Raw genomic sequence first — 82,870 nt, 5'->3', positions numbered from 1 at the left:
AGTAGGTAGTCGCCGTTTTAGTAGAAGCCCCTTCGGAGAATTCCGGAGGGGCTTTTTTATTTTCTATCCACATACACACAGGAACTTTTCTTTTCCTCAGGCACGGATGCCACGGAAAGACACGGGAAAGCCGCGCCTGAAAAACGATAATCCCGCATGTTATTCTTTTGAATTGTGCTTCCCAAATACGCTAACTGTGCCGTTTCAATGCACTGCCTGCTGCACTGTTAGTGCACCAACTGTTGCACTGCGAGTGCACTGACTACTGCACTGCGAGTGCAATAATTGGTGCACTCGCTGGGGATAACTGGGGAGTTTTAGAAGGATAGTAGGCATTCATTTCTTTCTTTTCAGATCTCTTTCTCCCTTCAGAAAGCAGGTTGTCAAAAGGATAACTGATGCCTTGTCGTTCCTTTAGTTAACGGCTACTCTTATCCGATAAATTGTGGCTTGGAAAATGAAGGACTCATAGTTGTTTGTTTAGGGGATTGAGATAAGAGCTGACTGCGTAATAAAAGAACGGGAGAAAATAGAGCTTTTAACTATATTTTCTCCCGTTCTTTTGATGAATTCTTGTGATGTCGTTATTTCTTCTGGCTCTTCTTTTTCAGTCCTTTGTAAGCAATGAAGGCTATTGCCAGAATAGCCAATGCCAGAATGCAATATCCTATTTCATGGCTGTATTTGGTTGCCATGACATAAACATCGTTGGTGGTTTTCAGATCTGTGAAGCGGTATATCAGGTATCCTAATGTCGCCAATATTGCGTTCCAGATTCCGGCTCCCAAGGTAGTGTAGAGCAGGAATGGTCCCATTTTCATTCCGGCCAGTCCGGCGGGGATACTGATAAGCTGGCGTACAGCCGGTATCAATCGTCCGAAGAAAGTAGAGGCTGCACCGTGCTTGCGGAAATATTCTTCGGCATGGCGTACTTTTTCTTCATCGATCAGGCACATGTGACCGAAACGGCTGTTGGCAAATTTATAGACGATGGGACGTCCAAGCCATTTTGCCAGGTAGTAATTGAGCAATGCTCCCAAGTCTGCTCCTATGGTTGCAAAGACTACGACCAGGATTATGTTCATACTATCGTCTGCCATGGCTTTCCATGCAGCCGGTGGCACTACTGCTTCAGAGGGGAAAGGTATAAACGAACTCTCGATAGCCATAAAAATAGTGACTACCCAATAATTCAGGTTTTCCAATACCCATTTGAGAAGTTCTGCTACTGATTCCATTTTTTTTTCTTCTACTTGGTTTTAACGGTTTATTTTAGTGATTCAAAAATATCTTTCATGATTTTAGCCATTTCCTCCCGCTCATCTCCGTTCATCATCTGCTGTAATTCTTTCAACTCATCTTGGCTGATGGGTTTCTTACAAAGCTGGTTGTACTTCATAAAATTCTCTTTATCATGCAATATCAGATAAATGGAGGTTAGTCTTTCGTTGATACCTTCGTAATCGGGAGCATCTTTTTTGACGTGCTCGAAGGCTACTCGTGCATATTCTATCTGATTGATTTCCATACAGATGAGTCCTATTTCGTTCCAAGTCTCCGGATAGGGGGCGATTTTCAGCGCCCTGGCCCATTGCTTGATTCCCTGTTCGGGATTTCCATCTTCCATATAAATTCGGCCGGATATCAGATAGTTCTCCACATCATTCGGATCGGTTCCTATGGCTTTGCGGCTATATTGGTAAGCTTTCTCTTTTTCTCCCATTTTGAAGAGGCAGAGGGCAGCATTGGAATACAGCATGGCTAGTGGAATAGTCTTTTCCTCGTAACTGTCTATGGCAGCTTTAAGATAGTGATAGGCTTGCTCCCATTCATTTTGGCTGATATGTCCCATGGCAATGAAGGTATAGACAAAGTCATGAGTCAGCACTTGCAGTTCTTCGGCTTTCCGGTAGCTTTCCAAGGCTTTCTTGTCGTTTCCAAGCTGGTAGAACGAATGTCCTTTGACTACGTATGCTTCGGCAAATTCGTCGTCGGATATGATGGCATAGTCGCAGGCATCGATAGCCTTGTCGTACTGTTGTTGCTCGAAATAACATCGTGCCAAGCCAAACCAATAAGGGGCAGAATAGGGATTTTTGTCTATCAGTTTATTGTAGTATACGGCTGCTTCGTCGAACTTGCGCTCTCCATACAGGCAGTCGGCCACTACAGCCAAATAGGCTTCATCTTCATCATAAAGTCCCTTTCCTATCTCTAGCCATTGTGAGGCCTTCTGCGAATACCCCATGTCATTGTAGAGGTAAGCTACCTCAATAATGTTGGCCAGTTCCTCTTTGTCTTTAATGGTGTTGATCAGCTTTTCAGCTTCTTCCAGTTTACCTTCGCCCATCAGTATGTTGGCCTTCAGTATTTTTACCTCGGAAGAAAAATCGTCGGTGATTCTTTCGACTATTTCTTTGGCCTTTCCACGACGTTGAGTATCCAGGAACAGGTAAGCCCGCTCCACCAACAACGCAGTGTTGTTGGGGTGCAGGCTCAGTCCATATTCAGTGGTTTCCAGAGCTGTCTGAAATTTATTCCGCATGGCATACCAGTCCGCCAAGTCCGCCAGGTCGTCCGCATCCATATAGATGGGCATTCTTTCCCTTTGGGCTTTTTCGTATTGTTCTGCCAGTTCGTACAATTCTTTGTCTCTTCCAGACAGTAGGTTTTTTCTGTTCATCAATAGTAATAACTCCTTTTTGATTTATTTGTTGATTTTTCCCCAAGTATCTTTCAGTCCTACAGTTCGGTTGAAGACCATCTTCTCGGGAGTAGAGTCCTTGTCTACATTGAAGTAGCCGATACGTTGGAACTGCAGATAGGTAAGAGGCTTCATGCCGGCTGCAAACTTTTCGATGTAGCAGCAGGGCAATACCTGAAGCGAGTCGGGATTGATAATTTCCTTCATGGCGGTCAGTGCATCGCAGTTTTTAGCTTCGCGAATGGCAGCCAGTTCATCGCGTGGGTTCTCCACTTTCCACAGGCGGTCGTACAGACGAACTTCTGCTTCCAGACAGTGTGCACAGCTTACCCAGTGGAGTGTACCTTTTACTTTTCGGTTGGCACCCGGCATACCGCTTTTCGAGTCAGGATCATATTCGCAATATACCTCTACCACTTCGCCGGCTTCGTTTTTCTTGCATCCGGTACATTTTACGATATAGGCATTTTTCAGACGTACTTCCTGTCCGGGAGTCATGCGGAAATACTTTTTCGGAGCATCTTCCATGAAGTCTTCGCGTTCCATCCACAATTCGCGGCTGAATTCGATCATGTGACTGCCTTCTTCGGGATGTTCCGGATTGTTGATGGCTTCCAGTTCTTCTACCTGTCCTTCCGGATAGTTGGTGATAACCAGTTTTACCGGATTCAGTACAGCCGAAATGCGGGTTGCACGGTCGTTGAGGTCTTCGCGTACGGCACTTTCCAGCAATGCAAACTCGTTGAGTGCATCGTAGGTCGTGTAGCCAATCTTGTCAATGAACTTATGGATTGATTCCGGTGAGTAGCCACGACGGCGGAAACCGCAAATGGTCGGCATACGGGGATCGTCCCAACCGTTGACAAGTCCTTCTTTTACCAAGGTCAGCAAGTTACGCTTGCTCATGAGTGTATAACTCAGGTTCAGTTTGTTGAATTCGTACTGACGGGGACGGTTGTCTTCCAGATCTTTTCCTTCCTTCAGCCAGTCCACGAACAAGTCGTACAGCGGACGGTGTACCACAAACTCCAGTGTACAGAGCGAGTGGGTCACGCCTTCGAAGAAGTCGCTTTGACCGTGGGCGAAGTCGTACATTGGATATGCTTTCCATTTTGTTCCCGTACGGTGGTGCGGATGTTTTACGACGCGGTAAATGATCGGGTCGCGGAAGTGCATATTGGGGTTAGCCATATCTATCTTGGCACGCAGCACCATGGCTCCTTCTTCTATTTCTCCATTGTTCATTTTCTGGAACAGCTCCAGATTTTCTTCAATGGGACGGTTGCGGTACGGACTTTCCACACCCGGTTGTGTAGGTGTACCTTTCTGGGCAGCAATCTCTTCGCTGGATTGTTCGTCGATGTATGCTTTTCCTTCTTTAATCAGCCGTATGGCAAAATCCCAAAGTTGCTGGAAGTAGTCGGAAGCATAATATTCGTTTCCCCACTGATATCCCAGCCACTTGATATCTTCCTTGATGGCTTCTACATATTCTACATCTTCTTTAGTCGGGTTGGTGTCGTCAAAGCGCAGGTTGCACACACCACCATGAGCAGCTGCAATGCCAAAATCGAGGCAAATTGCTTTAGCGTGTCCGATGTGAAGATAGCCGTTAGGCTCTGGCGGAAAACGTGTCTGTACTCTTCCTCCGTTTTTACCTTCTTTCAAGTCGTTCTCTACTATCTGCTCAATGAAGTTCAAGCTTTTCTTTTCGCTTGTTTCTTCGCTTTTCATTTCTGCCATAATTGTATCTTTTCGTAGTTTTCACTATTTTCAACTTTGCAAAAATACGACTAATTTTTTGGTATATTGCTATTTTGCAGGAATTATATCCGTGCTTTTTTATGATTTCCTGAAGGGGGGAGCAGCATCAGTAGTCTATGAAGTGCCTGATGGTGTCGGGCTATTGTCATTTCCGGTTGTAAACGGTGGAAAAGTATCCAAGGGGGATGTAACAGAAATGTAACACTTTTGTAACAGATCTTTCAAAATGCAGTCATATCCTCTTAACATCCGCTCTGTTTCTTTGCATATCCAATGTAATAGGCTTAACTTTCGCAAGTTTTGGTTTCACCGAAACTTACAAGAGTTAAAGGGGGAGAAGAAGTGACCGTTCTCCGGTGGAGTTTGGAAGTTAAAGGTCGGTAGAACAGGTTACGACTGATTTCCGCACTATTGGCTTTGAATACTATAAATTCTTAGCTTCCAATGGAATATTGAAACAGAAACTTAAATAAATCATCAATTATAAAAACAAAAAAGTTATGGTAAAATTTATCGAATCGGAACTCGTCTTGCTGAAAAAGGAGATAGAGGAGATGTGGAATCTGGTGTACAACCAGCTTGACAGGGCAGGAGAAGCAGTACTTACTCTTGACCGCGAACTGGCACAGCAAGTGTTGGTCCGTGAACGTCGTGTCAATGCTTTGGAATTGAAAATAGACAGCGATGTCGAAGATATCATTGCTTTGTACAATCCGGTAGCAATTGATTTGCGTTTTGTGCTGGCCATGCTTAAAATCAATACCAATCTGGAGCGGTTGGGCGATTTTGCAGAAGGTGTAGCACGTTTTGCCATTAATTGTAAGGAGCCAGCGTTGGATGCCGAACTGATCAAGAAACTTCGTTTGGAAGAAATGATCAAACAAGTACTTTCGATGCTGGAACTGGCCAAAAAAGCTCTTCAGGAAGAAAGTCAGGAGTTGGCTACCTCTGTTTTTGCTAAAGACAACCTGCTGGATGAAATCAATGCCGAGGTGACGGCAATTCTGGCCGATTATATAGTGAAGCATCCCGAAAGTGCATTGACTTGTTTGAACCTCATCAGTGTGTTCCGCAAACTGGAACGTTCGGGCGACCATATTACAAATATAGCCGAGGAAATTGTTTTCTTTATCGATGCGAAGGTATTAAAACATAGCGGACGCACGGATGAAAACTATCCCCGTTAATATAGGAAAGAAAACAGTTTTTTAGGATAATTTTAGTGTTTCAAGAAAAAAAATCTTATATTTGTTCCTTGAAAAAGGTGCGGATGTAGAAAATTGCTTTCAAATGATAACAAATCCAAAAGTTTTCTCAAAAAGATGTTATAAGACATGTTTTTTAATTTGGCTGGTATCTCGAAAAGCCGCTATATTTGCATCGTTATCCTGAAAACAATCTTTTTACCTTAAAAAAAAACTAATACCTATTGAAAACTGAAAAAGGTGGCTTTGTGAAAAGCTGCCTTTTTTGTTGCCCCTTCTTTTAGTCAGAAAAGAAAAAATGTCTATCTTCGCAAAGTATAAATCTTAATAATAATAGGTGAGTTTGTTTGTTGATAAGTTCCAGGAGTTTTCAAGCTGAAGCAAAATAACTTATAATTTTACAAACTTAAAAACCAAAGAATTAAATACTTAGTATATGTTTTCCGGAATCGTAGAAGAATGCGCCAAGTTGGTGGCGATGGTAAAAGAGCAGGAGAATGTGCATTTCACTTTCACATGCTCTTTTGTAAATGAGTTGAAGATTGACCAGAGTGTGTCTCACAACGGTGTATGCCTTACGGTAGTCAGCATGACCGATGATACCTATACGGTAACAGCCATGAAGGAAACGCTGGACCGCTCCAACCTCGGTTTGTTGCAGGTAGGCGATGAAGTGAATGTAGAACGCAGCATGATGATGAACGGACGTTTGGACGGACATATCGTTCAGGGCCATGTCGATCAGACTGCTACCTGCATTGATGTTAAGGATGCTGAAGGCAGTTACTATTTTACCTTCCGTTATGCCTTTGATAAGGAGATGGCGAAGCGGGGCTATATCACTGTCGACAAAGGCTCGGTGACAGTAAACGGTGTCAGTCTGACGGTGTGCAACCCTACCGACGATACCTTCCAGGTTGCCATCATTCCTTATACATTCGAACATACCAACTTCCATGCCATCCGGGTAGGAAGCGTAGTCAATTTGGAGTTCGATATTATAGGAAAGTATATCAGCCGGATGATACAGTATTGAGGCTTTACCCAGGAGGGGATTTCAAGATGAAAGCAGGTTGAGATTTACTATCAACCTGAACTTGATAGGTGAAACCTAAATTTTAATGATAGATATGTTAGCTGAATCCGATTTTCTCCGTTTAGTCGAGGCGCGGCAGAGCGACCGTGCTTACGATGTGTCGCGTCCGGTGGAGCAGGAGAAGCTGGAACGCATATTGCAGGCGGCACGTCTTTCGCCGTCGGCCTGCAATGCGCAACCGTGGAAGTTTGTCGTCGTTACCGATCCCGAGCTGGCCGCAGCAGTCGGAAAGGCTACCGCCGGACTGGGCATGAACAAGTTTGCCCGCAACGCGCCGGTTCATATTCTGGTGGTGGAGGAATCCATGAATTTCACTTCCTTCCTAGGTGCCAAGATAAAAGATAAATATTTCCCGCTGATCGACATCGGCATTGCTGCCGCCCATATTGTGCTGGCAGCCGAGAGCGAAGGACTTGGGTCGTGCATTTTGGGCTGGTTCGACGAGAAAGAGATTAAGAAGCTGACCGGTATTCCTTCAGGCAAACGGTTGCTGCTTGACATCACAATCGGATATCCCGTGAAAGAAAAACGCCGGAAGTCGAGGAAACCGGCAGAAAAAGTCATCAGTTACAATCATTATTAAGGTTGGGTATTATAGCCCGATCATTTCCCAGTTAGAGAAACATATCTCTCTGATTGGGATTTTTTTTCCTGACGGGAGTAAAAACAAGCCATACCGCATTGGGCAGTATGGCTTGACAAACAAAACAAACAATCACACTTATCGCACTGATAAGTGCTGCCAGTTCCAGCTTCTCTAAGCCATGAACAGGCTTGCGCGTCACCTCACGGTGACTTTTTTCTGTACCACTCTGTGTTCTCTGTGGTTGAGTAACTCAAAATCCTAAAAAGCGGCTTATCTCTTCAAAAGCAGCATCTTTCAGCAATACCTTCTTCTCTCTGTCCAGCAAGTAGAGCGAAGGCATGGCTTTCAGGTCGTATAGTGCATCGGTTTTCACCGCCTCGCGGTCGGTGCCTATCATCCAACCTTCGGGCATATCGGTCAAGGCTTTGCGCCAGGCCGTTTCGTTGCCTTCGGTATAAATGGCCAGCACACTTATCTCTCCTGCCTGCACAGCTTCGGCCAGTTTCGTGCTGGCTGTCATCTGCCCCAGTACGGCGTGGCACGACTCACATTCCGGGTCGTAGAACACTAACAGTAGGCGGTCGCCCTTCACCGGTGTGGCAGCCAGCGTACAGCGGTTGCCGTCGGGCAGGTAGTAGGTGAAGTCTGTTGCCCGGTTGCCCGGATTATTCCGTTTCAGCAGGCTTAGCCTGAAGCCGAATCTCGAAACTTGTGCATCCCCTTTGGGGAATTCCTTGATCAGTGCTTCCAGATACATCCCATACAAGTGTTCGTTGTAGAAAGGCGAATTCGGATTGTAGAGGTAATCATCCGCCATCTTCATCAGCACTGGACATGCATAAGTTGAAGGAATAAACCTCCTGCACCAGTTCTCCATGCTTTCACGCGTCAGTTCGTCCGGCGTTGTGCCATCTGCCAGCAGGGCGATGAAGTTCACGAAGCCCTGTTCGGTCACGTCACGGTTGTCCACCAAGGTGGTGTCGGCAAAGTCGAAACGCTCCCAATAGTGGGTGAGGAGGTAGGACTTGCGGGCTTCGGGTTCCGTCAGGGTAGTGGGGATGGTGGGGAAGGGGAACTGTGCCTGTTGCTGTACGACGGTAGAGTCCGTATGGGTACGTTCTTTTGCTTCTGCCGTATCCGGCTTGGTATGACAAGAAGTAAGGAGTAATATGAGTCCAATATATATATAATATCTAATCATAATCGTAAAAACTAATTTTTCGGGAATGCATATCCGTCGGGTACGTCACGAACACAACGAATACGGAAGGTTTTTGATGTCAAATTACTATAATTAGGATTTTCAGAACCATATCCGCCACCCCCAGGACAATAAATCAATGAAGAACGGGCAAAACCAAATCGCACATTCAAATTACTGAATTGCGTACAACATGCCGCAATAAAAGATCCCGAATTATTAGAGTAACATTCATCCAATAATCCGGCTGCGTTCATTGCAGAAAGTTCCACCAGGTTAGGAACACGCCAATCGCTATATCCACCCTCTGAATACTTCTCATCCTCACATGGATTTAGCATTGTTCCATCAAAAGTATATACTTTTTGTTGTCCATTTTCATTTACTGTAACTGTACCCTTATAACCTATTATATCACCTAATCGATAAGTTTCTTCTAAATATTCATCTGCAACAAAAATACCTTGAGAAAATGAATTTTCAGGTTTATCTTCATTATGTACGCTTAAAGATCCATCTACACGTTGACGATATAGATTAGCTACTAGGCGATCCTTAAATTCAATAGATTTTGGATAGGTATTTTCATGATAAATAAATGATGGATCCGACTCTACAAATGGAGTACTGATATCGTAATCATTACTTGTAGAAGGAAGAGAACGGATACATCGTATGGGTTTGGCAGCCCAATTTCCTGTATAATCAGCTCCATCAACACCATATGAACCTCTTTCTACAGCCCAATATACCCGCTTGTCATCTTGATTACTACTTGTGAAATAAAGTGAACCATCCCAAATATAACTTGTTGCATATCCTTTATGTACCATTGTATATTTATCGCCCATATATAATTGGGCAGCATTAGAAAGGGCATTAGAACCAATGCCAATGCGAATATACTCATTTATTGATGGCAAATACCAACGAACTTCGTTTTCGTCAATAACTCCATTACCATTTAAATCTCTGTTACGTGATAAACAGGCAAAGTAAGCACCACCTATACCAGTATCTCCATCTGATTCCTCACGAGTACCTTCATAAACACTAACCGGAAGTTTATGATTTATGCGATCAGAACCTATTGATCCAAGCCATCCATTATACTTTGGAACAATAAATGTTTCCCAGTTTTGTGGCAGACCACCTAGTAATTGTATTTGATTACTTCGACCATCTGTGTCACTTAGTCCTGTCGTTACTGAACCGCCAAAACGAATATGAGGTGTTTCATTATACGTTTCTATACCAAAACCATTCATTTGCAATGTTCTAGAATTATAAAATGTCTGCATAGAAAGTTGCGAGATATACGAATAAATTGTACTGAAAGAACTATTACCATCTTTAGACACATTCGAACTCATAGCGATAATCATCTCCCTAGGCATTTTATTGGTAAATACTGACCAATTAGTAACACGTTCCCCTGTCAGTGGATGACGTAAATAATAATACTCATTTACAAATGCAGTAAAACGTGCTACATATTCATTTTCAGTGTTTGTAGTGACAGTTATACCTTGACCCGAATTAAATATATCATTTGGCTGACTGTCACTGGGATAACCTTCACCTCTGTCTGCTGTGGATACAGATTTCTTTTTATAAATCTTCTTAACAACATTTCCCATAGCCACAATCACATCATACACATCCATAAGATATCTTGCTTTATCTGCGACTACTTCTCCACCATAAAAATACTTATTAGTCAAATTATCCAAATTCTCTCTACTCCATTCAGAAACTCCTGGATATTTTGCTATTTCAGTATTCGATTGCGGCCAAAATTCAATCCACTTGTAGTCAAAGCCCTTTAAGTTATCAGTTGTATTGCCAGGACCATTCAAAACCGCATCCTTTTTACTTAGTACATTAACACTAGCCTTCATCGCATCAGCGTAAATCTGATACGGTTTCAGAGTTCCACGTTTATTCTGAACTGTATACGGTTTATCTGACGTTTCAGTTGTATTAGTATAATCCATTGCCTCAGATTGGATAACCAAAATCAAATTATTTGCAATAGCTTTATTGATATCATCATCTAATTGAGTATTATTATATTCACCAAGACTATTTCCATTAACCTGAAATGACTGTATAGCCTTAGCAATTTGTGAAAGATTATACTCTAAATATATTTGTTCGTAATGAGCATCCAACTCATACGAATAAGTCGATGCGTCGTAAGTAAAAATCTGACCTTCTGCACCTTGTTGATATTCTTCGTCTGTTTCTTTTTTTGCTTCTGCTATAATTTTATCGACTCCCTTCACTGTAATTGTATAAGTATAGCTGCTATTCCGTTCTATGGAAAAGTTTCCCATAGAACCGGTTGAGCTGAAATCCCCTAAATGAATGGTATAACTGACATTTCCTGTATAATCTTTTCCATCAGTACCGATACCGCTGTATGTTCCACTAATCACTACAAAAGTACTGTTCTGTGGTGCATTAATCCAAGTTTTTTCCTCTGCTGTAGAACCTGGAGAACCCGTCCATTTATCACGATCAGCATATTTCATATTACTCTTATCGGTATTCAAAACTTTCGTTTCCTGAATGTTTTCCGGCATATAAAACGAAAATGAATAAAAACCTTCACTCACAGACGGTACATTGGATGAAGCATAATGAATATACTTAATACCTGATTCATCTTCAGAAAAAATATTTTCAGTAAATTGTTTCTCCTTATTTGTCAGATAACTTTTTATTGGAATGTTATATACACGATAGGAAGACGGTATAAAAGTAGCATCAATATCATTACCATACTCATCCTTAGGTTTTTCAACTATTTTAAACCTAATCTTTGCCATAGCACGATCCATCTTAACAATCACATTATTCTCAGTGCCATTAGAAGTTACAGAACCATCAGCTCTAAATTCTATATTCTCATTATACCCTGACATTAACATTAATGAAGACGAAACAATCTGAATGGGCTGCATATCGCTATTTTCATAAAGAGCACTCCGCAGATTAATGATTTGATCTTTGATCTCTTCAAACGATAAACTACCTCCTACTACATCTTCCTGTTTAGCTGTCAGTTCCCAAAAGCCGCCATCCCCGGCCGCAGCACTGGTATTGGCAACAGCTATCAGTTTCTTTTTACCAGTCGTAGTTTTAAAACGAACATTGTATAAAACCCCGCCATCAACAGTTTGAGCTTTTTCAAAAGTAACTTTATAACTTTCATCCGTTGCACGTGAAGAAACGTAGTGTTCATACGTTCCGTCCTCATGGAAAACAAAGATTGCCAAATTGGTTATATCAGACAAAGAATTATCAGCCCTTGTGTCTATCGTCACATCCGCAGCCGGCGTTCCCGACAAAGTTAGGGTTACAGTGACCGGCAGCCCTTCCACCACTTCACCGTTGTTCTTCACCAGTTCATCGTCTTTACATCCGGACAAGGCAAAGCCGACAAAGCCCATCCACAACAGACAAGTATATATCGTATGTAATATTTTCTTCATATTCGTTATAGTTTTATTCAAAAGCGGGAACTTCCATCTCATGTTCAGTCCATGAGTTAATTTGGCAATATGTATCCAACTCTATTTCTTTCATTCGCATATAAAGTTTATACCATGTATTCCTCTCTATCTTAGGCAAGTAAATGGTCTGTTCGTAATCAGAACCATTAAAATTATATTTCACTGTAAGATTATATCTCATTCCTGGATTCACTATTTCGGTCACAAACTGTTCATCTCCATACGTGTTTTCCAACAAATAAGGATTATCAAAATCTATTTTTGTAAACGAAGACTTTACACTTTCTATGTCCGTTGGCAATTCTGTCGTATAAGAAGTTGCAATCGTAACGCCCCCACTATTACCACTCAACAAATCACGATTTGCTGTATAGTCAATAATATCATTATCTACAGGAGTAAACAAGTACCCTTTATCAGGAACCTTATTCAAAGTAAAACTCTTGATAATCAGTTTACTGGAAGAGGTTCGCTTAGTACAGTAGAGTTCCAACTTTGCCACACACCTCGTAGCATTAATTGAAGCGTCAAATATTATTTTGTTGCCTTCAACAGACGAAAATGTAGCTGTACCCTCACCTGTCATCGGCACTTTGTTATCACCCTTATATTCAGTCAGGACGAACATTTTTCCTTTAAGCTCATCTAACGTTTTTACATCAGAAAAATATTCAGGGGTTGTACTATCTGCATAAGGTTGATTTAAAACTAAGTAAATCTTAAGTTTTTCATTCTTATTTATATTCTCTGCTTCTATTTCGGTCTGTAAAGTGGTTTGGATATCTATTCCTTCAGTTCCTACAGGAGTCCATACATTCTGACTGCTTACAACGTATGTAATGAAATTATCATTCTCATCAAAAATCCATAGCCGTATGATATCTGGCTCAGAGCCATCGGGTAGCAATTCATCCGCTCTCGTCGTAATATCCAAATTCAGCGTGATGGTCCGTTCCTGTGCAGAAGGTTCTTCCGCGGAGGGGGACGCATCGCCGCATCCTGCCAGGATGAGCAGCATGAGCCACGTTGCTATGGATATTATTTTATTCATATAATTTTAGTTTTTAAGTTCTTAAGTTTGTTAGTTTTTAAGTTCTTAAGTTTGTTAGTTTTTAAGTTCTTAAGTTTATTAGTTCGTTAGTTTTTAAGTTTGTCAGTTTTTCAGTCAACAACTCAAAAACTCAACAACTTAAAAACTCAAAACTTAAATTCTATAAATCTACATTCTGCACCCGTTTACTCCATCCCAGCACACCGATCGATACGTTGGCATAAGCCCAACTGCCGTCGGAGAGGAAGAAGGTAAGGTCGTAATCGTAGCCGCGGTCCAGGAATTCCTGGCGGGAGTAGCGGTGCAGCTCGTCGTAGTTGCACAGGCGGCCGAGCAGGTCGGGCAGGTTGACTTCGATGACTCGTTTGCCGGTTTCCTTGTGCTCTACTACCAATACCTCGTCGTCGGCCATGTCGTCGTGGGCAAAGATGCGCGAAGTCATGAAGTCGGCATGTCCCATGTTTCCTACTGTCGAAGCACGGCTGCTGACATCAGGGTCTTGGGTATTCCACGTGACATAAGGTGTACACAGGGCCTTGATATCGGGGTCTTCGGAGTTGTCATGGTTCAGCCGGATGTTGCCGCCGGTGATGTAAAGGTTGTAGTCGTCGATGTCCATTGCAGCGGGGTCGTCCACGTCGCGCAGGGTGACGCTGATGTAATTGGTGTTTCTGACCAACGACAGGGTGTGATAGGCATACTGTCCTTGTCGCACTTCGACAGGCTGGTCGGATATGGAATGCCAAATGGTATCCAACGGTTCGCCCTGGTGGTTGACTACTCCGACACCGTCGTACAGGCGGTTATGGTCGAGGGTAATCTGCAGGTCTTCCATGCGACTGTTCTCGTTCATTTCCGTACGCATGAAGCTGCCTCTCTGGTCGTCGCTTTTACACTGATGTGCCAGTGCCACGAAGCGGTATTTCCCGTCGGGAAGGTCCAGATACATGTTGTAGCCATACTCCCGTAGGGGTTGGAACTCGTCGTCGTTGGCTTCGGTAAGGCTGTCGATGTAGTTGCCCTGTTCGTCGAAGATGTAGAGGGTGACTTCGCCTACATGGTCGGCGAAGAGGTCGGAACGATGCAGGTTGTAGTCATAGACGAAGTTGACATACACGCCCCGTTCGCACCCGTCACGATTGTCGAAGATCAGGTCGGTACACGACGTAACGGTCAAGCCCAGCAGTAATCCTGCCAGCCAGCCTGCCTTCAGTATATGTTTGGCACAATGGTTCATAAGTAAATGAGTTTGTTAGTTTTTGAGTTTTTGAGTTTTTAAGTTATTGTGTGATTGGCTTTTAAAGTGAATAAGGCAATGACTTACGAACTCAGAAAACTAAAGAACTAAATACTTGTCAAGTTGTTTTTATCGCTTTATTCAGGTAAATGGCGAGGTGTGTTTATTCACCACAGATTTCCCGGATTGACACAGATTTGTTCTTGAACTTCGGATTGTCCGGTTTCCGTCCGTCTGTGACAATCCGCGTAATCTGTGGTGAATACGAGGCACAGCCTCACACACTATGTTACAGATCTACGCCCTGTGAACGTTTTGCCCAGGAGAGGACGTTGATTTCGCAGTTGATGTAGCGGTGTTCCTTATCAGCCGGTTCTTCCGGAATTACCGGAATTTCAGGATCACCGGGACCACTTACGCTGTTGATTAGCAGTTCGTACCAGTTGTTGCGGAGTACGCCGTAGCGGCCAAGATGATCTTTTTCAGAATAATTATCTAAACTGTTAACACCACTTGCGGGAGTATATTCTTCACCAAAATGCTTGATTAGAGTAGCATAATAATATGTTCTTCCGCCTTTGTAGAAGTTTATGGTTGAGTATTTGTTTAGAATAACATTGGCTTGATCGTCTGATAATTCATTTGGATTAGTTGTACCGCCTGTGATTTGAAATACTTTTTTCAAATCTTCGATATTTTTAATTTCTGCTCCTCCAGCATCCTCTTTTATCGCTAATTTCTCATTTTCTCCCAATTTCACATCTTCTTTACTGCTTGCAGCCAATTCGGCAGTAAGAGCCGCAAGCATGTTCTCTTTGGTATAAATCTGGTTGACGCCATTGCAAGTAAAGAAATCTACTCCATCTGTACCGCTCAGTTTGAAAGTAGCTTTCAATAAGATGCCGGTCAGTTGGTCTTTCTGCATAACTTTAGCAATGGTAGTATTTTCGGCGCAATAAGCAACGGCTTCCAAACCGGCTGTTGTTCCGTTATTGGCAAGTTCTAACCATTTTTGGGGAGCTGAAGTTTCTGACCAAACATTAAAGTTGTTTGTTATTTCTCCAGATTTGACAATAGTATTATAATTGGGATCTATTCCCCAATATGTACGGTAGGGATCAGGCTGAGTTCCTACAAAACGGTTTTCTTTGGATGAAACAGTTGGGTCGGTACTAAAAAGCTTAATCCAATCTTTCCAAGCAGCTTTGTCACCACTTCCAACATTGCGTACCAGGTAGGTTAACTTGTTGGTGTTCTGTAGTTCCCATCCAGTAAATTCAACGGTGGCACCGGCAAATGTTTCACCTTCTTTAATGGTCAATGTATTTGAGGCAGCATTAACTTTGACGTTCACCTTGGCAACCACTCGTTCTACGTAAATGGGATTCGATGGTGCAGCTTCGGCGGTTGGCTTATCGTCATAAACTTTTAATTCTACCAAGGTTGTTATATCTGGATTCCATCCAGTTGTGTTTGTGCTCGTTACGCTAGGCTGTTTAGCGATTGGAGCGTTGGTCATCATGAAATTTCCTTTATTTTCGTTTGCAGTAGTAGAAGCAATTTTAGTCAAATCAGTATTGGATGCTGTTGTAAACAAAGCTGCGAATGTCCCAGAGAATTCAGTTGACGGATTTGTTCCGGCTGCATTATAATTCAGCTTATTGTTGCTTACGCTAAAATAACCGGAATTATTTACGATGGCAAGTGCAAACACTTTTTCGCCCGTACTGGGTTTGGGAACTTCACTGACCACATAGTTCGATTTCGTAGTAATGTTGTCTGTTGAAGTACCTTGGTTTACAAAATTTAGATTAGGTAGTTGTGTAGCCCATTTGTAGGTGGCAGAACTTTCGTCTGCACCGTAAAACAATGCCAAAATAACATCATTCACGTTGTACTCTGCTGCCAATCCATCGTTAAAGTCATCGTTTTCGCTATCGGCTCTTGTCGAAGTTCCCGAAGTACTCGGCAGGTTCAGCGCAATTTTTACATACCCTGTACCATCGGTATTCAAATCGTTACCATTCCCTGAACTCTCATCCAGCGAATCAGAGCAAGCCGCCATCACCAGCGTTGCGGCCATTGTCCAAGCCATGTTTTTAAAAATCTTTTTCATAATCTTTCTTATTTATCGAGTTAATAATTATTTGTTTTGAACTACTTTGTTTTGTTTTAAGGACTTAGGGTTGAGAGTTGAGGGTTGAGGGTTTAGGGTGAATTGTTGACCTTGGTTTTACCCTTAGCCCTTTACCGTTCTGCGTCATTCCTGAGTCTACTTTGCTCTGTCATCCTGAACGGAGTGAAGGATCTGTTATCACGTAGCTTTCGAAGGAGATCCTTCACTACGTTCAGGATGACAGAATGACAATTACGTTATACTCTAAGGCAAAAAGTGTACTTTTTAAAATGGACTCATTTATATTATTCTTCATTCTTCATTCTTCATCCTTCATTTTCAACTATCTTCCTGTTCTCCTCCGCCTCTTTCACTCCTCCTTGCAGCGCCTGTTCCAGCAGCGGGAAGGCTTCGTCGTAGCGGCCTTGCAGCAACAGCGATACGGCGCGGGCGTTGGCTGCCTGCGGACTGTAGCCCGCCTTGTCCAAGTAGGGTTGTGCCTGCTCGGTCAGTCCCTGCTCCAGGAGGGCACAGGCGGCGTTGAGGTTGGCCACTTCGCTGTCGGGGTACATGCGTACGGCTACGTCGAACACCTGCTTGAAGTCGTTGCTGCCCGGTTCGTAGGTCTGTGCCACGGCAAACATCTCGTCGAGGCTGAGGTTCTGCGGGCGGGTGCGAAGCACTTCTTTGGCTTCGTTCACGTTGAAACTGCGTATGGTGTAGTCGATGCGGTAGTCGGTGCGGCGCAAGCCGGGATAGCACTCGGCCAGCAGGGTGGCGTAGGCTTTGGGGTAGCGGCTGCGGATGGCACGCTCTTTGGCGTCGGGTTCCTGGTCGCTGTCTATCAGGGTCAGAATGCCGTCGCGGTCGGCCAGCGTGCTGCCTGCCACGTAGCGGCGCAGGCCTTCCCAGTTTTCGGGCACGAAGTCGGTGACGAACAGCGTGTCGACAAAGCCGTAGCGCGTCTGTACGTACGTCTTCAATGCCCCGGTGCGGCCTTCGGCCAGACGGGTGTTGCTGCGGTAGGTTCCTTCGGGCGAGGCATATCCACGCAAGGTGATGCGGGTGATGCGGAAGTCGCGGTCGTGCAGGATGGTATCGATGGAGGCGTGTATGCGCGCCAGTTCATCGGGGTTGCGGCGGTAGGTGGGGTTGATGTCGGTGCGGTTCACCACGAAGTCCAGATAGGCTTCGCCGCTCAGTGCGCGCCGCTTCTCCACTTCCACTTCGGGAGCAATGTAGGCCAGCCGGGGACGAAAGGCGATGTCGGCCTGCTGCAGCGTCAGCTGGTTGCCCGGTTGCACTTCGCCACAGCCGCAAAGGTCTTCGGTCACGGCCAGACGGGCGGTGTCCATCCAGGGTTGGTAGAGTAGGGTAGTGCGGTAGTTCACAGTCTGTGCCTCGTCTTCCTTGCGACGTATGACACTCCAAGGGCTGTCGGCGTAGTGCCGGCGTCCGTTACGCTCGTAGTAGAGTTGGCGTCTACGGCCCATCACTTCCACCGAGGGCAGTTCGATGTGCTTGCCTTCGGCCTCGAACAGGGGAATCAGGACGATGGAGCGGTTGGACTCTACCTCCATGGTCGAGAGATCGAGTCGCATGGTGATAATGACGCTGTCGCGCAAGCGGCAGACGTCGGTTGCCTCGACCGTTGCACCGCTTTGAAGGGTGTGCTGGGCCATGAGTGGCAGAGCGTCGCCAAGGCATCCCAAGAAAAGGCTATATATCAAAATGATTCGTTTCATGTCTATGATGGTGTCTTTTTAGTTTGTAGTTTTTTTGAGTTGGAATTATCCGCGTCCGTCCGTCTTTTTCCGTGTTGTCCGCGTATCTCAAAATTTCACCTTATTATATTTAGAAAACATATATCAGATTCAGGGCAGCCTTGGTGGGGCCGAGGTAATGATGCGGTTCGTTGTCCTCCAACTGTTCGCCACATCGCGGGCAAAGGTACTTATCGGCACGGCTGTAGACGTAACCCAAGCCAATGACCCCTTCAAGGCTCCAGCGGCGCGACAGCATCCAGTGGTAACCGTATGCTACACCAATACCCGCCATCCAGCCCTCGAAGCGGTGGCCTTTCAGTTCACCAAAGTCGGTGCCGAAAAGTTTGAAGTCAAGATTGAGGTTGCTGAAGTTGTACACACCTCCCAGCAGATGGGTGCCTACAAAGTGCCCGTTGAAGCGTTCGCACAACCAGTAGCGAAGTTCCGGCTGGATGAGCCAGTGCTTCCACTTCTTGTTGTTGTCGCCGAAGGTCCAGCCATTGAAGTTGGCCGAAAGGTCGAATGTCCATTGGGGTGACAATCCGACTTCTGCTCCAAGGTTTACTGTAGTCGTTGCATCATACAACAAATTCGTCTTTACGGCCCAGTTCTGGGCTGAAAGTGAAATACTGACAAACAGCAAACAAAGCAGCAGGCTTCGTTTCACTATTTTCATGTCCATAACACAATTTTTTTTCTTAGCGGGATGTTGTTTTGTTGTTCCGTTACTTCGTAGGTAATGGATGTATTTTTCAATTTGGTGCAAAGATTGTTTTATTTTTACAAACAAACAAATAAAAGCGATGATTTAACACATATCTTTAACATATTTATACAAGAATGAATGAAGCGCAGGTGAAATAAGCTGAATGAAAGAAATACGGCGTTTCATGCTGTCGGAAGATTAAGCGGTTGTTGGGGGCATTTAACATATTACCGGAGGAGGAAATAAAATGACTGTTTTCACCTTTCACCTTCCGACTGGAGGGGTATGTGTAGGTTTTTACAGGTAAGGTTTCACCATAAATCGTTTATGATTAGCATGTTATGGTGAAAGATGGATACGCAGACTACGCTGATGAGACGGATGAACACGGATTCTAATTATTCACAAAAGACCTTTCACTGAATCAGGGTGAAGCTTTATCTTTCACCATATTCTTCTGTGTATCAGCATAGATGTCTTCTGGTGAAAGCGTGAAGGCATTTTTCTTCTTTTTTATTCTTCATCTGTGTAAGTCCGCCTCCTCAGCGTAGTCCGCGTATCCATCTTTCATCTCGTAAAGTTTCACTTGACAGATGTAACTACCTACTTTAGCCGGACAATATTAATAGTTAGCTGACATAACAAGTAATGCTGGCAAGTTTAACAAACAATCTCCACGAGTCTAACAATCAATCCTACCGAGTATTACAATCAAAGCCCACGAGTATGACTTGCAATTGCCACGAGTATTGCTTGCGTTGCTCGCGAGCCGTGCAAGTGTTGCTTGTGAGCCATACAAGTGTCTCACAAATGTATCAAAGGTGCCGTGCGCAGCCTTTGGGCCTAATCGGAGGGGCGTGAAGCGGCGTCTTTGTTTCTTACGTTGAAAAAGACAGACTGTTTGGAGCGCGGCGACTCTCTGCCTTTTAGCAAAAATGAAGACTGAGTAGTTCCGGAGGTTTGTCTCTTGATTTTTTCTTTTGGTATTTTTTCTTTTGCATCAAGGCAAAAGAAAAGTATAACCGTTACCTACGAAGTAACGGAATCATTCCTTATACAGATTTTATGAAAAGTCTTTTCGTATTGCAACTGTTGGTTGTTGTGGTCTGTAGTTTTAATCTGGTGCGATAATTGTTCTATTCCCGAAATACCTGTGAAAGTATTTCTTTGTTCATTTGTCCGATACGTTCATCAGTGTGTTGCTTGAAGTAGGTTTCTGTAACCTTGACAGATGAATGCCCCATTGCATTACAGATAAGTTCCTGCTGATAGTTGTGATAATTGGCTATGGTGGCCCAACTATGGCGGGCACAGTAACTGCTAAGGCTCCCTTTCACACCGGCCAATGCACCCAGACGCTTCAGTCGTGCATTGAAGCTTCTCAGCGCACTCTGGTACTGACGGTAAGCATCGGCGTCTGTGCCGTTGATAAAGGGGAACAGATAGGGTGAAGATTCGTCCGGCGTCTTCAGTTGTTCGATGAGGCTCATGGCACGCGGCTCTACACGTACCGTCAGCCAGCTTCCTGTCTTACGACGGCGATACATCAGGATATTATCCTGCAAATCGCACTTGCGCAAGTAGGCTATGTCGACAAAAGGGATGCCGCGCAGCATGAACAGCAGCATGAACAGCATTCGTGTCCGCTCAAGGCTACATTCGCGCACAGCAGGTTTCGGTTCATTCAGTTTACGTAGGTCGTTTTCACTGAGGGCACGCTTCACCGTCACCCGTGTGCCCGTGTATACGCCTTTGAACAGGCGGGGACGGCAGACGGCCATTCCGGCATCGACCGCACGCAGGTATACCGCCCGAAGCATACGCATGTAGGTGGAAACGGAGTTCCATTGCAACTGGCGTCCCAACAGATAGTTTTGGAAAGCTTTCAGCCAGAGGGGAGTTACTTCACCGAAGGTGAGCGGCTGACTACGAGTGAAGTCGAGTATGCGATGCAGTGTACTGCGATAGACGTGTGCCGTTCCGAGGCGTCCTTCCGCTTCCAGCTGTTGAATAATCAGGTCCATGTAAGTGGTTAAGTGTTCTTTCTTTTTCATGATTCGTTTCGAGTTTGATAAAGTGCAGATTGTTTAGTGTTTTAGTTTATGCGAAACAAAATAAGAAAAAGAAAGGGAGAGTTGTGCAACGAAGGGGAAAAATAGAGGATTATTTCCTGATTGGGCGGAAATCTTTTATATTTGCAGGTAGTATGAAAATGAAAACGTTCTGCTTATGAAATACCCTATTGGAATACAAAGTTTCGATCGTGTCATTGAAGACGGCTATGTCTATGTGGATAAGACGGATTTGATTTACAGCCTGGTACATGAAAGTAGTATATACTTTTTGAGTCGTCCGCGCCGTTTCGGGAAGAGCCTGTTGGTATCCACACTGAAAAACTATTTTCTGGGACGGCGTGAACTGTTCCGTGGTCTGGCCATCGACGAATTGGAGACGGAGTGGGCGACATATCCTGTGTTCCATGTGGACTTCAATGGAGGAAACTTTACGGACTCCGGCGAACTGGAAAAGAAAATCAATTTCCATGTGTCGGAATGGGAAAAGCAGTATGGCATACCCGACCGCGAAGAGGAACTGGGGTACGGGTATCGTTTTATCGAAGTGCTTCGTGCCGCCCACAAGCAGACGGGACGCCGCTGCGTGGTGCTGATTGATGAGTATGACAAGCCGATATTGGATGTGCTCGATGTTGACCGCGAGTTGGAGGATCGTCACCGCAACGTGCTGAAAGGTTTCTACTCCGTATTTAAGGGAGCAGACGAGCACCTGCAGTTCGTGTTGCTGACTGGTGTGACGAAGTTCTCGCAGGTGAGTGTGTTCAGTGGCTTCAACCAGCCGAAGGATATCAGCATGGACGGGCGTTACGAGACGTTGTGCGGCATCACCCAGGAAGAGATCGACCGATACTTTCCGCAACCCATCGCCGACATGGCGGTGGACTACCGCTGCACGCCGGAGGAGATGAAACAGCGGTTGAAACAGCAGTACGACGGCTACCACTTCAGCGACCGTATGACGGACGTGTACAATCCTTTCAGCCTGCTCAGCGCATTGGACAGCCGCCGCGTGAACGATTACTGGTTCCGTTCAGGTACGCCCACTTATCTCATTCGCCTGCTGAACCACTTTGATGAAAATTTGAACGAATTGACGGGCAAGTACTATCGTCCGGAGGAATTTGTTGATTATAAGGCCGATGTGGAACGTCCCTTGCCTATGATCTTCCAGAGTGGTTACTTGACCATCAAGGATTACGACATTGATTTTAATACATTTTTATTGGATTTCCCAAACAATGAAGTAAAAAACGGGTTTCTGACTATGTTGTCTGCAGCATATTTGAAGCCAGCTGAAGATACCGGAGGGTGGATCAGAGACGTTGTTATTACCATGCGTCGCGGCGAAGTAGAAAAACTGTCAGCTCTGTTTGCTTCCTTCTTGGCCAGCATCCCCTATACCATGCGCCGCAAGGAGGATGAAGTGGAACGCGAACGCTACTTCCAATATACCTTTTATCTGATACTCCGCCTGATCAGTGTCTACACTGTCTATGTGGAAAAGGTGCAGAGTCAAGGGCGTGTGGACTGTGTGCTGGAAACACCGCAGTATGTCTACATCTTCGAGTTCAAGCTGGACGGCACCGCTGCCGAAGCCTTGCAGCAGATAGAAGAAAAGGGTTATGCACGCGAGTATGCAGCCGATGTACGAAAGGTGTATAAGATTGGTGCAACCTTCTCGTCGGAAACGGGGACTATTGGCGAATGGGAGTGCAGAGAAATGAAGAATTAATCATTAATCATTAACCACTAATCATTAACCATTAACAAGGCTTCAGTTAACAAGTCTATTAGGCTGGAACTCCCTGTTTGATAAAGTGCCGCTTGAAACAGCTCGCTACAAACGCCTTGTTAACTCGTCAACTTGTTGCTTGTCAACTGCAACTTGAGCTTGCGAATTGAAAATCGACGAAGTCAAAGTTGAGATAATTGTTATAAGTCTTTCACCAGCAATTGTTGGGTGCTGTTATAGTATTCTTCTCTGGCTTTCATCAAGGCTTTCCATTCGGAACTGAATTCGTGATCCTTGTCTATCTTGAAGTTTTCTGATCCGTGGGTGTAGAGTCGGTTGAGCAAGATGTTTACGGTCAGTTGGTTGATGTCCATCGAAGGTTGGTAAGCGATGTCCTGACTTTTGGCGTCGACTACCACTTCGTGTATCAGTCCGACTTCCTGAAGTTCGTAGAGCGTTTGGTTGGCAAGCCGTATGGGGATCTGGCACTCTTCCGAAATGGCTTCTGCCGTATAGGGAGTTTCTCCTTTTTCAAACCGTTTGGTGATGTGGGACATGATGAGCATGGATACAAAGTCGCGGTAACGCCGGCTGATGCTGCGCGTGTCCTGATCGAAACTGAAATTGCGGATGTTTTGTCCGGCATACGTCAGCTCGGCACCGAACAGACAGATGGTCCACGAAATCTGGAGCCATAACAGAAACAGAGGAAGAGCGGCAAAACTTCCGTAAATGGCATTGTAGCGCGACACCCACAACTGGCTGCTGATGTACAGGAACTGGAATGCCTGATGGGCGGTACCGGCCAGAATGCCCGAAATCAGTGCATGCTTGAAGCGGACTTTGGTATTGGGCATGAAGACATAGAGGGCTGTGAACATGCCCCAAGCCAGTACGAAAGGTATCAGTCGTATCAGGAACTTGCCAAGTGGCGCAAGCAGGGTGTAGTCCTCGATGTTCTTTACCATGGTACTCATGAAAATGGAAAGACCTCCTGACACGACAATCAGAATCGGCATCAGCAGGAGCATGGAGAAATAATCTGTTATTTTGCGGTACATGCTGCGTGCTTTTTTTACCTGCCAGATGCGGTTGAAGGTAATTTCCATGTTGTTGATCAGGTTCAGTACGGACCAAAGCAACATGATAAGGCCTACTCCGATGAAGACTCCGCTCTTGGTTTGCGACAGATAGGAGTCGACAAACTGGAATATGAATTCGGTAGTCCCTGTGACTCCGCCAAAACCGTTGATGATCTGGTGTTCCATCAGGTTGTCGAATCCGAATCCACGGGCAATGGCAAACAGAATGGCCAGGATGGGTACGATGGCGAGCAGGGTGCTATAAGTCAGTGCGGCTGCTTTGTTGGCCAGACGATCCTGTGCGAAGCGGGAAACGCAGAGATAGATGGTCTTGATGATGTTATAGAGAGAGAAAGTCGTTTTGGTGACTTCGTCTTCCGTAATACGCCAGATGTCGTAGGTCAGGAACTTCCAGAGTGTGGCTATACGTTTGTTCATAATCCATGGATTGAAGAAAGAAAGAGAAAAAGCAGTCGGTCTGTAAGCCGGGTTCTGTAATCTGTCCTGGCGGGCTGTGTTTCGATTCGGACATTCGCCTTTCATCTTTCAGTCCTGTCAAGACAAATTGTCTGTCATTTATCTGAGCCGTATGTTGCCATACGAGCTTTAGCGGTCTACCCTCCGACATGGAGCGAGCAACTCTCGTGGCGCCGGTTTACATGACCTTACAACTTCCAAGACACACAGCCCTTGCGTCACCACAAGACTGGTGGGCTCTTACCCCGCCTTCTCACCCTTACCGCAATCCGAAGATTGTGGCGGTTATTTTCTTCTGCGTTACTCTACCCTCGCGGATAGCTTTCTGTTAGGAAGTGGAATGCTCTGTGTTGCCCGGACTTTCCTCATACGCACAAGGCGCAAGCGACAGACCGACCGACTGCTTCTGGCGTGCAAAGATAATGTAAACGCGTCACAGTATAAAATAAAATTATCCCTTTTTCTCCCTCTCAAAAGAAATAATTTGTAGCTTTGCTAACAGAAACACTATCAAAAAGAATTTGGCAGATGCGAAAAACTATTCATTTATTTTTCTTTTCCCTGTTTTTGACTTCATTGGTGCAGGCTTCCGGTGTCGGAAGTAACGATTTGCCGGCAGATGTGATTCGGCTGACGGATAGTTTGAAACAGGTTTATGCTCCCGACGGACGGGTAGCATTGTTCCAGACTGATTATACGGTTTCCGGCCGGAAGATGATGCTGAGGGGAGTGACTACGGCTGCAGCGGCCAAAGAGGCTTTGCTGCAAGGGCTTGGAAAGGCCGGTTACGAGGTGATGGACTGTATGAAGGTGCTTCCCGATGAGGCGGCTTTGGAAGGAAAAACGTATGGAGTAGTTAATCTGTCGGTGTGTAACTTGCATGTAAAGCCCGACTTTGCTTCGGAGATGACGACTCAGGCATTATTGGGGATGCCGGTTCGTGTGCTTCAGTTCGACGGCTGGTATCGGATACAGACTCCGGATAATTATATTGCTTGGGTGCATCGGGCAGGTGTCAGGCTGATGGACAGTGCAGAGGTGGCGGACTGGAACCGTGCGGAGAAGATTGTTGTCACGACTCATTATGGTTTTGTATATTCTGCTCCCAACCGTCGTTCGCAGACGGTATCGGATATCGTGGCAGGCAATCGTCTGAAGTGGCTGGGAAGTAAGAGGGATTTTTATAAGGTGGCTTATCCCGATGGTCGCACCGGATATGTGGAGAAGGCGGATGCTTGTCCCGAAAAACAATGGCGGAAGTCTTTGAAAAAGGATCCCGGTTCTATTCTGAAGACGGCTTATACACTGATTGGGGTACCTTATCTGTGGGCTGGAACTTCTTCGAAAGGAATGGACTGCAGTGGGTTGGTGCGGACGGTGCTGTACATGCACGATATGATTATACCGCGTGACGCTTCACAGCAAGCTTATGTAGGCGAGCATATCGAGATTGCTTCCGATTTCAGCAATCTGCAGCCTGGCGATCTGGTGTTTTTCGGCAGTCCGGCCACTGCCGAACGGAAGGCGCGCGTGGTTCATGTGGGCATCTACATCGGGCAGGGGCGCTTTATTCACTCTCAAGGTGATGTACATGTCAGCAGTCTCGATGCTTCCGATCCGTTGTTTGATGCTTTCAATCGGGGGCGTCTGTTGTTTGCTACGCGCGTGATACCTTATATAAATAAAATGGATGAATTGAACACAACCGATACCAATCCGTATTATCGCTGGGGAGTGGACGAGTCGGACTAATTTCAGAGTTATGACAAACAGAAGAGATTTCCTTAAGACTGCTGCTCTGGCAACACTGGGTGCCGGAATGATTGCCGAGGAGGCTATGGCAGATACCAAGAAAAAGAAAATACACCTATTTAATATTAATAAGCAGGGGGCGGCTCCTAAAATGAAAATGCGTTTCTTCCCCTACGAATTGCAATTGCGTCATGTTTTTACGGTAGCTACTTATTCGCGTACGACTACTCCCGATGTGCAAGTCGAGATTGAGTACGATGGCATAATAGGTTATGGTGAGGCTTCCATGCCGCCTTATCTGGGGCAGACGGTAAAAAGCGTATTGGCTTTCTTGCAGAAGGTAGACTTGGGGCAGTTCAGCGATCCTTTCCAACTGGAGGATATTCTGGCGTATGTAGATAGTCTTTCGCCGGGAGATACGGCAGCAAAAGCTGCAGTAGACATTGCCTTGCACGACCTGGTAGGTAAGCTGTTGCAGGCTCCCTGGTACAGAATATGGGGACTGGATAAGGAAAAAGCTCCTTCGACAACGTTTACAATAGGTATTGATACGGCTGACGTGGTTCGCAAAAAGACCGAAGAGTGTGCCGAGCTTTATAATATCTTGAAGGTGAAGCTGGGACGTGACAACGATAAGGAAATGATAAAGGCCATTCGTTCGGTCACTGATTTGCCGATAGCGGTTGATGCTAATCAGGGTTGGAAGGACAGGCAGTATGCGTTGGACATGATTCATTGGCTGAAGGAACGGGGAATTGTGATGGTCGAACAACCGATGCCTAAAGAGCAGTTGGATGATATTGCCTGGGTAACCCAGCAGAGTCCTTTGCCTGTATTTGCTGACGAATCGGTACAACGTCTGAAGGATGTGCCGTCTTTGAAAGGGGCTTTTACGGGTATCAATATCAAACTGATGAAATGTACCGGTATGCGTGAGGCGTGGAAGATGCTGACATTGGCGCGTGCACTGGATATGAAGGTGATGGTGGGTTGTATGACGGAGACTTCGTGCGCTTGTTCGGCGGCTGCCCAGCTTTCTCCGGCTGTTGACTTTGCCGACCTTGACGGAAACTTGCTTATCAGTAACGACCGTTTCAAGGGAATGGAGGTTGTGGGTGGAAAAATAACCCTTTCGGATTTGCCGGGAATAGGAGTAGTAAAGCTTTAAAATGCTGTCATGTCCTATCTGTCAGTCTTTTAACATGTCAGAATAGTAGATAAATGCAAAATTGTCAGCTTCCGTCGTTAACCGCTGTTAAGCTCAAAAACCTCTCTGTTAAAAGAGAACAAAAAAAGGTGACAAGTGGAATAACTGAACGTTTTTTGTCGTTATTTTAACGTCGTAATGTTAAACGAAACTCGAATATTAACACTTTAAACAGTAAAAAAGGATATGAAACAGACAACAAAAAACATCTTAGGAGTTGCGGCAATCGTACTCTTGAGTTCAGGTGTTGCAGGTATCACTACCTATAAATTAATGCAAAAGGCAGAATATGCCAATCAGTCATTCGATCAGATGTTTGAGCCCAATCCGGGTATAAATCTGGCTGCATTCAGTGGAGCTGCCGCTCAGCCGGTGGATCTGACACAAGCTGCTGAAAATTCCGTTCACGGTGTTGTACATATCCGTTCTACACAATCGTCCAAAGTGCAGGAAGTGGAAGTAAGAGATCCTTTTTATGATTTCTTTGGTGATTTCTTTGGCGGGCGTGGTGGTACGCAAAAACGTCAGATACAGACTCCCGAACGTACAGGCTTCGGCTCGGGTGTCATCATTTCGAAGGACGGATATATCGTGACCAACAATCACGTGATTGACGGTGCTGATGAAATCAGTGTTACGTTGAATGATAACCGTCAGTTTAAGGGTCGTATTATCGGTACAGATGAAGAAACCGATTTAGCCTTGATAAAGATAGAAGGAGATGATTTCCCGACTATTCCGGTCGGCGATTCTGATGCCTTGAAAGTGGGTGAATGGGTATTGGCTGTAGGTAATCCGTTCAACTTGACTTCTACGGTTACGGCCGGTATCGTCAGCGCTAAAGCCCGTTCATTGGGTATGGGACAGATGACTGGCAAACAAGGTATCGAATCATATATTCAGACAGATGCAGCTATTAATCAGGGAAACAGTGGTGGTGCATTGGTTAACGCCCGTGGCGAGTTGGTTGGTATCAATGCGGCTTTGTTCTCTCCGACAGGTTCGAATACCGGTTATGGATTTGCCATTCCGACCAGTATTATGAAGAAGGTTGTAGCTGATTTGAAGCAATATGGATCAGTTCAGCGTGCTAAGCTGGGTGTCAGTGTGACGGAATTGGCTGAAGAACCGGGTGATACTCAGGTTTCGGATCAGAAAAACGGAAAGAAACTGAGTGAGATTAAGAAAGAGGCCAGAGATAAGTTTGGAGTTATAGACGGACTTTGGGTAAGAGAAATTGTAGAGGGTAGTTCTGCTGCCGGTGCCGATATTAAGGTAGATGATGTGATTGTAGGTATGGACGGAAAAGAAATCCATAAGTTTGCCGACCTGCAGGAAGCTCTTGCTAAATATCGTCCGGGCGACAAGGTGAAAGTGAAACTGATTCGTGACAAGAAAGAAAAGACTGTAGAAGTAACTTTGAAGAACGAACAGGGTACTACCAAGATTATAAAGAATGCCGATATGGACATTCTGGGTGCAGCCTTCCGTCCTGTAAGTGCAGAGGTGAAGAGACAACTGAACTTGGGTTACGGATTGGAAGTGACAGGTGTCAGCAGCGGTAAGATGAGTGATGCCGGAATCCGTAAGGGATTCATTATCCTGAAAGCTAACGGTGTGCAGATGAAGACGGTTGACGATTTGGAAAATGTGATGAAGGAAGCTTCCAGAACTCCTGAGCAGGTATTGTTCATTACTGGTATGTTCCCGTCGGGCAAACGTGCAAGCTATGCTGTAGACTTGTCCCAGGAATGACACCCGCTATAGGCCGGAACGGTGATAAAATGCCGGACTTTTGAGAAATGGTATTTTTAACCGTTCTGCCGTAAAGAAAAAGGTAATAAGGTAAGAAGATTGTAATAATCGCAAACAAAGAAGAAAAAAGAGGATGCCGATATGATATTTATCGGTGTCCTTTTTGTTATGTATTTGTTGAATTCAGGCAAAAAAGTTGGGATAAGTTTTTGAACATCAAAAGAAAAAGTCGTAACTTTGTAGCCCAAATACGTATTTATAGGATGAGACAATTAAAAATCACTAAAAGTATCACTAACAGAGAGAGCGCCTCTCTTGACAAGTACTTACAGGAAATTGGCCGTGAGGACCTTATTACTGTCGAAGAGGAGGTAGAGCTCGCTCAGCGCATCCGTAAGGGTGACCGTGTTGCATTGGAGAAGTTGACACGTGCCAATCTGCGTTTCGTTGTATCTGTAGCCAAGCAGTATCAGAATCAAGGTTTGAGTTTGCCCGACTTGATTAATGAGGGTAATCTGGGTCTGATAAAAGCAGCCGAAAAGTTTGATGAAACACGTGGTTTCAAGTTTATCAGTTATGCAGTATGGTGGATACGTCAGTCCATTTTGCAGGCTTTGGCCGAGCAGTCGCGTATCGTACGTCTGCCGTTGAATCAGGTGGGTTCGCTGAATAAGATCAGCAAAGCCTTCTCGAAGTTTGAGCAGGAAAACGAACGTCGTCCGTCGCCCGAAGAGTTGGCAGATGAGCTGGAAATCCCGGTAGACAAAATCTCGGATACGCTGAAGGTGTCGGGACGTCATATCTCGGTAGACGCGCCTTTTGTGGAAGGAGAAGATAACAGTCTGCTTGATGTGCTGGTCAACGACGACTCTCCTATGGCCGACCGCTCGTTGGTGAACGAGTCTCTTGCGAGGGAAATTGATAGAGCTCTTTCTACGTTAACCGAGCGCGAAAAGGAAATCATTCAGATGTTCTTTGGCATCGGACAACAGGAAATGACACTGGAGGAAATCGGCGACAAATTTGGCCTCACTCGTGAGCGTGTTCGTCAGATTAAGGAAAAAGCAATTAGAAGATTAAGACAAAGTAATCGTAGTAAATTGCTCAAGTCTTATTTGGGATAAATAAGAAATATCAGTTTCCGACAAATAAAGAAGGTATTAAAAACCGGTATGCCTTGCGTCAGGCAGCCGGTTTTTTTATATCTTTGCGGCAAATGCAGTTGAATGTGAAACATTTGGCTTGTACGGATTTTAGTATTAACAAACTATATAATTAAAGAAACCTATGAAATATCTTCGTATTTTATTGGCTGTAACACTGGTGTTTACGCTGTGCTCGGCGTTTTCTATGAAGAAAGAGAAAGAAAAACAAGTTTATGCTTTTGGTGTGGCGGCTTCGTTCAATGACACGATTGTGTATTATACGGAAATTCAAATGCTCGACAGTGTAGTTTTGGATAAGCGGGGCTTTTTACCACAACGTGAACTCTATTCTTATCAGCTGAAGAATTATCTGGAATATGAGTTGGCGAAACCGGATTATACGTGTATGATTTATTTTTCTGAAAACAAAAATAAACTTCAGAAAGAAGCCAGTAAGGTAAAAGGAAAATATGTGAAAGGAAATCTGAAATTGCAATCCATTGCTCCTTCAGATTTTTCATTTAAGAAACCGGAAGAATAATAATCTGTAGTTTAAACTGAAATCGACATGATAAAGAATTGGCTTATATTACCTTTCTTGCTATTGATGTTTTTGGTAACGTCGTGTGGAAGCGATGATCCCGAACCTGGACCTTATAAAAGAACGGTTTTGGTGTATATTGCAGGTGATAACAGTTTGTCTTCGTTTGCTTTTAAGGATCTGGCGGAAATGAAACAGGGAATGCTGGAGGCGGATGCTACAGCTTTACATCTGCTGGTATATCTGGATATGGGTGATTCTCCACGTCTTGTGGAATTGAAAAAGTCGGGTGATACGGTTGTGGAGGAAGTTGTACGTGAGTATGAGGACCGTAATTCGTGTGGCTTGGAGGAAACCCGTGAAGTGTTTGATGCCGTATTTTCCAACCCGAATTTTGAAGCTGAAAGTTACGGACTGATATACTGGTCTCATGCCGATGGCTGGATTCCTTATGGGGAAGCTTCGACACGTTGGGTAGGGCAGGATAAAACGGATGGCGATCACCGGATGAATATCTCGGAACTGGTTTCTTTATTGAAAACGACGCCGCATTTTAGTTTCATCATGTTCGATGCATGCTTTATGTCGTCTGTCGAAGTAGCTTACGAATTGCGCAATTTTACTGATTATTACATCGGTTCTCCCACTGAAAACCCGGGACCGGGTGCTCCTTATGATAAACTGGTGCCGCTGATGGCGGAGGATAATGCTGCTGTTCGGATGGCTCAAGTGTATTTTGCATCCTACGAAGCGATTTATAATGGTGGAATCGGTATTTCCAACAATAATTGGACCGGTGGTACTTCCATTTGTGTGATGCGTACGAGTGCTTTGCAGGAATTGGCTTCGATAACGGCCCAATTGCTTCCGCAGGAAGATGTTGATAATGCTGAGCTGATGGAGAAGGTGTTTGATTACGATCATGACGGATGGGGACGAGATTACGTGGGATATTTCGACCTGAAACAGATGATGCAGGAGATTCTGGACGAAGATTCATTTGCAACTTGGGAACAGGCTTTTGATGATGCCATTGCTTATTGGAATACGACTGCAAAGAATTACTCGCAGGTAGTAGGTATGTTCTCGATGGAGGGTGCTAATGGTATTACCCAGTATATTCCCGGCAATAATGCTTCCAGAGCTACCGCTTACCGTTCGATGTCCTGGTATCAGGATGCAGGTTTGTCTGCTTTAGGTTGGTAATAGATAAAAGCTGATCCCGTTTCATTCCTTTAAAAAAAAGATGAATGGGAAGGTGGCATGTATATGAGACAGATAGCTTATCTGCATCGTATACATGCCATTTTTATTATAAGCATGTTTTTTTCTTAGTTGTTTCTTTGTACTTGTTTTTGTTTAAAGTAACTATTTCTATTCCTATTTATAATTATATTTCTCCGTGTGGTGATAAATGTACTAACAAACCTTAAACGATTTCATCGTCCGGTAAGCAGTAGTCTCTCCATTTGATGTCCGATGTGTAAATGGCGGCAATCTTAACCAACCTATCAAACAGGTCATATTTCGGGTTGCATGAATCTTTGAAGAATCTTCTGTTGAATTTCCAGCAGAATTCATTCAAGTAAAGTTGCAAGAACTGCTTGTCAACCTCACCATGAATGGCAGCAATGCCACTTCGGCTGCGTCCTATGACAACATGCACCCAAGGCAAATGGGTCTTGACCACAGAATCCACATTGCTTTCAACATGCCGTTCATACCCTTTGAAGTACCCTTCGAAGTTTATGTGAGAGGAGGAACCGTCTGAAACGATGACCGTATCCTTGTCAATGTGTTTACGTACTATTTTGTCCAACGTGTCAGCACTCAGATTGTCAATCACAAACATCTTTATGTAATGGACAACCTTTCCGATGTTTTGCCTTTCCGCTTTTTTAGCCAAATGGGATGCTTTTCTTATGGATTGCCCTGTTGCCTCGGACAAGTATTGCTGCAGTACAGTGTCAACAGGCTTGCTTTCAACGATGACAAGTACCTTGGCTTGCTGTTGGCTTCCTGCGCCGCGCTTGATTTTCTCACCGCGCGACTCTTCAGGAATCCGTATCGGAAAGAACGCCTCATCGAGTTCCACTTCATCCGACAATTGGTATATGCAATCCCGCTTTCCCATGATGTTCCTCAACTTCATCATCATAAGCCATACGGGAGGGTATTGCTCTATTCGCAGCTGGTGCTGGACTTCTTTTGCGGAAAGCACCTGCTTGATGGATGTCATAAGGTGCATGGCATAGAACCAAGTGCGAAGGGACAACTTGCTGTGTTCCATTACCGTCCCCTTGGTCAGGGGAATGCTGCAACCGCACTTTGTACACTGGAACGCTTTTCTCCCTTGCAGCCACTTATCAGTTTTGATGCCACAATTAGGGCAGGAAACGCCTTGGATGATGCGAATGTCTCTAAAATAAGACACGCAGGATTCTTCCGTTGGAAAACGACCTTCAAATTGACTTAGCAGCATATGGCTTTTCTTGCAAATTTAGTGGCTTTCATTCCATTAGAAAAGCTGCACCAGCGGACTTAACAGATTTTAGTACATTTATCACCACACGGAGTTATATTTTTCTTGCATTATATTAATCAATTAAAATTATTTTCCATTGGAAATTATATATAATTGGAAAATAAATATTTTCTTTGCATCATAAACTAAAATATGTGCGAACTTAAAATGAATAGTTGAATGATGAAATACATGATTATTGGAGGAGTTGCAGGTGGGGCAACAGCAGCAGCGCGATTGAGAAGAGTAGATGAAAAGGCAGAAATTGTTTTGCTGGAAAAAGGCAAGTACATTTCTTATGCCAATTGTGGTCTTCCTTATTATATAGGTGGCGTGATTGCCGAACGTGAAAAACTGTTGGTACAGACACCTGAGTCGTTTGGTAAACGTTTTCGTATAGATGTGCGGGTTGAGAATGAGGCGATATCTATACAGCCTGATATAAAGAAAGTAACTATTCGAAAGGCGGATGGCAGTACGTATGAAGAGAGTTACGACAAGTTGCTCCTGTCTCCGGGGGCTACACCCGTAAGGCCGCCTTTGGAGGGAATAGATTTGGAAGGCATTTTCACTTTGCGCAATGTAGAAGACACGGATCGTATAAAATCATACATCAGTTCGAAATGCGTAAAGCGCGCTGTAGTAGTCGGGGCTGGTTTCATTGGCTTGGAGATGGCTGAGAATTTGCATCATGCCGGTGTTCATGTGTCTGTAGTAGAGATGGGGAATCAGGTGATGGCACCTATCGACTTCTCGATGGCAGCTCCTGTGCATCAGCATCTGATTCAAAAAGGAGTGGCACTTTATCTGGAAGAGGGCGTAACTCGGTTCGAACGCACGGATAAAGGGATTAACGTCTTTCTGAAAAGTGGTAAAACGATTCCTGCTGATATGGTGTTGCTGTCTATCGGCGTGCGTCCCGCTACGGACTTGGCCAAGCAAGCCGGATTAAAATTGGGGGAAACTGGTGGTATCTGGGTGGACGAGCATCTGGAGACATCTATTAAAGACATTTATGCAGTAGGCGATGCCATCGAATATCCGCATCCGTTGACAGGCAAGCCTTGGTTGAATTATTTGGCTAATCCGGCTAACAGACAAGGGCGTATTGTTGCAGACAACATGGCATTGGGGAACGTGGTGGCATACGAAGGAGCTATTGGTACTTCGATTGCTAAAGTATTTGATATGACAGTCGCTTCGACAGGACTGGCTGCCAAGCGATTGAAACAATGGAGAATGGACAATTGCAGTTCTGTGACTCATTCGGCTTCACATGCGGGTTATTATCCGGATGCCCTTCCGCTGACCTTGAAGTTGACATTCCATCCTAAAACGGGAAAACTGTATGGTGCCCAATGTATAGGTTACGAAGGAGTAGACAAGCGTATTGACCAGATTGCCGGACTGATTAAGCGCGGTGGTACAGTGTACGATCTGATGGAGACGGAACATACCTATGCTCCTCCTTTCTCGTCGGCTAAAGATCCTATAGCTATTGCCGGATACGTAGCCTCTAATATTATTAGCGGAGCTATGCCTGCAATAACCTGGCGTGAACTGTTGGCAGAAAAAGAAAATGTAATGTTGATTGATACCCGTACTCCAGAGGAATACTCGTTTGGTTCTATTCCGGGAGCAGTCAATATTCCGCTTGATGAGTTGCGTAACCATTTGTCGGAGATTCCTTCGGATAAGCCGGTAGTGTTGTTCTGTGCTGTTGGCTTGCGTGGTTATTTGGCACAACGCATTTTGATAGGGAACGGTTATAGACAGGTACGTAACCTGATCGGCGGTTACAAAACCTATTCGGCTGCTGTAGCTTCTGTGCCGGTTCCGATTGCGGACGAAACTGTATGTTGCAAATCTGAAGCAGTTTCAGACGAAGTATCATTCTGCGCTTGTGAATCACCGGTGGTGAAGATTAATGCGTGTGGCTTGCAATGTCCGGGACCTATTATGAAGGTGAAACAAGCAATGGATCATGCCGAGCCAGGGCAACAGATAGAAGTGGTTGCGACTGATGCTGGTTTTGCACGCGACGCGTCGGCCTGGTGCGATACAACCGGTAATAAGCTGATCCGAAAAAGTGAGTCGAAAGGACGTTATACGGTAGTAATAGAGAAAGGAAATAGTTGCTCGACGGCAACGCCTGTTCCTGCTGGACGTGGAAAGACATTGATTTTGTTTAGTGATGATCTGGACAAAGCGTTAGCCACTTTTGTACTGGCCAATGGAGCCGCTGCTACAGGACAGAAGGTATCCATCTTCTTTACTTTCTGGGGCTTGAATGTGCTGAAGAAAGTACAAAAGCCTAAGGTGGAGAAAGACATCTTTGGCCGAATGTTCGGTATGATGCTTCCGTCCAGTTCATTGAAACTGAAACTTTCGCAAATGAATATGTTCGGTTTGGGAAGCCGCATGATGCGTTTTCTGATGAAGCGCAAGGGAGTTGATTCGTTAGAATCGTTGCGTGCCCAGGCATTGGAACAGGGAGTGGAGTTTATAGCATGTCAGATGTCGATGGATATGATGGGAATTAGTCGGGAAGAGTTGCTCGATGAAGTGACAATAGGCGGTGTAGCCACTTATATGGAACGTGCAGACAAGGCTAATGTAAATCTGTTCATCTAATAAAACGTCGGTTATATGGAAACTTTGTGTAAGATCCGTGATATATACAGGGCTATTGCAGAATTTGAGGGACAGTTCGTACAAATGTACGATCTGTCTCTGAATGAAGGCATGCTGTTGTGCACGTTGCTTGACCGTACTCAGTTGACTGCAAGCGAAATTGCTGAGGCGTTGGGATTATCTGCTTCGAATGCTTCGAAAGTGATTCGCTCGGTAGAAAGCAAGAAGCTGATTACTCGTGTAGTGGGTAAAAAAGACAAGCGTCAGATGCTTTTTGCTCTGACGCTTGAAGGTAAAAACCGTATTTTAAATATCAAAGGAGCTACGTGGAAACTCCCTGACCTGTTGCTGCAAGCTATTGGTGAACAGCCTTAGAATTCGGTCAGGTCTATTTCTGTTACTCCTGTCAGTTTAGGAAGTGTGACTTCTTCTGCTCCCCACATTTCCAGTGTCACTGTTTTTTCTCCGTCCTTTTCATACTCATGTTGGGCGGCAGTGCTGTATATTTCTGTCTTTCCGTCTCCCCAGTCTATGTTTCCTGTGATATTGAGTCCAGAGAATGTAGGTGGGGTGAAGGTTAGACTATTGTGTGTAATTCTCAGCATTCCATAGCTGAATTGGCTCATGTCGTCATTGTCAGAGTTGAGTGATACTAATTCGGGTGCATCGAAAATAGTGATTCCTTTGGCAGTCATGGCTGCACGGAAGATGTATTTAACGCCTTGGGCTATACCGTATTTAGGTAGAGGGCAGGTATAGTCTTTACCATCTATTTTGAAGGTGACATTCACATCTGAACCGGATGAAGTGAAAGGTATGCAGAACATGTCGGGCATATCTTCCTTCCATCCTTCGGCAGACAGGGTATTATTACAAGTGATTGAGAATTTTTCCTGTGTGCTTCCTTTGATTTCTCCAGAAGCAATATTCAGAGTTCCTTGGGTATAGAAATTCTTTCCTTCAATGGTGATTTGTTCCAGCTTTCCCTCACCGTCGTAGTTTTCTTTTTTAATGTTGAAAGCCAATATGGGAAGAGCATGCTTTAGGGTCAGTTTCACAGAAGGTTTTTCGTAAGTAGCCTGAACTGCCGTACCGGTATACAGGTAGTCTGTCTGGCTATTGATCTCGATGGCTATAGCATCCGGAGTTCCTATATTGGCGCTATAAGGATAGAACGCACGAAGATATTTTTTCTGTCCACTGGTCAGTTCCAGAGCAGGGTTGCTTTTCCAGGAACCGCTTTGTCTGGTGGCTTGGTAAGTGGGAACTTCTTGCCCGGAAGTGATTGAACTGCTTTCGAGAACGAATACGTTCATTGTTTCTCCGTCCTTTTCAATATCAGTAGTAACGTTTGTCAATGCACGCGTCTGCACTTCGGTCGTAAAGGTTACTTCTACTTTTTCGCCTCCGCCCAATTCTTCCTGGTCGTCTTTACAGGCAACAGCGGATAAACCGATGAGGGAGAATAATATATATTTCTGTATGGTTTTCATATGAAGTTCTGATTTTTAGTAAGAAAAATGCTTGTTACTTGTTTCCGATGGTGAAATTCAATATTTTACTGTCTTCTTCGCCAGTTAATACAATGGTGTAGGTGCCGGCTTCCAGTTCATTGGTATCTATTTTGATTTCTCCGGAATCGTCGGTTGTACCTTCTTTTATTACTTTATTATCATTTGAAGTCAACTTATAGGCGATATCGACTGCAGTGTTCAGCGTAATGATTTTACTTGTCTTGTTGTAAGTGAAAGAAGTGGCTTCTTCTACACTTGCTATTTCCTCACGGACAAGAATTTCTCCAGGAATACTTTCATCGTAGGCAGGTATTACTTGCCATTCGGTACTTTTACTTCCCTTAAAACGCATTTTGATTCGGTCACCACCTTTGATGGATTGTGTAATCGTACAAGGTATGTCGCCGCCAACTCCATGGAACGGATCAAGGTCTTGTACACCGGCTATTTCACTAATGTCTTCTTTTACTTGTCCATTCTTATCGAATAGGGTAACTACGATTTCACCGTTGAAAGTGCTTAAACCAAAATTAAAGATGTATTCTGCAGAGACCGTAAATTCTTTGCCTGTTTGGATGTTCTTTTCGTTGGTATAGAGTCCTTTACCTCCTTCGGTGCTTTGAGCAATGGCCAGTATGTCTGCATATTCCGATCCGGATGCGGCTTTTTTCAGTCCGAACACGGCATCTTGTCCTACGGTAAATCCACCGGTATTTCCACCGATACCCTGGTCATTAGGATTCAGGCCAGACAGCAGATAATAACCGTTGGAATATCCTCCCCATCCCCAGTTTACGCTAAAGTAATTGTTACTGGTATATCCGTCCAATACGAATTGGTGGCCTTCATTTCGTTTATTGGATCCTCCGTACAGAACGGGACGATGGGCTTCAAGCTCTTCTTTCACCATTTTATGCCATTCGCTGTCCGAGTACCAGCTACGATAAAGTATTCGGGCGCCTTTGTCATATTTCATATGGTTAATCATACCTGTTATCGCGTTTTGGGTAGTGGCGCCTGTACCTCCTGTTGAGGCTACGTTATAAGTCGCTTTCGACATTACTCCACAGTCGTACATCAAAGTGGCGACTTCCTGTTCCGATTCGGCAGATGTGGATTTGTCATATATTAAAGGCATGTTATTCCAGTTGTAGGCATGTCCTAATGTGTGGGAAGGGACTGTTTGGGTACTACCGTTGGCAGCTTTATATGTATAACTTTCCAGTGTGCCTTCTCCGCAGTCCGGCCATTCGTGATATTTCATAATAATAGCTATGGCTGTGGCTACACATCCTGTGACAGTTCGTTCGCCGCTCAGCATGGGACATTTGTCATTGTATGGAGCATCCTGGTTCCACTTGGCGGTTTCCAGTTCTACTTCTATGTCGCCCACAACATCACTTGCATTCTTCCACGCTTGCTCCGTTGTGGCAGAGGCTGTAAAATGATTGTTTCTAGCTTCATTGATCTGATCTTTCAGTCCCAGCAGCCAGTTTTTCAGGTTGGCTGGCATATTTTCGGTCTTGAATGAGTTTTCGAATGAATAACCCAATACAGGCATGGCTACATCATCACCGGCAACGATAATGAATCCTTTTGAATCGGTACGGTTGAATACATAAAAAGCCGGTTCTGTAGCCGAAGTTCGGGTTGACGGATCTTCCCCATCCCATACCAGCTGTAGTTGGGGTGATGCGCTACGGGTCTGGGTACTTGCCCGAAAGAAGTTCGCGGCTAACGACTGTGCCTGTTCTACGGTCACGTTGTCTGCTAAAAGAAGACCGGAGAAGAAGCAACACAAGATAAATAAAATGTTCCTCATAAACAGATTCCTTTTTTAGTAAATGGTTCTTTTATAAATAAAGCGCGCTAAAATAATGTTTTTTATGATATTTACCTATAATTATGCAATAAATAATCATCAGGTTATGTAATTTGCCTAAGATTGCTTTATTTTGCACTTACTTAACATTAGCTAATCTTATAGCCACTATGCAAAAAATGTTGTCTTTGCCGCCCAATTTGGTTTCGGCTTTTTATGAATTAGAGAAGGTTGACCCTAAGGAATGGTTCTGTACATCAGATCCTGTCGGTGTGAAATTAGGGTCGGGAGGTGGAACTGCCTGGTTACTCAGAGAATGGGCTCGGTGCCGTCAGAATGCCGACAAAACTGAAAAACGTATTTTACTTCATGCCGGCGGGCAAAGCCGGCGGCTACCGTCGTATGCTCCTTCCGGCAAAATACTTACTCCTATTCCGGTATTCCGTTGGGCACGGGGACAACGGCTGGGGCAAAATCTGCTTTCCCTGCAATTGTCGCTTTATGAAAAAATCATGGAGCGCGCTCCCGAAAAACTGCGTACGCTGATTGCCAGCGGCGACGTCTATATACGGGCTGAAGAATCTTTGCAGGATATTCCTGAGGCAGACGTGGTGTGTTACGGATTGTGGGTAGACCCTGTATTGGCTACTCATCACGGGGTGTTTGTTTCCGATCGTAAACAGCCGGAAGCTTTGGACTTTATGCTTCAGAAACCAACTTTGGCCGAACTGGGACAGTTGTCAAAGACCCATCTTTTCCTGATGGATATCGGTATATGGATTTTGAGCGACAGAGCTGTCGATTTATTGGTGAAACGCTCCCAAAAGCCTGATGATGGTTCGAGAAAGCCTTATTCCGATTTGAGATACTACGATTTGTATTCTGATTTCGGATTGGCATTGGGCAATCATCCGCGTATTGCAGACGAGGAACTGAATGCCTTGTCGGTAGCGATATTGCCTTTGCCAGGAGGTGAATTTTATCATTATGGAACCAGTCGCGAACTGTTGTCGTCTACTGTTACGTTACAGAACAAAGTGTATGACCAGCGACAGATTATCCATCGGAAGATGAAACCGAATCCGGCTATTTTTGTACAGAATGCAGAGATACATGTCGGCTTTTCCTCGGATAATGATAATGTGTGGATAGAGAACAGCTTTGTAGGTGAACGTTGGAAGTTGGGCAAACGGCAGATTATTACCGGTGTACCATATAATAATTGGGAGTTGGAATTGCCAGACGGAGTTTGTGTGGATATAGTGCCTTTGAGCGACGCCCGTTGGGCTGTTCGTCCTTATGGATTCGATGATGTATTCAAGGGAGATTTGAAGGACGAGAAGACTATGTTCATGGGAAAGACTTTCTTGCGTTGGCTGGATGAGCGGGGACTTACAGCAGAAGGCTGGAGTGAGCGAACCGATGATTTGCAGGCAGCTTCGCTATTCCCGGTTGTGTCTGATGCGGAACAGATGGGGAAAGTGTTGAACTGGATGGTTACAGATCCGATGTCTAAGGAAGGGAAAGACATTTGGTTGCAGAGTGAACGTCTTTCGGCTGATGAGATCTCGGCACAAGCCGATCTTAGGCTGCTGTATGCGCAACGTGAAAGTTTCAGAAAAAAGAATCTGGAGACTTTGGCTGCCAATTACGAGAAAAGCGTTTTTTATCAGTTAGATTTGGATGATATAGCCGGAGAATTTGCTCATTATGGGCTTCCTGCTCCTGAACTACTGCCTGATGATGCTCCGTTGATGCAGCGTATCCATAATCGGATGTTGCGTGCCCGCATAGAAAAGTTGGGTGAAAAAGATTTCAAGACCGACGAACAGGGTGCGTTTGCCCTGTTGCGTGAAGGATTGTTGGCCGATATGTATGCGAAGAAGAGTCGCCCGCATCTCAATGTCTACAGTGACCAGATTGTATGGGGACGCAGTCCGGTTCGCATTGATGTAGCAGGTGGATGGACCGATACTCCGCCATATTCTTTGTTTGCCGGTGGCAATGTGGTCAACATGGCCATCGAACTCAACGGACAACCTCCTTTGCAGGTGTATGTGAAACCTTGTAAAGAGTTGCGCATTGTGTTGCGTTCCATTGATATGGGAGCAATGGAGGTGGTGTCTACTTTTGATGAGTTGCAGGATTACAGACAAGTGGGTTCTCCTTTTTCGATTCCTAAGGCAGCTTTGGCGCTGGCAGGTTTTGTGCCGGCTTTCTCGGAAGTTACTTATTCTTCTTTGGAAAAACAGCTGGAAGCATTCGGTACAGGAATCGAAATCACATTGTTGTCTGCTATTCCGGCAGGTTCCGGTTTAGGAACAAGCTCGATATTGGCTTCGACGGTATTGGGATCGTTAAGCGATTTTTGCGGGTTGGCCTGGGATAAGAATGAAATTTGTCGGCGTACTTTGGCATTGGAACAGCTGCTTACTACCGGTGGAGGTTGGCAAGATCAGTACGGTGGGGTATTGCAAGGCGTTAAGTTGCTGCAGACCGAACCGGGCTTTATTCAGAATCCGTTGGTGCGTTGGCTGCCTGACCATTTGTTTACCCATCCTGAGTTCCGTGCCTGTCACCTTCTTTATTATACAGGTATCACCCGTACAGCTAAAGAGATTCTGGCTGAAATAGTACGTTGCATGTTTCTGAACTCATCTGTCCATCTGGATTTGCTTGCAGAAATGAAGACGCATGCTTTGGAAATGGCAGAAGCGATCCAACGGAACGATTTTGAAGCTTTCGGACGGATGGTGGGTAAAACGTGGAAGCAGAACAAGGCTTTGGACAGTGGAACAAATCCGCCTGCGGTAGAACAGATTATAAACCTTATTAAAGATTATACGTTAGGTTATAAACTGCCTGGTGCCGGTGGGGGAGGCTATTTGTACATGGTTGCCAAAGATCCGCAGGCAGCGTTGCATATACGTGAATTGCTGACTCAGCATGCTCCTAATCCGCGGGCACGTTTTGTAGAGATGTCGCTTTCTAATTTAGGCTTTCAGGTTTCACGCTCTTGAGAAATAAAAGTGCACTAACTGCTGCACTCACAGTGCAATAACTTGTGCACTCAGAGTGCAGTAGTTAGTGCACTGTCAGTGCACAAGCCATTGCACTTTTTTTTCCCTTATTCGTGGTGATAAGGGCCATTGTTCAGGATAGTCATGGCACGGTATATCTGTTCGACAAATATAAGGCGGACCATCTGATGCGAGAAAGTCATACGCGATAGTGAAAGTTTCTCCTGGGCAGCTTCATATACCCGCTGGGAAAAGCCGTATGGACCTCCAATGACGAAAACCAGGCGTTTGTTGACTGTATTCATTTTGCGTTTCATGTAGTCGGCAAATTCGATGGAACGCATTTCTTTACCTCCTTCATCCAGCAATACGACAACATCGCCAGGTTGCAATGCCTTCAGAATGAGTTCTCCTTCTTTTTCCTTTTGGATGTCGGTACTGAGGCTTTTGGTATTTTTCAGTTCGGGTATTACTTCTATTTCGAATTGCAGGTAACGTTTCGTGCGTTGTACGTAGTCGTTAATGGCTGTGATGAAATGTTGTTCTACAGTGCGCCCTACGACGAGTAATATTGTCTTCATAAGTTTCTGGTTTTGGTTGCAAAGATAGGTTTTTTTACCGATTTCACATATTGGGAGTATGTTCTTCGCTTGCTGGTAGGTTGTTTTTGGGGTCAAAATACAGAGAAATTATGGTGCGTTATGGCCTGTTTTATAAAGAATATAAGACTTTTTTCTTGTATTTTGGGATAAATGCTTACCTTTGCCTATCATTAATAATTGTGTAAATGAAAAAGCGAGTTATTTTATTGCTGGCTGGCTTTCTTGTTTGTTTGCCTATGCTTTTTGCTCAAGAGGTGCCAAATGCGCTTGTGATGGCCTTTAAAAAGGGAAATTCTCAGGAGCTTGGTAAATATTGGGGCAATGAGGTCGAACTGGTTATTCAGAAACATACCGAACGCGCAGACAAACGAACGGCAACGAATAAAATGGCCCGTTTCTTCTCTGGAAATCGAGTGAGTGATTTTCGGGTGAACCATCAGGGCAAACGCGATGAATCGAGCTTTATTGTGGGAACTCTGACAACGGCTAATGGCAAGTTTCGTGTAAACTGCTTCTTTAAAAAAACGGGTGACAAGTATTTAATACATCAAATAAGAATTGATAAGACAAATGAGTAAGGAACAAGAATTGATAGACAGACTGATTGATTTGTCTTTTGCCGAAGATATCGGCGACGGTGACCATACCACTCTTTCGTGTATTCCCGAAACAGCAATGGGAAAGTCGAAACTTCTGATTAAGGAGGCTGGAATCCTGGCAGGTATAGAGATTGCTAAAGAAGTATTCCGTCGCTTCGATCCTACGATGAAAGTCGAAGTTTTCATTAATGACGGAGCTGAAGTGAAACCGGGTGATGTAGCTATGATTGTAGAAGGAAAAGTGCAGTCGTTGCTGCAAACCGAGCGCTTGATGCTGAATATCATGCAGCGTATGAGTGGAATTGCTACAATGACTCATAAATATGTTGAAAAACTGAAAGGTACAAAAACCCGTGTGCTTGACACGCGGAAAACGACACCGGGTATGCGTATCCTTGAGAAGATGGCAGTAAAGATTGGTGGAGGAGTAAACCATCGCATCGGATTGTTCGATATGATACTGCTGAAGGATAATCATGTCGACTTTGCAGGTGGTATTGACAAGGCTATCATGCGCGCCAAGGAATATTGCAAAGCGAAAGGAAAAGATCTGAAGATCGAAATCGAAGTGCGCAATTTTGATGAGTTGCAGCAAGTGCTCGACCTTGGTGGAGTAGACCGTATTATGTTTGATAACTTCACTCCAGAGATGACCCGAAAGGCTGTAGAGATGGTTGGCGGGCGTTATGAAACAGAATCTTCGGGTGGTATCACATTCGACACATTGCGCGATTATGCAGAGTGTGGTGTTGATTTCATTTCGGTCGGCGCTTTGACTCATTCGGTGAAAGGACTGGATATGAGCTTTAAAGCTTGTTGATAAATAGAAATATGTTTGGAACGTTTTGATACGTTATGACCTCCCATAAAAGATGCATAGCTAATGCAGATTTATGGGAGGTTTGTTCTTTAACTTCTTTTTAGATTTTATATTGCAGCATTGTCCCAGGTGTTGCGTCTAATTAACGGATGGCGCAAGGAAGAGGCGCCCGTAAAAGAGCATTGGTATTGGAAAATGAGATAGAGTTGGTTGAGGGCTGTAGAGCGGGTATGGATTCCGCTCGGAGGGAGTTGTATACTCTCTATTCCAAACAGATGCTGGCAGTATGCTACCGTTATACGGGTGATATGGATGCTGCTTATGACGTATTGCACGATGGGTTCATTAAAATATTTACCCATTTTACGTTTCGTGGAGAATGTGCTTTGGGTACATGGGTAACCCGGGTGATGGTGACACAGGCTATCGACTATCTGCGCAAGCAGCAACGCTTCAACCGATTAGTGGTGACAGAAGAACAATTGCCGGATATAGCCGATGAAACGGAGGTAGCTGAAGCCGGATCACGGCTGTCTGAAGAATTGTTGATGAAGTTTGTTGCCGAGTTGCCAGATGGATGCCGTACTGTATTCAACTTGTACGTGTTCGAAGAAAAGTCGCACAAGGAGATAGCCGAACTGCTTCATATCAAGGAACATTCGTCCACATCGCAACTTCATCGTGCCAAAAGTCTATTGGTAAAAAGAATTAAAGAATATATTGACCATGAGAGAAAATGATGAAATCACCGGTTTGTTCCGTCGTCGTCTTGAAGGCATGGAGATGGACGTACGCGATGGCTTTTGGGAAGATCTGCAAAACGATTTGCTCAAAGCACAAACTGTATCGGGGAAGAAGACTATTCCTTTCTCTCCTAGATTCTATCGTACAGTTGCCGCAGCTTCTGTCGTTTTTGTTTTGGGAGTTGCTTCTGCTGCTTTTTGGTATTTCTCTCCTAAAGAAGAAATCGAGCAGGCTTTTACAGAAGTAGCAACGTTGGCTCCTAAGGGAAGCTTGGATGGAGATATTGTACAGGAAACCTTTCCACCGGTTCGTCAGATGGCATCGGGAAGTCAGAATACAAGTCCGTTGAGACAGGCCAGTGCGACGCCTGCAGCTGTGGCTGAAGAAGATGAAAACGAAAATGTTTCGGTGAGAGTATCTATCACAATTACGCAACGACTTTACGGTAACCGCCAATCGCAGGGAGGAGGACATTATGCTCAGGCTGGTGGTCTGCACTACAAACCGTTATCCGGAAAATCCTCTGAACAAAAAGAAAATTCCTCTGTTTCTATATCGGAGGAAAAAGATAATAAGACTGAAGATGTACATGCTCCCGTTCGCAACTGGGCTCTGAAAGCTTCGCTTGGTACTTCTTTACCTAAGGGGGATTTTGCGGCACCTTTGACAGCTGGGGTTTCGGTTGAACGGAGATTGAACAAATACCTGTCTTTGGAAGCTGGGTTGCAGTATAATTACTTGCCGGTTGGTAAGTCGGTTGGCAACGATTTGCAGGCATTGGCAGTTCCGTTGCGGCTGAATGTAGCTTTGGCTACATTTCCAAAAGTAGATTTGTATGCAGTTGTTGGTGGAAGTGCAGAGAAGATTGTTAATAAAGGCTTTTCCGAAGATCCAGTTCGCCTTTCGGCTGTGGCAGGATTAGGAGTAGGCTATAAGCTTAATGAACGTTTGTCTTTGTTTGCCGAGCCTCTGCTTTCGCATCATTTTGCAACCGATTCCGAAGTCCGGAGCTTACGTAGTGAACGGGCGACCAACATGAATCTTCTGTGTGGAGTGCGTATGACTTATTAACCATAAATTTGAATGTATGATGAAAAACTTAAGAACTAAAATATATATGTATGGACGCATTCTGACGTTTGTACTCTTTATATTGACTTTTGTCTCTTGTGGCAAGGAAACATTGGACTTTAATAATCCGGATGTTGAACTGTTTGTCAAGCAGTTGAAGAACGGAAATTATTCGGCTGAAGGTACTGATGGTCTAAGTAAGTTTCCGCATTTTAGTCAGGACGATATAGATGACCTGTTGAAGTATGCAGACGATCTGACGGTTATCCCTTCCTTTCCTTTGGCTCCTGTATCCTATTCGGCTGGCGGAAAGTTGCGCTTGGGAGAATGTCTGTTGTGGACTGTAGAGACAATACGTCTGGGACATAATGCTTCTATGGGCTGTAAAATGGTTCATACGGATGCCGAGAATTATGAGGGTATCTACTTCTTGTCGGACGAAGAAGTGATTGATGCAGTGGCCCGCTATCGTCGTTGGTGGGAGGCACGCAAGTATCCGCGAACGATGTGGACAATAGATCCTTGCTATAACGAACCTCTTTGTGGCAGTGGATATATGTGGTGGTAATTTGATTTCCTTATGAAAACATTTTTGCTCGTTTTAGGGCTGCTGTTTACAGTAGCTCTCCCTTGTTATTCCCAAAACTGGACGGCACAGGACTCTTTGCGCTTACAGAAATTGTTGGATGGCGAGAAGCAACCGGAGCTGAATCCGGAGGCTATCGAAGAACTGTTTCACGGAAAACTGATGGGAAATCAAAAGCTGTCAAAACAGAAAAAATGGCTGGACTTTGATGAAACCTTGCCGACTGCTCCTAAGGTTTCTACAGAAAAAGTTGTGCTGACGTTGTATCCTTATAAACCTAATACACCCTATAATTGGGATCCTGTATATCAGAAGAAAATACATGTCGATAAAGACACCTGGCGAGGACCATTCTATCAGCTGAAGACACTGAAGACTCCTACCAATTGGGCTAAAAATCCGTTGGATGCCGGATTGCGTGAATCCGTAGAACAGGTAGAGGCTACAGGTTTACGCTATCGGGCAACAGAGCGGCTGAATAATATGATGGTGGGTACCTGGCAGAGTACGGCTGGCTGTGGTGTAGGAGGTTTGGACTTGATGTTGCCGTTTACCCGAGAATTCTGGAGTTTCAAAAAACGCAAGATCAGAAAGCGCACGCTGGAGGTATTGCGCACGTATGGAGACTCGATTACGGTATGGGAACGAAAAGATATGGACCCAGGTCTGAAGTAAGGTGGAAACTTTTTGTTGTTATTGTTTGTTCTTACTATAAATATGCTGGTATAAGCATGGAATGGTCAAGAAGATTATCCGATACATACATTTAATTTTTTTGTAGTGAGATATGAATAGAATAACTTCTCTTTTTGGAATTAAATATCCTATTATTCAAGGAGGAATGGTGTGGTGCAGTGGTTGGAGATTGGCTTCCGCTGTGAGCAATGCCGGAGGATTGGGACTGTTGGGTGCAGGATCCATGCATCCGGAAACCTTGCGTGAACATATTCGGAAATGTCAGGCTGCTACAACAAAACCGTTCGGAGTTAATATTCCCCTGATGTATCCCGAGATAGAAACGATCATGCAGATTGTGGCTGATGAAAAGGTCAGGATTGTTTTTACTTCTGCCGGTAGTCCCAAGAAGTGGACTGGATGGTTGAAAGAACGTGGTATAACAGTGGTGCATGTTGTCTCATCATCACGTTTTGCCGTTAAAGCTGAAGAGGCGGGTGTTGATGCTATTGTGGCAGAAGGTTTTGAGGCTGGCGGTCATAATGGACGGGAAGAAACGACTACCTTGTGCTTGATCCCAGCCGTGCGAGCAGTAACATCGCTGCCATTGATAGCTGCCGGAGGAATAGCAACCGGAAGAGCTATGCTGGCTGTGAGAACACTGGGAGCCGAAGGCGTTCAGATAGGAACGCGTTTTGCGTTGACTGCAGAAAGTTCGGCCAGTGAAGCTTTCAAGAATTACTGTTTGCAATTGGAAGAAGGAGATACCCGTTTGATGCTGAAGAAACTTTCACCGGTTCGTCTGGTACGGAATAAGTTTAGAAGTGACGTGGAGGTTGCCGAAGCAAAAGGTGCAAGTGAAGAGGAACTTCGTTTGTTATTGGGACGAGGACGTGCCAAGTTGGGTATGTTTGAAGGAAATCTGGAGGAAGGTGAACTGGAAATAGGGCAGGCATCTTCTTTGTTGTGTGGTAAGGGAATCCAGACAGTAGAGGAGGTAGTAAACGACTTGCAGAAAGAATATGCTGAAGCATGGGATGAGATACTTAAAAGCAAAGATGCCCTGATCTGAAAAGCAGGAGAAATTAAGGTATAAGACATTAGTCTGTATGCAAAGAAATACACGGATTGCAACTAACAACGATGAGTGTTGGGAAGCATCCGTGTATTTTTTATGTTTCGAGAAAACGTCTGGTTGGATAAACAGCGTATCTCTTATAGTTCAATAGTCTCGTATTTCAATCCGAATACGTCAGCCACAGCTTTGTAGGTGACTTTGCCTTCTACAATGTTCAGTCCGAGTGCCAGTGACGGATCTTCTTTACAGGCTTGTTTCCAGCCTTTGTTGGCTAACGCTACAGTGTACGGCAGAGTAGCGTTGGTCAAAGCCATAGTTGAAGTAAAAGGTACGGCACCTGGTATGTTGGCTACTGCATAATGCACAATTCCGTCTATTATATAAGTAGGATCACTATGGGTAGTGGGGTGTGAGGTTTCGAAACAGCCTCCTTGGTCAATGGCTACATCCACCAGCACAGTTCCCGGCTTCATCAGTTTCAGCATATCTTTGGTTATCAGATGCGGTGCCTTATCTCCTGGAATTAGGACAGATCCTATTACAAGGTCGATGTTAGGCAGCTCTGTCACAATGTTGTGCATGGACGAGTAGAGTGTCTTGACATTTTTAGGCATTATTTCGCTAAGGTATCGCAAGCGGGCAAGATTTATGTCAGTGATCATGACTTCAGCTCCCATACCGGCTGCAATTTGGGCGGCATTGGTTCCAACAATACCTCCTCCCAGCACAAGTACCCTTGCCGGGCGTACTCCTGTAACTCCTCCCATGAGTTTACCTTTTCCGCCTTGTGGCTTTTCGAGGAAGTGTGCACCGACTTGTGTGGCCATACGTCCGGCCACTTCACTCATCGGAGTAAGCAAAGGCAGCGAACGGTCTTCTTTTTCGACTGTTTCGTATGCAATGCACACAGCCCCGCTCTCTATCATGGCTTCAGTCAGCACTCTGTCGGCGGCAAAGTGGAAGTAGGTAAATACAACTTGTCCCTTCTTGATGAGTTTATACTCAGGTTCGATAGGTTCTTTAACCTTGACAATCATATCGGCAATAGCATATACCTCGTCAATCGAAGGAAGAATCTTGGCACCTACGGCCTGATAGACGTCATCGGTGAAGCCGCTATTTGCACCGGCATTGGTCTGTATATACACTGTATGCCCTTTCTTCACCAGTTCTGCAACTCCTGCAGGGGTCATTCCTACACGGTTCTCATTGTTCTTAATTTCTTTGGGTACTCCGATAATCATAACCTTGAAGTTTTAAATGTGAGGTTAAACATGGCTAAAGATACTGATAATTCTGATATTTTGTTATTTGTGTAGTGTGTTGTATAGCATATATGCAGCTTTTTGCTTGCAAAATGATTAATCGGCATTTGCATACGAGTTTTTTTCATTACTTGAATCTTTCTTTTTATATTTGCCGTACGTTTAAGTATAAAAAATAATTGTTTGTTGTAATGAACGGAAATCTTAGGTCTATTCTCTTTTTATTGGTAGGGTGTGGCTTTTTTGTGCAGACGAAAGCACAAGATGTTTTATTCCACCCTCCTTTTGATTTTCCGATTGTGTTTTCCGGAAATTTTGGTGAAATACGGGCCAATCATTTTCATGGAGGACTGGATTTTAAGACCGGCGGAGTGACTGGTAAACCAGTGTGTGCATTGGCAGATGGATATATCTCCCGAATTCGTGTTACTCATGGGTCGGGATATGTGCTTGATGTTGTTTACGATAATGGTTATTCTACCATCAACCGTCATCTTAGTGCTTTTGTAGGTGAAATAGCCCGTAGGGTAGAAGAACTGCAGTATAAAGAAGAAAGCTGGGAAGTGGACATAACTCCCTCACCTGACGAATATCCGGTAAAAGCCGGACAAGTCATTGCATTGAGTGGGAATACGGGATATTCGTTCGGACCTCATTTGCACTTGGATGTTTTTGAAACATCAACCGGAGATTACGTCGATCCGTTGCCCTTTTTTAAAAAGAATGTGAAAGATCATACAGCACCACGTGCACAAGGCATTATGGTGTTTCCTCAGCCTGGTCGTGGAGAAGTAGAAGGGAAGCAGGCTCCGACCGCATATTCCATGCAACGTCTGGGAAAACCCATTGTAGCCTGGGGATGGATTGGTTTGGGAATTCGTGCTTATGATTATATGGAAGGGGCGCAGAATCGTTATGGGGTGCATACGGTGATCCTGGAAGTAGATGGAAAAGAAGTATTCCGCAGTGTGGTCGACCGTTTTGCTTACGAAGAAAACAGGTACATCAACTCGTGGACGAAAGGACAATATATGAAATCGTTTATCGCTCCTGGCAATCGTTTGCGCATGTTGCATGCCTCCAATGACAGTCGCGGACTGATAAATATAGATGAAGAACGTGCCTATCAGATTGTTTATACATTGATGGATGCGTTGGGCAATACATCCAAAGTACGCTTTACTGTGCAGGGAAAGAGGACTGAGATTGCCATGATGCCTCCTCATCCGGAGAAATATGTTTTTAAGTGGGATAAGACAAATTACCTGCAAGAGCCGGGAATGGAACTTGTGGTGCCTCGTGGAATGCTTTACGAGGACGCCCGACTGAATTATGCCATATATGCCGACAGTGCTGATATTTCCTATACCTATCAGTTGAACGATGTCGTAGTACCTTTGCATGACTATTGTGATTTGAGCATCGGTCTGCGGCATTATCCGGTAGACGATATGTCGAAATATTACGTGGCCCGTGTGACTTCTAAAGGAGGAAAGTATGGTGTAGGGGGCAAGTTCGACGATGGATTTATGAAAGTTCGTATACGCGAACTGGCTACCTATACAGTAGCAGTTGATACGGTACCTCCGGTTCTGACTCCGGTAGGGCAAGGACAATGGGGGCGTACGGGGCGCATCGTGTTTAAGGCCAAGGATAAGGAGACCGGTATCAGCAGTTATCGGGGGACCATTGATGGGAAATACGCATTGTTTGGCAAACCTAATTCTGTCAGTGGAAATCTGGTTTGCGAACTGGATCCCAAACGGGTGAAGAAAGGAAGCAGGCATGTGCTGGTAATGACCGTTACGGACGGTTGTGGAAATAAGACAACCCGTCAGTATCATTTTGTATATTAAGTGCTGTTTCAGGTATGTGTATTATCTGGGAGTTAAATCAAATATATCGATTAAATAAAAAAGTAAAGTATGAAAAGTAAAAGACTGATTCTTTCCGTCTCGTTGGTGCTAACAGCTGTAGTCAATGCACTGGCTTGTACCAATCTGATAGTTGGGAAAAATGCCTCGGCTGACGGTTCTACCATTGTTTCTTATTCTGCCGACTCCTATGGCTTGTTCGGCGAGTTGTATCATTATCCGGCAGGTGTACATAAAAAAGGTACGCTGATTGATATTTATGAATGGGATACCGGCAAATATCTGGGAAAGATAGAACAGGCCCGTCAAACTTATAATGTGATTGGAAATATGAATGAATTCCAGGTAACTATCGGAGAAACGACCTTTGGAGGACGTCCGGAACTGGTAGATACTACCGGAATAATAGATTATGGCAGTCTGATATATTTAGGATTGCAACGTTCGCGTACAGCTCGTGAAGCAATCAATGTGATGACAGAATTGGTTGAGGAATACGGTTATTACAGTAGCGGTGAGTCGTTTACTATTGCCGATCCTAATGAAATATGGATTATGGAAATGATCGGGAAAGGACCGGGTGTGCGTGGTGCAGTATGGGTAGCTGTACGTGTGCCGGACGACTGTATTTCGGCACATGCCAATCAAAGCCGTATTCATCAGTTTGATATCGAAGATAAAAACAATTGTATCTATTCTCCGGATGTGATATCTTTTGCTCGCGAAAAAGGCTACTTCAATGGAGTGAATAAAGACTTTAGTTTTGCCGATGCTTATGCTCCGCTTGATTTTGGCGCCCGTCGCTATTGCGAAGCCCGCGTGTGGAGTTATTTCAATATGTTCACCGATCGTGGAAATGAATTTCTCCCTTATATCGAAGGAAAGAGTGATACACCGATGCCGCTTTACGTAAAGCCGAACCGGAAGATTTCTGTACAGGATGTAAAGAATGCCATGCGCGATCATTACGAAGGTACTCCGCTTGACCTAAGCAAGGACTTTGGTGCAGGTCCGTATCACACTCCTTATCGTCTGTCTCCGCTCGATTTCGAAGTCAATGGGGTGAAATACTTTAATGAACGTCCTATCTCTACACAGCAGAGCGGTTTTGTATTTGTAGCACAGATGCGCTCAGACATGCCCGATCCTATTGGTGGCGTACTTTGGTTCGGAGTAGATGATGCCAACATGACAGTGTTTACACCTGTATACTGCTGTACCGATAAGGTTCCTGTATGCTATACACCTGTTGATGGTGCAGATTATATTACTTTCTCCTGGAATTCTTCTTTCTGGATATTCAACTGGGTGGCCAATATGGTATATCCGCGTTACGACCTGATGATTGATGACGTCCGGGCTGTTCAGACTGAACTGGAGACGACATTCAATAACGCTCAGGAGGGTGTAGAAGCTGCCGCCGCCCGTTTGCTGGAAACCGATCCGGTAAAAGCCAAACAATTCCTGACCAATTATACGAACATGACAGCCCAAAGTACGTGGGAGACTTGGAAGCGTCTTGGTGAATTCTTGGTTGTGAAGTATAACGACGGTGTGGTACGTCGGATGAAAGATGGAAAGTTTGAGCGTAATGCCATTGGACGGCCAGCTGGTGTTACTCGACCCGGATATCCGAAAGAATTTTTGGAAGAATATGTGAAGCAGACAGGCGACAGATATAAAATACCTGAATAATTTGTTAATTCATTTTATGTGTTTATCTTTGTAGCAAACAAGTTTTGAATATATCTGTTGGTAAAGAGCATATGAATTGTAAAATCTTTAAATAAATTTTGTATTATGGAAAATCAAGAACTGATTAAGCAGGTGACTGAGAAAGCTGAACAGTGGCTTACCCCGGCTTATGATGCCGAAACTCAGGCTGAAGTAAGAAAAATGTTGGAAAACCAGGATAAGACAGAACTGATCGAAAGTTTTTATAAGGATCTGGAATTTGGTACAGGTGGATTGCGTGGCATTATGGGAGCCGGAAGTAATCGCATGAATATCTATACAGTGGGTCTGGCTACTCAGGGATTGGCCAATTATTTGAATAAATGTTTTGCAGGAAAAGGTCAGATTTCAGTAGTCGTAGGTCACGATTGCCGTAACAACAGCCGTAAGTTTGCAGAGATTTCTGCTGATATTTTCTCGGCCAATGGCATTAAAGTCTATTTGTTCGATGATTTGCGTCCTACTCCGGAAGTATCGTTTGCTATCCGTCACTTGGGTTGTCAGAGTGGTATTAATATCACGGCAAGTCATAACCCGCGCGAATACAATGGCTATAAAGCTTATTGGGATGATGGCGCCCAGGTATTGGCACCGCACGATACTGCAATTATTGATGAAGTGAACAAAGTAACTGTAGCTGATATCAAATTTAACGGAAACAAAGATCTGATTCAGATTATCGGTGAAGATGTTGATAAGGCTTATCTGGATAAGGTACATTCAATCTCTATCGATCCCGAAGTTATCAAACGTCAGAAGGATTTAAGTATTGTTTATACTCCTCTGCATGGTGCAGGCCGTGCCTTGATTCCGGCTTCGCTGAAGTTGTGGGGATTTGAGAATATCCATTGTGTAGAGTCTCAGATGGTGAAGGACGGTAACTTCCCGACAGTCGTTTCGCCCAATCCGGAAAATGCAGAAGCTCTGACGTTGGCTATCAAGTTGGCTAAGGAAATTAATGCTGACATTGTAATGGCGAGCGACCCGGATGCCGACCGTGTAGGTATGGCATGTAAGGACGACAAGGGCGAATGGGTACTGATTAACGGTAACCAGACTTGTCTGTTATTCCTTTATTATATTATTAAGAACCGTTTGGCTACTGGTAAGATGCAGCCGGGCGACTTCATCGTGAAGACAATTGTAACTACCGAGCTTATTAAGGCTGTGGCTGATAAGAACAAGGTTGAGATGCTCGACTGCTACACCGGATTCAAGTGGATTGCCCGTGAAATCCGTTTGCGTGAAGGCAAGCAACAATACATTGGCGGTGGTGAAGAAAGCTACGGTTTCCTGGCCGAAGACTTTGTGCGTGATAAAGATGCAGTTTCTGCTTGCTCTTTGCTGGCCGAAATCTGTGCTTGGGCTAAGGATCAGGGTAAGACACTGTACGATATCTTGATGGGTATTTATGTAGAATACGGTTTCTCGAAGGAAACTACAGTAAATGTAGTAAAACCCGGTAAGAGCGGCGCCGAAGAGATCAAGGCCATGATGGACAACTTCCGTGCTAATCCTCCTAAGGAAATCGGTGGATCGAAAGTTTGCGTGATAAAGGACTACAAGACATTGAAGATGACTGATGCAGCTGGTCAGGTGACCGATCTGAATATGCCTGAATCTTCCAATGTTCTTCAGTACTTTACCGAAGACGGAACGAAGATTTCTGTTCGTCCGTCGGGAACAGAACCTAAGATTAAGTTCTATATTGAAGTAAAAGGCGAAATGGGATGTCCGAAATGTTATGCAAGTGCTAATGCCGAGGCTGAGAAGAAAGTTGAGGCTGTTCGTGCTTCTTTAGGCATCTGATAGAACTCTGATATTATTTTTCCCCTCCTGCAGCCTGTTTTTTTACGGGTTGCAGGAGGGATTTTTTTTGTCCGTAGTTAGGGTTCCTAAAGTCCATAGTTACGTCGCTAAAGTCTATAGTTATGCCGCTAAAGTCCATAGTTATGACACTAACGTCCATTATCTGGAAACAGTTGTTCGGTTAGGTTATTCTTTTAGATTTTATCTGTATTTTTGTCATGCCTGTTAAGTCGTTGTTCAGTATCGCTTATCCGTGTTTGCTGACTCTTCGGGCGCAGCAGGAGTGACCCCTTACTATGTGGAAAACAACATTTAGAAAAATCAATGTGACATGAAGATCAGAAATTTAGAAAGAAGAATCGTTATTGTGGCAATGGCATGTCTGTTCAGCTTGCCGATGGTGTCTCAGGTTTCTTTATTCCCGACGCCGGTAGAGGTCCGGAAAGTAGAAGGGCATTTCATGGTTGGAAGGAATCTTCAGGTTGGCAGCAACGGAGGATATGCAGCGTTGCTGGCCGGGAAGTTAGGCGAGGAACTGAAAGAGATATCCGCAGATACCCGGGCATCGGGAGAGGTATTTCTGGAACTGAATGAACTTGCCGGTTTGCCTGATGAAGGCTATACGATGGAGGTAACTCCTGCCAAGGTTGTTTTGAAAGCTTCATCGGCAGCAGGACTGTTTTATGCTAAAGAGACATTCCTGCAGTTGGCTGAGACGGCTGGAGGAAAAATCAGATGTTGCAGGATTGAAGATGCTCCGCGGTATTCCTGGAGAGGCTTTATGCTTGACGAAAGCCGTCATTTCTTTGGTAAGGAGAAGGTCAAGCAGTATCTTGACATGATGGCTTCGCTGAAGTTGAATGTTTTTCACTGGCATCTGACTGACGAACCGGGCTGGAGAATCGAAATCAAGAAGTATCCGAAGCTTACCTCCGAAGGCGCTGTAGGAAACTGGCACGACCCGAAGGCACCGGCTCAATTCTATACCCAGGACGATATACGCGAGATAGTGTCTTATGCTGTCGAGCGTCATATCATGATTCTTCCTGAATTTGATATGCCCGGACATGCTACCGCCGTCTGCCGTTCCTATCCCGAAGTGTCCGGGGGAGGTGAGGGAAAGTGGGAAGGTTTCACTTTTCATCCCTGCAAGGAAGAAACCTTTGAGTTTATCAGTCATATTTTCGACGAGATTATTTCTCTTTTCCCGTCACCCTATATTCATGTAGGTGGCGACGAAGTACATTTCGGAAACCAGAGCTGGTATACCGATCCGGAGATTCAGCAATTCATCAAGGACAAGAATCTGGGCAATGAGGTAGGACTTGAGCATTATTTTATCCGTCGGATAGCCGACATGCTGGCTTCGAAAGGAAAGACCATGATTGGCTGGGATGAGATTGTGGATGCAGGCGTGTCGCCCGAGAAAGCTGTAGTCATGTGGTGGCGTCACGACAGAAAACATCAGTTGGTAAAGGCCCTGGAAAACGGGTACAAAGTCATTATGACCCCGCGCCGACCGTTGTATGGTGACTTTGTGCAGTACGGCCAACATACGGTAGGACGTTTCTGGGACGGCTATAATCCGATAGAGGATATTTGCCGTTTTCCGGAACCGATCATACATTTGGCACAAGGCTATGAAGATCGGCTAATGGGACTTCAGTTCAGTATGTGGACCGAGCGTGTGGCCGATGAGAAGAGGCTTGACTTTATGACGTTTCCCCGTCTGGCTGCTGTTGCCGAGTCGGCATGGACACCGGCAAAAAAGAAAGACTGCAGCCTGTTTATGCAGAAGCTGCCCAAATTCCTGAAACTGCTTGATCGGTTGGGCATTTACTATTTCAATCCTTTTCAGCCGGATGCCACTCCCGAACCGGATGCCCCCGATAAAGACGATGTACTGAAGAACGGCTGACCCGAACAGAGCTGAAAAGAAAAACTGCACCGGACTGTAGACATTCGATTCTATGCGTCCGGTGCAGTTTTTATATATGTCGGATTACCTGAAAAGCTTTGCTGCATGTACTGATAGGAGGGAAGGAGTGATCATCCTTTTGCTTCCTGATACATGAAACGCTTGATGCTTTTCTTCGCAGTTTTCTCAAACTCTTCAAAGTGAATCTTGACTTTCGTTATCTGGCAATAAGCAGGCAGTTGCTGGTTCAGTTCTACCCGGTTGTTTTCCATGATGCCTTCGATGTCTTTCTGTTGCAGGCCATGGGCGAAAGCATCGTCGAAGTCGGGATAGATAAGTGCTACAAGTTTATCTTTCTGCAGGACAACCAGCGACTCGGATACATAAGGCATGTTGTTCAGTTTGCTTTCTATTTCCTCCGGATAGATGTTCTGTCCGCTGGCTGTAAGCAACATGTTCTTGCTGCGTCCTCTGACGGTGACGTAACCGTCTTTGTCCATGGTGCCCAGGTCACCGGTGTGCAACCAGCCGTTCGCGTCGATGATTTGCGCTGTGGCTTCCGGATTTTTATAGTAACCCAGCATCAGGTTGGCTCCGCGGCAGACGATTTCGCCTGCTACATGTTGCGGGTCGTTGGAGTCAATCTTGACTTCCATTCGTGAAGTTGCTTTGCCGCAGGAAGCCAGTTTCAGGGTTTCCCAACGGCTCGAACAGATGATAGGACCGCATTCTGTCATACCATAGGCAATGGTATAGGGGAACCCGATGGATTTCAGAAAGCGTTCGACATCGGCGTTGAACGGTGCGCCTCCGATGATGATTTCATCAAAATTTCCGCCGAATATTTCCATCGCTTTCTTACGTGCATCGGCTTTGATGCGGTCATTGATGATGGGCATCCGCAGCAGCAGTTTTCCAATACGGTTGTCGACACGAGGCAGAATATCCTTCTTGATGATTTTCTCGACAATGAGCGGTACACAGGAGATGACCCGTGGCCTGATTTCTGCGAAAGACTGGGCGATAATCTTGGGCGACGGCATACGGGTAAGAAAGTACAGATGGGCGCCGGCTGAGAATCCGTACAGGAAATCATATACCATGCCGAATACATGTCCCAACGGAAGCATGGATACGATGTGGTCACCCGGGCGAACGGGCAACATTTCGTGGCAATAGGCGATGTTGGACCACAGGCTGCGATAGGGTAGCATGACTCCTTTCGAATAGCCTGTTGTGCCTGATGTATAGTTGATGACCGCCAGTTCTTCGGGTGAAGCCTCTTTGCGGTAGCAGATGTGTTCCGGACGGAAATTCTTGGGATAGCGTTGCCCGTAGATGGCATTGCGATGCTCGAACGCTTCCATCAGCCGTTCGTCGCGGCAGACTACCGGGTTGAAGTCCGGCATCAGCACAATGCCCAGCAGTAGCGGCATGGCGTCTTCGTTCAGGTTTTCCCATATCTGGTCGCCGACAAACAGCAGCTTGGCTTCGGAGTGGTTGACAATGTTGTGTATGTTGTCAGCCTTGAATTCGTGAAGTATGGGGACAATGACTGCACCATAGGTCAGGGTTGCAAGAAAGGTCACAGCCCAATGTGCGCTGTTGCGTCCGCAAACGGCAATCTTATCGCCGGGCTTAATGTTGGCACTTTCCAATACGATGTGGAATTTGGCTATTTTCCGGGCAACATCTTTGTATTGCAATGTGGCGCCTTTATAATCTGTCAGGGCATTTCTGTCCCAGTTTTGTATGATGCTTTGCTCAATGTAGTCAATGAACTGCTGTTTCTGTTCCATTTGTTAAATCGGCACACTTTAGTTAAAACCGTGCAAATATAGGGCTTATACCAATGCGAAACAAGCAGTTCATGTTTTTTAGTTTTTACTTTTCTCCGAAATGAGCAGTAGCTTATCGCCTACATGCAGCTTCAGGCTTCCATTGGGAATGAGGTATTCGTCGCCTCTTTTTACAATCATCACCAGTGTTCCCTGAGGCAGGTTCATGTCTTTCAGGGTGTCGCCCTGTGCCAGTATTTCCGGAGTGACGGTCATATCTTTCAGGTCGGAGTCTATCTCATCGGGCAGTTCCACACCGAAGTCGTTGCCTGTTTTAGGCATCGGAATGGAGAGGCCCAGCAATCGGGCGGCCCGCGATACGGTAGTTCCCTGGATGATGAGCGAGACGATGGTGATGAAGAAGACAATGTTGAAGATGGCATCAGAGCCTGGCACATTGGCTACTACGGGATAGGTGGCAAAAATAATGGGAACAGCTCCGCGCAGTCCGACCCATGAGATGAACAGGCGTGATTTGAGCGTTATTTTTTTGCCGAAAGGCAGCAGGCAAAGGAAGACGCTGAGCGGACGGCCTATCAGAATCATGAATACACCGATGAGCAAGGCCACGCAGGCTACTTCGAGCATCTCGCGCGGATTGACCAGAAGTCCCAGGCACAGGAACATGATGATCTGGAACAGCCATGTCAGTCCGTCCATAAAGGTATATATTTCTTTCCTATACATAATCTTGGCGTTACCCACCATCATTCCGGCTATGTAGACAGCCAGATAGCCGTTCCCCTTCAGCAGGTCGGTAAGGGAGAAGGTGAAGAACACGAATGCCAGCAGCAGAATCGGGTAGAGTGCTTGATTATCGATGTTGATTCTGTTCAGGATGAGGATGGCCAGTTTTCCCAGCAGATAGCCGGCGCCGGCTCCGACGATGAACTGCACGATGAACGAGCCCAGTATGTGTGCGGTTTCCATCCCCGACGACTGGATGAACTGTATCAGCACGATGGTAAGCATGTAGGCCATCGGGTCGTTACTTCCGCTTTCCAGTTCGAGCATGGGGCGCAGGTTGTGCTTCAGGTTAATCTTCTGCGAGCGCAGTATGGCGAATACGGAGGCCGAATCGGTAGAAGACATGGTAGCGGCCAGCAGCAGGCTGGTGATAAGCGGGAAGTGAATGTTGGTCCAGCTCATGCCCGAAAGCCACCAGATGAAGAGTCCGGTGAACAGGGCTGTAAGCAGTACGCCCGCTGTTGACAATACGATACCCGGCCACAGGATGGGGCGAATCTCGCTTATCTTGGTATCCATACCGCCCGAAAACAGGATGACGCTCAGAGCAACCATACCGATGAACTGTGCCTCCTGTGCATTGTGGAACTGCAATCCCAGTCCGTCGCTGCCAAAGGCCATGCCCACCATGAGGAAGAGCAACAAGGCTGGTACTCCGAAACGGTAGCCGGTCTTTCCGACAACGATACTGACAAAAAGTAAAATAGAACCGATAAGAAGGATGTTTTCTGCTGTAAAAATCATGTTGTTGAATAATAAATTGTTAGGAGAATACAAAGATAGCAAACTTTAGTTGAATTTTAAAACAAAGGTGGTTTTTTTTCCGGGCAAAAGGGAAATGCTGCCACCCGACAGGCGCATGATTTGTCTGGATATGCTTAAGCCGATGCCGCTTCCGCCCTCTTTGGTCGTGAAGAAGGGGATGAAGATGTGTTCGGCAATCTCCTGAGGAATCTGTGGCCCGTTGTTCGAAATCTCTATGAATATGGCTTCGGATTCGTTGCAATAGGCGCGTATGCGTATGCAACCCGTGTCGGCTTCCTTGTTGGGAGATGACTCGATGGCCTGTATGGCATTTTTCAGAATGTTGATGACGACTTGCGCTATCAGGTTCTCGTCGGCATAGATGATGAGGTCCTCGGGGGCGACATCGGTCTGGAATGTGATGTGTGCGTCGGGATGCTGGTGCCGGGCCAACTCGATCATTCGTGTAATGAATCCTTTGGCGTAGAACAGAGATGGCTCCGGCGTCGGGATTCGGGTGAACTTCCGGTAGGTTTCGACAAATGCGAGCAATCCTTTGCCGGTACTGCTGATGGTTTGCAGTCCGTTGCGTATTTCTTCTTCTACCGTTGGGGTTGAGGCTTCGTCCGCTTTGCCCGGTTGGGCGACAAGGTGCAGCAACATATCGCTTAGCGAGGTGATGGGAGTCACTGCATTCATGATTTCGTGTGTCAGGACACGGGTGAGCCTGATCCACGAATCGATTTCTTTTTCGTCCAGTTCGTTGTTGATGTCGTTCAGGGCAAGAATGCGCAGAGACTCGTCGCGAACCACTATACTGCTGACGCGTACGGACAGGTTGACCGTGCCGCGCTCGTTGCTGAAAGCAATCTGCAGTTTGTCGCCCGGGCGGCATTGGCTGATGGTGTCCGTCAGTCGGGAGTCCACGCGGCTAAGCTGCTTGACGTGGGTGAACACATTGATGCCCAGCAGCCGTAGGGCTTCATCGTTCTTTTGATAGACAGCTCCGTTTTCGTTCAGCACTACGATGCCGGTGTTGACACAGCCCAGAATCAGCTCGTAGTATTTCTCCTTTTGGATGGTTTCTTTCTTGACGTTGTGCAGGATGCATGCCACTTTGTTCAATGCCCGGTTGACTATCCGGTTTTCCCGGTTGTGGTCGTCCTCGTTGAAGTGGATGGAGTTGTCATTGTTTTCAATGGCATCGAGCAGAAAGAGTACGTTGCGTATGTGGCGGCGGTAAAGCCGGTGTTGCCAGTATAGGGCGACGGGCAAGAGGGCGGTGAACACAAGAGCCCAAAAAGTAGGATTAAGGAATCTTGGGAGGGGCAGGGGATGCCACAGGAGCGTTGCCCAGAAGAAACCTGCCATGAAAGTCACCAGCAGACTGACGCCCACCCGGAACGGATAGTATTGTCTTGGATCTTTTTCCTTCATTCGCGTAACAGTTTGTTAGAGTCCGAATTTCTTCATTTTATTGTATAGGGTCTGGCGGCTGATTCCCAGTTGGGCGGCTACGGCAGACAGGTTACCGTTGCAGCTGTCCAGTGCTTTGCGAATCATCTTGAACTCCATTTCTTCCAAAGTCGAGGCCGGCATTTCCGGGCTTTTCTCCTGATGGGAGGTCAGTTGAAACAGTTCGGCAGGCAAGCAGGTGTCATCGCAGATGATGACGGCCTTTTCGATGGTGTGTTCCAGCTCGCGGATGTTGCCATACCAGGGATGCTGCTTCAGCTTGGCTTGGGCACTTTCGGTGAGGCTGACCAGCGGCTTGTCGTAGCGTTTGCAGAAGCGGGTAATGAACATTTCGGCCAGCGGAACAATGTCTTCGGGGCGTTGCCTGAGCGGCGGGATTTCCAGATGTATCGTGTTGATTCTGTACAACAGGTCTTCGCGGAATTCGTTCCTTTGTACCATGTCCTGAAGATTGCGGTTGGTGGCGCAAATCAGGCGGATGTTGACAGGAACCGGGGTGTTGCTGCCTACACGGACAATGCTGCGGCGCTGGATGGCTGTCAGCAGTTTGGCTTGCAGGTGATAGGGCAGGTTGCCTATTTCGTCCAGGAAGAGGGTACTCTGGTCGGCCGATTCAAACTTGCCGGCACGGTCGGCATGTGCGTCGGTGTAAGCGCCTTTGATGTGGCCGAAAAGCTCGCTTTCGAACAGGCTCTCGGTGATGGCCCCCATATCTACGCACACCATTTCGTGCTGGTGGCGGTGGGACAGTCGGTGTATTTCGCGTGCCAGCATCTCTTTGCCGGTACCGTTTTCGCCGGTTATCAGTATGTTGGCATCGGTTGCGGCGACTTTTTGTACTAACAGCTGCAAGTGCTTCATGGCGGGACTTTCTCCCCAATACATGCTGTCTTTTTCTGTTTTCGGTTTTTTCCGGTCGGTGTTGTTGGCCGGTTGCCCGTCTTCTATGGCACGTATCAGGGTTTCGATGACTTTGCGGTTGTCCCAGGGCTTGACGATGAAGTCGGCCGCTCCCTCCTTCATGCCCCGTACGGCTAAGTCGATATCGGCATAGGCAGTAAAGAGCACAACGGGCAGCTTGGGGACAGCCTTTTTAATTTCGTGCAGCCAGTAGAGCCCTTCATTGCCCGTGTTGATGCCTGCTGTGAAATTCATGTCGAGCAGGATTATTTGCCATTTTTCCTCGTTGATGACGGAGGGCAGTGTGACAGGCGAAGAAAGTACTTTTATGGTATCGAAGTAGGGCTTTAGCAGTAATTGCAATGCTGCGAGTACTCCCTGGTTGTCGTCAACTATGAGAATCTTTCCGTATTTTCTGTTCATCCTTATTTCTGGTAAGCTTTGTTTATTCGGGCTTCGCGAGCCATATGCTTGGAGAGCCTTTACAGAGAGGGTAAATGTACGAATTAAATCTGAAACGCAAGCTTTGTCCGGAGGATATTTTCGGCGCTGGGCCGGAAGTTGCCCGATTGCGGCACACGCGGCTTTGCTTTTTATTCTCCAACCGCAGGTTTCCGTCAGGGATAACAGCGGGGGTATGTCCGTATTCCCGTGGGGTTATGTCCGTATCCTCTTGGGGTTACGTCCGTTCCCTCAAGGGGAAACTCTCGTTCCCCAAGGAGGTTACGGCCGTTCCCCAAAGAGGAAACGACAGTTTCCAAGGCAGGAAACGAACGGAAACTGCAAGCGTTTGAGCTACAGAGCCTTGCTCTTTTTGCCTCCTTGCGCTTGGGTTATAAGAAATCTCTTGGCTAGTCGGCGGCGTACATCCGGTTTATATCAGCTGCATCTTTATGCCGAATGAAAGGCTCAGGTAATCTTTGGGTTTCAGATATTTGTTGGTAAATGCGCTTATCACGTAGAGGTCGCATGTGCTGATTTCGTAGAACAGGCTGATTTGTTTAGCCATAAACCGATGTTTTTGGTCGATGTTGAACGTGACTCGTTGCCCTAAGAAAACATGAAAGCGTATTTTGGACGAAAAGCCATAATAACCTTTAGGATAACGGTCCGGCTCGTTCACCCAGAAGTCATCACCAAATACGGTATTCACATACATGCCGCACGTAAGCGGGTTGATGCTGAACGGACTTTCTTTGATGCGTAAGTCCCAGGGGATATAATTTTGTTTTAAAGTAAAGGTGAGTTTGGCTTTTTTCGATTGATATTTAGGCAGAATGCCGAAAAGCATGTCTGTCTCCCACTGATTGTGACGTCCATAGTCCCAACCGGGACCCACGGACACGAGTCCTATATTGCCTGCGAACTGGATTTTGCTGTATGCGGGTATCAGGGCTTCCCAGTGGTTGCGGTAGCGTCGGATGCGATGGTCGTATTTGTTTTGATACGACGGCATGTCTCCGTTGGTCAGTGGTGCCCATATCGTATCGTGCTTTACGATCCAGACGGTATCATGCCGAAGTTCCGCCTGCTGTATTTGTGCCTGAAGCGGAAATGCGAATACGGACAGGAGCAGAGCAAGGCAATATGGAATACCTTTTTTAATAATATACCACTTCTCTTTCATAGCCTTCGGGTGTGATGGTGAAAATATAATAGTTGCGGTGTTTCATGCAGTCGCTCATATAATACATGATTCCGTCCTCGAAAAGTTCTTCTTCGAAAAGGTGGTGTTCGTGGGCTGCAGTGCAAAACTGAATGCCGGGAAACTCGATGACATACCGTTCGAATACCCGTGCCACATTGTTGTTGAACTGGTCGGCATACGGGCGTACGTGCATGGATATGACAGTCTTGTCAAATTCGTCTCGGCGACTCTTTATTTCGTTTTCCAGAAATTCAAAGTCGGGGATAGGCTGTGAATAGTCGTTTTCGAGGGCATTGGTGTTCAGGCAGACAAACTTGACACGTCCGGCGATGAAACTGAAATTGGGATTACCGAAAATGGCTCTGTAGGCTTCTTCGCCAGTTCCCAGACAGTCGTGGTTGCCAATCAGCGTGACGTAGGGTGTGTTCAGCTTATTCATAATGTCGCGTTGCCACAGGAATTCGTTGGTGACTCCGAAGTCGCTCATGTCGCCTCCATGTATCACAAAGTCAATATCGTTTCGCTGATTCAGATGTTCGACAAAATCCTCCGTCTCGTCGTACCATCGCTGTGAGTCACTCATTGTGACGATCCGTAGGGTGTCTTTGCCCAGGCAGCGTGCCTCGATTTCTTCGATATTGTGTGCATTGACATTTGTTTCACCGCTTATTCGTACATCGTAAGGATGATAATCTATCATGTCGCAACCGGCTAGCAGCAAACATGCCGAAATGATGTAAAGTAGGGAATGCCTCATGTCTATATCTTACGTTAATAATAAAAAGCTGTATGATCGCTCGGACTGTTTGTATAGTGTGATACTCTTCTCTGAGAGGTGGTGTGTGATAAAACAGAAGCCGATAAACAGGTTGCAAAAATATGTTTTTCTCTCTGAATGTAGTTTACCAGATTGGCTCTTTTTGTGTTCCGAAAGGAATACTTTACAAGGGTAGCAGGAGGAGGGGGGAGGAAAATTGGCTTGCTTTTCGTTGGGGAGGGAATAAAACAGAACCGGAGGTATAAAAAAACTGGCTATCAATGATGCCATTGATAACCAGTTCCAGTTCTTTATATATTACTTCTTTTCCGTTAACGGATTCGGTTTACTCGAATGTTCCATAACGTGTAGGAAGCAGTTTGCGGTCGCCCAGAGTGTTGTCTACGCGGGCTACGTTGATCCAGAATTTGTTTTCGCGTACATTCTCTGTCGGATAGGCAGCTTTGGTACGGCTGTAGCAGTGATCCCATTGGTCTGCTACTACTTCGTATTCGGGATGCGGAGCGTTGACCAGTACGTTGTCGGTCTTGTCTGCTGTTCCGTCTTTCACTTCCTGAATTTCATTCCAGATGGATAGCATCACTTGAACAAAGTTGTCGAGTTCGGCCAGGCTTTCGCTTTCGGTTGGCTCGATCATCAACGTGCCATGAACAGGGAATGAAAGGGTAGGAGCGTGATAGCCGTAATCCATCAGACGCTTGGCGATGTCGTTTTCGCTGATGCCTGTTTCCTCGTGAATCTTCCGGCATTCGAGTATCATTTCGTGACCTACAAAACCGTTAGCACCACGATATACGATTCCGTAAGTATCGTTCAGGCAAGCGGCCAGGTAGTTTGCATTAAGTATGGCTATCTTGGTGGCGCGTGTCAGGCCTTCGGCACCCATCATGCGGATGTAGCCGTAAGTGATAGGCAGAATACCTGCACTACCGTACGGAGCAGACGAAACTTCGTTGGCTGCATTGCCAAACATGTGATGTCCGGGGAGGAAAGGAACCAGGTGGCTGGCTACGCAGATAGGACCTACACCCGGGCCACCGCCACCGTGAGGTGAAGCAAAGGTCTTGTGCAGGTTCAGGTGGCAGACGTCGGCACCGATGAAACCGGGGCTGGTCAGGCCGACTTGGGCGTTCATGTTGGCTCCGTCCATATAGACTTGTGCACCGCAATCGTGGATGATCTTGCAGATTTCTACAATCTCGGTTTCGAAGATTCCGTGTGTAGAAGGATAGGTAATCATCAGGGCTGCAAGGTCGGAGCGGTTCTCTTCGGCTTTGGCACGAAGGTCTGCCATGTCGACATTGCCGTGTTCGTCGCAGGCACATGTTACGGTGGTGAAACCTGCCTGAATGGCTGATGCGGGATTGGTTCCATGGGCTGAGGCCGGTATCAGAATCTTGTTGCGGTGGCCTTGACCGATGCTTTCCAGATAGGCGCGGATGACACGCAATCCTGTATACTCGCCTGCTGCGCCGGAGTTGGGTTGCAGGCTGACACCGGCAAATCCGGTGATGACTTTCAGTTCATCGCTCAAATTGTTGATAAGTTCATGGTAGCCCTCTGCCTGGTCTTCGGGGACAAACGGGTGAATGTTCATGAATTCCGGGCGGCTTAACGGAAGCATCTCGGCTGCAGCATTCAGTTTCATGGTGCACGAACCAAGCGAAATCATGGAGTGTGCCAGCGATATATCTTTACGGTCCAGGCGTTTGATGTAGCGCATCATCTCTGTTTCCGTGTGGTACAGGTTGAATACTTCATGAGTCAGGAACGGCGTTTTACGTTTGATGGTATCCTGCAGAATACTGCTGTCGGGGATGCTGGTGATTTTGTGCCAGTCTTGTTCGGCAGCAATGGTGAATATGGAGAGCAGCACATTGACTGCGGCAATGTCTGTGGTTTCGTCGATGCTGAATCCGACGTCACCGTTGTCGAAGTACCGCAGATTGACTTCTTTGCTCAGGGCAATGGTGCGTATTTGCTGAGCCGACAGATTGTCGGGCAGGGCGAAACGCAGGGTATCAAAGTATTGTGTATTCTGTTGGCGGAAGCCCAGTTTGCTGATTGCTTTCTCCAGGAATACGGTGATACTATGGATGCGTTCGGCTATGTTGCGGATGCCTTCCTGACCGTGGTATACGGCATAGAATCCGGCCATGGTGGCAAGCAGGGCTTGAGCAGTACATATATTGGATGTAGCCTTCTCGCGCTTGATGTGCTGTTCGCGTGTCTGTAGGGCCATGCGGTAGCACAGCTTACCGTATTTGTCACGCGACCATCCGATGATACGTCCAGGCATGTTGCGTTTGTATTCATCGCGTGTGGCAAAATAGGCAGCCGACGGTCCGCCGTAGAACATCGGAGTACCCAAGCGCTGTGTCGATCCGAAGACAATGTCAGCACCCCATTCGCCCGGAGGAGTGAGCAGGGCCAGACTCAGGATGTCGGCAGCTACAGCTACTTTGCAACCGGCAGCATGGGCTTTTTCAACGAAACTGCGATAATCCTCAACGTTACCGCTGGCATTGGGGTATTGAACTACGCAGGCAAATATGTCGGGAGTCAGTTCCGTTTCATTATAACGTCCTACAGTAAGGCGAATGCCCTGCGGGATGGCGCGGGTTGTCATTACGGCCAAGGTCTGCGGGAAAATGCTTTCATCTACAAAGACGGTGTTGGCACCTTCCTTTTGCTGCGCGCGTGAGCGCAAGGCGTGCATCATGGTAACGGCCTCGGCAGCAGCTGTTCCTTCGTCGAGGAGGGAGCAGTTGGCGAGCGGCATTCCGGTCAGGTCGCATACTGCGGTCTGGAAGTTCATCAGGGCTTCCAGACGTCCTTGGGAAACTTCAGTCTGATAAGGAGTATAGGATGTATACCATACTGGATTTTCGAAAACATTGCGTTGGATAACCGCCGGGGTGATGGTGCCATACCAACCCATGCCTATATATGTAGTATAAAGTTTGTTTTTCGAGGCTAGCTGGGCAATGTGGCCTGCAAATTCATATTCAGTCATAGGTTCGGGCAAGTCGAGAGGCTTGTCTAAGCGGATATTGGACGGAATGGTCTTGTCTATCAGTTCATCAAGGCTGCTAACGCCTATTTTGCGTAGCATAGTCTCTTCATCCTGGGGAGTAATCCCAATGTGGCGATTGATCAATAAGTCGTTTTTCATATCTATATTGATTAAAAATGTTTTTTAATTCGGTTCCTTTTTTGTCAAGCAAGATAATATGGTTTATCTGAAGAATGGATTTTCGGCTTTTTCGATACCAATGGTAGTGGGTGCGCCGTGTCCTGGATAAACAACTGTTTCGTTAGGTAGCACAAACAGGCGGCTACAGATGTGCTCTATCAGTTCATCGAAGTTGCCTCCCGTCAGATCGGCACGTCCGATACTGCCTTGGAATAGTACGTCGCCCGAGAACATGCAATGTTCGGCGGCACAATAGTACACCAAGCTGCCGGGTGAGTGCCCGGGTACGTGGATAGCTTCGAGCTGGGTGTTTCCGAAGGTGATGATGTCGCCGTCGTGCAGATATTTACCTAACGGGACAGGAGCTTCCTGAAGCTGGAATCCAAACATCCGGCTTTGCTTGGGAGCTTCATCTATCCAATACTCATCGGCCTGATTGGCTTCGGCTTTCAAGCCAAATTCTTTCAGCATAAAAGGGTTGCCAAAGATGTGGTCAAGGTGCAGGTGGGTATTGAGCAGATGTTTTATATTCAGCTGGAAGCTGGTAATGAATCCTTTGAGTGCCTGCTTCTCTTCTTCGTAGAAGCACCCGGGGTCGATGACAACTGCTTCGCGCGTTTCGTCCCATAACACGTAGCAGTTCTCGGGGAACATATTGAATTCAAATCTTTTAATTTTCATCTTTTTTGTATGATTTTCTGATTTATAGATTAGAGGATTTACAAGTGAAAATGCAGTCTGGTTTATATGGCCGTATAGACTACTTTTTTGGTTTCGAAAAATTCTTCTTTATAATAATCTTTCAGATCCCATATGGCGGTTCTTTGCTTGAATGGCAAAGTTTCGTTGGCCAGTTCGCCACCTTTCAGGCAGATAAGTCCGTTGGGCAAGGTATTTCGCCCTTCGGAAGCAATGTTTTTACAGATGATCTTTATCAGGTCGGCAAGGGGCATGACGGCACGGCTTACGACAAAATCGAACTTCTGTTTCTCTTCTTCCGCACGTTCGTGGCAGAAAGTCGTGTTCTTTAATCCGATGCTGTTGGCAACTTCGCTGGCTACACGTACTTTTTTCCCGATGCTGTCTACCAGATGGAAATGTGATTCGGGAAAAAGAATGGCCAGCGGGATGCCCGGGAATCCTCCTCCGGTGCCTAAGTCCATAATACGGGTGCCGGGGCGGAAACGGATTACCTGCGCTATTCCTAATGAGTGGAGTACATGGTGTTCGTATAGATTCGTAATATCTTTGCGGGAGATTACGTTTATTTTAGAGTTCCAGTCGGTGTAGAGGTCGTACAGAGCAGCGAACTGTATCTTTTGTTCGGCTGTCAGGTCGGGGAAATATTTCAATATGATGTCCATTGCCTTCTTGATTGCTTTAACGTTGCAGATTGATTTCTGGTTGTTCTTGTCTTATCTGACGGATTCTATTATTTGCAGGTCGTCACTTAGCAAATGTTGCATCATTTCCCATGGCAAGCTGATTTCGATAGCCCCCATTACGTAAGGGGCGATGTCATACACATTATAATAGAATGTAATGCCTTCCTTGGTCAGATAGAAATTCTCGGTAGGGGTCAGTTCGCCTGTGCTGGCATATCCCATTTCTTCGAGCTCTTCGCGCGACGTAACTTTGTGGATAGCCATTAGCTGGTTCCAGAGCAGGTCGGTCAGAGACTCTTCGTATCCTTCGGCAAAGAGGTCGTCCAGACGGATAGGACGCATGGTGCGGAGGTCAAGATTGAGGAAGGAAGTCATGTATATACCGTGTGCTCCTCCTGTATATTCTTCGTAACGGAAGCGGTATACTAACAGATTTTTGGCATAATATTGCACGTGGCTCTGTATGTGTTTATAATAGGAATACCATGCTCCGACATCAGACGAAGGGTCATTGTTCTCTTTCTGATAGAGGGGTTCTAAATCCGAACGGTAATCGCTGATGTATTTTTGGGTATATTGTCCGATGGCTTGTTCGGGTTGCATGGCAAGGTATTTGTCGCCCAGGCAGACGGATAGGAAATAGGTGTTGAGGCTATCCTTTAGGCGGGAGTCGGACGACTGACTGGCAAATGTAAAGTTGATAACCAGATTGCACGCGGGCTTGGCTGTATCTCCGAAAAGGTGGGCGGTCTCGTTTACTTGTATGCTGTCGAACTCTAATGAACCCGTGTTTTTGCTCATCTTGTTACCGCACGAGAAGAAAAAAATGCTTGCTGTAAGCAGAAAGATGAATTGGCTGACAGTTTGCTTTTTCATATCAGTTTTTGTTTTATAATCAATTTGTTGATCAATGCTCTTTAAGGACAAATATAGAATATATTGACGAACCAATTGTATGGAAAAAGGAAAAAATGAGTTTTATTAGTTGTTCTCTTTTTCCAATATATTCAGGGCATTGAGCCATTCCAACGTTTAGGCTTCCACTGTTTTCACCCAATACCCATTTCCGTACTTCGTATGCACCCTGCGCCCCAACTGCGCCAGCAGCCGGGCGAACGACGTGCACGAACAGTCCTTCAGCGCAGCAGGATTCTTCTTCTTCACCGTGGCATAGATTTCGGCAGCAGACATCAGGCGGGCACCCTGCTCGCCCGGCTCGGCGAAGCGGAAACAGGAGCTGACCAACTCTTCGGCAGGCGTAACGCGGTAGAACGGGCGGTTGGCCTGCTGGATTTCGGCTTCCTCTTCTTTGCTGAACCAGCAGCGTTCGCCGTTCTCCAACTCGTGCAGCAGTTGGGCATAGAGTTGTTCATAATCTATCGGCGTGTTGCAGTCGATGGGACGTTCCACCTCCACACAGATGAAGCGGCGGCTGCCTGAAAGGTCGGTCAGCAGGTCGCGGCGGTTGCTGGTGCCGATGAACGAGGCGATGCGGGGCAGTGGTTCTGCCGTGCGGCGGTAGGCACGGCGCACGCGCAAGGCTTCCATCTGCATCAGGTTCTTCAGCTGGGGCATTCGCGAGGAAGGCAGACGGTCGAACTCGTCCAAGTTGATGAGTCCGTACGAAGCTAATTTGTTCTCCGCCGCCGTGGCGTTGGTCAGGTCAAAACTTTCGGTAAAGTAGTCGCGTAGTTGGGGCGGAAGCAGCAGGCGGCAGAAGGTGGATTTTCCCAAACCTTGTGCGGTGCTGACCAGTAGCGGCGCCACACTGTTGGCACGGCGTCCCTCTCCACCACGGCCTGTCCACTGAGCGGTAACGGCCAGCATCCAGCGGTGGAAGGCACGTGTCCAAAGGTCGGTGTCGGACACCCGCTTGGCCAGTTCGGTCACACGGTCGGTACCGTCCCATGCGGGAAGGTGCTTGAAATAGAGGTCGAACGGATGGTAGGTCTGCACGTGGTCGGACTCCACATAGCGTTTCACGTCACGGTCCCAACAGTCCACGCCGCTGTTCATGGCGTCGAGGGTGATGCCGTTCAGCGTGCGGCTGTCCACGGGGGTATAAATAAGGTGGTGCGGATCGTTCGTAAGATCGGTATTTATGCGGGCGCACTCCGTACGTTCCGTCAGCAGGTTGTAGCGGAAGGCGTAGTGCAGCTTCAGGTAGCGCGTCAGGCGTTGCATCATCTGTTGCTGGCGCGAGGGCTTTTCGGGTTGGGCAGGAGATTCTTCAGCAGGTGCGGTGACCTCTTCTTTGGGTGCATCTTTTTCCGCATCTTTCACCGTATTCTCTTCAATGACAGGTGGTTGTTCCATCGTCAGGATACGTGCTTCGGCGGCTTCGTCGGGTTGTGCGTCCACCCATTCGATGATTTCGTTCCCGTCGTTCAGGCTGAACATGCGTTTCTGTTCGCCTTTGGTACGGTCATCGGGCGTCCACGTCATGCGGACACTGAACTCACCGCCGCCCATTACTATAAATACTTCGCCTCCGGGCAGGCGGGTGCAGACGTGTTGCAGGTCGGCGAACAGCTGTTCGTAGGCGGAAGCAGCAGCCGCTGCTGTCGTCGTGTCGTTCGTGTTAGTTGTCTCGTTTGTCGTGTTGTCCTTGCGTGTGGTGTTCCACGGAAGGAACCAGCTTTTCAGGTTCGTAATCAGGTTCATAGCGATTTTTGGGTTTAAGTGTGAATAGGGACGAGGGACGCGGCTACAGACTCCGAGGCACCTTGTTCCCTTGTTAACTCGTTAACTTGTCAACTCATTAACTGTTCCCCAAAGATACAAAATCGGAAGGTCTTTGTCAAGTGGATGAGGGTGAAATAATCAACAAAAATCAACTTCTTTTTCAATCACCACACAAATTGGCACAGATTAATTCATACGCGCGCGCACATCGCGTAGAGACGCAAAATTTTGCGTCTCTACCCACACACGCATACATTCATACCCACGCACATGATTACACTACTGTCCCATCCCAAAAACATTTAATCCGTGCTAATCCGTGTCGTCAGTGGTGTTTTTCACCAATTTGCAGGGTGAAGTTTCACCGTAATCTTTTGAGGATTAACCGTTTGTGGTGAAAGATGGATACGCGACCACACGGAATGAGCGGATGAACGCGGATTTTAATTTTTAATTATTCATTTTTAATTGAACCCACGTGAAACTTATCTTTCACCCTATCCTTTTGATTATCAGCACTGATTTTCCGTGTTGAAAGCGTGAACCCAATTTCCCCTTTTCTCCTTTTCATCCGTGTTCGTCCGCTCCATCTGCGTAGTCCGCGTATCCATCCCTCACCCGTTTTTCATTATTCATTTTTCATTCTCAACGTCCTACTTTAGCGGCGTAACATCGGTAGTTAGCCGGCGTAACAAGCAATGCCGACGGGTTTTGCATTAAATGCCGCCGGGTTTGACAAGCAATGTCCACGAGTATTGCAAGCAATGTCCACGAGTATTGCCTGCAACTCTCACGTGTATTGCCTGCAACTCTCACGTGTATTGCTTGTACGGCTCGCGTATATTGCTTGCCATAATCATTGTTGTTAAAGGGGGGCGTACAAGGATAATTCTCTTTATACGAGAATTATAAAAATTCAGTTCACAAACATGTCCTAATATAAATAAAAATTTTGCAAGTCTATATGATAAATTAGAAGGCAACGGTTCTTCAAAAAATGAATATCCTGCATTTTGATACGACCAATTTAATATTTTCTCGAAAAACAATTCTAGAATTTGTTTTTCATAAGGTTTACGAATATCTGTTCTTAAACGAAAGTTTAAATAAAGCATTACATCTAACAATGAATCTATATATGCTTCATTCTCAATTCGTTCTTGTTGCAATCCTTTTTCTATTACCTTAAACATATAATCGTCAATACCTTGAAGTAATCTATTGGGATCTCCTTCCAAATAGTTTTTGCTACATAAGTAACATATTCCTATCCCAATACCAGATAATCCATCAGAAATTCCCAATGAACATTTATTATTGACAGACTTGCATACATGCATTAAACACCTTTCTGCAATCTTTGTATACTTATCATCCTGACTCATACGTCCATACCAGAAACAAAAGATTGCATAGCCCATCAAACCATGCTGCAAAAACAGATTTTCCTTACGCATAAGGGATAATTCCTTATGTACAATATCATCTAACAAACGGTTCATATCATTCGCTATAATCTACTTTTATGTCATTATTCTGTATCGTTTTATCCGTACTCTTTACACGGGCTTTCAAACGCCCGAAAGTGTAACGAATACCTAAGTTGAAATAAGCCTGATAATATCGGTAAGAAGAACGATAACGATAATTATCGGCTTGCCAGTCATTATGTTTTGTATAATGGGTTGGCAAGAAACTTCCTGCGCTACAAGAGACTCGTAACTGATTTTTCAAGAAATACTTCGAGAGAGACAGCGTATAGTTATAGCTCGTGCTTCCCCGTCCCTGTAACATTATATAGCGTGTATTGTAACCGCCATCGGCACTTAGGTAGAGAGAATGCGGCAGTTCCAGTTCCATTTCGCCGCGCAAACGGAAAAAGAAGCCATCGTTCTGCATGGAAAGCCTTGAAGCATCATAGTACACATAGTGTACAACTGGCGACAGGCGTATGAACAGGTTGCGGCAAGGTCTTCCGGAAAACCAGACACTTAATGCTGACAAGTTTTTTCTGCCCAGATTGTCTTTCGTCAGATGGAGCATATCTCCATCCAAAAAGCGATAATCTAAAATAATGCGGTTAGTATGCTGATGTGACAATGCCCACCGTAACGTATAGCGGCCTAAATCATGATAAGAAGACAATTGTATGGTGTGTGATATTTCTGGTTTCAAACGCTGGTTGCCATATGACAATTGCATGGGAACAGTCGCATCTATATAAGGATCGAGAGCAAAAATGTCAGGACGAAGAGCCGACATGGCATAAGCCAGTTCCAGTGACATTTTTTTAGAACAAGTGTACGCCATAGTAAGCCGGGGAAAGACATTATGGAAAGTCCTGTCCAAATTATGCTCTGGGACGGAATGGCGCAAGCGGTCGTGCTGAAGTTCATAGACCATGCCACCCGTAAGATTGAAACGGGACGTAAGATAATTATACGAAGCATAACCGTTGAATACATGCTGATGATGCGTATAACGACTCGTACCTTCTTCATCTCTAATAAAGGATTCCGAATATACGGGCGACACGTCCAACGTGAAATCTTCATTTTCTGGTCTCATGATATATTTCCCTCCTACCGAAAACTTATGGCAGGTACCTATCTTATGGACAAACTCGGTTTCTACCGTGTGGTATCCTCGGGAAGATTTATGCCGCCGCACATAATCATAAAAGTCCTCTTCATAACCGGCATCCTTGTTTTCAAACTCTACATTCTCGTATTTCAAGGTAGTCGTTTCATCGAAAGGTCGTTTGTAGAAGCGATACCCAAGAAAGAATTTTCCCTGCTGTCCGCCTCTGCCTAAGTGCCGTTCGTAAAAAAGATAGGCATCATACTCGCTGTTCAGAAATAACCTGTGGCTTCGCTTGGCGTAAGAGTAATTCCGTGTACCGTCCTGACGGAACATAGTCCCTGTTTCATACATATCCTGATGCGGGTTGCTTGCATTGTTCAGAATAACACGACCATATGCGCTTAGCAAGGAAAAGTCGTCTATTTCATAGCTTGCCGTTCCTTCCATGTCATGAGCATTTGCTTTATATCCATCATCTTCCGTTCGTTTGTAGAAAGCATAATTGTCTGCAGAATTCTCGCGATATTCTTCACGCTCATCTACAGTGCCATGCCCATAATCCCAGCGGTTAGTATAGCTAAGAGACATGGTAAGCTTTTTGTATTTTGTCAAGCCAAACAATGTATTTCTCCATCGGCTGTCACTTACATCCGTACTTATAGTACTGCTATATCCTTCAATTTTACCCTTAGTCACAAAATTCAGTACCAACGTGTTTGGTCCATATTCAATGCCAGGCTGTGTAACAACTTCTATCCGCTTCACTGAACCGGCATCCAACGACCGTAAAACATTTTCTATGTCTCCTTGTAGTAAGGCATCACGTTTGCCATTTAACTGATAAACAATTGACTGGCCTCCTTCTGATGCAATCGTACCATTGTGTCGGTTGACCACCAGCAGAGGAACTTTATGCATAATATCGAACGTGTTCTTATCGCGGGTTTCCGGGTCATTCTCGACTTCATACACCAATTTTCCCGGTTTGAGTTTGACAAGCTGTCTATAAGCAGTAATTTTTACCTCATCCAGACGCGTTGAAGGTTGAAGAAACACCGTATCAGCAACCTGCCGAAATTCAAGTTCCAAAGAATGATAGCCCACACGACTTAATCGAAGGATACGAATCCGTGATGAATTACGGAAATCTAAAGACGCCACTCCTGTTTCGGAGCTCATTGTTGTGCCAACAACCTCTTTGTCTTCATCTAAAGCTAATACTGTGACCACATCCAAAGGAATCCGAGCCTCCTGATCGCAAACAATAAGATTTTTCGTCTGTGCACAAAGCTTCCCCAAGGAAAATAGGAGACAACATATCCCTACTAAAAATCGTCTTTCCATAATCTGCTTTTTTAACGGTTCTTTATAAGAAAAAATAAATAGAACTCTATTCATATCGAATATACAAAGCCAATATCAAACGACAAAACACTTCAGATACAATCTCTCAATACGCACATTTGTAAGTGTTTGTAATTGTTGTAAATGACTGATAATCAATAAACGTTTTTTTCGTAACAATATCCCCAATACGCTAAGTTGAGCAAACATATCCAACTGATTTTATTGATTGGCGGTCGCAATTTAAAGAAAAAATATTGTAACACAAAGAAAATAAGAATTTTTTAAAACGATAGTTTATATCGAATAATTGATTAATGCATTCTTTGCCATCCGCGTATCCATCCTTCACTCTGTTTTTTCATTTCTAATTATTCACTTTTTATTCTTAACTATCTGCTTTAGTCGCGTAACATCGGTAGTTAGCCGATGCAACAAGCAATATCGCAGAGTTTTATAAGTAATCCCGTCGGATATTGCTTGCAAAGCTTACGGATTGGGAATGCAAAGCCCGTGAGTATTGCTTGCGTCGCTCACGAGCCGTGCAAGTGTCGCTCGAAGGAATCGCAAACAGTACGTTTTGACTTTTGTCGTTTATTGGGTTATAAATTATTCGGATTCTTTCCGATTTGAAAAAAAACTTTTTATTTTTGCTTCCATGAAAATAGAACCGATAGACTGGAAACTGATTTCTTATGCCGAAGCATGGCAGCGGCAGAAGGAGTATTTTGACAAACTGGTGGAGGCCAAGTTGGCAGGAACTGAGTATGTGAATCATATTGTGTTTTGCGAACATCCGCCTGTATATACTTTGGGGCGTAGTGGAAAGGAACAGAATATGTTGCTGGGTGAAGAGCAGTTGAACCGGATAGGAGCCACGCTGTATCATGTTGACCGGGGTGGTGATATTACTTTTCACGGGCCGGGGCAGCAAGTTTGTTATCCTATTCTGAATATGGAGGAGTTTGCTTTGGATGTAAGGTCGTACATCGGGTTGCTGGAAGAGGCCGTGATAGCTGTCTGTGCTTCGTATGGTGTTGTTGCTGGAAGGGTCGAAAAGGCTACAGGTGTGTGGCTGGATGGCGACAAGCCGACAGCACGTAAGATTTGTGCCATCGGAGTGCGGTGCAGCCGTTATGTGACCATGCACGGGCTGGCCTTGAATGTGAATACGGATTTGCGCTATTTTAGCTATATTCATCCCTGCGGCTTTGTGGACAAAGGGGTTACGTCGCTTCAGAAGGAACTGGGACATGAAGTGCCGATGCAGGAAGTAAAAGACCGGTTGCTGGAGGAATTGCTGACGAGACTGTAGACGTTTTGTCCTTCGCGTTGTTCCGGTCGTGGTTTCGCTTTACGTGTGGCCGAGAGGCTTGGCTATAGTAAATTCTTCTCTCATAATTCTCTGTCAACCAAAAAATCTTATTAACTTTGCAGGTCACTTTTGATAACAATAAAAAAATAATAATATGAATATCTCTTATAATTGGCTGAAAGAGTATGTCGATTTTGACTTGACACCGGAAGAAGTAGCAGCTGCGCTTACCTCGATCGGACTTGAGACGGGAAGTGTAGAAGAAGTACAGACGATTAAAGGTGGTCTGGAAGGTTTGGTGATTGGAGAAGTGCTGACATGCGAACCCCATCCGAACTCGGATCATATGCACGTTACGACTGTAAATCTGGGACAGGGCGAACCTGTACAGATCGTATGTGGCGCTCCCAATGTGGCAGCAGGACAAAAGGTCGTAGTAGCTACGCTGGGAACAAAATTGTATGACGGTGACGAATGTTTTACCATTAAGAAGTCGAAACTGCGTGGTGTGGAATCTAATGGTATGATTTGTGCGGAAGATGAGATTGGTATCGGAACGGATCATGCCGGAATCATTGTTCTGCCGGAAAATGCCGTACCGGGTACTCCTGCCAAAGAATATTATAATATTAAAAGCGATTATGTGCTCGAAGTAGACATCACGCCGAACCGGGCGGATGCATGCTCGCATTATGGAGTAGCTCGTGACCTGTATGCATACTTGGTACAGAATGGCAAGCAGACAACATTGAAGCGTCCTTCGGTTGAGGCGTTTGCTGTTGATAATCACGATCTGGATATTCAGGTGACCGTAGAAAATACCGAAGCATGTCCGAGATATGCCGGTGTGACGGTAAAAGGTGTAACAGTAAAGGAAAGTCCGGAGTGGTTGCAGAACAAGTTGCGCCTTATCGGATTGCGCCCTATAAATAATGTAGTAGATATTACCAATTATATAGTTCATGCTTTCGGTCAGCCTTTGCACTGTTTCGATGCCGACATGATTAAAGGTGGAGAGGTTGTTGTAAAGACGATGCCCGAAGGTACGCCTTTTGTGACATTGGATGGTGTAGAACGCAAGCTGAGCGAACGCGATCTAATGATTTGTAATCGTGAAGAGGCCATGTGTATTGCCGGTGTGTTCGGCGGACTGAATTCAGGCTCTACCGAAGCGACCAAGGATGTCTTCCTGGAGAGTGCTTATTTCCATCCTACATGGGTGCGTAAAACAGCACGTCGTCATGGGCTGAACACTGATGCATCGTTCCGTTTTGAACGTGGAATCGATCCCAATTCAGTAATTTATTGCCTGAAACTGGCAGCTTTGATGGTGAAGGAACTGGCAGGTGGAACAATTTCTTGTGATATCAAGGATGTATGTTCGGCCGATTTCAGTGATTTCAGAGTAGATCTGCCTTACGAAAAGGTTCATGCTCTGGTAGGAAAAACGATACCTGCGGAAACTATCAAGAGCATTGTTTCAAGCCTGGAGATGAAGATTGTGGAAGAAACTTCCGAAGGCTTGGTGTTGGATGTACCGCCTTACCGTGTGGACGTACAAAGAGACTGTGACGTGATTGAAGATATTCTGCGTATCTATGGATATAATAATGTAGAAATTCCGTCAGCTTTGAAGTCTTGTCTCACAGTAAAAGGTGAATATGATAAGTCGAACAAGTTGCAGAATCTGATAGCCGAGCAGTTGGTGGGTTGCGGATTCAACGAGATATTGAACAATTCATTGACTCGGGCAGGCTACTATGATGGTTTGGAAAGTTACCCCTCGAAGAATCTGGTCATGTTGATGAATCCCTTGAGTACGGACCTGAATGCGATGCGTCAGACTTTGTTGTTTGGCGGTTTGGAAAGTATTGCTCACAATGCAAACCGTAAAAATGCAGATTTGAAATTCTTTGAGTATGGTAATTGCTATTATTATCATGAGGAGAAAAAGAATCCTGAGAAAGCTTTGGCTGCATATACGGAGGATTACCACTTGGGCTTGTGGGTTACTGGTAAGAAAGTTGCCAACTCGTGGGCGCATGCTGACGAAGACAGCTCGGTGTATGAATTGAAAGCTTATGTAGAGAATATCTTCAGTCGTGTAGGATTGCAGATGCGCGACTTGGTGGTAGGTGTGCAGGACAGTGATATTTATGCTGCGTCCTTGGCCGTATACACAAGAGGCGGTAAGCTGTTGGCTTCTTTGGGAATCGTTTCTCATAAGATTCTTAAGGGCTTCGATATTGACAATGAAGTGTACTTTGCGGATATCAATTGGAAAGAGTTGCTTAAGGCTATCAGAAATGTAAAGGTGAACTATGTTGAGCTGACCAAGTTCCCGGCTGTGAAGCGTGATTTGGCTTTGTTGATTGATAAGAAAGTGCAGTTCGCTGAAATTGAGAAGATTGCATACGAAACCGAGAAGAAGTTGCTGAAAGAAGTATCTTTGTTCGATGTTTACGAAGGAAAGAATCTCGAAGCTGGTAAAAAGAGTTATGCTGTAAGCTTTATGCTTCAGGATGAGAATGCGACTTTGAATGACAAGCAGATTGATAAGATCATGCAGAAGCTTATTAAGAATCTTGAAACAAAGCTTGATGCCAAGTTGAGATGAGATGATTCAAAGAGGACAGTTGTACGTAATCTCATGAGAAAGAACAGGTTTGGAGCATTGGTCTGGCCAGTAGCACTTATTTGCTTCGATATATATATGATATATGTAGCTTTTAATAAGGCGCTCGGTAGCAGCACTTGTGAAGTGCGCATAATGGCGGGGATTGGCGGACTGATGGTTATCGTGTTTCTCGTATCAGAAGTGTATGACTTGATAAAGAAGATTAAGATATTAAAGAAAGGTAATATAACAATTTAAAAATAATAAACCAATGGGAAGAGCGTTTGAATATAGAAAAGCTACAAAGCTGAAAAGATGGGGCCACATGGCTAAGACTTTTACAAGACTGGGTAAACAAATTGCCATAGCAGTGAAGGCAGGTGGTCCGGAACCTGAGAATAATCCGGCATTGCGTTCGGTGATTGCTACTTGCAAGCGCGAGAACATGCCGAAGGACAATATTGAACGTGCGATTAAAAATGCGCTGGGAAAAGACCAGAGTGATTACAAGAGCATGACGTATGAAGGATATGGCCCTCACGGAGTAGCTGTCTTTGTTGATACGCTGACGGATAATCCGACACGTACGGTAGCTGATGTACGCAGTGTATTTAATAAGTTTGGTGGCAACTTGGGTACAATGGGATCGCTGGCATTCTTGTTCGACCATAAATGCGTGTTTACTTTCAAAAAGAAAGATGGCATGGATATGGAAGAATTTATCCTTGATATGATCGACTTTGATGTAGATGAAGATTACGAAGAGGACGAAGAAGAGGGCACAATTACTATCTACGGAGATCCTAAGAGCTATGCTGCCATCCAGAAGCACCTTGAAGAGGGCGGCTTTGAGGATGTCGGTGGTGACTTTACTTATATTCCGAATGATTTGAAGGATGTAGAAGCTGAGCACCGTGAAACTATCAATAAGATGATAGAACGTCTGGAAGAATTTGATGATGTTCAGACGGTGTATACTAATATGAAACCGGAAGAGGGCGAATAATGACTTATACTTATAAAACTGCAGGAACTTGCAGTAGTAATATTGAGTTGGAGGTAGAAGACGGCATCCTGAAAGAAGTTGCTTTCTGGGGTGGTTGTAATGGCAATTTGCAAGGTATTTCCCGATTGGTAAAAGGAATGCCGGTGTGTGATGTCATCAAACGTCTGGAAGGTATCCGTTGTGGTGGACGTCCTACCTCGTGCCCGGATCAGTTGTGTAAGGCATTGCACGAAATGGGATATTGAGTGCGGTGGAATAAAGATTTGAGTGAAATTTCGTGCGGTAGAGATATTTAGCTTATATTTCTGTTGAGATATAAAAGAGGGTGTATCAAAATTCAGGTACACCCTCTTTTCATATCCAACCGAAAAGCAAAGATAGAAAAGGGACAAAGCCCCGACTTTCACAAGCCAGGGCTTTGCATTGTCACAAAAATTTTGTATCTTTATGACATACAATCATATATATATGTCAGCAAAGATACACTTTCGGGATTACAATCCCAAGCAAACGATTCTTTTTCCCCAGCGTCTTGACAAGGACATTGCGGAAAATGACCCCGTGCGTGTGGTTGACACGGTAATTGACAACCTCAAGCTGGAAAACTTCCGCAAACTATACAAAGAGCGCGGCCGCAGTCCGTACCATCCGAAGATGATGCTCAAAGCGGTGATTTATGGCTACATGAACAACCTTTATTCCTGCCGTAAGATAGAGTCCGCCCTCAAGCGGGATATCCATTTTATCTGGCTGGCCGGCTACGAGCAGCCGGACTTCAATACCATCAACCGCTTCCGCAACCGTGTGAAAGAAGAGATCAACCGTGTGTTCACCCAGCTGGTGATTATACTGGCGGAAAAAGGGTTCATCACTCTTGATGTGGAATATATCGACGGTACAAAAATCGAATCGAAGGCCAACAAATACACTTTCGTTTGGCGCAAGACCACCGAGAAGAACCGGGCCAGGCTGATGGCCAAGATCAAGGCCCTTCTCGAACAGGTCGACGAAGCCATAGCGCAAGAAAACGCCCGGGATGATAACGGTCAGGATTTCACACCGGCGGACCTCATGGGTATTGCCGACGAACTCAACCGGTCTTTGCGGGAAGAGCCGGAGCCCGCGACGAAAGAGGAAAAGCAACATCGGAAAGAAAAAGAAAAACAGATAAAGCAGCTCAAGGAGCACACCGGCAAACTTGATGAATATGACAGGAAACTGCGCATCCTTGGCGAGCGGAACTCCTATTCCAAAACCGACCCTGACGCCACGTTCACGCGCATGAAGGAGGACGCGATGAATAACGGGCAGACCAAGCCGGGCTATAACCTGCAGATAGGTACGGAAAACCAGTTCATCCTTGACTTCGGCCTGTTCCAATCCCCCGGGGATACATTGACCATGATCCCGTTCCTCAACTCGTTTGCCGGACGTTACCGGAAACTGCCGGGCAAGGCGGTTGCCGATTCCGGCTACGGTTCGGAAGAGAACTACCGGTTCATGGAGGATGCCGGCATTGCCGCCTATGTGAAATACAACTGGTTCCACCGTGAGCAGCACAAGCGCTATGAGCCCGGCCCGTTCAGCCCGCAATCCTTAT

General features: G+C 45.5%; 59 protein-coding genes and 1 other RNA gene. 29 read left to right on the top strand and 31 right to left on the bottom strand.

Annotation, left to right across the window (positions count from 1 at the left end; translation table 11 throughout):
* Positions 1 to 584 precede the first annotated feature (584 nt).
* Genes Q3C19_RS11315 through Q3C19_RS11305 form a run of 3 tightly spaced genes read right to left on the bottom strand, consistent with a single transcriptional unit; the run spans position 585 to position 4,447 of the window.
* Entirely contained in the window at positions 585 to 1,238 is a 654-nt protein-coding gene (locus Q3C19_RS11315) for a DedA family protein (protein WP_302729364.1), read from the bottom strand.
* Positions 1,239 to 1,267: 29 nt separating this feature from the next.
* The gene (locus Q3C19_RS11310; protein WP_302729362.1) at positions 1,268 to 2,683 is read right to left on the bottom strand and encodes a tetratricopeptide repeat protein; all 1,416 of its coding nucleotides are present in this window, start codon (positions 2,681 to 2,683) and stop codon (positions 1,268 to 1,270) included.
* Positions 2,684 to 2,707: 24 nt separating this feature from the next.
* Entirely contained in the window at positions 2,708 to 4,447 is a 1,740-nt protein-coding gene (locus Q3C19_RS11305) for a glutamine--tRNA ligase/YqeY domain fusion protein (RefSeq protein WP_022164400.1), read from the bottom strand.
* Positions 4,448 to 4,968: 521 nt separating this feature from the next.
* On the opposite strand from Q3C19_RS11305, the gene phoU reads away from it, so the two are divergent.
* The 3 genes from phoU to Q3C19_RS11290 all read left to right on the top strand — a co-directional run bounded on the left by phoU (position 4,969) and on the right by Q3C19_RS11290 (position 7,352).
* The gene (gene phoU, locus Q3C19_RS11300; protein ID WP_022164401.1) at positions 4,969 to 5,655 is read left to right on the top strand and encodes a phosphate signaling complex protein PhoU; all 687 of its coding nucleotides are present in this window, start codon (positions 4,969 to 4,971) and stop codon (positions 5,653 to 5,655) included.
* A gap of 454 nt (positions 5,656 to 6,109) precedes the next feature.
* A complete protein-coding gene (locus Q3C19_RS11295; RefSeq protein ID WP_022164402.1) occupies positions 6,110 to 6,709 on the top strand; it encodes a riboflavin synthase in 600 nt (199 codons plus the stop codon).
* 94 nt (positions 6,710 to 6,803) lie between these two features.
* Positions 6,804 to 7,352 carry a nitroreductase family protein gene (locus Q3C19_RS11290; RefSeq protein ID WP_302729375.1) on the top strand — a complete coding sequence of 183 codons (549 nt, stop codon included), beginning with the start codon at positions 6,804 to 6,806 and terminating at the stop codon, positions 7,350 to 7,352.
* 253 nt (positions 7,353 to 7,605) lie between these two features.
* Here the strand turns inward: Q3C19_RS11290 and Q3C19_RS11285 are convergent, their stop codons facing one another.
* The 8 genes from Q3C19_RS11285 to Q3C19_RS11250 all read right to left on the bottom strand — a co-directional run bounded on the left by Q3C19_RS11285 (position 7,606) and on the right by Q3C19_RS11250 (position 21,007).
* On the bottom strand, positions 7,606 to 8,556 hold the full coding sequence (locus tag Q3C19_RS11285; RefSeq protein WP_302729359.1) for a DUF5106 domain-containing protein: 951 nt from the start codon (positions 8,554 to 8,556) through the stop codon (positions 7,606 to 7,608).
* Between the two features lie 11 nt (positions 8,557 to 8,567).
* Positions 8,568 to 12,056: a DUF4906 domain-containing protein gene (locus Q3C19_RS11280; protein WP_302729357.1), complete on the bottom strand. Its 3,489-nt coding sequence runs from the start codon at positions 12,054 to 12,056 to the stop codon at positions 8,568 to 8,570.
* Positions 12,057 to 12,069: 13 nt separating this feature from the next.
* Positions 12,070 to 13,128, bottom strand: coding sequence for a hypothetical protein (locus Q3C19_RS11275; protein ID WP_302729355.1), 1,059 nt, complete (start codon positions 13,126 to 13,128; stop codon positions 12,070 to 12,072).
* A gap of 160 nt (positions 13,129 to 13,288) precedes the next feature.
* Positions 13,289 to 14,365, bottom strand: coding sequence for a FimB/Mfa2 family fimbrial subunit (locus tag Q3C19_RS11270; protein ID WP_302729353.1), 1,077 nt, complete (start codon positions 14,363 to 14,365; stop codon positions 13,289 to 13,291).
* Between the two features lie 289 nt (positions 14,366 to 14,654).
* A complete protein-coding gene (locus Q3C19_RS11265; protein WP_302729351.1) occupies positions 14,655 to 16,481 on the bottom strand; it encodes an Mfa1 family fimbria major subunit in 1,827 nt (608 codons plus the stop codon).
* Positions 16,482 to 16,807: 326 nt separating this feature from the next.
* The gene (locus tag Q3C19_RS11260; protein WP_302729349.1) at positions 16,808 to 18,226 is read right to left on the bottom strand and encodes a DUF3868 domain-containing protein; all 1,419 of its coding nucleotides are present in this window, start codon (positions 18,224 to 18,226) and stop codon (positions 16,808 to 16,810) included.
* A 109-nt stretch (positions 18,227 to 18,335) separates the two neighbouring features.
* The gene (locus Q3C19_RS11255; protein ID WP_071149415.1) at positions 18,336 to 18,923 is read right to left on the bottom strand and encodes a DUF3575 domain-containing protein; all 588 of its coding nucleotides are present in this window, start codon (positions 18,921 to 18,923) and stop codon (positions 18,336 to 18,338) included.
* A 1,166-nt stretch (positions 18,924 to 20,089) separates the two neighbouring features.
* Positions 20,090 to 21,007 (bottom strand): site-specific integrase, encoded by a 918-nt coding sequence (locus tag Q3C19_RS11250; protein WP_302729347.1) that lies wholly within the window; start codon positions 21,005 to 21,007, stop codon positions 20,090 to 20,092.
* Positions 21,008 to 21,182: 175 nt separating this feature from the next.
* Here Q3C19_RS11250 and Q3C19_RS11245 point away from each other — a divergent pair, with 175 nt between their 5' ends.
* Positions 21,183 to 22,760 (top strand): ATP-binding protein, encoded by a 1,578-nt coding sequence (locus Q3C19_RS11245; protein WP_302729345.1) that lies wholly within the window; start codon positions 21,183 to 21,185, stop codon positions 22,758 to 22,760.
* Between the two features lie 200 nt (positions 22,761 to 22,960).
* Here the strand turns inward: Q3C19_RS11245 and Q3C19_RS11240 are convergent, their stop codons facing one another.
* Together Q3C19_RS11240 and rnpB are read right to left on the bottom strand one after the other, a co-directional pair.
* A complete protein-coding gene (locus Q3C19_RS11240; protein WP_022164445.1) occupies positions 22,961 to 24,280 on the bottom strand; it encodes a YihY/virulence factor BrkB family protein in 1,320 nt (439 codons plus the stop codon).
* A 27-nt stretch (positions 24,281 to 24,307) separates the two neighbouring features.
* Positions 24,308 to 24,723: RNase P RNA component class A (rnpB, locus tag Q3C19_RS11235), an RNA gene on the bottom strand.
* Positions 24,724 to 24,847: 124 nt separating this feature from the next.
* On the opposite strand from rnpB, the gene Q3C19_RS11230 reads away from it, so the two are divergent.
* From Q3C19_RS11230 to Q3C19_RS11205, 6 genes are all read left to right on the top strand, one after another.
* Entirely contained in the window at positions 24,848 to 26,071 is a 1,224-nt protein-coding gene (locus Q3C19_RS11230) for an NlpC/P60 family protein (protein ID WP_302729343.1), read from the top strand.
* A gap of 10 nt (positions 26,072 to 26,081) precedes the next feature.
* Positions 26,082 to 27,239 (top strand): dipeptide epimerase, encoded by a 1,158-nt coding sequence (locus tag Q3C19_RS11225; RefSeq protein WP_302729342.1) that lies wholly within the window; start codon positions 26,082 to 26,084, stop codon positions 27,237 to 27,239.
* A 225-nt stretch (positions 27,240 to 27,464) separates the two neighbouring features.
* On the top strand, positions 27,465 to 29,033 hold the full coding sequence (locus tag Q3C19_RS11220; RefSeq protein WP_022164448.1) for a trypsin-like peptidase domain-containing protein: 1,569 nt from the start codon (positions 27,465 to 27,467) through the stop codon (positions 29,031 to 29,033).
* A gap of 263 nt (positions 29,034 to 29,296) precedes the next feature.
* Complete coding sequence (locus tag Q3C19_RS11215) at positions 29,297 to 30,157, top strand: RNA polymerase sigma factor RpoD/SigA (protein WP_008766632.1); 861 nt, start codon at positions 29,297 to 29,299, stop codon at positions 30,155 to 30,157.
* 163 nt (positions 30,158 to 30,320) lie between these two features.
* On the top strand, positions 30,321 to 30,719 hold the full coding sequence (locus Q3C19_RS11210; RefSeq protein WP_022164451.1) for a hypothetical protein: 399 nt from the start codon (positions 30,321 to 30,323) through the stop codon (positions 30,717 to 30,719).
* A gap of 27 nt (positions 30,720 to 30,746) precedes the next feature.
* Complete coding sequence (locus Q3C19_RS11205) at positions 30,747 to 31,925, top strand: clostripain-related cysteine peptidase (protein ID WP_302729339.1); 1,179 nt, start codon at positions 30,747 to 30,749, stop codon at positions 31,923 to 31,925.
* A 223-nt stretch (positions 31,926 to 32,148) separates the two neighbouring features.
* Here Q3C19_RS11205 and Q3C19_RS11200 read toward each other — a convergent pair whose 3' ends face one another.
* Positions 32,149 to 33,201 (bottom strand): IS1595 family transposase, encoded by a 1,053-nt coding sequence (locus Q3C19_RS11200; protein WP_302729337.1) that lies wholly within the window; start codon positions 33,199 to 33,201, stop codon positions 32,149 to 32,151.
* A 225-nt stretch (positions 33,202 to 33,426) separates the two neighbouring features.
* Here Q3C19_RS11200 and Q3C19_RS11195 point away from each other — a divergent pair, with 225 nt between their 5' ends.
* Complete coding sequence (locus Q3C19_RS11195; RefSeq protein ID WP_302729371.1) at positions 33,427 to 35,877, top strand: FAD-dependent oxidoreductase; 2,451 nt, start codon at positions 33,427 to 33,429, stop codon at positions 35,875 to 35,877.
* A 15-nt stretch (positions 35,878 to 35,892) separates the two neighbouring features.
* Positions 35,893 to 36,252, top strand: coding sequence for a MarR family winged helix-turn-helix transcriptional regulator (locus Q3C19_RS11190; RefSeq protein WP_022164454.1), 360 nt, complete (start codon positions 35,893 to 35,895; stop codon positions 36,250 to 36,252).
* Here the strand turns inward: Q3C19_RS11190 and Q3C19_RS11185 are convergent.
* On the bottom strand, positions 36,249 to 37,370 hold the full coding sequence (locus Q3C19_RS11185; protein ID WP_287641612.1) for a fimbrillin family protein: 1,122 nt from the start codon (positions 37,368 to 37,370) through the stop codon (positions 36,249 to 36,251). The genes Q3C19_RS11190 and Q3C19_RS11185 overlap by 4 nt on opposite strands.
* 34 nt (positions 37,371 to 37,404) lie before the next feature.
* Positions 37,405 to 39,213 (bottom strand): C10 family peptidase, encoded by a 1,809-nt coding sequence (locus Q3C19_RS11180; RefSeq protein ID WP_302729334.1) that lies wholly within the window; start codon positions 39,211 to 39,213, stop codon positions 37,405 to 37,407.
* 161 nt (positions 39,214 to 39,374) lie between these two features.
* On the opposite strand from Q3C19_RS11180, the gene Q3C19_RS11175 reads away from it, so the two are divergent.
* On the top strand, positions 39,375 to 42,233 hold the full coding sequence (locus tag Q3C19_RS11175) for a bifunctional fucokinase/fucose-1-phosphate guanylyltransferase (RefSeq protein WP_302729369.1): 2,859 nt from the start codon (positions 39,375 to 39,377) through the stop codon (positions 42,231 to 42,233).
* 107 nt (positions 42,234 to 42,340) lie between these two features.
* Here Q3C19_RS11175 and rlmH read toward each other — a convergent pair whose 3' ends face one another.
* Positions 42,341 to 42,814 (bottom strand): 23S rRNA (pseudouridine(1915)-N(3))-methyltransferase RlmH, encoded by a 474-nt coding sequence (gene rlmH / locus Q3C19_RS11170; RefSeq protein WP_071149167.1) that lies wholly within the window; start codon positions 42,812 to 42,814, stop codon positions 42,341 to 42,343.
* A 206-nt stretch (positions 42,815 to 43,020) separates the two neighbouring features.
* On the opposite strand from rlmH, the gene Q3C19_RS11165 reads away from it, so the two are divergent.
* From Q3C19_RS11165 to Q3C19_RS11135, 7 genes are all read left to right on the top strand, one after another.
* Positions 43,021 to 43,413 carry a DUF4783 domain-containing protein gene (locus Q3C19_RS11165; RefSeq protein ID WP_022164459.1) on the top strand — a complete coding sequence of 131 codons (393 nt, stop codon included), beginning with the start codon at positions 43,021 to 43,023 and terminating at the stop codon, positions 43,411 to 43,413.
* Entirely contained in the window at positions 43,406 to 44,254 is an 849-nt protein-coding gene (gene nadC, locus Q3C19_RS11160; RefSeq protein ID WP_022164460.1) for a carboxylating nicotinate-nucleotide diphosphorylase, read from the top strand. The genes Q3C19_RS11165 and nadC overlap by 8 nt, the downstream gene beginning before the upstream one ends.
* Positions 44,255 to 44,442: 188 nt before the next feature.
* Positions 44,443 to 44,994: an RNA polymerase sigma factor gene (locus Q3C19_RS11155; RefSeq protein ID WP_071149417.1), complete on the top strand. Its 552-nt coding sequence runs from the start codon at positions 44,443 to 44,445 to the stop codon at positions 44,992 to 44,994.
* Complete coding sequence (locus Q3C19_RS11150; protein ID WP_302729331.1) at positions 44,981 to 46,069, top strand: outer membrane beta-barrel protein; 1,089 nt, start codon at positions 44,981 to 44,983, stop codon at positions 46,067 to 46,069. Before Q3C19_RS11155 ends, Q3C19_RS11150 begins: the two co-directional genes overlap by 14 nt.
* A gap of 19 nt (positions 46,070 to 46,088) precedes the next feature.
* A complete protein-coding gene (locus Q3C19_RS11145; protein ID WP_071149418.1) occupies positions 46,089 to 46,637 on the top strand; it encodes a DUF4943 family protein in 549 nt (182 codons plus the stop codon).
* Between the two features lie 12 nt (positions 46,638 to 46,649).
* Positions 46,650 to 47,330 carry a DUF4858 domain-containing protein gene (locus tag Q3C19_RS11140; RefSeq protein WP_302729329.1) on the top strand — a complete coding sequence of 227 codons (681 nt, stop codon included), beginning with the start codon at positions 46,650 to 46,652 and terminating at the stop codon, positions 47,328 to 47,330.
* A gap of 112 nt (positions 47,331 to 47,442) precedes the next feature.
* Positions 47,443 to 48,402: a nitronate monooxygenase family protein gene (locus tag Q3C19_RS11135; RefSeq protein WP_302729327.1), complete on the top strand. Its 960-nt coding sequence runs from the start codon at positions 47,443 to 47,445 to the stop codon at positions 48,400 to 48,402.
* 143 nt (positions 48,403 to 48,545) lie between these two features.
* On the opposite strand, the gene ald is transcribed toward Q3C19_RS11135, so the two are convergent.
* Positions 48,546 to 49,652 carry an alanine dehydrogenase gene (gene ald, locus Q3C19_RS11130; RefSeq protein WP_302729325.1) on the bottom strand — a complete coding sequence of 369 codons (1,107 nt, stop codon included), beginning with the start codon at positions 49,650 to 49,652 and terminating at the stop codon, positions 48,546 to 48,548.
* A gap of 212 nt (positions 49,653 to 49,864) precedes the next feature.
* On the opposite strand from ald, the gene Q3C19_RS11125 reads away from it, so the two are divergent.
* From Q3C19_RS11125 to Q3C19_RS11110, 4 genes are all read left to right on the top strand, one after another.
* Positions 49,865 to 51,529, top strand: a complete 1,665-nt coding sequence (locus Q3C19_RS11125; RefSeq protein ID WP_302729323.1) for a M23 family metallopeptidase — start codon at positions 49,865 to 49,867, stop codon at positions 51,527 to 51,529.
* A 69-nt stretch (positions 51,530 to 51,598) separates the two neighbouring features.
* Entirely contained in the window at positions 51,599 to 53,242 is a 1,644-nt protein-coding gene (locus Q3C19_RS11120; protein WP_277121040.1) for a C69 family dipeptidase, read from the top strand.
* Positions 53,243 to 53,347: 105 nt separating this feature from the next.
* The gene (locus Q3C19_RS11115) at positions 53,348 to 55,090 is read left to right on the top strand and encodes a phospho-sugar mutase (RefSeq protein ID WP_277121039.1); all 1,743 of its coding nucleotides are present in this window, start codon (positions 53,348 to 53,350) and stop codon (positions 55,088 to 55,090) included.
* A 331-nt stretch (positions 55,091 to 55,421) separates the two neighbouring features.
* Complete coding sequence (locus tag Q3C19_RS11110; protein WP_302729321.1) at positions 55,422 to 57,008, top strand: beta-N-acetylhexosaminidase; 1,587 nt, start codon at positions 55,422 to 55,424, stop codon at positions 57,006 to 57,008.
* A gap of 131 nt (positions 57,009 to 57,139) precedes the next feature.
* Here the strand turns inward: Q3C19_RS11110 and Q3C19_RS11105 are convergent, their stop codons facing one another.
* The 13 genes from Q3C19_RS11105 to Q3C19_RS11045 all read right to left on the bottom strand — a co-directional run bounded on the left by Q3C19_RS11105 (position 57,140) and on the right by Q3C19_RS11045 (position 76,332).
* Positions 57,140 to 58,807, bottom strand: coding sequence for a long-chain fatty acid--CoA ligase (locus Q3C19_RS11105; protein ID WP_302729319.1), 1,668 nt, complete (start codon positions 58,805 to 58,807; stop codon positions 57,140 to 57,142).
* A gap of 78 nt (positions 58,808 to 58,885) precedes the next feature.
* The gene (locus Q3C19_RS11100) at positions 58,886 to 60,337 is read right to left on the bottom strand and encodes a potassium/proton antiporter (protein ID WP_302729317.1); all 1,452 of its coding nucleotides are present in this window, start codon (positions 60,335 to 60,337) and stop codon (positions 58,886 to 58,888) included.
* 45 nt (positions 60,338 to 60,382) lie between these two features.
* Positions 60,383 to 61,774 carry a PAS domain-containing sensor histidine kinase gene (locus tag Q3C19_RS11095; RefSeq protein ID WP_302729315.1) on the bottom strand — a complete coding sequence of 464 codons (1,392 nt, stop codon included), beginning with the start codon at positions 61,772 to 61,774 and terminating at the stop codon, positions 60,383 to 60,385.
* A gap of 15 nt (positions 61,775 to 61,789) precedes the next feature.
* Positions 61,790 to 63,136, bottom strand: a complete 1,347-nt coding sequence (locus Q3C19_RS11090; protein ID WP_302729313.1) for a sigma-54 dependent transcriptional regulator — start codon at positions 63,134 to 63,136, stop codon at positions 61,790 to 61,792.
* Positions 63,137 to 63,587: 451 nt separating this feature from the next.
* Entirely contained in the window at positions 63,588 to 64,340 is a 753-nt protein-coding gene (locus tag Q3C19_RS11085; RefSeq protein WP_302729311.1) for a hypothetical protein, read from the bottom strand.
* Positions 64,315 to 65,118 (bottom strand): metallophosphoesterase, encoded by an 804-nt coding sequence (locus Q3C19_RS11080; RefSeq protein WP_302729309.1) that lies wholly within the window; start codon positions 65,116 to 65,118, stop codon positions 64,315 to 64,317. The genes Q3C19_RS11085 and Q3C19_RS11080 overlap by 26 nt, the downstream gene beginning before the upstream one ends.
* Before the next feature lie 346 nt (positions 65,119 to 65,464).
* Positions 65,465 to 68,314 (bottom strand): aminomethyl-transferring glycine dehydrogenase, encoded by a 2,850-nt coding sequence (gene gcvP, locus Q3C19_RS11075; protein WP_302729307.1) that lies wholly within the window; start codon positions 68,312 to 68,314, stop codon positions 65,465 to 65,467.
* 63 nt (positions 68,315 to 68,377) lie between these two features.
* Complete coding sequence (locus Q3C19_RS11070) at positions 68,378 to 69,016, bottom strand: MBL fold metallo-hydrolase (RefSeq protein ID WP_071149180.1); 639 nt, start codon at positions 69,014 to 69,016, stop codon at positions 68,378 to 68,380.
* A gap of 62 nt (positions 69,017 to 69,078) precedes the next feature.
* Positions 69,079 to 69,699, bottom strand: coding sequence for a 16S rRNA (guanine(527)-N(7))-methyltransferase RsmG (gene rsmG / locus Q3C19_RS11065; protein WP_302729304.1), 621 nt, complete (start codon positions 69,697 to 69,699; stop codon positions 69,079 to 69,081).
* 51 nt (positions 69,700 to 69,750) lie between these two features.
* On the bottom strand, positions 69,751 to 70,596 hold the full coding sequence (locus tag Q3C19_RS11060) for a DUF3298 and DUF4163 domain-containing protein (RefSeq protein WP_302729302.1): 846 nt from the start codon (positions 70,594 to 70,596) through the stop codon (positions 69,751 to 69,753).
* 156 nt (positions 70,597 to 70,752) lie between these two features.
* Positions 70,753 to 72,384, bottom strand: a complete 1,632-nt coding sequence (locus Q3C19_RS11055) for a VapE domain-containing protein (RefSeq protein WP_302729300.1) — start codon at positions 72,382 to 72,384, stop codon at positions 70,753 to 70,755.
* A gap of 833 nt (positions 72,385 to 73,217) precedes the next feature.
* On the bottom strand, positions 73,218 to 73,907 hold the full coding sequence (locus Q3C19_RS11050; protein WP_277121703.1) for a lanthionine synthetase LanC family protein: 690 nt from the start codon (positions 73,905 to 73,907) through the stop codon (positions 73,218 to 73,220).
* A 1-nt stretch (position 73,908) separates the two neighbouring features.
* Positions 73,909 to 76,332 (bottom strand): outer membrane beta-barrel family protein, encoded by a 2,424-nt coding sequence (locus Q3C19_RS11045; RefSeq protein ID WP_288910659.1) that lies wholly within the window; start codon positions 76,330 to 76,332, stop codon positions 73,909 to 73,911.
* 658 nt (positions 76,333 to 76,990) lie between these two features.
* Between Q3C19_RS11045 and lipB the strand changes: the two genes are divergently transcribed.
* From lipB to Q3C19_RS11020, 5 genes are all read left to right on the top strand, one after another.
* On the top strand, positions 76,991 to 77,647 hold the full coding sequence (gene lipB, locus Q3C19_RS11040) for a lipoyl(octanoyl) transferase LipB (RefSeq protein ID WP_071149186.1): 657 nt from the start codon (positions 76,991 to 76,993) through the stop codon (positions 77,645 to 77,647).
* A gap of 154 nt (positions 77,648 to 77,801) precedes the next feature.
* Entirely contained in the window at positions 77,802 to 80,264 is a 2,463-nt protein-coding gene (gene pheT, locus Q3C19_RS11035; RefSeq protein ID WP_302729296.1) for a phenylalanine--tRNA ligase subunit beta, read from the top strand.
* Between the two features lie 271 nt (positions 80,265 to 80,535).
* A complete protein-coding gene (locus tag Q3C19_RS11030) occupies positions 80,536 to 81,270 on the top strand; it encodes a YebC/PmpR family DNA-binding transcriptional regulator (RefSeq protein WP_022164486.1) in 735 nt (244 codons plus the stop codon).
* Positions 81,270 to 81,515, top strand: coding sequence for a TIGR03905 family TSCPD domain-containing protein (locus tag Q3C19_RS11025; protein ID WP_022164487.1), 246 nt, complete (start codon positions 81,270 to 81,272; stop codon positions 81,513 to 81,515). The genes Q3C19_RS11030 and Q3C19_RS11025 overlap by 1 nt, the downstream gene beginning before the upstream one ends.
* A 223-nt stretch (positions 81,516 to 81,738) precedes the next feature.
* On the top strand, positions 81,739 to 82,870 hold a 1,132-nt coding region (locus tag Q3C19_RS11020), incomplete at its 3' end, for an IS1182 family transposase (protein WP_302729366.1).

The sequence above is a fragment of the Bacteroides sp. ET489 genome, from assembly GCF_030518095.1.
GTDB lineage: Bacteria > Bacteroidota > Bacteroidia > Bacteroidales > Bacteroidaceae > Bacteroides > Bacteroides ndongoniae.
This window is presented reverse-complemented; position numbering and strand designations above follow the sequence as displayed.

What these genes read in the sequence shown, in the direction of transcription:
- Q3C19_RS11275 (WP_302729355.1), bottom strand. Translation starts at nt 13,128, where the DNA reads ATGAATAAAATAATATCCATAGCAACGTGGCTCATGCTGCTCATCCTG.
- Q3C19_RS11200 (WP_302729337.1), bottom strand. Translation starts at nt 33,201, where the DNA reads ATGCTGCTAAGTCAATTTGAAGGTCGTTTTCCAACGGAAGAATCCTGC.
- Q3C19_RS11255 (WP_071149415.1), bottom strand. Translation starts at nt 18,923, where the DNA reads ATGAAAATAGTGAAACGAAGCCTGCTGCTTTGTTTGCTGTTTGTCAGT.
- Q3C19_RS11250 (WP_302729347.1), bottom strand. Translation starts at nt 21,007, where the DNA reads ATGAAAAAGAAAGAACACTTAACCACTTACATGGACCTGATTATTCAA.
- Q3C19_RS11085 (WP_302729311.1), bottom strand. Translation starts at nt 64,340, where the DNA reads ATGAAAGAGAAGTGGTATATTATTAAAAAAGGTATTCCATATTGCCTT.
- Q3C19_RS11210 (WP_022164451.1), top strand. Translation starts at nt 30,321, where the DNA reads ATGAAATATCTTCGTATTTTATTGGCTGTAACACTGGTGTTTACGCTG.
- Q3C19_RS11205 (WP_302729339.1), top strand. Translation starts at nt 30,747, where the DNA reads ATGATAAAGAATTGGCTTATATTACCTTTCTTGCTATTGATGTTTTTG.
- Q3C19_RS11105 (WP_302729319.1), bottom strand. Translation starts at nt 58,807, where the DNA reads ATGGAACAGAAACAGCAGTTCATTGACTACATTGAGCAAAGCATCATA.
- rlmH (WP_071149167.1), bottom strand. Translation starts at nt 42,814, where the DNA reads ATGAAGACAATATTACTCGTCGTAGGGCGCACTGTAGAACAACATTTC.
- Q3C19_RS11310 (WP_302729362.1), bottom strand. Translation starts at nt 2,683, where the DNA reads ATGAACAGAAAAAACCTACTGTCTGGAAGAGACAAAGAATTGTACGAA.
- Q3C19_RS11270 (WP_302729353.1), bottom strand. Translation starts at nt 14,365, where the DNA reads ATGAACCATTGTGCCAAACATATACTGAAGGCAGGCTGGCTGGCAGGA.
- Q3C19_RS11125 (WP_302729323.1), top strand. Translation starts at nt 49,865, where the DNA reads ATGAACGGAAATCTTAGGTCTATTCTCTTTTTATTGGTAGGGTGTGGC.
- Q3C19_RS11260 (WP_302729349.1), bottom strand. Translation starts at nt 18,226, where the DNA reads ATGAAACGAATCATTTTGATATATAGCCTTTTCTTGGGATGCCTTGGC.
- Q3C19_RS11280 (WP_302729357.1), bottom strand. Translation starts at nt 12,056, where the DNA reads ATGAAGAAAATATTACATACGATATATACTTGTCTGTTGTGGATGGGC.
- Q3C19_RS11055 (WP_302729300.1), bottom strand. Translation starts at nt 72,384, where the DNA reads ATGAACCTGATTACGAACCTGAAAAGCTGGTTCCTTCCGTGGAACACC.
- Q3C19_RS11090 (WP_302729313.1), bottom strand. Translation starts at nt 63,136, where the DNA reads ATGAACAGAAAATACGGAAAGATTCTCATAGTTGACGACAACCAGGGA.
- Q3C19_RS11140 (WP_302729329.1), top strand. Translation starts at nt 46,650, where the DNA reads ATGAAAACATTTTTGCTCGTTTTAGGGCTGCTGTTTACAGTAGCTCTC.
- Q3C19_RS11245 (WP_302729345.1), top strand. Translation starts at nt 21,183, where the DNA reads ATGAAATACCCTATTGGAATACAAAGTTTCGATCGTGTCATTGAAGAC.
- Q3C19_RS11305 (WP_022164400.1), bottom strand. Translation starts at nt 4,447, where the DNA reads ATGGCAGAAATGAAAAGCGAAGAAACAAGCGAAAAGAAAAGCTTGAAC.
- Q3C19_RS11080 (WP_302729309.1), bottom strand. Translation starts at nt 65,118, where the DNA reads ATGAGGCATTCCCTACTTTACATCATTTCGGCATGTTTGCTGCTAGCC.
- Q3C19_RS11050 (WP_277121703.1), bottom strand. Translation starts at nt 73,907, where the DNA reads ATGAACCGTTTGTTAGATGATATTGTACATAAGGAATTATCCCTTATG.
- Q3C19_RS11215 (WP_008766632.1), top strand. Translation starts at nt 29,297, where the DNA reads ATGAGACAATTAAAAATCACTAAAAGTATCACTAACAGAGAGAGCGCC.
- Q3C19_RS11115 (WP_277121039.1), top strand. Translation starts at nt 53,348, where the DNA reads ATGGAAAATCAAGAACTGATTAAGCAGGTGACTGAGAAAGCTGAACAG.
- Q3C19_RS11265 (WP_302729351.1), bottom strand. Translation starts at nt 16,481, where the DNA reads ATGAAAAAGATTTTTAAAAACATGGCTTGGACAATGGCCGCAACGCTG.
- Q3C19_RS11060 (WP_302729302.1), bottom strand. Translation starts at nt 70,596, where the DNA reads ATGAAAAAGCAAACTGTCAGCCAATTCATCTTTCTGCTTACAGCAAGC.
- Q3C19_RS11315 (WP_302729364.1), bottom strand. Translation starts at nt 1,238, where the DNA reads ATGGAATCAGTAGCAGAACTTCTCAAATGGGTATTGGAAAACCTGAAT.
- ald (WP_302729325.1), bottom strand. Translation starts at nt 49,652, where the DNA reads ATGATTATCGGAGTACCCAAAGAAATTAAGAACAATGAGAACCGTGTA.
- Q3C19_RS11295 (WP_022164402.1), top strand. Translation starts at nt 6,110, where the DNA reads ATGTTTTCCGGAATCGTAGAAGAATGCGCCAAGTTGGTGGCGATGGTA.
- Q3C19_RS11225 (WP_302729342.1), top strand. Translation starts at nt 26,082, where the DNA reads ATGACAAACAGAAGAGATTTCCTTAAGACTGCTGCTCTGGCAACACTG.
- Q3C19_RS11220 (WP_022164448.1), top strand. Translation starts at nt 27,465, where the DNA reads ATGAAACAGACAACAAAAAACATCTTAGGAGTTGCGGCAATCGTACTC.
- Q3C19_RS11185 (WP_287641612.1), bottom strand. Translation starts at nt 37,370, where the DNA reads ATGAAAACCATACAGAAATATATATTATTCTCCCTCATCGGTTTATCC.
- Q3C19_RS11120 (WP_277121040.1), top strand. Translation starts at nt 51,599, where the DNA reads ATGAAAAGTAAAAGACTGATTCTTTCCGTCTCGTTGGTGCTAACAGCT.
- phoU (WP_022164401.1), top strand. Translation starts at nt 4,969, where the DNA reads ATGGTAAAATTTATCGAATCGGAACTCGTCTTGCTGAAAAAGGAGATA.
- Q3C19_RS11285 (WP_302729359.1), bottom strand. Translation starts at nt 8,556, where the DNA reads ATGATTAGATATTATATATATATTGGACTCATATTACTCCTTACTTCT.
- Q3C19_RS11150 (WP_302729331.1), top strand. Translation starts at nt 44,981, where the DNA reads ATGAGAGAAAATGATGAAATCACCGGTTTGTTCCGTCGTCGTCTTGAA.
- lipB (WP_071149186.1), top strand. Translation starts at nt 76,991, where the DNA reads ATGAAAATAGAACCGATAGACTGGAAACTGATTTCTTATGCCGAAGCA.
- Q3C19_RS11110 (WP_302729321.1), top strand. Translation starts at nt 55,422, where the DNA reads ATGAAGATCAGAAATTTAGAAAGAAGAATCGTTATTGTGGCAATGGCA.
- rsmG (WP_302729304.1), bottom strand. Translation starts at nt 69,699, where the DNA reads ATGGACATCATATTGAAATATTTCCCCGACCTGACAGCCGAACAAAAG.
- Q3C19_RS11230 (WP_302729343.1), top strand. Translation starts at nt 24,848, where the DNA reads ATGCGAAAAACTATTCATTTATTTTTCTTTTCCCTGTTTTTGACTTCA.
- Q3C19_RS11025 (WP_022164487.1), top strand. Translation starts at nt 81,270, where the DNA reads ATGACTTATACTTATAAAACTGCAGGAACTTGCAGTAGTAATATTGAG.
- Q3C19_RS11290 (WP_302729375.1), top strand. Translation starts at nt 6,804, where the DNA reads ATGTTAGCTGAATCCGATTTTCTCCGTTTAGTCGAGGCGCGGCAGAGC.
- gcvP (WP_302729307.1), bottom strand. Translation starts at nt 68,314, where the DNA reads ATGAAAAACGACTTATTGATCAATCGCCACATTGGGATTACTCCCCAG.
- Q3C19_RS11030 (WP_022164486.1), top strand. Translation starts at nt 80,536, where the DNA reads ATGGGAAGAGCGTTTGAATATAGAAAAGCTACAAAGCTGAAAAGATGG.
- Q3C19_RS11045 (WP_288910659.1), bottom strand. Translation starts at nt 76,332, where the DNA reads ATGGAAAGACGATTTTTAGTAGGGATATGTTGTCTCCTATTTTCCTTG.
- Q3C19_RS11190 (WP_022164454.1), top strand. Translation starts at nt 35,893, where the DNA reads ATGGAAACTTTGTGTAAGATCCGTGATATATACAGGGCTATTGCAGAA.
- nadC (WP_022164460.1), top strand. Translation starts at nt 43,406, where the DNA reads ATGAGTAAGGAACAAGAATTGATAGACAGACTGATTGATTTGTCTTTT.
- Q3C19_RS11195 (WP_302729371.1), top strand. Translation starts at nt 33,427, where the DNA reads ATGAAATACATGATTATTGGAGGAGTTGCAGGTGGGGCAACAGCAGCA.
- Q3C19_RS11135 (WP_302729327.1), top strand. Translation starts at nt 47,443, where the DNA reads ATGAATAGAATAACTTCTCTTTTTGGAATTAAATATCCTATTATTCAA.
- Q3C19_RS11165 (WP_022164459.1), top strand. Translation starts at nt 43,021, where the DNA reads ATGAAAAAGCGAGTTATTTTATTGCTGGCTGGCTTTCTTGTTTGTTTG.
- Q3C19_RS11070 (WP_071149180.1), bottom strand. Translation starts at nt 69,016, where the DNA reads ATGAAAATTAAAAGATTTGAATTCAATATGTTCCCCGAGAACTGCTAC.
- pheT (WP_302729296.1), top strand. Translation starts at nt 77,802, where the DNA reads ATGAATATCTCTTATAATTGGCTGAAAGAGTATGTCGATTTTGACTTG.
- Q3C19_RS11095 (WP_302729315.1), bottom strand. Translation starts at nt 61,774, where the DNA reads ATGAAGGAAAAAGATCCAAGACAATACTATCCGTTCCGGGTGGGCGTC.
- Q3C19_RS11100 (WP_302729317.1), bottom strand. Translation starts at nt 60,337, where the DNA reads ATGATTTTTACAGCAGAAAACATCCTTCTTATCGGTTCTATTTTACTT.
- Q3C19_RS11180 (WP_302729334.1), bottom strand. Translation starts at nt 39,213, where the DNA reads ATGAGGAACATTTTATTTATCTTGTGTTGCTTCTTCTCCGGTCTTCTT.
- Q3C19_RS11145 (WP_071149418.1), top strand. Translation starts at nt 46,089, where the DNA reads ATGAAAAACTTAAGAACTAAAATATATATGTATGGACGCATTCTGACG.
- Q3C19_RS11240 (WP_022164445.1), bottom strand. Translation starts at nt 24,280, where the DNA reads ATGAACAAACGTATAGCCACACTCTGGAAGTTCCTGACCTACGACATC.